The sequence below is a fragment of the Solirubrobacter soli DSM 22325 genome (genome assembly GCF_000423665.1).
GTDB classification, from domain to species: Bacteria; Actinomycetota; Thermoleophilia; order Solirubrobacterales; family Solirubrobacteraceae; genus Solirubrobacter; species Solirubrobacter soli.
Map to the genome: position 1 here is coordinate 281989 of NZ_AUIK01000001.1, position 115343 is coordinate 397331.

The window sequence follows — 115343 nt, forward strand, 5'->3', positions numbered from 1 at the left end:
ATCGAGTGGGACATCGCGCTGAGCCCCGGAGGCGCGTTGGAGGCCTGCCTGGAGGCGCGTGACGAGGGCCTCGTGCGCTTCATCGGGGTCACCGGCCACGGCCTGAGCGTCCCGAAGATGCATCAGCGCAGCCTCGGGCGCTTCGACTTCGACACCGTGCTCTGCCCGTACAACTGGGCGCAGATGCAGGACCCGCGCTACGCCGAGACCTTCGACGGCCTGGCGGCAATGTGCGCCGAGCGCGACGTCGCCCTGCAGACGATCAAGAGCCTCGCCTACAAGCCATGGGAGGGCCGCGAGAAGACCGCCTCGACCTGGTACGAGCCGCTCACCGACCAGGGCGACATCGACCTCGCGGTGAGCTGGGTCCTGGCGAACCCGCAGGTCTTCCTGCTCACGACGGGCGACGTCGACATCCTGCCGAAGCTGCTCGACGCCGCCGAACGGGCCGGTGACCGGCCGGCCGACGAGCAGATGGCGGGCCTGCGGCTCTCGCCGCTGTTCACGTAGGACGCGCAACCGGAATGCCCGGTATGCGGCGCTGGTCCGCAGGCGGACGTCGGCCGGGCTCGTTCACCTGGCGTCGAGCAACTCGCGCACGGTCCGCAGCAGCGTGTCGCTGTCGAACGGCTTCTCCAGGAAGGCGCTCCCCGGCGGCAGGCTGCCGCGCCCGTGCACCGTGTCGGCCGTGTAGCCCGACACGAACAGGGTCGGCAGCTCGAGGCGGCGCGCGAGCTCCGGCCCCGGCATGTCCGGCATGATCACGTCGGTCACCAGCGCGTCGATGTCCTCGCGCGCGGCGCGCTCGATCGCGTCGTTGGGCCGCGCCTCGCCGAGCACCCGGTAGCCCGCGCCGCTCAAGACGATCTCGACCAGCGCGCGGACGCCCTCCTCGTCCTCGCAGAGCAGGATCGTCTCGTGCCCGCCAAGGGTCTCGGCCGACCCGGACGCCGGCGCCGCCCGCCCGCGCTCGGAGGTCGCGGGCAGCGAGATCTCGACCGTGGTCCCGACACCCTCCTGCGAACGCACGCGCACGTTGCCGCCCGACTGCGTGATCGCGCCGTGCACGGAAGCCAGCCCGAGGCCCGTCCCCTGGCCGACGGGCTTGGTCGTGTAGAACGGCTCGAAGACGTGCGGCAGGTCCTCGGCGGGGATGCCGACGCCGGTGTCGGTCACCGCCAGGCGGACGAACACGCCGTCCGCGCGGGTCTCGATCTCGAGCCGTCCGCCGTCGGGCATCGCGTCGCGCGCGTTGACCGCGAGGTTGACGACGACCTGCTCGATCTGCCCCTGGTCGGCGAGCACGCCCGGCAGGCGGTCCTGGGACCGCACCTGGATGACGATGTCCTCGCCGATCAACCGCTCGAGCATCGGCGTCAGCGCGCGCACGACCTCGCCGAGGTCGAGCACGATCGGGTCGAGGATCTGGCGGCGCGAGAACGCGAGCAGCTGGCGGGTGAGGATCGCGGCGCGCTCGGCCGCCAGCCCGATCTCCGCCAGCTCCGCGGAGCCGGGCCCGCCGCCCACGCGCGCCCGGGCGAGCTGCCCGTAGCCCGCGATCACCGTCAGCAGGTTGTTGAAGTCGTGCGCGATCCCGCCGGCGAGCTGCCCGATCGCGTCCATCTTCTGCGACTGGCGCAGCTGCTCCTCGAGCTCGGCGCGCTCGGTCATGTCGCGCGTGATGAGCGAGATGCCCACGAGCTCGCCCTGAGCGCCGGCGATCACGGACGCCGTCGCCGCGACCGGGAACTCCGACCCGTCGCGGCGCATGTGCATCACCTCGAACGTCAGCGAGCCCGCATCGACGAGACGCTCGATCGCCGTCGGGAGCTCGTCGCGCCGCTCGGGCGGCATGATCAGCTCGGCGACCGAGCGCCCGATCGCCTCGTCCCGCCGGTACCCGTAGATCTGCTCGGCGCCGGCGTTCCAGCTCTCCACCCGGCGGTCGGGCCCGATCAGCACGATCGCGTCCGCTGAGTACTCGACGAGCGCGGCGAGCGCCCGCGCCGCCGTCTCGCCCGCCCGCCGCTCGGTGACGTCGCGAACGTGCCCGACGAACGTCAGCGGCCCTTCGCCGGAGAGTCGCGAGATCGTGATCTCCGCGGGGAACTCGGTACCGTCGGCGCGCAGGGCGGTCAGTTCGACGGGGCGGCCGATGATCTTCGACTCACCCGTCGCGACCGCCCGCCGCACCCCCTGCCGGTGCGCCTCGCGATGCTCCTCGGGCACCACCAGCGGCCCGAGCTCACGCCCCAGCACGTCCTCGCGCCGGCGCCCGAAGATCCGTTCCGCAGAGGCGTTGAACGCCTGGATGCGCCCCTCGGCGTCGAGCATGACGACGGCGTCGACGGTCGACTCGATGATCGCCAGCTCACGCCTGCGGGCGCGGGCGAGCAGCCGCGCGGCACGGAACACAAGCGCCGTGAGCAGGAGCGCCACGACCAGGGCTTCCAACACACCAAATTTCCAGCCCATTCAGCCTTCCCGGACGTGACCATACGCGGTGAGGGACGCCTCCGCCTCGCGATCCCTGAAACCCGCGGTCGGGGCGGCGTGCCGCTGGCCAGGCTCGGTCAGGCGGCTGCGCGTTCGCGCAACCACCCCGCCAGCGCGTTGGCCGTCATCGGCCGACCCAGGAAGAAGCCCTGCGCCTCGTCACAGTGCAGACCAGCGAGCGTGTCCCAGGTCTCGGCGCTCTCCACGCCCTCGGCCACGACGCGCATCCCGAGCCGGCGCCCGAGATCCACCGTGGTGTGCACGATCGCGGCGTCGCGCTCGTCGTCGGCGAGACGCATCACGAAGGAGCGGTCGATCTTGAGCTCGTCGAGGTCGAGCTGCTTGAGGTGGCCGAGCGAGACGTGCCCGGCGCCGAAGTCGTCCAGCGCCGTGGCGACGCCGATCGCGCGCAGCCCCGCCAGCACCTCCAGGGTGCGCTCGGGATCGGCCATCACGACGTCCTCGGAGACCTCCAGCCGCAGGCACGACGCCGGGAAGTGACGCTTCTCGAGCGCGCGGTCGATCTCCGACGGCAGGCCGAGGTCGAGCAGGTCCGCGGGACCGAGGTTGACCGCCACCGAGAGGTCGAACCCGTCGCGCCGGCGGTCGCCGATCTCCTCCAGCGCGCGATCGAGCACGAACGCGGTGAGCGAGCGGCCGAGCCCCGAGTGGTCGGCGAGCGGCAGGAAGTCCGACGGCATCAGCAGCCCGCGGCGTGGGTGCGCCCAGCGGACCAGCGCCTCGACGCCGTGGACCTCGCCGGTCGCGATCTCGGCCTTCGGCTGGTAGTGGAGGACGAGCTCGCCGTCCGCCAGGCCGTCGCGCAGCTCGCCCAGCAGCTCGAGCCGCCGGCGCGAGTGGTGGTCGCGCTCGGGCAGGTAGACCTCGTGGCCGGTGCGGGTGCGCTTGGCCTCGTACATCGCGACGTCGGCGCGCTGCAGCAGCTCGAGCGCGTCGTGGCCGTGCTCGGGGAAGAGCGCGATGCCGATGCTCGCGTCGATGTGGACGCGGATGCCGCCGACGCCGAACGAGCGCTCCAGCGCGGCGCGCAGCCGCAGGCCGGTGGCGCTCGCGCTCGCCTCGTCGCCCGGGTCGAGCACGACGGCGAACTCGTCGCCGCCGAGCCGCGCGAGCGTGGCGCCCGGCAGCAGCGCCTCCTGCAGGCGCGGGCCGATCTGCCGGAGCACCTCGTCGCCCGCCGAATGCCCAAGGGTGTCGTTGAGCTCTTTGAAGCCGTCGAGGTCGATCAGCAGCAGCGCGACGTCGCCGTGCTTGTCCTCGAGCGCCTCGGCCAGCTTGTGCAGCAGGTGACGGCGGTTGCCGAGGCCCGTCAGGTCGTCGGTGACGGCGTCACGCTCGGTCGCGCGCAGGCGGTCGACGACGGTCACCCCCGCGCGGGCCATGCCGGTCAGGACGGTGACCGTCGCCAGCGTGGCAGCGACCGGCGGGAGGCTCACGAACTGCCCGACGACGAGCAGCGTCAGGGCGGTCGCAGCGTCGGCGAGGATCGCCGCGAGGACGATCGGGCTGAACTCCGAGGCGGGCGGCGCGTCCGGCTCCGGGACCTGCAGCGCCGCGACCAGGAACACGCAGGCGAGCACCGGCAGCTCGCCGAGCGCGGCGACCCCGGCCAGCGCGAGGGCGAGCGCGATCGTCAGGCGCCAGCGGGCGACGCCGAGCACCGCCGCGACCGCGACCGCCGCCAGCGTGGCGGGAAGCTCCGCTCCCGTGGTGGCTGACAACGCGCCGACGGCGCAGGCCCCCATCGCCGCGTCCAGCCAGGACAGCGCCAGCGGGCGGCCGAGCCGCTGGAGCACCATCGCGAGCACGCCCGCGAACGCGAACGCGACGGCGACGTCGTGGAAGCCCTGGGTGGCGCCGAGCTCGTCGGCGGCGGCCGCGGCCAGCGCGGCAGCGAACAGCGCGCCCGCGACGCGGCTGTGGTGCCTGAGCACGGCCGACGCAACGCAGACGAGGCTCGCAACGACGAGCACCCCAGCGACCATCAGAGCTATCCAAGCAGCAGAGGCTGAGAGGAGCAACGAACCTGTTTCGGGTTCATCCTCGAGAACGACACGATTCGTCCTCGTGGCGGACGACATACCCGGCACGCGCTGGGACCCTGGCGCAGTGAGACTCCTCCCCATCCTCGCCAGTGCGTTCTTCCTCGCCGCGGCCGCCCCCGCCGCGGCGGATTCGATCGTCTACGTCAAGCAGGGCAACCTCTACCTGACCACCGCGGACGGCTCGGCCGGCTACCAGCTGACCACCGACGGCGGCTACTCGTCGCCGTCGCAGGCCGAGGACGGCACGATCGGCGCGGTGCGCAACCGGCAGCTCGTGCGGCTCGACCGCTCCGGGCACGTGCTGAGCGCCGTCGACGCGATCGGCACCGACGCGCCCCGCTCGATCGGCGGGCCCTACGAGGCCCGGCTCTCCCCCGACGGCACGCGGTTCGCCTACTACTTCTACGTCCAGTCGTCCTATGACGACCTCGAGCACGACATCCGCTGGCTCAACACCGGCTCGTACGGCACCTGGAGCTACGCGGACCGCTTCACGAGCCCGGCGACCGACAGCGAGTTCGAGATGTCGTTCACCCAGCCCGAGTGGATCACGAACGACCGCCTGCTCGGCACGCAGGGGATGTTCATGAACATGTGGACGTGGAAGCTCGGGACCGGGCACGGCTACACGTACCCGGCCGCGCAGTGGTGGTTCGGGCTGCGCGACCCCGTCGACGAGTGGGGCGTGGCCGCCTACCACTGGTACGACGACCCCGCGCTCAGCCGCGACGGCTCCCGGATCGCCATGACCGACTCCGGCCAGCAGCTCGTGGTCGCCACGACCAACGGCCCCGCGTACTCGGGCGAGCCGCCCTACCCGGAGCCCGACTACGTGAACCCGGACAGCGGCTTCGCGGAGCCGACGATCGTCTGCCGCGGCCCGGTGGGCAAGACCGACAACCCCACGTGGGCGCCGAGCGGCGGCCTGCTGGCCTACGGCGCGCCCGACGGCGTGCACGTGACCAACCCGGACTGCACGAACGACCACCTGCTGATCCCGGGCGGGGGCGAGCCGGCGTTCGGACCGGCCGGCGTGTCCGCGCCGGCGTCGGCCCCGAGCGGCGGGACCGGGACGGGCTCGGCGACGACGGGCGCCGGCGCGGCGAAGGTGACGCTTTCGCGCGTCTCGCTGCACCCGCGCACGTTCTCCAAGCGCCGCGGCACGACGCTGCGCTTCACGCTCTCCGCCCCCGCCGGCGTGCAGCTCGGCGGCGCCGTCAAGCGCACGCTGCAGGGCCATGCCGGCCTCAACAGCGTGAAGGTGCGCCCGCGCCACGGCTCCCGCCTGACTGTGTCGGTCGGCGGCGGCAAGGCCGTGACGCTCGCGTTCCGGCTCAGGGCCTGATCATCTCGAAGAGCTCGGTGACCGCGGCGTAGTCGCCGCGGTACCCGCAGCGGGCGATCGGGCGCACGCCCGCGGTGTCGAAGCGGCCGTCGACGATGTGGCGCTCGTCGACGTGCACGCCCACGACCTCGCCGAAGGTGACGATGTTGCGCGGGAGCTGGACGCGGTGCACGACCTTGCACTCGAAGGCGACCGGGGTGGCGGCCACGCGCGGCGGCGCGACGAGCCGCGACGGCGCCATCTCCAGCCCCGCGAACTCGAACTCGTTCTCGCCGCGCGGCAGCGTCGCCGAGGTCTGGTTCATCGCCTCGCGCAGGTCGTACGTGACCATGTTCCAGACGAACTCGTCGGTGGCCTGGGCGAACGTCGCCGAGTCCTTCGGGCCGTCGGAGGAGAACATCACGGTCGGCGGGTTGTCGCTGACCGCGTTGAAGTAGCTGTAGGGCGCCAGATTCACCTCCCCGCCCGGACCGACCGTCGAGACCCAGCCGATCGGCCGCGGCGCGACGAACGCTTTAAAGGGGTCATGGGGCAGCAGGTCGCGGTCGCGATTTGCCGGTGTGTAAAAGACCATTGGGAGGCATACTTCCTGACGTGGGAGTGACCAGTGAGCGGCGGCGCAACTGGCGCACCGAGGTCTCGCTCGAGTGCAACCTCCACCGGCGCACGGGCAAGATGATCGAGGCGCGGACCGTCGACATCGGCCCCGGCGGGATGCGCGTGCACACGAACCGCCCGCTCAGCGTCGACGAGCTGCTCGAGTTCGAGCTACCGGACCGGGGCCGCGTCAACGGCCGCGCCCGCGTCCTGCGCGAGCAGGCCTACCGGATCTACGCGCTGCGCTTCGAGAAGCTCGGCGACGAGGCCCGGTCGGAGATCGCGGCGCTGACCCAGCCCGTTTAGGCCCGCTCCAGCACCACGATCGGGATCTCCCGGTCGGTCTTCTTCTGGTAGTCGTCGTAGGCGGGCCATTCCTTGGTCATGGTCGGCCACATCTGCGCCTTCTCGTCCGGCGTCGCGACCCGCGCCTTGGCCTTGAAGCGGTCGGCCATGACCTGCACCTCGACGTTCGGGTCCGCCTCGAGGTTCAGGTACCAGGCCGGCGGCTGGTCGGCCCCGCCCTTGGACGCGACAATCAGGTAGGCGTCGTCCCATGGGGCATAGATCAACGGCAACTCGCGGGTTTCACCGCTCTTGCGGCCGGTCGTGGTCAGCAGCAGCGTCTGCGTGCCCTGCCAGTCGTGACCGACCTCGCCGCCGGTCTCGCGGTACTTCGTGGTGTGTTCCTTTCCGAAGAGCATGCCTAGAAGCTACCCCGAAACCTAAAGGGGCCTGACCCCTTTATGAACGCGCGAGGCACCGACTGGTCGCTCGCCGCGCTCGTGACGCTGCTCGCGCTCACCGGCGCGCTGACGCTGTTCGGTGGCGCCTGGGTGTTCGGCGCGCACGACATCACCGGGTTCGCGCTCAGCGGCGTGCTGGTGTTCAAGCTGCGGCGGGTGTGGCGACGGATCGGCACGCGTCGCGCGGGGCTGATCGCGCTGCTCTTCGTGGCGCTCACGCTGCTCACGGGGATCGCGTGGTCGAGCGCGGCCAAGCCGAACGTGTTCGGCTACAACCCGCTCAACTTCCACAGCGTGTTCGGCGCCGTCCTCGCCGCGGCGGTCCTGACGCACGCCGTCGGGCGGGCGAAGCGCCCGCGCCGCGGCGATCTGACCCGGCGCCAGGTGCTCGCCTCCGCCGGTGTCGGTCTCGGCGCCGTCGCGCTCTGGCAACTCCAGCGCACACCTGGGTTGGCGAGCGCGAAGCGGCGCTTCACCGGCTCATACGAGGTCGCGTCCTTCGAGGGCAACGCGTTCCCGAGCACGTCATGGGTCGCCGACGCGCCGCGGCCGCTCACACACGCGACGCTGCAGTTCGGCGACCGCCGCCTCACGGCCGCCGAGCTCGACGCCGGCGACGAGCTCACCGCGACGCTCGACTGCACAGGCGGCTTCTACTCGACACAGGTCTGGCGCGGGACCCGGCTCGACCGCCTGCTGGGCGACGCGCCCGGCAGCCACGTGCGCGTGATCTCCCACACGGGCTACCGCTGGAGCTTCGACCGCGCCGACGCGGCGCGCCTCCTGCTCGCCACGCACGTCGGCGGCGAGCCGCTCAGCCACGGCCACGGCGCGCCCGTCCGGCTCGTCGCGCCCGGCGAGCGCGGCTTCATCTGGGTGAAGTGGGTGACCCGGGTCGAGCTCCATGACGGGCCCGACCCGGGTGCGTTCGCATCGACGCTGTGGAGCAGCCTCACTGCCCGGGGCCGGGGGTCCTGACGCCGATCAGGTTCCTGACTTCCCGCATCGCCACCGGCAGCGTGGTCAGGTCGAACGTGCCGCCGGAGCGGATCTCGGCCAGGATCTCCTGGGCGCGCTCGGCGGCGAGGCGGTTGCTCTCCAACCACGCGTCGATCCCGCCGGAGCGCAGCACGTCGGCGGTCAGCTCGGCGTGCAGCGCGAACAGGTCGTCGCGCAGCGCCGCGCGCGCCATCGCCTGCCAGCGGTTGTTCCGCGGGAGCGCCGCGATCTGGTCGCGCAGCCAGTGCAGGTTCAGGTCGCCGCCGATCAGGAAGTGCAGCGCCGCGACCTCCTCGACCGGCCGCTCGGTCACGCTCGCCACCTCGGCGATGTCCAGTGCCGCGAACAGCGCGCTCTGCGTCGCCACCCGCGCGGCGAGCGTCTCCGGGACGCCGGCCGCGGTGAGCCGCCCCGTGCGCTCGTTCCACGTCTGCTGCTCGCTCTCGACGAGCACGCCCGGCAGCAGCCCGGCGACCGTCCGCGCACCCTCGGTGTAGCGCTCGACCTCGGCCGAGATGTCCAGCGGCCGCGGCCGCGAGCGCAGCAGCCAGCGCGTCGCGCGCTCGACCGAGCGCCGGGAGGCGAGCAGCATCTCGGTCTGGACCTCGGCCGCGACGATCCCGTCGAGCCCCTCGATCTCCGCCCACAGCGCGCGCACGCCGAACACCTCGCGGGCGACGACGGAGGCGCGCGCGATGTCGGCCGGCGACGCCCCGGTGTCCTCGCGCAGGCGGAAGACGAACGTCGTCCCGGCTCGGTCGATCAGGTCGTTGGTGACGCGGGTGGCGACGATCTCGCGCCGCAGCCGGTGCCGCCGCATGACGTCGCCGAAACGCTCCGGCAGCGGGTCCGGGAAGTAGTGGTCGAGCTCTGCGTCCAGCGCGCCGTCCTCCGGGAGGTCGGACTCGAGCAGCGCGGCGTAGAGGGTGATCTTCGCGTAGGCGAGGAGCACCGCCAGCTCCGGCTGCGTGAGCCCGAGGCCGGCGTGGCGCCGCTCGGCGATCGTCTCCCCGTCGGGCAGCGCCTCCAGCGCCCGGTCCAGCCGGCCCGCGGCCTCGAGGTCGCGCATCACGCGGTCGTGGACGTCGAGCATCGCGGGCGCCTGCGCCCGCGCCAGCGAGAGCGCCTGCGTCTGCGTGTAGGAGCCGCGCAACACGCGCTCGGCGACCGCGTCGGTCATGTCGGCCAGCAGCGCGTTGCGCTGCTTGGTCGTCATGTCGCCCTCGGCCACGACCGTGTCGAGCAGCACCTTGATGTTGACCTCGTGGTCGGAGCAGTTGACCCCGCCGGCGTTGTCGATCGCGTCGGTGTTCACGCGCCCGCCGCTCAGCGCGAACTCGATCCGCCCGCGCTGGGTGAAGCCGAGGTTGCCGCCCTCGCCCGCCACCCTCGCGCGCAACTCGCCGCCGTTGACCCGCAGGGCGTCGTTGGCCTTGTCGCCGACTTCGGCGTGCGTCTCGGTCTTGGCCTTGACGTAGGTGCCGATGCCGCCGTTCCAGAGCAGGTCGACCGGCGCGCGCAGGATCGCCGACATCAGCTCGCTCGGCGTCAGGTGCTCGGCGGAGACGTCCAGCGCCTCGCGGATCTGCGGCGAGAGCGCGATCGACTTCGCGGTGCGCGGGAAGACCCCGCCGCCCTCGGAGATCAGCGACGTGTCGTAGTCCGCCCACGACGAGCGCGGGAGCTCGAAGAGCCGCCGCCGCTCCGCGTGCGAGGCGGCCGCGTCCGGCTCGGGGTCGAGGAAGATGTGCCGGTGGTCGAAGGCGGCCACCAAGCGGATGTGCTCGCTCAGGAGCATGCCGTTGCCGAAGACGTCGCCGCTCATGTCGCCGATGCCGACGACGCGGAAGTCCTCCGTCTGGACGTCCACGCCGAGCTCGCGGAAGTGACGCTGCACGGAGACCCACGCGCTGCGCGCGGTGATCCCCATCGCCTTGTGGTCGTAGCCGACGCTGCCGCCGGACGCGAACGCGTCGCCCAGCCAGAAGCCGTAGGACTCCGCCACGCCGTTCGCGATGTCGCTGAACGTCGCCGTGCCCTTGTCGGCCGCGACCACCAGGTACGGATCGTCACCGTCGTGGCGCACGACGTGGGCGGGCGGGACGACCTCCCCCGCCGCGTTGTAGGTGTCGGTGATGTCCAGCAGCGCGCTGATGAACGTCGTGTAGTTGACGACCACGTCGTCGCCCGCCCGCTTGACCACGAACCCACCCTTCGCGCCCACCGGCACGATCAGCGCGTTCTTGACCATCTGCGCCTTCATCAGGCCGAGGATCTCGGTGCGGAAGTCCTCGCGCCGGTCGCTCCAGCGCAGGCCGCCGCGAGCGACCGACCCGCCGCGCAGGTGCACGCCCTCGACCCGCGGCGAGTGCACGAAGATCTCGAACTTCGGCTTCGGCAGCGGGACGAGCGGGATCCGCGTCGGGTCGAGCTTGAACGAGACGTACGGCTTCGGGCCTGGCAGGTAGTAGTTCGTCCGCAGCATCGCCTCGATGACGCTGAGGAAGCCGCGGAGGATCCGGTCCTCGTCGAGCGAGTCGACGGCGTCGATCTCGTGCTCGATCTCGTCCACCACGCCGCTCGCCGCGGCGCGGTCGCCCACCGGGTCGAAGCGCGCGTGGAAGAGCTTCACGAACAGCCCCGCGACGCCGGTGTGTCCGAGCAGCGTCTGCTCCATGTAGCGGTCGCTGAACGGGATCCCGGCCTGGCGCAGGTAGCGCGCCACCGAGCGCAGCAGCACGACCTCGCGCCAGTCCAGTCCGGCGCCGATGATCAGCCCGTTGAAGCCGTCGAGCTCCGCGTCGCCGTGCCAGACGCGCGCGAAGCCGGCGTGGAAGCGCTCGCGGATCGCATCCGCGTCGACGTCCCCGGAGGCGACGAGCCCGAAGTCGTAGATCCAGGCCGGCTCGGCGTCGCGCGGCGTGATCTCATAGGGCCGCTCGTCGCTGACCGTCAGCCCGAGCGACTCGAACATCGGCAGCACGTCGCTCAAGGAGACCCGCCCGCCGCGGCGGTAGAGCTTGCAGCGCAGGACACCTGGAGCGGCCTCGAGCGGTCGGTAGAGCGAGAGATCCAGCGCGTCCTCGCCGTCGAGCTTCTCGAGTCGCTGCACGTCGGCGATCGCCATGCGCGGGTGCGAGTCCTCGCGATACGCGGCCGGGAACGCGTCGCCGCCGTAGCGCCGGAACAGCGCGATCCCGGCCTCCTCGCCCGCCTCCTCGGTCAGCACGGCCTGGAGCTCGTCATTCCACGCGCGCGTCGCGTCGACGATCCGCGCCTCGAGCTCGGCGACGTCCACGCTCTTCAACTGCCCCGGCGCGATCCGCAGCGTGTAGTGGATGCGCACCAGCACCCACTCGGTCAGCCGCAGCCCCCAGTCGATCGACTCGGCGCCGAGCGCCTCGCTCAGGATCTCCCCGATGCGTAGGCGGTTGGCCGTGTTGAAGCGATCGCGCGGCAGGTAGACCAGGCAGGAGACGAAGCGCTCATAGCGGTCCGTGCGCAAGAACAACCTGACGCGCTGACGCTCGCCGAGGTCGAGGATCCCGCGTGCGACCTCGAACAACTCGTCGGTCGTCATCTGGAAGAGCTCGTCGCGCGGGAACGTGTCGATGATCTCGTTGAGCGCCTTGTGGTCGTGGCTGCCGGGCGGGAACCCCGCGCGGTCCAGGACCGCGGCCACGGTGCGGCGCAGCATCGGGATCTCCGACGGCAGCGCGCGGTAGGCCAGGCCGGTGTAGAGCCCGAGGAAGCGCCGCTCGCCGATCACCTTGCCGTCGGCGTCGAAGCGCTTGACGCCGATGTAGTCCAGGTACGCGGGCCGGTGCACCGGCGAGCGCGCGTTGGCCTTGGTGATCACCAGCAGGTGCGGTTCGAGCGCGAAGGCCCGTACCGCCGGCGGCAGCTTGGCGAACGCGGTCGAGACGTGCCCGACGCCGCCGCGCAGCAGACCGAGCCCGGAGCCCTCGTCGGCGCGCAGGTCCTCGCCCTCGAGCGAGTACTCGCGGTAGCCGAGGAACGTGAAGTGGTGGTCGCCCACCCAGGCCAGCAGCGCCTTGCCCTCGTCGACCTCGGCGGGGTCCACGCCCGCCGGCGCCGGCTCGTCGATCAGCTCCTGCAGGCGCGCCTTCATCGGCTGCCAGTCCTCGACCGTGGCGCGCACCTGCGCGAGGACGTGGCGCAGCGCGTCGGCCAGCTCCTCGAAGCCGCCCGCCTGGCGGTCGATCTCGATGTGCATGTAGGACTCGTCGCCGATGACCGGGTGCACGAGCACGTGGATGCCGGCCTCGCGGCGGCTGAGCTCCATGCTCACCGAGTCCACGAGGAACGGCATGTCGTCGGAGACGATGTCGATCGCGGTGTGCGGCGACTGCCAGCCGTGCTGCTCGAACGTCGGGTTGTAGACGCGCACGAGCGAGGTTCCCTCGGGCCGCTCGCGGCCGAACGTCCAGTGCGAGAGCGCGGAGCCGTAGAGGTCGACGGGCTCGCGGCCGCGCAGGTCCTCCGCGGGGGCGCCCTTGTAGTACGCGCGGACGAACGCCTCGGCCTCTTGGACCTCTTCCGGCGCGACTCGCTCGCGCACCCGCTCACATACGGACTCGATGAGCTCCGACTCGACCGCTTGCGTACCCGTGGACATGCGCCGCACGCTACGCCTCTCGGGCTCAGGAGGTCAACGCGCCTCCAGCTCGTGGACACGAGCACGTAGCGCGTGCAAGCGCTCGGCGACGGCGAGCCGCATCTGGAGCTGGTTACGGTCCAGCGGCTTGGTCAGGAAGTCGTCGGCGCCGGCGTCCATCGCCGCGCGCACGTGCGCCTCTCCCGACAGCGCCGTGAGCATCACCACGTAGACGCTCTCGCCGTAGCGCTCGCGCACCCTGCGGCACAGGTCCGGCCCAGCCAGCCCGGGCATCATCCAGTCGGTGATCAGGACCTCCGGCGCGCCCTCGCCGTCGGCCAGCCGCGCCCACGCCTCGTTCCCGTCGGCGGTCACCGCGCACTCGTGGCCCATGCGCTCGAGGACCGCCTCGAGCACGCGGCGCGACACGGCATCGTCCTCGGCGACCAGGATCCTCATGCGAGGGTCCTTCCCAGCGCCGTCCGCGTCAAGTCCACCGCATCGGCGAGACGCGTGAGCCACGCGTCAGCGCCCACGAGGTCGCCGGCGGCCGCGTGCGTCTGGATCTCCTCCGCCGCGTTGGCGACCATCGCCGCCCCGACGCTCGACGCCGCGCCCTTGAGCGTGTGCGCGTGCACGTGCAGCGCCTCTGCGTCACCTCGGCGCGTCGCCGCTCGCATCGCCTCCAGCCGCGGACCCGCCTCGGTCAGGAACAGGTCGCAGATCTCCTCCACGATCGCGTCGTCGCCCACGTCGCGCGCGAGCGCGCGCAGGACCGCCTGGTCGACCACCACCGGGCGCGTCGCGGCGATCCAGCGCTGCAGCACGGCGTGCAGGTCGTCCGCGTGCAGGGGCTTGGCGAGGTAGTCGTCCATGCCCGCGGCGATGCAGCGCTCGCGATCGCCCTCCATCGCGTGGGCGGTCATGGCGATGATCGGCGTGCGCCGCGCGTCACCCTCCATGCGCCGGATCTCGGCGGTCGCGGCGTAGCCGTCGAGCACGGGCATCTGGCAGTCCATCAGCACGGCGGCGAAGGGCTCGCGGCGCAGCGCCTCCACGGCCTCGCCGCCGTCGGCGGCGACGGAGACGCGATATCCCCGCCTGCGCAGGATGTTGATCGCCACGGCCTGATTGGTCGGATTGTCCTCCGCCAGGAGGATCGATGCGCCATCGGCAGGACTCTTGTCGATCACGGGCACCGGTGCGAGCACTTCTGGCGCGCCGGCGCTCATCACGGTGGCGATCGCGTCGTACAGGCGCGAGTCGCGAACCGGCTTGGCGAGGGTCGCGGCGGCGCCTTCGACGCCGCCCGGGCCGGCGGAGGAGAGCAGGATCACGCGCGGACCGCCGCCGGCGAGCGCGCGGACCACGCCGAGCCCGTCCATCCCGGGCATGTGATGGTCGAGCAGGATCAGGTCGAACGGGCGTCCCGCGGCTTCGCGCTCACGGACGCGCTGGAGCCCGTTCACGCCGTCGGTCGCGGTCTCGCAGCGCATGCGCCAGGAGGCGAGCCGGCGCTCGAGGATCTCGCGGTTGGTCGCGTTGTCGTCGATGACGAGGACGTCGAGGCCCGCCAGCTCAGGTGGGAACGACGGGGGTCGCGCCTCCGCGACGGGCAGGTCGACCGTGAACCAGAACGTGCTCCCGTGCCCGGGCTCGCTCGTGGCGCCGATCTCGCCGCCCATCATCTCCGCGAGCTGGCGGCTGATCGCGAGGCCGAGGCCCGTTCCGCCGTAGCGCCGGGTCGTCGAGCTGTCGGCCTGCGCGAAGGAGTCGAAGAGGCGCTCGACGCGCTCCGGGTCGACACCGATCCCGGTGTCGCGGACCTCGAAGCGCAGCTTGCCGTCCTGCTTGCCCACCGCGACGACGACCTCGCCCTCGTGCGTGAACTTGACCGCGTTACCGACCAGGTTGGTGAGGATCTGGCGCAGGCGGCCCTCGTCGCCCCGCACGGCCGCGGGCACGTCGTCGGCGATGCGGGCGAGCAGCTCGAGGCCGCGATCGTGGGCCCGCGAGGCGAGCAGCTCCATCACGTCGCCGACCGCGTCGCGGACGTCGAAGTCGGTGGGGTCGAGCTCGAGCTTGCCGGCCTCCATCTTCGAGAAGTCGAGGATGTCGTCGATGATCGCCAGCAGTGCCCGGCCCGACGCGCGTACCGTCTCGGCGAAGCCGCGCTGCTCCTCGTCGAGCTGGGAGTCCAGCAGCAGCTCGATCATGCCCAGCACGCCGTTCATCGGCGTGCGGATCTCGTGGCTGACGTTCGCCACGAACTCGGACTTCAGCCGCGACGAGTCCAGAGCCTCGTCGCGGGCGATGACCAACTCCTGCTCGGCGCGCCGGCGTTCGATGAACTGGGCGAGGAAGCCCGCGATCGATGCCATCGTCGCCTCGAAGTCCAGGTCGCGCTCCTGGATCGAGGTGTCCATGAACTCGAGCACGCCCAGGCAGCGGCCGTCGCTCATCACCGGGACCGCGAGCGCGGCGTGCAGCCCGCGCTCACGGATGATCGTGGACGCGTTCGGACGATCGTCGCCCTGGACGTCCGCGACCCAGATCGGCGTGCGCGCCGCCCACGCGGCGCCGACGAAGCCCTCGCCGCGCGCGAACGTGACTCGGTTGCCGCCGACCTCGCGGATCTTGTCGAGCAGCTCGGTGTGCGGCGACCACATCGAGGTCATCCGCAGCGTGCTGCCGTCGAGCAGCCAGACGCCGCCGAACTCCCAGCCGAGCGCCTCGCAGACGGCGTGCGAGAGCTGGTCCGTCGCCTCCGACACGCTGGTCGCCTCGGCGAGGACGCGCGCCGCGGCGTGCTCGGCCTTGGAGCGCCGCTCGGCCCGCGCGCGCTCGGAGACGTCGCGGAACATCACCGTCGCGCCGACGACGCGGCCGCTCTTGGTGAGCGGCGTGACCACGTAGTCGACCACCGTGCGCGTCCCGTCGTCGCGGGTGAAGGCACGGCTCGAGCCCTCGTGCCGCTGCCCGTCGCGCAGGGTGGCGACCGCCGGCGTGTCCGGCTCCAGCTTGCGGCCGACGGGGTTCGCCCAGCCGGTGATCCGCGCGGCCATCTCGTTCGCGTAGACGACGCGCCCCTCGGCGTCGACCGTCGCGATGCCGTCGCCGACGGAGTCGAGGATCGCGCGGTGCTGTTCGGCGAGCCTCGCCAGCCGCCGGCGGGAGCGGTGCAGCGCAAGCCCCCCGCCGGCCGACAGCGCGATCAGCAGCACGGCGAGGACCACCTCCAGCCGCAGCAGGAAGCGCTCGTCGTCGCGGCGCTCGGCCTCGATCTCGTCGACGACGTCCTCGCGGGTGGCGAGCATCCGCTGGAACGCGCCCTCGTCGCGCTGGTCGCGACCGACCGCGGCGACGTCGTCGCACAGGCGGGTGACGCTGGCCTTCAGCGGGCCGGCGGGGACCTCGTCCTCGAAGCCGCCGCAGGCCGCGTCGGCGCGCCGCGCGTCAGCCGCGGCCTCGGACGGCTTGCCCTGCATGGCGTGCAGACGCGCGAGCGTCGCGTTGCCGCGCACGGTCGCGAGGCTCTCCCGCCAGGAGCTCGTCCGGTCGAGCGTGGCGCGTGAGTTCGTGTGATCGACGACGAGGACGGCGATCGCGACGGCGACGGCGAGCGCCAGCAGTACGGCGGGACTCAGCGCACGCGCGAGCGACCGTGGAGTTGCCACCCAGGGGAATATCCCCTGTGGTGACGACGGTCAAACCGCTGCGGTGACCCCGCGCGGGAAACCGACGCCGGTGAGCTCCTCCGAGAGATCCCACAGACGGCGGGCGGTGAGCGTGTCCGTGGCGGCCTTGCTGCGGCCGACCAGGGTCGGGTGGCCGCGCAGCTCGAAGCGGCCGTCAGGGCCGGCGTAGCTGTTGCCGGGGATGTCCGCGGTGGCGGCGTAGAGCGTCGGCTCGGCGCCCATGTCGCCGCTCTGGGCGATCAGGCGGTTGCCGACGACCATCAGCACGTCCTCGACCCGGTTGCCGCTGCGGGTCTGCAGGTTCGTTGCCGCCCAGCCGGGATGGGCGCCCACGGAGCGGACCGGCGAGCCGGCCTCGTCGAGGCGGCGCTGCAGCTCGGCCATGAACAGCAGGTTGGCGAGCTTGGCCTGCCCGTAGGCCGCGTGGCGCTTGTAGCCCTGCTCCCAGTTGAGGTCGTCGAGGCGGATCTTGCCGAAGTGGTGCGCGCCGGAGGCGACGGTGACGACGCGGTCGGTGATCTGCGGCAGCAGCAGGTTGGTGAGCGCGAAGTGGCCGAGGTGGTTGGTGCCGATCTGCATCTCGAAGCCGTCCGCGGTGCGGGCGAACGGGACGTTCATCACGCCGGCGTTGTTGATCAGGACGTCGATCGGCTCGGTGGTGGCTTGCGCGAAGGCTCTGACGCTGGCGAGGTCGGCGAGGTCGAGCGCGCGCACCTCGGTGTCGCCCTCGATCGCGTTCGCGGCCTCTTCGCCCTTCGCCGTGTTGCGCACGGCCAGGACGATCTTCGCGCCGTTGGCGGCGAGCTGCTTCGCGGCGGCGAGCCCGATGCCCGAGTTGGCGCCGGTGATGACGAAGGTCCGGCCGGTCTGGTCTCCAAGGTTCATGCCTTCAATGTAGTCGCTGACAACAATGATGTCAATGACAACATCGAGCTAAGCTTTGCAGCGTCTTGACCGCGACCTATCACCACGGGAACCTGCGCGCGGCACTGCTCAGCGCGGCCGAGACGGCGCTCGCGGACGGCGGCGATCTGTCGCTGCGGGCGTTGGCGCGCGAGGTGGGTGTCTCGCACGCCGCACCCCGCCGCCACTTCGCGGACAAGCAGGCGCTCCTGGACGCCCTTGCGGAAGACGGCTTCCTGCGCCTGGGTGCGCTGCTGCGCGAGGCCAGCGAGAACGAGGACTTCGAAGCCTGCCTGCTCGCGTTCGCGCACGCCTACGTCAGCTTCGCCATCGACCACGCGGCGCTGCTGGACCTGATGTGGGCGGGCAAGCACCGCTCCGACGCCGTGCGAGCCGCGTCCGATCAGGCATTCACGGCGCCGATGGCCCGGATCGTCGAAGCCCAGGCCGCGGGCGAGGTCGTGGGCGGCGAGTTCGAGCCCGTCGCGACGGTCGCGGTGGCCGCGTTCCACGGCCTGGCGGCGATGGTCAACAACGGCATGCTCGCCGCCGCCGACCTGGACGAGATCGTCCCGGCGACGGTCGAGCGGTTGCTTGACGGGTTGCGGCCTAGAGTCGCTTGAGGAAGCGGCGGAGCCGCTCGAAGGGCGTGAGCAGGACCACGCGGAGCGCGAGGGAGCCGTCAGACGTCCGAACGGGGAGGTATTCGACGTTGCTCATGAACGAAGGATTCCCGCCGGGCCTGAAGATCAGCTCAAGTCGGTGAACCGGGCGAAGACGGGGGCGTGATCGGACCCGTCGGACGCGGGGCGGGGACCGCTGACCGACGGGAGCTGCGTCGTCCCGGTGTCGGCGGACTCGAGCGTCGTGGCGAGTGCGCGGCTGACGAGGATGTGGTCGATCAGCTCAGGCCGGCCGTTGAAGATGCGGCTGAACGCGCGGCCCTCGGGGAGCATCGGCGCGAGGTTCCACAGGCGCTGCGCGTCGCCCTTGTCGGGGACGCCGAAGCCGCCGGTCTTGAACTCCGAGCCGGGCGGGCCGAGCAGGATCTGGGTGGTCGCGGCGAGCGGCTCGTCGTTGAGGTCGCCGAGCACGACGACGGTGCGGCCCTGTTGGAGCAGCGCGGTCGAGTGATGGCGCAGCGTGATCGCCTCTTGGGCGCGGAGCTCGAGCGCGTAGCCGGCGTAGCGGGCGCGCTGGTCCTCGTCCTTCGGCTGGAAGCGGCCCCCGTACGTCAACAGCTTGGACTTCAGGTGGGCGGTGATCAGGTCGATCCCCGCGACCCGCACGCGCAGCGCGCCGCGGCCCATCTCGGTCGTGGTCGTGCCGTCGTCCTCCAGACGCACCGGGTCGGTGCCGGCCGGGAAGGCGCGGATCCGCTCCACGTCCTCGAAGTCGTGTTTGGCGAGGAAGCCGACGCGGATCCCGCGATCGTCGGCGTCGGGCGAGAGCCGCGACCGATAGTCGCCGGTGAGGACGGACAGAAGGTCCTCGAACGCCTGCTCGTCGCCCACCTCCTGCACGGCGAGGACGTCGGGGGCGATCTCGTCGATCAGCTTCGCCAGCGACGCGAGCTTCTTGTCGTAGGTCGCCTGGTCGGGCGGGCCACTTTCGGTGCCCGGGAGGAAGAGGTTCTCCAGGTTCCAGGTCGCGATCGTCAGCGTCACCCGAGCAAGGCTTGCAGCTGGCGACGCACCGCGTCCCGCAGCCACTCGGGATCTTCACCGGACAGCAGCACGCTCAGCCGCAGACCGTCGAGCGCGGCGACGATCAGGCGGATGTCGAGCTCGGGCGCCACGTCGTCCCCCAATGCCCTGAGGCCGCGCCCCCAGTCCTGGTGGGTGCGGCGGGCGGCGGGTGAGTCGGCGAGCTCGATCTGCAGCCGGTAGAGCGCGACCGCGACGTCGCGCTCGGTCGTCACCTGCGCGATCAGCCAGTCCGCGAGCTCCTCGGCCCAGGCCTTCGGGTCGAACTCGGTGCCGTCCAAGCGTTCGGCGATCTCGCCGATCCGGGCCAGCTCCTGCTCGGCCGTCCAGCGCAACGCGGCCTCGAGGATGTCCCCCTTGGTGGCGAAATGCCAGGTGGTCGAGGAGAGCGAGACGTCCGCCTGCTTGGCCACCGCGCGGTGGGTGACCGCGGCCACGCCCTCGCGCGCGGCGATCTCCACGGTCGCTTCGACGATCGACTCCCGCACCCGCTGTGAGGCTTCGGCGCGCGTCACTGCGGCCAGCATAACCAGTACGTTCGTACTTGCAAAGGCAGTACACGCGTACTAGATTCAGCGACGGTCATGGGGTCTGAGTCACGGAGCACTCGTCGCTCGTTCTTCGGTGCCGCGGGCGGTGCTGCCCTGCTGTGCACGATCGGCGGCGAGAAGTTCTCGGTGGATTCACCCCGGGCTTTGAAGCAGGCGGACTTGGCAGCCGCGCGGGTTGGTCGCCCGCGCGGCGCCGCCGCTGCCCAGGCCGTGCCGCAGATCCAGCCGGCGCCCGGCGGCGTGCGCAAGGAGTACTGGATCCAGGCCGAGACCGCTCGGTTGTCGATCACGCCGGCGCGCCGCGACGAGTGGCACAACCACGCGGTCGAGGGCGGGCGCAACACGTTCACCGCGTTCATCTACCGCGAGATGACGACGGGGTTCGCCGACTACAAGTACGGCGCGTCGATCCCTGGGCCGATGCTCACCGCGGAGGTCGGCGACGTGCTCGTCGTGCACTTCCGCAACGGGGACACCAAGCTCAACCAAGCGGTGACGATGCACCCGCACGGCGTCAAGTACAACCCCGAGTACGACGGCGCCTACATGGGTGAGTTCACGCACGCGGGCGGGTTCATCGCGCCCGGCGAGTCGTTCACCTACCAGTGGGAGTGCACGCCCGACAGCGTCGGCACCTGGCCGTATCACGACCACGGTCCCAACCACACGCTGAACACGTTCCGCGGGCTGTTCGGGTCGATCGTCGTGCGCCCGCGCGGCGCGAAGTGGCCGGATCGCGCGTACACGCTGTTCGCGCACATGCTCCCCCCGCCCGTGACCGGACTCGACACGACGTTCCACTGCTTCAACGGGCGCGCATACGCGGGGTCGACTCCGACTTTGACCGCGCGTGTGGGCGAGGACGTTGAGATCCACGCGATCGGCATGGACTCCAACTTCCACACGTTCCACATCCACGGGCATCGCTGGCGCAATGCCGCTGGGGTGTTCATCGACAACCCGACGTTCGGGCCCAACGAGACCGTCACGGCCCGCTTCGTCGAGGACAACCCGGGTCGCTGGCTGTACCACTGCCACGTCTTCTCGCATCAGGACGCGGGGATGGCGGGCTGGTACCTCGTCGACCCGTAGTTCCATAGTGAGAGGAGAGAGCGCGTTGCGTACGTTGCTGGCGGTGTTGATGGTGTTGGCGTTCCCGGCCGTGGCCGGGGCGCAGACGTACCCCGAGCCGAAGGATCCGGGTCCGGTGGAGGCTGCACCGAAGGGGCCGCACAAGACGTACACGGTCTGCAAGAAGGGCTGTGACTTCAAGGCGATCCAGAAGGCGGTCGACAAGGCTCGCGCGGGTGACACCGTCCGCGTGAAGAACGGCACCTACCAGGAGGCCGTGAAGGTCAACGGCTCCAAGAAGCGCTACCTGAAGCTGATCGGCAACGCCAAGGACCCGAAGAAGGTGCTGCTGAAGGCTCGCGGGTCGATGCAGAACGGCATCTTCGTCAACGACGCCGACGAGGTCACCGTCGACGGCTTCATGGCGCAGGGCTACAAGTCGAACGGGTTCTTCTTCACGAACCTCAACGGCTACACGATGAACCACCTGATCGCCAAGCAGACGGGTGTGTACGGCCTGTACGCGTTCAACACCATCGGCGGCTCGATGCTGAACTCCGAGGCCTACTACGTCAATGACGGCGCCTTCTACATCGGGCAGACGCCGCCGCAGGACAAGCCGATCCGCTCGATCGTCCGCAACGTGTCCGGCTGGGGCTCCCCGATCGGCTTCAGCGCCACGAACATGCGCTACGTGACGATCACGAAGTCCCGCTTCTACAACAACGCGCTCGGCATCGTCCCGAACGCGCTCGACAGCGAGAAGTTCCCGCCCGCCGAAGACAACGTGATCACCGACAACGACATCTTCTGGAACAACTTCAACTTCCACCAGGGCAAGCCGCCGTTCGCGGTCCGCACCGAGGGCACGGCCGCGCTGGCGCCCGTCGGCACCGGCGTCCTGCTGCTCGGCGGCAAGGGCAACCGCGTCGAGAACAACCGCATCTTCGGCAACTACCTCAACGGCGTGGCCGCGATCGAGGGCATCCTCGTGAGCAAGACGCCCGAGGCCCGCACCCTCGCGAACAACGTCATCGAGAACAACCAGTTCGGTCTCAACGGCACCGACGCGAACGGCTACGACATCTCCTACGACGGCAACGGGACCAACAACTGCTTCTCGCTGACCGGCGTCACCTCGACGTTCCCCGCCGACGCGTCGACCTTCGCCGGCTGCGGCGGCACGAACGCGTTCAGCAAGGACGTCCAGAACGCGATGATCGGCTGGACCGGCGAGAGCGCCGTGCAGGCCTGGAAGAAGCACGACCACCCGCCCAAGGCCGGCTTCACGCCGCTGGAGATCTTCGGCTCGTGAAGCAGGTGATGGTCATCGGCGTCGCGCTCCTGGTGGGCGCGACGCCGGCGTTGGCGCTGGGAGCCGCGAAGAAGACGATCAACGTCGGCGACAACTTCTACACGCCCAAGACCGTGACCGTGTCTCGCGGAACGACGGTGACGTGGAAGTGGCCTGGGTTCGACCAGGCGGGTGACGTCCACGACGTCAAACTCAAGAGCGGCCCGAAGGGCGTGAAGAAGTTCCAGTCCGAGGCCGCCTCCACGGACTACTCGTTCAAGCGCAAGCTCACCGTCGCGGGCACCTACAAGCTCGTGTGCACGCTGCACCACGAGATGACCATGACGATCAAGGTTCGGAAGTAGGCCGCCAGCCCGGGCCTCTGAGCAGGACCTGCGTCTTCGTCTTGACGCCGCGCGCTCGCCTGACGTCGTGGGCGAGCGCGATGTACTCGTGGAACGCCACCTTGACCGGGTGGTGGGTGGTGAGCTGGGTCGTCAGCCCGTACTTCACCCGCTCCTGCTCGGGCTCGAACGTGCCGAACATGCGGTCCCAGATGATCAGGATCCCCGCGTAGTTCTTGTCCAGGTACTCGTGGTTCATCCCGTGATGGACGCGGTGGTGGCTGGGGGTGTTGAAGATCGCTTCGATCGCCCTCGGCAGGCGCTTGATCCGCTCGGTGTGAATCCAGAACTGGTAGATCAGCGACCAGGCCTGAGCGAGCAGGATCATCCACACCGGGAAGCCGAGCAGCGGCAGCGGCAGCCAGAACGGGAAGTACGTCATCGGCACCCACGTCTGCCTGAGCGCGGTCGAGAGGTTGAAGTGCTGGCTCGAGTGGTGCACGACGTGGCTCGCCCAGAACACCCGGCTCTCGTGGCTGACCCGGTGAAACCAGTAGTAGGCGAGGTCGTCGGCGAAGAACAGCGCGACCCACGTCAGCGGGTTGTGCGGGTCGAGTCTGAGCGGCGTCAACTCGTACAGCGCCGCGTAGATCGCCACCACGACGAGCTTCCACCCGACGTTGATGACGACGTTGCCGATCCCCATGCTCAGTGACGTCCCGGTGTCCTTGAGGTCGTAGCCGACCAGGTCATCGTCGTCGTTGAGGTGCCGGAACGACGCGTACTCCGCGACGAGCAGCAGGATGAAGAACGGGATCGCGTAGTAGAGGACCTCGGCCATCAGCCGCCCGCCCCCTCGCCCTGCCCCGCGAGGCCGGCGCCGCCGCCCCGCGCGACCTCGCCGACCCGCGCCGCGTCGCCGCCCCGCGCCGCGTCGCCGCCCCGCGCCGCGTCGCCGCCCCGCGCGACCTCGCCGCCCCGCGCGACCTCGCCGCCCCGCGCGACCTCGCCGCCGCCCGCCGAGCGCTCCAGCAGCGCGCGCGCCCGCGCGAGCGCGCCCTCTTCGTCCCCCGCCGCGATCGCCGCCGCCAGCGCGCCGATCGCCGCCGCATCCTGCAATTCCCCGCGCACGGCCTCGACGCCGACCGAGACGATGTCGCCACGCGCCAGCAGCGTCGTCAGCGCGAGCCGGTAAGCGATGTTGTCGGCGCCGTCGACGATCTCATCCCACATGACCTCATAGACCGCATTGCGCGCGACGAGGTCGTCGAGCGCCGCCAGCTGCGCCGCGTGCGCGGTGATCTGCGCCTTGCGCGCGACGTCCGCTCGTGCCGCGCACCGCCGGGCCGCGTCCGCGCCCACGCACGCGCGCATCTCCAGCGCCGCCCGCCGCGCCTGCAATGCCTCCGGCAACTCTCCCTCGAGCAGCAGCTCGAGGCCCCCGTGGTGGCGCCAGTCGCGCACCCGCGTCGCCCCGCCCTGGCTGATCGTGACCAGCCCGGCCTGCTGGAGCCGCTTCAAGGCCTCGCGGATCGCGTGCCGGCTCGTCTCGAGCTCCTCGCTCAACGTCCGCTCCGACGGCAGCGCGTCCCCGGGCGCGAACCGGCCGCCGAGGATCTCCGCCCGTAGCCGAGCGTGGATCTGCCCTGAGACCGTACTGGTTGGACCAGTCACGGCAACTGGTTATACCAGTGCAGCTAGAGCTCGTCGAGCGTACGAAGAACCACTGATAGCCGGTACGCATCGAGCGTGGGGAGCGTTCTCCCCGACAGGTTCAACCCCCACTCGGGCTCGCTCGCGAGCCCTTCGTAGTTCCGATCGACGAGCAACGCGGTCGGTGATGTCCACGCAAGCGACGGAATCAGATACGAGGCCGGCGGCTGGCCGTCGAACAGGAGCACCAGCGCGCCGTAGCGACCCTCCGCGAGGTCGAACCTGCGCTTCTCCCAGAACTGGTAAGTCACTTTTCGGAGGCTGCGAACGTGCACTTCGATCGCGCGTCCACGGCCTTGGGCGGTGATAATCGAGCCCTCGCGAGTCGTCGAATAGCCACTGCGCTCGAGCGCGCCGGCGACGACCTCTCGGGCGCGATCGCGGACCTCTCCGCGCGACAGGGTGGACCACTGCCAGCCTTCGCCAGTCATCCGCGAGAGCTTTCCATACCGCTCAGCCGACTGACGTATACATTTCGCCGATGGCACGCTACGGCATCCCTGGAGTGGGACGCGAGCACGTTGACTTGATGGGCCGCCGTTGGGCCGAGCGGTGCCTCGTCGAGGACGGCTCGCTGCTTTTCGACGACCGCTCATTCTGGACAGTGGATGCCCTGCTCGAGTTGCAGGAGCGGCTCGAGCAGCCGTCGGACAGCGATGAAAGTCGGTTTGGTACGCGTCTTGCATCACAGCTGTCGGATGCCAGCGACGACGTTCGTTGGCTTGCCGGCGAGGCGATCGCCGTCTACGCAATGCCAGCGTTCCGGATCATGAAAGCGCCGAAGAAGGCTGAGCTTGTTCGCCGGGCGCTCGGACACCTCGATCCGACCTCCGCGCCACACTGGCCGGAGCTACGCGCCGCCTTCGAGCAAGGCTATGGTCACCCTGGAGCGCGCTACAACGCCCGGCGCGATCTCCAGCTCGCTTACCTTCTCGACTTCAGCCTCCGAATGAAGCGCCTTACTGTCGAGGACCGGGGCAAGACTCTCGACGACCCGTGGAGGCTCGAGGCGTTCGCCGACGCCGGCGACCCCGGGCTGCGGGTACAGATGCGGCACGTGCTCCTCCACTTGCTCCGACCGGACGACTTCGAACGCGTGTTCAGCGGTGAACACAAGCGTCAGATCGTCGAGGCCTTCGCTGACGAAGTCCAAGCCGCCGGAGGCCAATTGCGCGAAGATCGCGACCAGCGACTCTTCGACATCAGGCACTACCTCGAAGCACAACGCGAACCGGGATCGCGGCCCGTCGATTTCTATGAGGGTCCGTATTCCCAACAGTGGCGAGACGCCCGGCCCGACCCCGAAGACGACACGGACGATCAAGACGAGGGCCCGCGTTGGTTCTGGGTCAACCAGGGCAAGACCTGGACCGCCGAACGAGACGACGGCATCCTGTGGGCGCCACTGCGCTCAAAGAACGGGATGATGCTCCATCACTGGGAGCGCATGACCGACGTTCGACCGGGCGACTGGATCGTGCACTACAGCGCGGCGATCCGTGCGATCAGCCACGTCACCGCCGCCGCTGTCCACGCAACAAAGCCGGACAGCCTGAGCGGTGGTGAGTGGGAACAAGAGGGACGTCTCGTCCGAGCCGAATACCGCACGCTGCAGCAGCCGATTCCGCTGAGCGAGATCCCGATGGAATGGCGCGCCGGCGGCCCGTTTACCAGCGTCGGCTCCGTTCAGCAGGGATATCTCTTTCCCCTGAGCCGTGGCTTCGTCGAGTTCTTGCAGGCGACGTTCGACGAGTTCCGGGAAGCGATTGGGGGAGGAGTCATCCCGCCGCCTCCACGTGAGCCGAGCCTGGCGGAGATCAACGCCTCGTTCGTCGAAGCCGTCCAAGAATCCGGATTGCTGATCGCGAGCGAGCGCGTGCAGGGAGTGCTCGCCGCCCTGGTCGCGAAACCGTTCGTGATCCTCGCCGGTCTATCGGGCAGCGGAAAGACGCAGCTCGCTCTGCGGCTTGGCGAATGGTTGAGCGCACCCAATCGTCCACGCTCACTCGTGGTCCCGGTCCGTCCAGATTGGACGGGGCCGGAGAGCCTCTTTGGCTACGAAGACGCGCTGCGTCCACCGGCGCCGGATGGTCGGCGTGCATGGCACGTCCCCGCATCGCTCGCGTTCATGCTCGACGCCGTATGCCATGCGCAGGACCCGTATCTCCTGCTCCTTGACGAGATGAACCTGGCTCACGTCGAGCGGTACTTCTCGGATTTCCTCTCCGGAGTCGAGAGCGGGGAGCCGGTGCTTCCGAACCTTGAGCGGATGGACGGTGCATGGCATGTCCGAACAGACGAGCCAGCAGAAGTCGCCCTCCCCACCAACCTGTTCGTCATCGGAACCGTAAACGTCGACGAGACGACCTACCTCTTCTCGCCGAAGGTGTTGGATCGTGCCTTCACGTTCGAGGTACGGACCCAGACGGACGAGTTGCTCGAAGAACTCGCGAAGCCGACGCCCGCGTTGCCGGCAGATCCCGCCGTCGTTCGTGGATTCGCGCGTATCGCGAAGGACCCAAGCTGGCACCTCGAGCATCCGCATCCAGCGCGCGCCGAACTGGCCGCCGCACTTAAGCGCTTGCATGCCGCGCTGTCGCTCACGGGCGACGAGTTCGGGCATCGCGTCTTCTATGAGGCGTTGCGCTTCGCGGCATGCCTGTCTGGAGCGGGAAACGGAGACAGTGACGACGCGCTGGACCTGATCGTCTTGCTCAAGGTATTGCCGCGCATCCATGGCTCGCGCCGTCGCGTTGAGCCGGTACTACGACGGCTCACCCGCTTCACCGAGAACCCAAGCGCGTCGGCACAGGAACTCGAAAGTGAGGAGCCGAGCAGCGCCGACATTCGGCTCCGTGCTACACGCGCGAAACTCGATCGCATGTCGCGGACGCTGCTCGCGAATCAATTCGTGAGTTTCAGTGAGTGACGACCTTCGTGTCGCTTCGTTGCCGTTGCGCGACGACACTGGTCGCGCCATAGGAACGCTAGAGCTTGCAACTCGCCCGCGGCAGGATCCCGCGGCGCTGGTTGACCGGTCAGGCGACAGCAGCCGACTTGCGTCGGAACCCGTCGTGCAAACCCGCGAGGCACAGGGATATCGGTATCGGGTGACACTCGACGACGAGGCCCCGGTGCGGATCGAGCCCGCCGAGTTGTTCAAGCCCGACGACAACACCGGTCGGGCCGGGGAGTTCGCTCCCGCCGAAGCTGTCGGACACCTCGCCGTCGAAGTCATCGCGGGCAATCGTCGGTCTTCCACAACGCTCGAAGTGCGCAGCGCAAAACTCGAGTACGAGACGGAATACCGGCAGATGCTGCGTGACGTTTCGGAGTTCGCAGCAGAAGCGCTCGTACAGGGTTTCCAACCCGCCGCCGGCGCTTTCGAATCGAGCGAATCCGCATCAGCCGAGTTGCTTTACCGGCGCTTCGCGATGGTCCACGCCCGACTTAGCGACACCGACTTCCAAGCTGCCATCGGACACATCCTCAGTCGTCCGCACCAGGCGTGGCAGAGCGAGACTGAGTATCGACCGCCCTCTTGTCCACTAGGCGGAGGTCATGCGCTCCAACGGGCCCTCGTGAGAGGCCGTCCGCGCCGCGATTGGCCTGACGCACCGCCTGGGACGTCGCTGAACAGCCTGCCGCGGAACGTCGAGGTCACACGCCATGAAACAACCCCAGACACCCTGCCGAATCGTCTGGTGCGTTTCGCCTTGGATGATTGGCGAGCGGTCGCGCTGATTACGCGTGACGCTGCCAGGCACCTCAGTGGGGCGCCACGGCGACGCGCTCTCGACGCGACTGCGCAGGTGCTTGAGCGACTCGACGAATGGCTCGCCCACCCGTTGTTTCGCTCAGTTGGCGCGTTGACGACGTTTCCTCAGGGCAACCAGGTGCTGTTGAAGCGGGAGGGTTATCGCCAACTCTTCGCAGCCTGGATGGTGTCCAGCGCCGGCGCCGATCTCGCAATTGATCTCGAAGATCCGGTGCGAATCAGCCAGCGCAGCGTCGCCACAATGTACGAGTACTGGTGTTTTCTCCAACTCGCGAACTTGCTGGCGGACATGTGCGGGCAGGCAACTGCGAGCCATTCGCTGTTTCACTCGGTCAGCGGCGGCATGGCCCTTGGGCTGCGGAAGGGCCAGACCTCGCAGTTGGAGTGGGAGACGACGATCGCCGGCCGACGTCTGAAAATCGGGCTCTTCTTCAACCGATCATTCAAGGCAACGGACAAGCCAGGTAGCGGATCGTGGTCGCTCGAACTGCGGCCCGACTGTTCCGTTCGCATTCGTCCCCTAACAGGGCTATCTGGTGGCGACTCCGACCGCTTTGAGACTTGGCTGCACTTCGATGCGAAGTATCGCGTCGATCAAACCCAGGCAGCGGCGGCCGATCTCGTCCTCTCCGACGACGTACAGCCAGTCGAGAGCCTCGGCCTCAGCAAGACGGCAGACCTCGTGAAGATGCACGCGTACCGCGATGCGATTCGCTCTTCGGCCGGCGCATACGTGCTCTTCCCGGGCACCACGGTGAAGCGTTTCGCTCTTGACTCAGAAGCGCTCCCAGGCATCGGGGCGTTTCCGCTGCGGCCGGCAAATGATGGCGGCGGCGTGTCCGGGCGTGACGAGCTACGCGGGTTCCTCAATGAGGTGCTTGTTCACGCGGCGAGTCAGGCAACGCGCTACGAACGACGCCGATTCTGGGAGCGGCGCGTGGCGATCGGAGAATCGCTCATTCCGGCCCCTGCACCTCCTATGGATTGGCTGGAACTCCCACCGGCAGACACGTCGGTTCTGCTGGTGGAGGTCGATCATCGTGACGAACTCGAGGCCGTTCTGATGTCGCGCGAATGCGCGCTGCCAAACCATCGGGTCGACACGTCGGCGCAATTGATTCTGTTTCACGGCGACGTCGTGACCGATCGGTGCCTCTTTCGTCGCGTCAGCGAGTGGTACTCGGGCCGGAACCCGTTCGCGGAGGTGGCCATGTGCTGTCGCGTGGAGCCCATCGATGACGCCCCGCGGTGGATTCGCGATATCGACCTCACGCAATTCCTGGCCGTCGACCACCCCTGTGTCCTCTCTTGGCTGGACCTCGCTCGAACCGCGTCGGCCGGCAGCTAATCGCTACGAAACTGCATCGCAACCGCAACGAAACACACGTTCGCGTCCACCCTGACCGAACGGCGTTGTACGGTCGTTCCCGGATGATCGACGGCGAGCCGGGGGCGGCGTTCACGGACGAGGTGGTGGTGCGGCGGCTGCGCTTCGCGGCCGAGGACACCGGCTTCGCGGTCGTGGACGCCGAGCGTGCGAGCGACGACGTCGTCCTCGTCGGGACGCTCGCGCACCTGGAGGAGCGCGAGCGGGTGCGGATCGAGGGGGTGTGGGCGGACGACAAGCGGTTCGGGCTGCAGGTCAAGGTCCGCGTCGCCGAGTCGGTGCCGCCCTCGGGTGACGAGGCGCTGATCGCGTACCTCAGACGCGTCAAGCACATCGGCATGGGCCGCGCCGCACGCCTGCTCGAGCGCTACGGCGACGACGTCCTGTTCGCCATCGACGAGGACCCGGCGGGGGCGTTCCGGGCCGCCGGCCTGAACACGAAGCGCGTCAACGAGGCGATCCGCTCGTGGAACGGGCTCAGGTCCACCCGCGCGCTGCACCTCCTGCTCGCGCCGCACGGCCTGGCGTGGCTCGTGCCGCGGATCGCGGCGGAGTACGGCGACCGCGCGCATGAGGTCGTGCGCCAGCGCCCGTACGAGCTGACGAGCGTCTTCGGCGTCGGGTTCGCGATCGCGGACACGATCGCCCGCGCCGCCGGCGTCCCGCGCGACAGCGTCGGCCGCAAGCGCGCGGCCGTCATCCACGTGCTGAGCGAGGCCGAGCGGGACGGCTCGACCTGCCTCCCCGTCCCCGATCTCGCCACCGCGGCCGGGAAGCTCCTCGGTGGCCCGGCGCCCGATGCCGAGCTGCTCCAGGACATGTTCGCCGCCGACCAGATCCACCTCGAAGAGGACGACGTCGTGTGGGCCTACCGCCCGCCGACGGCCGCGCTGGAGGCCGAGCTCGCAGAGACCATCCGCCGCCTTCGCGACGCCGAGTCGGTCCTGAAGCCGCCGGCGGCGAGCACGGACGATCTCGTCCCGGCCCCAGAGCAGTGGGATGCGGTGGAGGCCGCGTTCGCCTCCCGCATGTCGATCGTCACCGGCGGCCCCGGCACCGGCAAGACCGCGACCATCCGGTTGATCTGCGCCGCGGCGAAAGCGCAGCGCGCATCGATCGCGCTCGTCGCCCCCACCGGCCGCGCGGCCCGCCGCATGGCCGAGTCGACCGGCATGGACGCGTCGACGATCCACTCCGCCCTCGGGTGGATCCCCGGCCAGGGGCCGACCAAGGACGAGATCGACGCGGACCTCCTGGTCGTGGACGAGACGAGCATGGCCAACCTCGAGCTGCTCGTCACGCTGCTGCGCGCCGTCGGGGACGACATGCACGTCGTCCTCGTCGGCGACGCGGACCAGCTGGCGCCGGTCGGTGCCGGCAAGCCGTTCGCCGAGCTCGTCGCCACCAAGGTCGTCCCCGTCGCCGAGCTCACCCACATCTTCCGGCAGGCGGCGGGAAGCATGATCGTCCGCGGCGCTCACGCCGTCCGCCGCGGCGAGCAGCCGAACTTCACCCCCGGCGAGAACGTCAAGCGCGACCTGTTCCTGATCGAGCGCACCGACCCGGGTCAGGCGCTGGACGAGATCGAGTCGCTCGTCACCCAACGGCTCCCGAACCACTACGGCGTCGACCCGCTGACCGACATCCAGGTCTTCGCCCCGATCTACCGCGGCGCGCTGGGCATCGACGCGATCAACACCCGGCTCCGCCACGCCCTCAACTCGCGCGGCGAGCCCGTCCTCGGCGGCCGCCTGCGGATCGGCGACAAGCTGATGCTCTCCGGCCGCAACCTGCACGAGCTCGGCCTGATGAACGGCACGATGCTGCGCCTGCTCGAGCATCGCGACGAGAAGCTGATGGTCGCCGCCGACGGGCTGATGGTCGAGCTGCCCGAGGAGGAGGCGCCACGCCTGCAGCTCGCGTACGCGTGCTCGATCCACAAGGGCCAGGGGATCGAGCTGCCCGTCGCGATCGTGATCGCCCACCCGGCCGCGGGCCCCTACTTCCTGCGCCGCGAGATGCTCTACACCGCGATGACCCGGGCGAAGGTCGCCACGCTCGTGATCGGCACCCGCCAGGTGGTCGCCCGCGCGGCGGCGACACCCGACACGTCACGGCGCTTCTCACGCCTCGGGGTTAGGCTTGCGGAAGCGTGACGGTACGTGTTCGCCTTGGCGCAGGGCTGGCGCGCCTTTCGGCCGCGCCTTTGCGGACCGTCGAGGTGGCCGAGGGCGCCACCGTCGCCGATCTCTTCGCGCGGCTCGCCGACGACGAGCCTGAGCTCGCACCCGCCCTGCGCTCCGTGCTGCCGGTCGTGGCGGGCGAGCACGTGACCCGCGACCAGATCCTGGCCGATCGCCAGGAGGTCGCGCTCCTTCTACCCGTTTCCGGAGGTTGAGGCTGATGGCGATCGAGACGACGACCCGGCGCACCGTGGTCGTGGACACCTTCACGGATGGCACGCTCGGCCCGGATGTGCCGATGGCCGGCCCGGTCGCCGACGGCGGGCACATCGTCTGGAACTCGGCGCCCGGCTGCTGGGGGCCGATGATCACCCCGGCGATCAAGGGCGGGCACGAGGTCTGCACGCCCGTGTTCGTCGAGGGCGCCGAGGTGGGCGACGCGATCGCGATCCGCATCAAGGACATCGCGGTGACATCGCTCGCGACCGCCTCCGGCAACGACCAGGCGATGGAGGGCCGCTTCAACGGCGACCCGTACTGCGCGCCGGTGTGCGCGAGCTGCGGGACCGAGTGGCCGGAGACGCGGATCGAGGGGATCGGCCAGCAGGCTGTGCGGTGCGTCAACTGCGGCGCCGACGCGACCCCGTTCACCTTCACCAACGGCTACACGGTCGCGTTCGACGGTCAGCTCGGCGTGACCGTCGACCAGGCCCGCGCGGAGGAACTCGCCCACGACGCGAAGCGCGCCGCCGCGCTCCCCGACAACTCTGTGCAGAACCCGATCCTGACGTTCGCGCCGCACGACATCGTCGGCCTGGTGACGCGGATGCGCCCCTTCCTGGGCCAGCTCGGGACCTCGCCGTCGACCACGCTGCCCGACTCGCACAACGCGGGCGACTTCGGCGCCTTCCTCGTGGGCGCGCCGCACAAGTTCGCGCTCGACGCGCAGGCCTTGCAGCAGCACAAGACCGACGGCCACCTCGACATCGACGCCGTCCGCGCCGGCGCGACGCTGATCTGCCCGGTGAAGATCCCCGGCGGCGGTGTCTACCTCGGCGACATGCACGCGATGCAGGGCGACGGCGAGATCGCCGGCCACACCGCCGACGTGGCGGGCACCGTGACGTTGCAGGTCACCGTGATCAAGGGCCTCGGGATCGATGGCCCGGTGCTCTTCCCGCTCGAGGAGGACCTCCCGTTCCTGGCCAAGCCGCTGACCGCCGCCGAGCGCTCGCGCGCCGAGGCGCTGGCCGCGCGCGAGGGCGTCGGCGCGATCGAGGACTCGCTGCCGATCTCCGTGATCGGCACCGGCCCTGACCTGAACTCCGCCACCGACAACGGCCTGCGTCGCGCCGCCGAGCTGCTCGGCCTCAGCGTGCCGGAGGTCATGAACCGGGCGACGATCGCGGGCGCCATCGAGATCGGCCGCGCGCCCGGCGTCGTCCAAGTGACGTTCCGTGCGCCGGCAAGCGCTTTGCAGGCCGCCGGACTGAAGACCTACGCCGAGGAGCTGTATGCCTGAACGTGACGGATTCGCCCCGGGGACACCTAGCTGGGTCGATCTCGCGACGCCCGACGTCGACAACGCCGCCGCCTTCTACGGCGAGCTGTTCGGCTGGACGACCGAAGCGACCGGCACCGTCGAGGAGACCGGCGGCTACCGCTTCTTCCTCTCGGGCGGCAAGAAGGTCGCCGGGGTCAGCCCGCTCATGCAGGACGGCCAGCCCGTCGTCTGGTCGACCTACTTCGCCACCGACGACGTCGACGCCCTGGCCGATCGCGTGAAGGAGTTCGGCGGCGAGTCCTTCTTCGACCCGATGGACGTGATGGACGCCGGCCGGATGGGCTTCTTCGGCCACCCCGCCGCCGGCGCGTTCGGCGGCTGGCAGGCCGGCAACCACAAGGGCGCCGAACTCGTCAACGAGCCGGTCAGCCTCGCCTGGAACACACTGATCACACCCCATCCCGAGGACGCCGCGGCGTTCTTCGGCGTCGTCTTCGGCCTCGCCACCGAGACCCAGCGCTTCGGCGGCGACGAGTACGTCCTCTTCATGCTCGGCGACCACGCCGTCGCCGGCCTGATGTCCCCACCTCCCGGCATGCCCGAGGGTGCCCCGGCGTTCTGGGGGGTCTCCTTCGCCGTCGAGGACGCCGACGCGACCGCCGCCCTCGCGATCGAACGCGGCGGATCAATGCTCCAGGAGCCGTTCGACATGCCGGACATCGGCCGCATCGCGACCGTCACCGACCCCTGGGGCGCCTCCTTCAGCGTCGCCGCACTGCAGTCGTAGAACGCCAGCCGGGCGCGGCCCCTACCGCGCCCGGCGCCCGCCGGCGGGGGTGGCAAGGAAAACCGTCCTCTGAGGACGGTTTCCCTGGCCACCCCCCGGAGCCCGCGCGCCGCCTCACCCCGCGCCCGCGCGGACGATGCGCCGGCCGATCAACGACGAAGGGCGCGGGCTCTCGCCCGCGCCCCAGTCCACGCGCTCTCGACGCGGTCTCCCGCGCCCACTGCGCGCTTCACAGCGCTCCCGCCGCGAAGCCGGTGACCACAGCCGGCGTCGCGGTGTCGAACCCGACGATGTCGAGCATCCCCGGGTCCTCCGGGTCGGCGATGGTGAAGCCGTTGGCCACCATGCCGACCACGACGAGACGCGCCGCGATCCCAGTGCGCTCGCGGTACTCGCGCAGCGCCTGGGCCGGGTGGACGGAACCCGCCCACGTCTCGGAGTCCGTGTAGACCACGAACGTGTCGATCTCGCGCCCGGTCTCGAGCGCGTAGCGCATCGGCAGTGCGCAGTCGGTGCCGCCGAAGGGCAGGTCGGACACGGCGCGCACCGCGTCGTCCAGGCGCTGGCGCGGGCTGATCGCCAGTGGCGCCAGCCCGTCCTGGGCCCAGCCCCAGCGCTGGGTGCCGGCCTTCCACCCGCCCGCGTGGAAGCCGACGATCTCGTGCCGGGACTCGGTGGCCGCGGTCACCAGCGCCATCGCCGCCGACGCGTCACGCGGCGTCAGACCCGGCACGCCGGCGATCCAGCTGCCGGCCATCGAGCCCGACACGTCGAGCGCGAGCAGCATGCGCTTGTTCGCCGGCTCGACGGTGCCGAACGCCATGTAGAACGCGGCGTCGAGCGCGTCGATGACCTGCGCGACCGGCACCCACTCGTGCTGACCGCGGAACCCACGACCGGCCGAGTACGTGCGCAGCGCCGACAGCACGGCGATCGGGTGCACGCGCGCCTTGCGCAGGCGCTCGCCGTCCCCGAGCTGCGCGACCACGTGCTTGGTCGCGTTGGAGCCCGGGACGAGCACGCCCACGCGGGTCAGCGTCGCGAGGTTGCGGATCAGCGCTCCCGTCGGCATGTGCTCGAGCAGCGCCGCCCACACCTCCTTGCTGTCGAGGAAGTCCGGCAGGACCGCCTCGCGCGGGAGCGCGTACTCGCGGATGAGCTTCGCCGTCTGGCGCGCGTCCTTCGCGTGCTGAGCGGCGGTGAAGCCCTCGACGATCCGCGGCAGACCGTCCGCCTCGGTGCGGCGCACGATCCACTCGAACAGCTGCGCGTGCTCCGGCGTCTCCGCGACCGGGTGCGCCAGGCGCAGGAGGTCGCGGTGGGTCATGCCGTCGCGCTGGCGGTACTTGACCGCCTGGTACGCGAGCTGGTCCGGCGCCTGGTCGAGGTACCACGTCGCGATGCCGCGACGCAGCGAGCGGCCCCAACCACGGAACCCCTCGACGAAGCGGGCGAACGCGAACAGGTGCGTGCTCGTGCGGCACACGAGCGGCAGCGACGCGAGCGCGGCCTGGCGCGTCGCGTCCTCGGTGGCCGACGCCGCCATCGCGAGCGCGAAGATCGCCGGATCGTTCTTGGCCGCACGACCGTCACGGCTGATCGCGACGATCTCGGCGATCGCGCGCGGGCCGTCGCTCTCGACGCAGCGCCACACCGCGGTGGCGTTCTCACGCGCCAGCGTCAGCTCGCCCGCATAGAAGGAGCCGCCCTCAGAGCCGAGGATCAGGAAGCGGCGCAGGCGCGCCCAGTCGTCGATCGCCCAGGCGTAGCCACCCGCCGAGTTCGGCACGAGGCCGGTGCGGTTGCGCGCGAAGCGCATCAGGTAGTTCATCGAGGGTCCCTCCTTTCTGGTTGTCGTAGGTGAACGCCGCGGTCGTGGTGTGGGGCCGGATACGCCCTTCGCGGGCAACCTCTGACAGGAGATAACCGGCCTCCTCCGGCCCGCGGCGAACGGGGTTGCTGCGGTCGTGTGAGCACGCCCGGGTCAATTCCGGCGCTCTACGAGCTCCTCCGGATCAGCGATAACCGGAACGCTCCGGCCCGCAGCAGGTGCGGTGACCGCGGTCAAGCACACCCGGCTGGATTCGAACCAGCGACCTCTGCCGTCGCAGGGCAGTGCTCTAAGTCCGCTGAGCTACGGGCGTGTGTTGGTGGATTCAGTTGTCAAGGAACGAAAAAGGGCGACCCTTCCGGATCGCCCTCGTGCGGAGCCGTCAAGTGTCCGAGCAGGCGCTCAGGCAGGGACGGACCTCCGGACGAGGTCGGTGGGCGTGCTGGCTCGGTGCAGTCGTTCAGTCATGCGGTGGGCCAGAGTAGGGGCTCGTGACGATCGACGCAAGTGGGCGCCGGGTTCGAGTCTTTGACAGTCGTCGGATGTGTTGATCGGGCTTTCCGCCCGCAGGCGCTCGCCAGCCCGCCCGACCGGTGAGAGAGTGGTGATTGCACGTCACTCACAGGGGAGGGGACCTCGTGAAGCGAACCGTCGCGGCCGTCGCGCTCGGTGCCTTTGCCGTACTCGCAGCTCCGGCTCTCGCCGAGCCGGTCAACCTCGCGGCGCCCGGTCTCGTGCCGGTCACCGTGACCGATCCGTCAGCCTCGATCGCAGGCGTCGCCCCGGCCCGAAGCGGCCTCGCCGACGGTCGCGTCGTGGCCCACTACGACAAGCAGGCGCTGATCCGCGCGGGTGCCTTGAACGCCTCGACCACCCGCCTCGTCGCCTCCGACGGCTCGGCCGTCGCGGTCGAACCCGAGGTCGTGTTGGAGGTCAAGGTCACCGGCAGCAAGAGCCGCGTGCGTTCAGTCGCCGGTCCGGGCGCGCTCGAGCCGCTCGTCTCCGACGCCGATTTCTCCGCGCTCTCCGCCAAGGCCCGGGCGCGGGGTCGCTCGGTGCCCGACATGCGCGCCTGGCAGCGGCTGACGTTGCCCGCGGGCACCGACCCGAACGCGGCCATCGAGGAGCTGCTCGCCTCCGGCCAGGTGTCCGACGCGTACGTCGCGCCCGACATGGCGCCGCCGCCGCAGACCGCGCCGACGCCTGACTTCACGAACATGCAGGGCTACCTGCGCCCCGCGCCTCAGGGCATCGACGCCGACTTCTCCCGCAAGGACCCCCGCACCCGCGGCGCCGGCGTGACGATCGCGGACCTCGAGTACTACTGGACCGCCAACCACGAGGATCTTCAGCTCGACCCGATCGCCACCGACCTCGGCAAGACCGACTACCCGCAGTACACGGGCTTCGCCGACGAGCACGGCACGGCGGTCTTCGGCGAGATGGTCGCCAAGGACAACGGCTACGGCGTCACCGGCGGCGTGCCGGACGCGACCATGCGCGGCATCTCGCCCACCCGCGCCCGGCCCCAGGGCGGCACGACCTACAACACCGCGGCCGCGCTCACCTACGTCGGTCAGTTCCTCAAGGCCGGCGACATCGTCCTGGTCGAGCAGCAGACCCCCGGCCCGGCGGGCGGCACCGCCTACGTGCCGATCGAGTGGACGCAGGCGAACTTCGACGCCATCAAGGGCCTGAGCGCCCTCGGCATCATCGTCATGGAGACCGGCGGCAACGGCGGCCAGGACCTCGACAGCGCCCCGATGCTCGGCCGCTTCGACCGCGCCGTCCGCGACTCCGGCGCGATCATCGGCGGTGCCGGCAGCGCCACCACCCACGCCGCGCTGAACTTTTCCTCGTACGGCACGCGCGTCGACCTTCAGGGCTGGGGCGAGCAGATCACCACCACCGGCAGTGGCGGCAACCTCTTCGGCGGCACCGCCCCGGAGAACCTGACCCGCCGCTACACCCGCTCCTTCAGCGGCACCTCCGGCGCCGGGCCGATCGTCGTCAACGCGATCGCCGCCGTCCAGTCCTACCTGAAGGCGACCGGCCAGCCCGTCTACGACAGCGCCAAGATGCGCGACCTGCTCCGCCGCACGGGCACGGCCGCCACCGGCACGCGGATCATGGGGCCGCTGCCGAACCTCGCCGCCGCTCTGAAGGACATCGAGGTCGACGCTCCGGTCGTCACCGCGGCGCTCTCCCCCACACCGGTCGACGGCTGGTACCTGAACCCGACGATCACCCTGACCGCCGACGACGGCTGGGGCGTGGGCGTCAAGCCGAACAGCATCGAGTACCGGCTCGACGGCGGCGCCTGGACGCCTTACACCGCTCCGTTCGCAGTGCTCTCGCCCAACGCCCACGTGCTCGAGACCCGCGCCCAGGACCTCAAGGGCAACACCGCCGTCAGGTCCGTGTCGTTCAACGTCTACGACCTCGACACCGGGGCCGACGGCAGCGCCGGCGGCGCCGTCCCCGCCACGCTCTCCCTGACCCTCGGCGGCGCCGCCGGCTTCGGCGCCTTCACTCCGGGCGTCGACAAGACCTACGCCACCTCCACCACGGCCAACGTGATCTCCTCCGCCGGCGACGCGACCCTCACCGTCGCCGACCCCGCGGCCGCATCACCCGGCCGCCTCGTCAACGGCGCGTTCGCCTTGACCGACCCGATCCAGGCCGCCGCCAACACGGGCACCTTCGCCCCGGTCACCGGGACCGGCCTCCCGCTCTTGACCTACGCCGGCCCGATCTCCAACGACACCGTCACCCTCGGCTTCCGCCAGCACATCGGCGCCAACGAACCGCTCCGCACCGGCACCTACGCCAAGACGCTCACGTTCACCTTGTCCACCACGACCCCATAGCCGTACCTCCGATGACCCACTGCGCCGGCGCGACCTCTCCACGCGCCGGCACACCCTCCCGCGCGTCATTCCGTCTCGCCGCGGCGCCGGGCGCGCCACCGTGCGATCAGGCCAGGCCGGGGCGGTTCGACCTCTTCGCGCAGCGGCAGGCGGCCGGCCTTGCGCTCGCGCATCACGCACTCGGCGTGCGCGTGGCGGCGGCGCCGGTCGTCGCCCTCGGGCTTGATCAGCATGTGCGCGCTCATGGACGACAGGAACCGGTCGCAGAACGGGCAGCGGTAGGTCGCCGGCTTCAGGTTCTGGGCCGGCCGGATCGTCCACCAGCGGGGCGCGTCGGGCACGCGCCCATGGTGGCGTACGTCAGTGGTTGCGCAACGCGTCGATGAGCTCGCTCTTGTTCATCTTCGAACGACCTTCGATGCCGATCTCCGCGGCGCGCTTGGAGAGATCGTCCTTGCTCCAGTCGTCGTAGGAGCCGGACTTCCCGCCCTTCTGCGCCGTCGCGTGCCGGTCGGAGTTGGCGATCCGCGCCGCCTTCTCCTTGCTCGCGCCCTGATCGCGCAGGGCCTCGTACTGCTCTGGGTCCTTGACGCTCGGACCGGGGCTCTTCTGCGGTGCCATGCACCAGGGCCTACCCGCGCCGCCCCGTGATTCACGGGGGGTGGTCAGGAAAAGCGTCCTCTGAGTCAAGTAATCCTCGCCACCCCCCGGTCAAACCGCCGCACCGCGAATCCGCGCCGCGCGGCATCACTCAGCCGCCCGCCACCGCGCCACGCCCTCGCCGCCCACCGGGTCATCGGGCGGCGCGCCCAGCGCGGCGATCCGCGCCCGCGCGGCATCGCCCGCCTCGCGCAGCAGGTCGTAGTCCTCCTGCCCGGCCGGGTACGCGCCCATCACGCGGAAGCCGTCGGCGTCGCGGGCTCGGCGGTGACCGGTGCCGGCGGGCAGGACGAGCACGTCGCCCGCCTCGACCTCGAAGGCCTGCCCCTGCGGCCCGCCGAGCTCGATCGTCGCGTTGCCCGAGAGCACCGCGAGCGCCTCGTGCGAGGTCGAGTGGAAGTGATGGAAGTCGAACACGTTGCTCACCCACGTCCCACCCCAGCCATGCTCCGCGAACCGCCCGCGCGGGTCGTCCAGCGACAACCCGCGATAGACCAGCACCGCGAACCGCGGGTTGTTCGGAATCGGGTCGCCTGGCGGCGCGAGCCAGGTCTCGAGCCGCACGTCAGTCGTCGTACGCGTCGCTGGTCAGCGCGGCGAACGCGGCCCCCTGCGGGTCGGCCAGCACGACGAACCTCCCGGCGGGAACCTTGACGGGCCCTGTGCGGACCTGTCCGCCGAGTCCGACGACCTCATCGATCAGCCGCTCGACGTCCTCGTGGCCGAAGTACGGGAGCCAGTTCGGCGGGACCGAGCCCATGCGCGGGTCGATCGCCATGATCCCGCCGTTGGAGTGCTCGCCGTTCTTGATCACGCGATAGCCGCCGGCGCCCGGGATCTCGTCGATGGCCCAGCCGAACAGATCGCCGTAGAACGCGGACGACTCCTCAGGTTCCGGCGTCAGCAGGTCGTTCCACGCAAGCGCGCCCGGCGCGTTGACCAGCGTGGCCCCGATGTGGCTCTTGGGCTCCCACAGGCACAGCGCGGCACCCACGGGATCGATGATCACCGCCATCCGCCCGACATCGAGGACGTCGAACGCCTCGGCGGCGATCGTCGCCCCGAGCTCGGCCGCGCGCGCCGCGCTCGCGTCCGCCGACTCGACCGTCACGTAGCAGTTCCAGTGCGGCGGCTGGTCGGCGGTGAACAGCGCCGCGACGTCCTTGCCCTCGCGCAGCGCGGTCGAGTACACCGAGCCGTCCGGAATCGGGTTGTCGCGGTAGTCCCAGCCGAAGACGCCCGTGTAGAAGGCCTTGGCGGAGTCGGCGTCGCTCGTCACCAGCTCAGCCCAGGAGAACGTCCCGGGCGCGTAGCTCGTTCGGTCACCCATGCGACGATCCTACGCGCGATGCCCGAGACCTACACGGACCGACCACTGCTCTCTGACAAGTTCGACGAGGCCTTCCTGCTCGCCACGAACCACCACCGGCGACAGCTGCGAAAGGGGACCGACGTCCCGTACGTCTCCCACCTCCTGGCGGTCAGCTCGCTCGTCCTCGAGATGGGCGGCAGCGAGACCGAGGCGATCGGGGCGCTCCTGCACGACGCCGTCGAGGACGGCGGCGGACAGCCCATGCTCGAGCGCATCCGCGCCGAGTTCGGCGAGGACGCCGCCCGCATCGTGCTCGCCAACTCCGACAGCGACACCGAGCCCAAGCCGCCCTGGTACGCACGCAAGCGGGCGTACATCGACGCGATCGCCCACAAGCGCCCCGACGAGCTGCGCGTCTCGCTCGCCGACAAGCTCCACAACGCGCGGGCGATCCTGCTCGACTACCGCACCCACGGCGACGGACTGTGGGACCGCTTCAAGGCCGGCGAAGGCGACTCGATCCGCTGGTACTACCGCTCCCTCTACACGGCGTTCGACGCCCGCCGCGACGATCTCGGCGATCGCGCCGTCCCAGCCCTCGAGGAGCTGGGCCGGACCGTGGCCGAGATCGACCGCCTCGCTAGCTGACCTCGGCCGCCACCCGCTCGTCGGTACGCACGCCCGGCTGCTCCGGAGCGGCGTCGAGCTCGGCGTTCGCCCGCCCGCTGATGCCGTCCTTGAACTCGCGGATGCCGCGGCCGAGGCTGCGCCCCGCCGAGGGCAGGCGCTTGGGGCCGAGGACGAGCAGGGCGATGACGGCGACGATCGCCAGTTCCATGGGTCCGATGTTGGGCATGCCTGAAGGATTGGCACAGTCCCTGGCCCGCCTTAGTGCATTTCCTGTGAAGTCGCTGAGCGGTGACGTTCGAGCAAGGCCCGCACCGCGTCCGGATCCCGGGGCTGCGGAACCAGGTCCTCCCAGCCTTCGAACGCCTCCGCGAGCGCCGCGCCCGCACTGACCTGCTCGTAGCGATGGTCGCCGCGCTGGGCGAACACGCGCCCGTCCGCCGCGATGTGGAGATACCGGCGCGTGGCGACCACCTTGTACGCGTGAAGCTCCGCGCCATCGTCGAGCTCGAGCGCGTGCATCCACATGAACCCGGTGACGAGCTCCTTGCCGACGAGCCCCAGGAGCGGCTCCCAAGAGGGCTTGATCCCTCGCTTGACCTGTGCCTTGTGCATGGCCGGCAGCATCGGTCCTGTCCCTGCAACGGGACAAGACCGCTTTGTGCCGGAACTGCAACTTAAGTGTGACTTTTCTACGCAGTCGTGTGCAACGACTCGATCGCGGCGTTGAATGTCGCGCTCGGCCGCATCACGGCGTCGGTCTTCTCGCGATCGACGAAGTAGTAGCCGCCGAGATCGACTTCGGACCCCTGCGCGCCATTCAATTCCGCCACGATCTTCTCCTCGTCCGCCGCCAGCCGCTCCGCGAGTGGCGCGAACGCTTCGCCGAGCTCGTCGTCGGCCGCCAGCGCCTGCGCCCAGTACAGAGCGAGGTAGAAGTGCGAGCCGCGGTTGTCGAGCTCGTTCACCCGCCGCGACGGGGACTTGCGCTCTTCGAGCAGCTTGCCCGTGGCCTCGTCGAGCGTGCGGCCGAGAATCGCCGCGCGCGGATTGTCGGTCGCGTCCGCGAGCTTCTCCAACGACACCGCCAGAGCGAGGAACTCACCCAGCGAATCCCAGCGCAGGTGGTTCTCGCGGACGAGCTGTTGGACGTGCTTCGGCGCCGAGCCGCCGGCGCCGGTCTCGAACAGTCCGCCGCCGTTCATCAGCGGCACGATCGAGAGCATCTTGGCGCTCGTACCGAGCTCGAGGATCGGGAACAGGTCGGTGAGGTAGTCGCGGAGCACGTTGCCCGTGACCGAGATCGTGTCCTCGCCGCGAGCGGCGCGCTCGAGCGTGAAGCGCGTCGCCTCGCGCACCGGGAGGATCTCGAGCTGCAGGCCCGCCGTGTCGTGCTCGGGCAGGTACTCGCGCACCTTCCGCAGCACCTGCGCGTCGTGGGCGCGCGTCTCGTCCAGCCAGAAGACGGCGGGGACGCCCGTCGCCCGCGCGCGCTCGACGGCCAGGCGCACCCAGTCGCGCACCGGCGCGTCCTTGGTCTGGCAGGCACGCCAGATGTCGCCGGCCTCGACGTCCTGCTCGAGCAGCACATCGCCGGCCGCGTTGACCACGCGAACGACGCCGGGCGCCTCGATCTCGAACGTCTTGTCGTGCGAGCCGTACTCCTCGGCCTTCTGCGCCATCAGCCCGACGTTCGGCGTCGTGCCCATCGTCGACGGGTCGAACGCGCCGTTCTCGCGACAGAAATCGATCGCCTCCGCGTAGAGCGCCGCGTAGGAGGAGTCGGGGATGACCGCCTTGGTGTCCTGCTGTTCGCCGGCGCTGTTCCACATCTGGCCCGAGGTGCGGATCATCGCGGGCATCGACGCGTCGATGATCACGTCGGACGGGACGTGCAGGTTCGTGATGCCGCGGTCGGAGTCGACCATCGCCAGGGCCGGGCCGCTCTCGATCCCGGCCTTGATGGCGGCCTCGACCTCCGGGGACGCGCTGGCGAGGATCGCGCCGAGGCCGTTGTTGGGGCTCGGCAGCTCGGGGTGGGCGGCAAAGACCTCGGGGAAGAACGCGCGGACCGCGTGGCCGAAGATGATCGGATCCGAGACCTTCATCATCGTCGCCTTCATGTGCAGGGAGAAGAGCACGCCCTGCGCCTTGGCCTCGGCGATCTGCTCGGCCAGGAAGGCGTCGAGCGCCGCGCGCTGCATCACCGCGGCGTCGACGATCTCGCCCGCGAGCACGGGGACCCGCTCCTTGAGCACGGTCGTGGCGCCGTCGGCGCCGACGAACTCGATCCGCAGCGTGTCGTCCGCGTCAACCGTGACCGACTTCTCGGTGGAGCGGAAGTCGCCGCCGGACATCGTCGAGACGTGCGACTTGGACTCGGTGGACCACGCGCCCATCGAGTGCGGGTGCTTGCGGGCGAATGCCTTGACGGAAGCGGGCGCGCGGCGGTCGGAGTTGCCTTCGCGCAGGACGGGGTTGACCGCGGACCCCTTCACGCGATCGTAGGCCTCGCGCGCGGCGCGCTCGTCGTCGGTGCTCGGCGAGTCCGGGTAGTCGGGGACGTCGTAGCCCGCGTCCTGGAGCTCCTTGATCGCGCCCTTCAGCTGCGGGATCGAGGCGCTGATGTTGGGCAGCTTGATGATGTTCGCCTCGGGCGTCTTGGCCAGCTCGCCGAGCTCCGCGAGCGCGTCCGCGACGCGCTGCTCGTCGGTGAGGCGGTCGGGGAACTGCGCGAGGATCCGGCCGGCGAGCGAGATGTCGCGCAGCTCGATGTCGACGCCCGCCTGGCCGGCGAACGCTTCGATGATCGGCAGGAACGAGTGCGTGGCCAGCGCCGGCGCCTCGTCCGTGTAGGTGTAGATCAGCTTCATCAGAGCCTGCCCGAGTTCGGAATCGCGAGGCAGTGCAGGCTATCGGCGATACTCAGGAGGCGATGGCCTACGCCCCACCCGCCCGCCACCTGCTCCGCGCGAAGGACCTCGCCGACAACCGCTACGCCGACCAACTCGACGTGGAGGACATGGCCAAGGCGGCGGGTCTCTCCAAGGCCCACTTCTCGCGCGAGTTCAAGGCCGCGTTCGGCGAATCGCCGCACGTGTACCTGCTCACGCGCCGGTTGGAGCGCGCGGCCGCGCTGCTGCGGACGACCGACCGGAGCATCTCCGACATCTGTTACAGCGTCGGCCTGCAGAGCCTCGGGTCGTTCACGACGAGCTTCACGCGGATGTTCGAGAAGTCCCCCGCCGCGTACCGCGCGTCGTTCCCGCCCGCGGTCTCGCGGGTGGTCGTGCCGTCGTGCGTCGTTCGGGCGTACGGCCGGCCGCAGCACCGCCCGGCCGGGCGCGGCTGAGACAGCACAATTCGAGAAGACACGCCCGCCGCCGCAGGGCTAGCTTGCGGAGCATGAAGATCGCCACCACGCAGGTCTGGGTCAACGACCAGGATGAGGCTCTGGCCTTCTACACCGAGAAGCTCGGCATGGAAGTGCAGTCCGACGTGACGATGCCGGAGATGGGCAACTTCCGCTGGCTGACCGTCGCCCCGAAGGGCCAGGACGTCGCGATCGTCCTGATGGCCGTCCCCGGCGCGCCGATCATGGACGACGAGACCGCGCAGCAGGTGCGCGAGCTCACGGCCAAGGGCTTTGCCGGCACCGTGTTCCTCACCACCGAGGACGTGTACGCCGAGGTCGAGGCGCTCAAGGCCCGCGGCGTCGAGTTGGTCGACGAGCCGGAGGAGCGCCCGTACGGCATCGACTGCTCGTTCCGCGACCCCTCGGGCAACCACTTCCGGCTCACGCAGCTGACCGAGTTCTGAGCCGCAGCACGGGCGCCGGGACACTCCCCGCCCGGCGCTCTGTGCGCGCCCGGCGCGGTTCGTCGGGCGCGCCGCGGCGGCGCGGGTGGCGGGCGCGGGGCGACGAGCGGCAACGCGCCAGCTCTCGCGACCGCGCTCAAGGTTCGGCCCCCGCCTGCCGATAACAGTCGTAGACCGCCCGCCGAGGCGGTTTCTGCGTTAACGCACCGCGCGGGCTCATCGGCAGGCGCGGGGCCCAGTTGCCGGCCGGCCTTGGGCCGCCGCGGCGTCACCGGGACGCAGTGAAGCGGGCGATCCGCCGGCTCGCCTCGCGCAAGCGGTCCTCCGGCTCGTTCGTGAAGATCAGCCGCACGAAGTGCTCGCCGAAGTCGTCGGAGCCCCAGCCCTGCATCGGGGTCACGGCGACGCCCTCGGACGCCAGCAGGCCGGCGGCGAACGCGACGCCGGTCATCGGGCGCGTGTCGAACAGGCAGTAGTAGCCGCCCTCGGCGGGGATCACGCGGCCGGCAGGCAACTCGGACAACAGCGCCGCCTGGCCGCGCTCATAGGCGTCCACCAGGGCCTCCTGCCACGCCTGGTCGCCCGAAAGTGCCGCCGCGGCACCCGCCTGGCCGAACCCGCTGGGCATCACCCCGTTGAAGATGTGGACGTCCTCCATCGCGCGCATCACGGGCCGCGGGCCGAGCGCCCACCCGACGCGCCAGCCGGGCATGCCGTAGTTCTTCGACATGCAGCCGACGAGGACCGTGCGCTCGCGGGGGCCGGGCAACGTCACCGAACGCCCGCCGAACACGACCTTGTCCGCGCTTCCGTTGAAGACGATCCAGGCGTCGTTCACGACGGCGACCTCGGAGATCGCGGCCACCTCCGCCTGCGTGAACACCGTCCCGGACGGCATGCACGGCGAGGCGAAGAAGAGCACGCGGCAGCCGCGCGCGTCCTCGCGCAACCGCGACAGATCGAGACGCCATGACGCGTCGAGCGGCGTGAACGCCTGCACTCCGCCCGCCAGCCGCACCCGCTGGGCCATCCCGCTGTAGGTCGGGTTGGTCAGCAGCACCCGGTCGCCCGGGTCGATCAGCGTCAGGAGCGCATTGAGCAGCGACTCGCCGGCCCCGCACGACACGACGATCTCGCCCTCAGGGTCGTACGAGACGCCGAAATCGGCGGCGTACCGCGAGGCGATGGCAGAGCGCAGCACACCCAACCCTCGCAGCGGCAGATACGAGTTGAACTCGTCCACGCCGACGGCCGAGCGTGTCGCGTGCAGGACATGCGAGGGCGGCGTGAAGCACGTGTCGGCGTTCTCGAGCCGGAACACCTCGTCGCCCAGCGCGTCCGCCTGATCGGCGACGTCCGCCATCGTCATCCGCAACATGCTTTCCACGCGCTGAGAGATCATGTGAATCGCTCCGGTGTGAGTTCAGAGAACGTCGGCGGCGTGTCCGAACCGTGCATCGCCGCCGCCAGCCACGCCGCGGTGGCGGGAGCGGCCTGCATGCCGAGCGAGCCGTGCCCGCCGTGCACCCAGACGCCGTCCCACGACCCCGCGACCGGCAGTCCGTCCGGCGTCATCGGCCGCAACCCCCACCACGCGCGGACGATCCGCGTCCGCAATCCCGGCGCGACCTCGAGCACCCGCGCGGCGATCCGGCGCGGCGCGTCCACCCCCTCGACGGCGTCGCGCAGCGAGGTGGACAAGGACGCGCCGAGCAGCCCGTCGCCGCCAGGACGCGGGCACAGCAGCGCGCACTCGCCGATCGGGACGTCGACGCGGCCGGACGCGACGTCGGCGATCGGCGTCGGCTCGGCGGCCTGCCCGAGCACGACCTGGTCCGGCCAGGAGACCTCCTCGACGATCCACGGGACGTCGAGCCGCTCGGCCTGCATGAGCCACCCGCGGCCTGCCTTCACCGGCACGCGCACGAGGTCGGCGAGCCACGGACCCGCGGCGACGACGACCGCGTCGCAAGCCACCGGGCCCTCGTCGGTCAAGACGCCATCGGAGGCGACGCGGCCGACCCGCACGCCGGTCCGCACGCGAGCGCCCGCCGACCGGGCGGCCTCGGCGAACGCGCGCGTCGCGTCCTCCGGCTCGACCGTCCCGGCGCCTGTGAAGACCTGCCCGCCCAGCACGGAAGGACCGAATGCCGGGTAGGCCGAGCGCAGTTCATCGCCGCTCACCGCGGTCGCGCCGCCGATGACCGCGGCCTTCGCGGCGGCCAAGGACACTTGCGACGGCGTCCGCGCCAGCAGCAACTCCTCGCGAGGCGTCCACTCGAAGCCGATCGAGCGATACCCGTCCAGCGATGCGGAGAACATCGCCGCCACCGCCGGCTCGGTCTGGTGCAGCAACGTCCCCGTGTTGCGACCCGAGGCGCCCGCGGCCAGCGAGCCCTGCTCGAACAGCGTCACCGCGACACCACGCCGTGCGAGCTCCCATGCGATGGTTGTGCCCGCGATGCCTCCACCCACGACGACGACCTCGGTCATGACTTAGAGTGTTCCATATATGGACCAGGTGATCAAAGCCGTCGCCGAGAACGTCCGCAGCCTGCGGCTCGCGCGCGGCCTGTCGCTGAACGAGCTGGCGGCGGCGAGCAAGACCGGAAAGGCAACGCTCTCCCGCATCGAAGCAGGAGATGCGAACCCGACGGTCGAGACGCTCTACGCCCTCGCGGACGCGCTCGGCGTGCCCTTCGGCTCACTCACCGCCACGACCGGTCCACAAGTGGAACACATCAGGGCTCAAGACCTCGCCACCGTCACCGGAGCCGTGCACGCCAAGGTGCTCACGCAGGCGACCGGAGCCAGGCTCGTCGAGGCGCTCGACATCGTCTTCCCCGCCGGTCAGGTCCGCCACGCGAACGCGCATCCGAAGGGCGTGATCGAGCACATCCTCCTCACCGAGGGACGGCTGCGAGCCGGGCCGACGGGCGCCGAACGGGAGATGGACGCCGGCGACGTCCTGCGCTTCCCCGGCGACGTCCCGCACTCGTACGAGGCGCTCGACGACCGGCCCGCGCGCGCGATCGCGCTGATGGCCTACTAAGCAGCACGATTCGAGAAGACGTGGCGAGCCCTCGACCGTACCTTCAACGCCATGAACACTTTCGCCACCGCACAGCTCTGGGTCAACGATCAGGACGAGGCCCTCGCCTTCTACGTCGACCAGCTCGGCTGGACGGTCCGCGAGGACCTGACGCCGCCCGAGCTCGGCGGCTTCCGCTGGCTGACCGTCGCCCCGAAGGCCGACTCGGACACCTCGGTCGTCCTGATGGCGATCCCCGGCGAGCCGGTCTTCTCCGAGGAGACCGCCGCGTCCGTGCGCGACCTGCTGGCCAAGGGCGCCGTCGGCGCGATCTTCCTCACCACCGACGACGTCCAGGCCGAGTACGAGGCGCTGAAGGCGCGCGGCGTCGACCTCCCCGAGCCGACGCAGCAGCCGTGGGGCATCGACACCGGCTTCCGCGACCCGTCCGGCAACCACATCCGCCTCGCGCAGCGCGTGGACATCCCGGCGGCCGTGTGATGTGCATGTACGGCCCGCCGCGCTCATTCTCGGGCGCGGACCGCATCACCTACCCGGCTTCCGGGGACGACCGGGACGATCTCGAAGTCGGCGAGGTCCTCCCAGTTGGCGACCCACGCCTGGAGCTTGGTGAGGTCGTCGCACTCCATGAGCTGGAAGCAGCGCGTTAGATCCGCGGTCACGTAGCTGGACACGAAAGTCAACCCCTCCTCCGGCATCAGGCGTCCGTCCCGCTCGAACCGTTCGTAGATGGGGCGGGCGCCGTTGACGAAGTGCTCGATCACCATGAAATGCATGGGGGCGAGTTTCTCGCGTCTCCGTCTACAGAGGGAAATGACTCCACTCCACCAGCTCGTCGACGCGCTGCTCGAATCGACCGACCCGGTCTTCTCGATCATCGACGACGTCGACCTCGCCCCCGACGCCCGCGGCGCGCTGAGCGCGATCCTCGCGCCGCTCGAGCAGCTCTACCAGCCGCAGGACCTGCTCGTCGCGACCGCGGTCCTGGAGGCGGTCGCGCCGCTGCTGCACCAGACGGAGATGCTCCTCGCGGCCCCGCCCTCCGGCCGGCCCGTGTAGGTGCCGGCCCGTGTAGGTGTTGCACTCTCACCGTAGGTGTTACACGTCGTGCTGTGCCGACTGGCCGGCCGTCGGATCGCGCCGCGAGCTCTTGCTGCGACTCGTCGAGAAGGGCAGGCCGCCATCGCCGCGGAGAGCGCCGACGAGACCGCGCGACGCGCCGACGAGACCGGGTTGAAGCTTCCCGACTGCTGCGTCCTGCTGGCTGCGGAGTCGGCACAGGCAAGACTTGTGACGCTCGACGAACGCCTCGCGCGAGTGGCAGCGAGTCGCGGCCTCACCTGAAAAGATGCCTATGCTGGTGACGTGATCGACCCTCGCCCACTGCTCGGAGAGCCGCTGCCGCTCGACCTCCTCAACACGACGTGGATGGCCGGCGACGAGCTGCGCGACCTGCTGACGGACGAGGCGGGCGCACGCGTCTTCCTCGACGCGCACGGATTCGACGCCCCCGCGGACGCGGCCGCGCGGCGCGCGCTGCGCGAGGCGCGCGAGGCGATCCGCACCTGGCTCTCGGACCCCGACTCGCCCACGGCCCGACATGCGGTCAACGCCGTGCTGGCGCGGGGTTCGCAGCGGCCGGTGCTCGGTCCCGGCGGCGCCGGGGTGGAGGTCGACGCCGCCGCCGCGTGGCGGGTGCCGTGGATCTGCGCCGCCGCGATGGTGACGCTCCTCGAGACCCGCGCCGACCGCATCCGGGGCTGCGCGAACCCGGACTGCGTGCTCTGGTTCCTGGACACCTCGCGACCCGGGACGCGGCGCTGGTGCTCGATGGCCGCGTGCGGCAATCGCGACAAGGCGATCCGCCACGGCCGGAGTCACCAGTAATTTTGACTTAACCGGTATCAACGGCTAAGGTGGTGAGCATGACAGCGCTCGCCACCACGTTCGCCACCGGCCACGTCGGCCTCAACGTCGCCGACCTCGACCGCTCCGTCGACTTCTACGCCGGCATCTTCGGTTGGGCCGTCAAGGGCCGCGGCGACGGCTACGCGTTCCTGGGCGATGAGGACCGGCTGATCCTCACGCTCTGGCAGCAGAGCGACGGCGCGTTCGCCACCGACCGGCCTGGCCTGCATCACCTGTCGTTCGAGGTGGACTCGGTCGAAGCCGTCAAGGCCGCGGAGACGCGGGTCCGTGACGCCGGTCTGAAGCTCTACCACGACGGGATCGTCCCCCACGGCGAGGGGGCGTCCAGCGGCGGGATCTTCTTCGAGGACCCCGACGGCATCCGGCTGGAGATCTTCACGGGCGCCGGCGTCCACGGCACCGCGCCCACCGGCGCGGCCCCGACCTGCGGGTTCTTCTAGACGTGGCGCGCTTCCACCGAGGCGAGCTCGCCGTCCAGCGCCGCGCAGGGGTCGCCGACCGCGCCGCGGCGCTGGAGGACGCGTTCAGCGCCGAGATCCCGGACGTCGCGGCGGAGTTCCTCGCCGCGCAGCCGTGGATCGTGCTCGGGGCCGAGGACGACAGAGGGCGCATGTGGGCGACCGTGCTCTACGGGCGCCCCGGCTTCATCAGCGTGCCGTATCCGTCCACCGTCCACATCGACGCGCAGCCGCTCCTCGGCGATCCGCTCGAAGGCGCGCTCAACGGCCCCGTCGGCGGCCTCGCGATCGAACCCGGCACCCGGCGGCGCATGCGTCTCAACGGCACCGCCTGGAGCGACGCCGACGGCATCTCGATCGAGCTCGAGCAGGTCTACTCCAACTGCCCGAAGTACATCGCGACCCGCCACGTCGTGGGCGTGGCGCGCCCACAGCCAACGCGCCACGCGGGCGAGACGCTCGATGACGCGGGGATCGAGTTGCTGACGCGCGCCGACACCGCGTTCGTCGCCACCCGCGGCCCCGACCAAGGCGCCGACGCGTCCCACCGCGGCGGCAACCCGGGCTTCCTGCGCGTCGTCGACCCCAACACCGTCGAGTGGCCGGACTACACCGGCAACTCGATGTTCAACACGCTCGGCAACATCGCGACCGACCCGGCGACCGGGCTGACCGTCGTGGATCCGAAGACCGGCACGACGCTCTACCTGAGCGGTCGCGCGGAGGTGCTGTGGGAGAGCGGCGGGTTCCCGAGCGCCCAGCGCATCGTCCGGCTTGCAGTGGACGCTACAGTCCGGTTGGACCACGCGGCGCCGCTGGTGTGGGAGCTCGAACGCCCCGCCCGCAACCCGCCGCTCCAGTGACCCCCAGGGCCACCCTGGGGTCACCACGCGGTGGTTAGTGCGGCTAGCACGAACGATTGTTCGCCCCCCGAGACTTAATGTCTCATTTATGCGCAGTCTTGCCGCCTGGTGCCACGATCGGCGCCGCACCGTCATCGGCCTGTGGGTCGGGGCGTTCGTTCTTCTTGCTGCCCTGTGGATGACCGCCGCAGGGGATTACGTCAACAACTTCAATCTGCCGGGAACGGAATCCCAGCGGGCGTATGACCTACTGAACGACAAGTTCCCGCAACAGGCCGGCGACACCGCGAGCGTCGTCTTCGCGGTCAAGGACGGCGCGGTGCTCGACCACAAGGCCGAGATCGACAAGACGATCGCCACGATCAAGAAGTCGCCCGAGGTGCTCGCCGTGGGCGATCCGTTCGCCGAGGGCGCGCCGGTGTCGAAGGACGGCAGGATCACCTTCGCGCAGATCATGTTCAAGCGGCCCGCCGGCGAGGTCGACGCCCCGGCCGTGAAGACGATGGCCGAGCAGACCCTGAAGCTCGACGGGCAAGGCGGCGTGCAGGTCGCGCTCGGCGGCGACATCATCCACTGGTCGACGGCCGAGCAGGGCGGCGCGGGCGAGATCTTCGGCCTCCTCGTCGCGGCGCTCGTGCTGTTCCTGACGCTCGGCGTCGTCGCGATGGGCCTGCCGCTGCTGAACGCGCTGTTCGCGATGGTGGTGAGCCTGTCGCTCACGGCGGTGATCGGGACGCAGGTGCTCGATGTCGTCGACTGGACGCCGCAGCTGGCGGCGATGATCGGCATCGGCGTCGGCATCGACTACGCGCTGCTGATCCTCAACCGGTTCCGGCTCGAACGCGGCGCGGGGAAGGACACCCGCGAGGCGACGATCATCTCGCTCGACACCGCCGGCCGCGCCGTGCTGTTCGCCGGCATCGTCGTCGTGATCGCGATGCTCGGCATGATGCTGCTCGGCATCTCGTTCCTCTACGGCCCGGCGATCGGCGCCGCGCTGTCGGTGCTCTGCACCATGGTCGCCGCGCTCACGCTGATGCCGGCGATCATGGGCTCGCGCATCGGCCGCCGGATCAAGAAGGCCGAGGCGACCAGCGCCGACGAGGAGCGCGGCTTCTCCGCCCGCTGGAGCGGCTTCGTCGCCCGCCGGCCGCTGCCCGTCGCGATCGCCGCGCTGGCCGTGCTGCTGGCGCTCGCGGCGCCGGCGCTGCACATGCGTCTGGCGAGCAGCGACGCGTCCACGTACAAGTCCGACGACACGGCGCGCGTCGCGTACGACCTGCTCAAGGAGGGCTTCGGCCCCGGGTTCAACGCTCCGCTGCTGCTGGCGGTCGAGCTGCCGAAGAAGGGCGACACCGCGCCGTTGCAGCAGATCAGCGACGCGCTGAGCAAGCAGGACGGCATCGCCCAGGTGCTGCCGCCGCAGCTGAACCCGGCGGGCGACACGGCGACGATGATCGCCTACCCGACGACCACGCCGCAGGACGAGACGACCGACGAGACCGTCAAGACCGCCCGCAACGTGACGCTCCCGCCGGTGGCGCGTGAGACCGGCGCGCGCGTGTCGATCGGCGGCACGACCGCGAGCAACATCGACTTCTCGCAGACGATCCGCGACAAGCTCCCGCTGTTCATCGGCGTCGTCGTCGGCCTGTCACTGCTGCTGCTGGCGATCGTCTTCCGCTCGATCCTGATCCCGGTCAAGGCCGGCATCTTCAACCTGCTGTCGATCAGCGGCGCGTTCGGCGTCGTGACCCTGATCTTCCAGGACGGCCATGGGGCGTCGCTGTTCGGCGGCGCGACCGGCCCGATCGAGTCGTTCCTGCCGATCATGGTCTTCGCCGTCGTGTTCGGCCTGTCGATGGACTACGAGGTCTTCCTCGTCTCGCGCATGCACGAGGAGTGGACGCACACCAAGAACGCCCGCTACGCGGTCCAGCACGGGCTGGCGATGACCGGCCGCGTCGTCACCGCGGCGGCGATCATCATGATCGCGGTCTTCGGTGCCTTCGCGATCGGCAACGAGCGCGCGCTGGCGATGATGGGCGTCGGCTTCGGCGTCGCGATCTTCATCGACGCGTTCATCATCCGATTGCTGCTGCTGCCCGCGGTGATGCACCTCGCGGGTCCGGCGATGTGGTGGATGCCGAAGTGGCTGGACAAGCGCCTGCCGCACCTCAACATCGAGCCGCCCGAGGAGGGCGCGCACGCCAAGCACCGCGAGGTCCCCGCCTACACGTAGTCGGGCGTCTCCGGCAGTACCTGGCCTCCGTCGACGATCAGCGTCTGGCCCGTGATGTAGCGGGCCTCGACGGAGGCCAGGAAGCGCACGGCCCAGCCGATGTCGGCGGGGTCCGCGAAGCGCCTCATCGGGATCGAGGCCAGCATCCGGCGCTGGTGCTCGTCCCCCGCTTCGTCGAGTCCTTCGGTCGCGACGTTGCCCGGCATGACGGCGTTGACCGTCACGCCCGACGGAGCGAGCTCGATCGCCGCCGAGCGCATGAACCCGAGCATCGCCGCCTTGGAGGCGCCGTAGTGGACGTAGCCGGGGTGGCCGGTGATCGGACCCGTGATCGAGGACGTCAGGACGATGCGGCCATAGCCCGCGGCGCGCATCGCCGGCACGCACGCCTGGAGCGCCCAGAAGGCGCCCTTGGTGTTGAGGTCGTTGACGCGGTCCCACTCGCGCTCGTCGATCTGCTCGACCAACGCGAGCGGGTAGATGCCGGCGTTGGCGGCGAGGATGTCGATGCGGCCGAAGGACTCGAGCACCGCGGCGGCCATCGCGGCCGCATCGAGGCGGTCGCGCGCGTCGACGCGCACCGCGATGCCGTCCAGCGCGGCGGCGGTCACCCGCGCGCCTTCGAGATCCAGATCGGCGATCGCCACGTGCGCGCCCTCGGCGGCGAGCACGGTCGCGATCCCGCGCCCGATGCCGCGCGCGCCGCCGGTGACGATCGCCGCCTGCCCGTCCAGACGCAGCACTTACACGGCGGTGGTGGCCGAGCGCTCCTGCGCGAACCGCGAGCTCGGTTCGGCGGCGGGCTCGTCGATGAAGATCGTCTCGGTCGCGCGCGCCCGATCGGGGTGGGCGATCCAGATCCAGACCGCGTAGATCACGCCCAGCACGAGCCAGCCGACGGTGATCCACGCCGCGATGTTGAACGGGCCGGGGAGCGGGGAGATGAAGGAGAAGACGCCCGAGCCGATGCCGACGGCGGCCATCAGCGCGGGGATCATCACGACGATCGCGAGCACCGGCACGACCGTGTGCAGCAGCAGGTTGTGGCCTTCCTCCCGCGCCCGCGCGAAGTACACGAGCGCGGACAGCGAGACGAGCATGTAGAGCAGGATCGCCGTGATCGTCTCGATCGTGCCGAGGAACGCGAAGGCCTGCAGCGGGCCGCCCTTCAACACGTTGCCGGTGATGTAGGTGGCGAGGATCGAGACCGCCGCGATCAGCCCCAGCGCGGTGATCGGCACGCCGGTCTTCTCGGACGTCCGCGCCAGCGACCGCGGCAGCAGCGCGATCCGCCCCATCGAATAGACGTGCCGCGTCCCGGCGTTGGTCGCGCCGTTGGCCGACGCGATGCACGAGTTGAGCAGCGCGAACAGGAGCACGTACCAGCCGCCATGCCAGACATCCTTGGTGATGCCGATCCAGGCGTCGCCGTTGTTGTAGGCGGGGAACTGGGAGAAGCGGTCCGGCCCGAAGTACACGGTCACCGCGTAGGTGCAGAAGATGATGAACGCGCCGAGGATCAGCGGCGAGAGGATCGCCGCCTGCATCACGCTGCGCCGCGGGTTCTTGGCCTCCTCGGCGAGCGGCGCGACGTTCTCGAAGCCGACGAAGCCATAGATCGCGTAGACCATGCCGGCGAAGATCCCGGACATCCCGGCGAAGCCGTCGACGTGCGCCTGGCCGGTGCCGAAGACGCTCAGCGTGTTGTTCGACCCCGCCTTGGCGATCAGCGTCAGCGCGAGCACGCCCAGGATCAGGAACTCGGTGACGCCGAGCACGATGCCCGCGTTGGTGGAGAAGCGCGCGCCCGAGTAGACGAACGCGAAGACGAGCGCCATGCACAACGCGGCGCACACGATCCACACCGGGCCCTCCGCCCAGCCCCACGCGTCGTTCAACGTGGTCGCGACGAAGTTGCCGAACGGGAGGAAGAGCGTCGACGGGAACACGATCCAGACCGCCAGGTACAGCCACGCGACCATCGGCCCGAGCGACGGGTGCAGCCCGCGCGAGACGTATGTGTAAAAGCCGGCCGCGGACGGGAACCGCTGCGCCATCTGCCCGATGCACGTGGCGACGAGCAGGATGCCGATCAGGGCGAAGACGAGCGCGAGCGAGAGCGCACCACCCGCGAAGTTCGCACCGACGACGACCGCCAGCGTGACGGAGAGTCCGGGCGCGGCCGAGGCCAGTGCCTGGAAGAGCACCTCGGCGAAACCGAGCTCGTTGCGGCGCAAAGCGGTGGTCGGCATCTCTCTCCTCGACGACGTTCGCCTACCGCGCGAATGCTCGCATAACGCCCTTTCGATCGCAATGCGTTTCTTTGCTCGCTATACGAGCATGCCCGGCCCCGGTTCGACATCGACGTCGGCCGCGTGCAGCGGCTCGCCGCACGCCGAGCAGCGCAGCTCGACCTGGCTGATCTGCCCACACGACCGGTGACGCCGGTACACCGGCGGGCCGGCCTCGCCCGCGGTCCACTTGTCCCCCCACGCGGCCATGACCATCAGCACCTCGACGAACTCGAGTCCCTTCTGGGTCAGGACGTACTCGTGCCGCGGGGGGCGCGCGGAGTAGGCCTGGCGCTCGAGCATCCCCGCCTCGACCAGCACCTTGAGCCGCTCCGTCAGCACCTTGCGGGAGACGCCGAGGTCGCGCTGGATGTCGTCGAAGCGGTTGATCCCCACCCAGACGTCGCGCAGCACGAGGGGCGACCACGGCTCACCGGCGACCGCGAGACTGCGGGCGATCGAGCACGTCATCTGGGAGAAGTCGGTCCGCTGCATGACGCAGATCCTAGCTTAGTTCCCTTAGGGAACTTACTGTGATACCTTCGCCGCATGGAACAGGGAGACCCGAAGCTCATCGAGAGCGACGTCGCGCAGCGCCTGCTGGAATCGACCGTTCCCGCGCGCTACGCCTACACCGGAGCGGACGGCATGCCGCGCATCGTCGCGAGCTGGTTCGTGTGGACCGGCGAGGAGCTCGTCATGCCGACGTTCATCTCGGCGCCGCACATCCGCCACCCCGCCTACCGCGTCCGCCAGCTGCGCGAGCACCCCGAGGTCGCGATCAGCATCGACACCGAGTCGTTCCCGCCCGAGGTGCTGACGATCCGCGGCACCGCGGAGGTCACCGAGATCGAAGGCATCCCCACCGAGTACGCGCAGGCCGCCCGGCGCTACCTCGGTTCCGAGCAGGCGGACGGCTACCTCGCCCAGATCGACCAGCCGGGCACGCGGATGGCGCGGATCGCGGTGCGCCCGACGTGGGTGGGCGTGCTCGACTTCCAGACCCGGATGCCGAGCGCCCTGAGAGTCGGTTGACGAATGGTCGGTCCGACCGATGTGGTGCAGCCGCCAGTGGCTCGCGACGCACGCGCTCGCGATGCGGCCCCCCTGGGCCGTGAGCAGCGCGGGTGGCGCGAGACGCCGCGGATGTGCCGCAGCGGGCGCACCGGTATTCGTCAACCGGCTCTCCTAGGGGGCGTGTAGCTCGATCCGCATCCCGTCCACCACCGGCGTCATGCACGCGCGGGTGTTCGGGAGGCCGTCGACGACCACCAGGCAGTCGAAGCACACGCCCATGCCGCAGAAGACGCCGCGGGGCTCGCCGGCGGCGGTCGTGCGGACGGCGATGATGCCCTCCGCGAAGAGCACCGTCGCCACGGTCTCGCCCTCGTAGGCGGTCACCGCGCGCCCGTCGAGCGAGATCGTCACCGCGGGGCCGCGTTCGACCGGCAGCCTCATGCCGTGACGAGCAAACCGGCTTCCGCCAGGATCGCCTGCATCTCCTCCAGCGCGGCGGGGTCGGTGATCGGGAGCCGCGGCCGCCGCACGGTCCCGCCCGGCTGGCCGAGCAGCTTCATCAGCGCCTTGAGCTCTGACGCGTAGTGCCCGTGCTGTCCGGCCCAGCCGCCGGGCAGCCACAGCTTCGGGAACAGCTCCTCGGTTCTGCGAGCGTGCGCGAGCGCGGCGGCTTCGTCTCCGCGCCAGTGCGCCTCCCAGAACTCCGGGTCGGGGCGACCCCACAACGAACCGCCGCCGATCGTGCCGTCCCCGCCGTACGTCTTGAGCTGTTCGTAGCCCGCGGTCGACATGTACGGACCGAAGACGCGCACGCGATCGTTGACCGCGCGCGAGCTCGCGTAGAACTGCTCGACGTGCGGCGTCGAGTCCTTGAAGGCGACCACGGTGTCGATGTCGACCAGCCGCTCGGCGAGCGCGGTCCCGATCTCGACGCTCGTGCCGTGGACCCAGTTGTAGATCATCAGCGGCACGTCCGGCGCGCCCGCGGCGATGTCCTCATAGAAGGCGACGATCTCGTCCTCGAACGGCTTGCAGTACGGCGGCGGAGTCGAGGTGACGCCGGCCGCTCCCGCGTCGAAGGCGTGACGGGCATGCTCGACGACCAGGTCCGCCGTGTAGTCGGTGCACCCGATCAGGACCGGGATCCGGCCGTCGACCGCGTCGATCGCGGTCTCGGCCACGAGCCGGCGCTCCTCGGTCGATTGCGAGAACCACTCGCCGGTCGTGCCGAGCACCAGGACGCCGTGCAGGCCTTGGCGCACGTAGAACTCGAGCAGCTCGCGCAACTGGCCGAGCGCGAGCGAGCCGTCCTCGTCGAACGGGGTCGGGACCGCGGCGAAGTAGCCGCGCCAGTCGACGGTGTCTCGGTTCATGCCGGTGTCCTTCGCTCGGGTGAGTACTCCAGTGGGAGCGGCGTGCCGCTGACGATCTGCTCCGCGAGCATGCGCGCGAACAATGGGCTGAGCGTGTAGCCGGACGATCCCACGACGATCGTGTAGAGGCCAGGCACCTCGGACTCGCCGAGCAGCGGGGAGACGTCATCGGTCCACGCGATCACGCCCGACCAGGTGCGCAGCAGGCGCACGTCGCGCAGCGCGGGCACGACGTCGACGGCGACCGCCGCGTTCCCGGCGGTCGATTCCCACGTCGTCGCCCAGCGTCCGGGCGCCTCCCGCGACGGCCAGCCGCCGCCGATGATGAACGTCCCGTTGTAGGCCTGCTTGAGGGTCAGGCGGCGCCCGATGTGCTGGATCATCGGCTCGAGCAGGCGGGCGCGCGGCTCGGTGACGTTGACGTGCAGGCCCATCGCGCGCATCGGCAGCCGCTGGAACCGCGGCGCCCACGCGCCCGCGGCATTGACCACCCGCTCGGCCTCGAAGACGCCGGCCGACGTCACGACGCGGAAGCCCGGTTCGATCGCGGTCACCTCGGCGTGCGTGACGATCTCCGCGCCTGACCTGCGCGCGAGCCGCTCGACCGCGATCAACGGGTTGACGTGGCCTTCGGCGGGGCAGTACGTCGCGCCGATCACCCGCTCGGACAGGTACGGCGCGAAGGCGCGCAGCTCGGCGCCTTCCAAGAGATGCGTCTCCAGCCCCGCCGCGGCCTCCAGCGGTTGCTTGTCGCGCAACAGCTGCAACTGCTCGGGCGTCTCGGCGACCATCAGCCCGCCGGTGACGTGGAAGTCGAGGCCGAGGTCGTCGTCGAGCGCCTTCCACAGCTCCGCCGCCTCGGCCGCGAGCCGCGTCTCCTCCTGCAGCCGCTCCGCCTCGCCGGGATCGTCCATCCCCTTGATGAACTGGTGGATCGCGATCTGCAGGTGCATCGAGCCGGCGTTGGTACCTGAGGCCTCGCGGTTGAGCTCGCCGCGCTCGACCAGGACGACGTCCACGCCCGCGCGCGCGAGGTGATCCGCGAGCGAGACGCCCGCGATCCCGCCGCCGATGATCAGCACGTCCCTCATTGGAAGCGCCCGAGGTCCTCGTCCGGCTCGCGCGCGATCACGCCCAGCGCGACCGGCCGCGCGGGAAGGCGCGGGGTCGCGACCGCCGACGCGCCGATCAACGCGGCGACCTGGCGCTGGCAGTTGCGGCCCTGGCAGAGCCCCATGCCCGCGCGCGTGTAGGCCTTGGCCACGTTGATGTCCGACGTGTCCGCGTCCTCGAGCATCGCCCGCGTCACGCTCTCACAGCGGCAGACGATCGTGTCGGGCTGCGCGAGCTCGAACACGCCCGGGCCGACCCGGTGCATGCGCGCCAACGCGCCCCGGAAGGCCCGTTTGCGGGCGATCCGCGCCCGGATCGGCGCGTCGTTCGCATGCGAGATCGTGCCGAGGTCGAGCGCCGCCCCGAGCGCCGCCAGCCGCCCTTCGTCGACGGCGACGTACGACCCCTCGACGCCGGTCCCGTCCCCCGCGGCGAGCACGCCCGGCACCGTCGTCCGCATCCACTCGTCGACCAGCACGACCGGGCCGCCGCGGTCCTCGTCGAACCCGACCTCGCAGCCCGCGAGCCGCGGCAGCTCGACCGAGGGAACGAACCCGTAGCCGAGGCACAGGGTGTCGACCGCGACGGTCTCCTCGGTGCCGGCGAGCACCCGCCAGTCGCCGTCGACCGCGGCGTGGGTGACGGACTCGACGCGGCCGTCGCCTTCGGCGCGCACGACGATGCGGCCGTAGCGCAGCGGCGTCCCCCGCAACTGCGCGCGATAGCGGACCGCGTCACGGAGCAGCCCCACGTTCCCCCGCGCGGCGAACGCCATCCGCGCCACGTCACCCGGCCGCGGCGCCGGCCCCGCCTCCAGCACGCCGACGACGTTCGCGCCGTACCCGCGCAACTGCGCCGGGAACGCGAGCGCGAGCGGCCCGCTCCCCGCGAAGAGCATGCGCTCCCCCGGCAGCACCCGCTGCGTCTTGACCAACGTCTGCGCGCCGCCCGCGGTGAGCACGCCCGGGAGCGTCCAGCCGGGGAACGCCACCGGTCGGTCGTGCGCGCCCGCGGCGAGGAGCAGCCGCCGAAACGCCACGCGACGCGCCGACTCGCCCTCCGTCGCCAACACGGCTTCGAACCCCTCGATCGCCAGCGCGACCGTCTGCGTCATCACCCGCGCCGCGGACGCCGCGTCGATCAGCGCGCGGCCACGCAGGTGATCGGCGCCGAGCGCCCGGTGATCGCGAACGACAAAGCCCGGCTGCTTGTAGATCTGGCCGCCGAGCGTGACCCGCTCATCGACGAGGCCGACGTCGAGCCCGGCGGCGGCGCCCTCGGCCGCCGCCGCCAACCCGGCCGGACCCCCTCCGACGATCAGCAGGTCATACGACTCCACCTCAACAGGAGGGCATCGGTGGGAACGCGTCGACCGCGAAGTCCTTCTTGTAGATGCGCTCGAGCGTCCCGTCGTTCTGCGCCTTGCAGAGCCAGCCGTCGAGGAACTTGATGAACTCCTCGTTGCCCTTCGGCACGGCCCACGAGCCGTACTGGACGTCGAGCGGCTTCTCGATCGCGGCCTTGTCGAGCTTGCCGGCGTTGGAGGCCTGGAACTGGGCGAGCAGATAGTCCTCGACCACGATGCCGTCGGCGCGGCCGGTGGCGACCTCGAGGAACGCGGCGTTCTGGTCCGGGAAGCCCTGGACCTTCGCGTTCGGGAACAGCTTCTTGGCGAGCTGCTCGCCGGAGGAGCCCTGCAGCGCCGTGATCGTCTTGCCCTTCGCGTTGAGCGGATCGACGGACGTGATCGAGGCGGCGTCCTTCGACGGCACGCCGAGCACGAGCGCGTACGGCACGTAGGCGCGGGTGAAGTCGACGACCTGCTTGCGCTCGTCGGTCGGCGTCAAGCCCACGGAGACCATGTCGAACTTCTTCGACTGCAGGCCTGGGATGAGGCCGTTGAAGTCGAGGTTCTGGATGTTGAGCTTGGCGTTGAGGGCGGGCGCGAGTTCGTTGAGCAGGTCGACGTCATAGCCGGCGGGCTTGCCGCTGTCGTCGAGGTACATCTCGGGCTTGAACTGGAGGTTCATGCCGACGGTCAGCTGGCCCGCGTTCAAGGGCTTGAAGCCGTTGGACGCAGCGGTGCTCTCCGACTTCGCCGCCCCCGAGTCGCTGCTCTTGTCGTCGCCCCCGCAGCCCGCGAACGCGAGCGCCGCGGTGGCCGCGAACGCCGCCAGCGCGACGGTGGTCCTCACTCCGAACATCCACGGCCTCCTTCAGGTTGTGACGCCGACGCGACTGACGACGGCCTCGATGCGGCGGCGCTTGCGCCGGGTCACCATCTGGGCGACACGGCCCTTGGGCGGGCTCTCCATGAGCTTCTCGATCGCCCGGAAGATGAAGTCGATGGCGAACGCGACGACGACGTAGAGCACCGCGGCGCCGGTGTAGAGGACGAACGGCTGGAAGTACGTCGAGTTCACGTTCTGGGTGACGCGGACGACCTCGGTCAGCCCGATCACCGTGAACGTCGACGTGTCCTTGACCATCCCGATGAACATCGAGCCGATGTTCGGGATCGCGATCTTGGTCGCCTGTGGCAGCGTGACCGACAAGAAGACGCGGATCGGGTGCATGCCGCACGCGAGGCCGGCCTCGCGCTGGCCGTGCGGGATCGCCTCCAGCGCCGAGCGGTACATCTCCGAGATGAACGCGCTGTAGAGCAGCGTCAGCGCGATCACGCCCGCCTGGAACGTGCTGAACTCGACGCCGAGCACGAGCGAGAGGCCGAAGTAGACCCAGATCACGCTGACCAGCGCCGGGACGCCGCGGAAGATGTTGATGTAGATCGCGGCCAGCCACGACAGCGGCGGCGCGCTCATCCGCATCAGCGCGAGGAACAGGCCGACGATCGTCGACAACACGAGCGCCACGAGCGAGACCTCGAGCGCGACGAGCAGGCCGTGCAGGAGCGCCGAGCGGTTGTCCCACAGCAGGCTCCAGTTGTTGACGGCGAAGGTCACAGCACCGCCGCCAGGAAGTTCTTCGTGCGCGGGTTCGAGCAGGTCTCGAAGAAGCCCCGCGGGCCCTGCTCGACGATCATGCCTTCGTCCATGAACACGTTCTGATCGCCGACCTCGCGGGCGAAGCCGAGCTCGTGGGTGACGACGACCATCGTCATGCCCGACTCGGCGACATGACGCATGACGCTGAGCACCTCGCCGACCAGCTCGGGGTCGAGCGCCGAGGTCGGCTCGTCGAACAGCATCACCTTCGGGTCCAGCGCGAGCGCCCGCGCGATCGCGACCCGCTGCTGCTGGCCGCCGGACATCTCGCGCGGGAAGTGCGCGGCGTGGCGCAGCAACCCGACCCGGTTCAGCGCGTGCGCGGCCCGCTCCTCGGCCTCGTTGCGCTTGACGCCCTTCACCCGCCGCAGCGGCAGCGTGATGTTCTCGAGCGCGGTCAGGTGCGGGAAGAGGTTGAACTGCTGGAAGACCATCCCGACGGTGCGGCGCAGCTCGATGGCGGAGCCACCCTTGGCGTACTCCTTGCCGTCGACCTTGACCGAGCCCGACGTGGGCGGCTCGAGCAGGTTGATCGTGCGCAGCAGCGTCGACTTGCCTGACCCGGACGGACCGAAGATCACGACGTGCTCGCCCGCGTGCACCGTCAGGTCGACGCCCTTGAGGACCTCGTTGTCGCCGAAGGACTTGCGGATCCCCGTCAGCTCGACGACGACGCGGCTCGCCACTTCAGAGGCGTTCGGGAGGGAAATCGTGCTGTCCTCGACTGCTCGCATAGCGAACTATGGTTCGCATGGTGCACGATGAGGGTGGGAGTGTCAAGCCGGAGTTCGTCGACGAATGGTCGGTCCGGCCGATGTGGTGCAGCCGCCAGTGGCTCGGGCCGCGCGCGCTCGCGATGCGGCCCTCTGGGCCGTGAGCAGCGCGGGTGGCGCGAGACGCCGCGGATGCGCCGCAGCGGGCGAACCGGTATTCGTCGACGGGCTCCTCACCGGATGTGACTGGCCCCGTTGACGTCGAGCGTGGCGCCCGTCAGGTTCGGCACGGAGCCCTCCGCGAGGAACGCGATCGTGCGCGCCACCTCGATCGGCTCGACCATCGCGCCCATGGCCAGCGCGGCGTTGACGGCGTCGATTCCTCCGCGGTACGTGGCGGAGATCTCCGACAGCGGCGTGCGCACGATCCCGGGTGCGACGACGTAGGCGAGGACGCCCTCGCGGGCGTGGTTACGGGCGATCGTCTGGATCAGGTTGCGGATCGCGGCCTTGGACGCCGCGTAGGCGGTGAGCGAGGGGATCGCGCTGCCACGCTCGGCGGCCCAGCTGGAGAGCCCGATGATCGTGCCGCCACCGCTCTGCGTGAAGTGGTTGACCGCTTCCCGGACGAGGCTCGCCGGCTCGAGCACGTTGACGCGCATGGTGCGCTCCCACCCCTCGTCCCACTGCTCGTCACTGCCGTCGAGCGGGGTCTCGGGCATCGTCGCGGCGTTGACGACGACGGTGTCGATGCGGTCGCGCCACCGCAGCGCGTCCTGCCACAGCGCGCGAGCGCCGCCGCGCACCGACAGGTCCCCCTGCACCACCGTCCAGCGCTCCTCGGGCGCGTCCGCGCAGGCGGCGATCGCGTCGTCGCGATCGTTGGCGTAGTGCGCGATCACGTGGGCGCCCTGGCGCAGGAGCTCCTGCGCCGTGACCGACCCGATGCCGCCCGACGCGCCGGTCAAAAGGACCGTCTTGTCCATCGCTGGCTCCTGGAGTTCGTTGATGAATGGTCGATCCGACCGATGTGGTGCAGCCGCCAGTGGCTCGCGTCGCACGCGCTCGCGATGCGGCCCTCTGGGCCGTGAGCAGCGCGAGTGGCGCGAGACGCTGCGGATGTGCCGCAGCGGGCGTACCGGTATTCATCAACGGGCTCCTAGCCGATGCCGCCGTCGACCGGCAGCAGGTGTCCGGTGATGCCGGTCGCGCCGGCGAGGAAGTACACGGCGTCGGCGACCTCGCGCGCGGTCGCGATCCGTCCGAGCGCGGTGCCGGCCGCGGCGGCGGCAAGCGCCTCCTCGACGGAGAGTCCGCCCGCCTGCTCGCGGCGGCGCATGCGGTCGAGCAACGCCTGCGTCGCGATCGGGCCCGGCCCGACCGCGTTGACGCGGATCCCGCGCCGGCCGAGGTCGAGCGCGGCGGCGCGGACGATCCCGAGCACCGCGTGCTTGCTCGCGACGTAGGCGGCGAGGTTCGGATCGCCCTTCCATGAGTTGAGGCTGGCGACGACGACGATCGCGCCACCGTCGACCACGCGAGCGTGCTTGAGGGTGGCCGCGACGCCGCGGGCGTTGACGGCGAAGACCTCGTCCCACTCCGCGAGGTCGAGCTGATCGATGCTCGACCATGGCGGGACGACGCCCGCCGCGGCGACGACGACGTCGAACTCCTCGGTCAGCGCCTCGCGGAGCGCGTCCTCGTCGCGCACGTCGACCCGCTTGGTCGGCCACGCGCCGTCGGTGAGATCGAGGATCAGGCCGGTCGCGCCGGCGCGCGCGAAGCGCTCGACGATCGCGGCGCCGATACCCGAGGCCCCACCCGTGACGAGCACCCTCATCCGTAGACCTCCCGCACGCGCTGCGCGTCGTCGATCGGCACGTCGACGATCACCTCGTCGACGTCGAACTCCTTCAACCGCTCGGCGACGAGCGCCTCGCGGCCGAGCGAGCCGACGATGCGCAGGACGATACGGCCGTCGAAGACCAGGGTCGACGGGTCGAGCTTGTCCGCGTCCTGCTGCGCGAGCCAGCCGCTGTTGCGGGCCGCCCGTCGCAAGGCCGCGGGCGAGTGGCCGCCGATCAGGATCGGGATCTCGCTCGGCGCCGGTAGGCACAGCGTGCCCTCGGGCAGGTCGTAGAACTCGCTGCGCCGCGCGTCCGTCCGGCCCGTCCAGCACTCGCGCAGGATCGCGATCCACTCGTCCATGCGCGCCCCGCGGCGCTCGAACGGCACGTTGAGCGCGGCGAACTCCTCGGCCAGCCAGCCGGCGCCGACTCCCAGCTCGAGACGCCCTCCGGAGGCCACGTCGATCGACGCGGCCTGCTTCGCGAGCTGCACCGGGTTGCGCTGCGGGAGCACCAGCGCCGCGGTGCCGAGCCGGACCCGCGTCGTCACCGCGGCGGCCAGCGCAAGCGCGATCAATGCGTCCACGTAGGGGATGTCCGTCGCCCAGGTCACCTGCCCGAACGGATACGGCGACTCGATGCGCTCGGGCATCACGATGTGATCCGCGACCCAGAGCGAGTCGAAGCCCGCGCGCTCGAGCGCGACCGCCGCCGCCGGGATGTCAGCGGACAGTGGTCCGCTGTTCGGTAGTTTCGCCCCGATTCGCATTCGCTCGCATTGCGGGAGATCGCCCGATCTGCGAGCATCGTACCGATGATGCTGGGTGTCGATCACATCGGGGTCGGTGTCTCCGACATGAGCCGGTCGAAGGCGTTCTGGGCCGAGGTCGGATTCAGCGACGTCGCGTTCGACTACCAAGGCCCGCTCGCCGGTCCGGCCGGGACCGTCGAAGCGCACGTCGTCTGGCTGCGCCCCGCGAACCCCACCGTGCTCGGCTCCGGGGCGGTGAAGCTCGTGGCGTTGGCAGACCCGCCGCCGATGCCCGAAGGGATGGCGTGGGGTGAGCGCGGCGTCTGCGAGGTCTGCGTCCACGTCAAGGGCCAGGCCAAGCTCTACGAGCGGCTCGTCGCACACGGCTACCCGGCGCTGATGGAGCCCAACTCCTCGCCCCTGGATCCGTTCGGCACGATGTGCTCGCTGTCGTACGTCGCCGACCCGGACGGCACGAAGATCGAGCTGATCGAGTGGCTCGACTACGAGGCGCCGTTCCCGTGGGAGGACGGCCCGCAGGGCGTCAACCACGTCGCGTTCGGGGTCGAGTCGATCGAGCGGACGCGCGCGTTCTACACGGCGCTCGGCTTCACCGGGATGGTCTTCGACTCCGACGGCGTGTTCGACCCGATGGACCCCTGGTTCCCCTCCGGCAAGGCGCCGCGGATGAAGATGACGCTGCTCACGAACCCGTTCGGCGCGGGGATGGAGCCGGTCGAGTCCTTCCCGCCCTCGCCCGACATGCGCGGCGAGTGGGGCCATCTCGGGCCGTTCGACTTCGGCGTCGGCGTGCGCAACCTCGACGTCGCGGCCCGCGCGGTCGAGCTGGTGGGCGAGCCGTTCACGGTCGAGTTGGGCGACGGCGCGAGCTGGCGCTACGCCTACTTCGCCGACCCGGACGGCACGCCCGTGTGTCTGTCTGAGACCCGGTTCTAGGCCACGCCGGCGAGGTCGGCCTCGATCGCCTTCGCCGTCGCCAGCAGCGGCGCGAGCAGCTCGGAACGGAGATCGTCGGCGCTGCGCCGGGCGATGTGGGTCGACAGGTTGATCGCGCCCGCGACACGCCCGCCTCGCGCCCGCACCGGCGCGGCGATCGCGACGAGCCCTTCCTCCAGCTCCTGGTCGACGATCGCGTAGCCCGCCGCGCGCACCTTCATCAGTTGCTCGCGCAGCACGTCCGCGTCGGTGACCGTGCGCGGGAGATAGGACTTCAGCTGCGCCTTGGCCAGGTACGCGTCGAGCTCGGAGTCCGGCAGGCTGGCGAGCAGGACCTTGCCCATCGAGGTCGCGTGCGCGGGCATCCGGCCGCCGACGTTGACCGCGAGCGTCATCACCGCGGTCGACGGGACGCGCACGACGTAGACGATGTCCTCGCTGTCGAGCACCGACGCCTCGCTGGACTCGTCCACCTGCGCGACGAGGCGCTCGAGGTGGGGGAGCGCGACGTCCGGGAAGCCGAGGCCGCTCAAGAACGAGTAGCCCAGCTCGAGCACGCGAGGCGTCAACCGGAAGGTCCGCCCGTCGGTCTCCACGTAGCCGAGCTCGATCAGTGTGATCAGGAAGCGTCGCGCGGTCGCGCGTGTCAGACCGGTGGTGGCCGCCAGCTCGGAGACGGTCTGGATCGGCGCGTGCGGGCCGAACGCGCGGATGATGTCCAGGCCCCGCTGGAGCGACTGGATGAACTCGCGCGGACGCCCGGGAACGACGTCTTCGTCCAGCTCTGACACGGCGCGCGATGTTAGCGGCGGGCCGTGCCATCTCCGCCCGTGGACGCTCATCTCGACGACCGTTCGAGCAGTTGCCGGTCGCGCCAGGCGACGCGATCCTCCCACTCCTCGAGCGGGAGCAGCCGGCGGCGTTCGTTGACGACCTGCTCGACGAGCTCCGGCGTCCACGGGTCGTCCTGCCCGCGCTCGGCGCCCATCCGGGCGTAGGCGGGGCCGAGCCGCTTCGCGTGCTCGGCGATCCCTCCGCGGGTGTTCAGGTCGGCGGTCTCGAACGGACCGATCACCGCCCACCGTCGCCCCAGCCCCTCGCGCATGACGCGGTCGATGTCGTCAACCGACGCGACACCGTCGCGGACGAGGCAGTACGCCTCGCGCAGGACCGCGCCCTGGAGGCGGTTGAAGACGAAGCCCTCGATCTCCTTGTGGATGCGAACGGGCGACATGCCCACCGCGCGCATGGTCTCCTCCACGCGGTCGACGATCGCGGGGTCGGTGAACGGTGCGGGGACGAGCTCGACGACCGGCAGCAGGTACGGCGGGTTGCCGGGGTGGGCGACGAGCGCGCGCGGGTTGCCGGGGGCGAAGCGCGACGCGGTGATCGCCGAGGAGGAGCTCGCGAGCGGGATGTCCTGCGTCAATTCGGTGAGCCGCTCGAACAGCTCCCGCTTGAGCGTCTCGTCCTCCGGCGTGCACTCTTGAACGTGCTCGGCGCCGTCCAGCGCGGCTTCGAGGTCGGCGTGCACCGTGGCCACCTCGCGCGGCACGGCCTCGCGCCGCGCCGCGTCGGGCTCATGCACATGGACCTCGTGTCCCGCGCGCGAGAAGACCACCGCCCACCCGACGCCGATCGACCCGCCCCCGACGATCGCGACTCTCATCGAGCAACCGCCTCGCGATGCCCGAAAGCGAGAGCATGATGCTCCCGCATCCACTGGCCGGGCTCTCTCACGCCGGCGCCGCCGCTTTGCGCTGGTGCGCGCGCCACGTCGTCGCCCACCGGTCGGGCTCGTTGACCCGCGAGCCGTCGACCTGATGGATCGCCTGGTTGTGCGGCGCGGTCCGGACGATCTCCGGGTTCGTGTACGCCTCCTCGATCACGTGCTCGAGCACGTCGATCCAGAGGTCGATGTCCTCCTTGGACCACAGCTCGCCCGGCTCGGGCGTGAACGGCTCGGGCAGCAGCCACGGCTCGTGGCTGAGCCAGAAGGCGTCGATCCCGAAGTCGACCATCCGGTTCTGGATGTCGAAGACGGTGATGCCGGTGTCGTGGGCGACGGTGTCGAGCGAGTAGCGGGTCATCTCCAGCCGCGGGGTCGTCGCGTCCGGATGTGAGCGGGTGACCCCACGCACCGCCAGGAGGCGCTTCTCCATGTAGTTGTTGGCGAGGACGCTGAGGTCGGCCGCGTCCTTGATGCCCTCCGCGCCCATCGCCCGCGCCCACGAGTACGCCTTGACGACCACCGGGATGTTCCCCCAGTACTCGCGGACCCGGCCGATCGAGCGCGGGGCGTCGCGCTCGATCGTGTACCGCGTGCCGTCGTGCCCGACCAGCGGCCGCGGCAGGAACTCGACGAGCTCCTCGCTGCACCCGTAGGCGCCGACGGCAGGACCCCCTCCGCCCTTGGGCGCGCCGAACGTCTTGTGGAGCATGTACATGCAGGCGTCGAAGCCGAGCTCGCGGGCGCGGATGCGACCCATGACGCCGTTGAAGTTCGCGTGGTCGTAGAACGCGAGGCCGCCCGCCTCGTGGACGATCTCGACCCAGCGCTTGATGTGCGGGTTGTAGACGCCCATGTCGTCGGGGTTGTTGACCATCAGCGCGGCCGTGCGGTCGCTCACCGCGGCCTCCAGCGCCTCGACGCTCGCGTAGCCGTCGAGCTCGATCGGCAGCGTGACGATCTTGAAGCCCGCCGCGGCCGCGGTCGCCGCGTTGCACGGATGGGCCTGGATCGTGGTGATGACCTCGTCGCGCTGCTGGAGCTGCCCGCGCGCCGCGTGGTAGGCGCGGGTGATGCAGGCGTGCGTGTAGGCGGCGTCCGCGCCGCCGCCGGGCTGGAAGACGAACGCGCTCATGCCCGAGAGCTCGCGCAGGATCAGGTCGAAGGAGTGGACGATCTCGAGGACGCCCTGGAGCGTCTCCTCGTCCTGGTCCGGGTGCAGCTCGGCGATCCAGGGGCGGGCGACGACGTGCTCGTTCAGCCGCGGGTTGTACTTCATCGTGCACGTGCCGAAGAGGTTCACGCCCATCATCCCGAGCGTCATCTGGGCGAGGTGCAGGTAGTGGCGCTGGACCTCGAACTCGGAGAGCTCGGGCAGGTTCGGCGGGGTGTTCCGGCGCAGCGGGACGTCGGGGATCGGCGCGTCGATCGCGGCGGGCGCGATGAAGCCGCGGCGGCCGGGGCGGCCCATCTCCAGAACGATCGGCTCGTCCCAGCGGGCCGCGTGGTAGTTGGGCAGGCTCATGCCGTTACCTCCGCGAGGGCCTCGACGAGGCGGTCGATGTCCTGCTGCGTGTGGACCTCCGTCACGCAGTAGAGGGCGCTGGTGGGTGTCAGCTCGCCACCGCCGAAGATGCCCTTGGCCCTCAGCGCCGCGTTGATCTCTTCGACCGGCTTGTCGAAGTCGACCACGAACTCCTTGAAGAAGCCAGAGTGGCGGACGCTCGCGTTCGGGAGCTCGTCGATGCGACGGGCCGCGTAGTGGCTCCGCTGGAGGATGCGGTCCCCCAGCTCGGCGAAGCCCTGTGGGCCGAGCAGCGACATGTAGACGGCGTTGACGATCGCCCACAGGTAGACGCTGTTGCCGGTCCAGTCGTTGCCGAGCTCGCGGCGGCCGTACGACGTCTGCTCGAACAGCGTCATCGTGAAGCCGCGCTCGCCCTCGTGGGTGGTCGGCGCGATGCTGACCTGCAGGGTCGGATAGGCGCGCGCGTAGCGCTCCTCGTCGCGGGAGGCGATGAAGCCGCCGGCGCCGCCGCCGCAATGCATGTGCACGCCCAGCGGCTGCGTGGAGCCGACCGCGATGTCGGCGTTGAGCTGGCCGGGCGGGGCGAGGACGCCGAGCGAGATCGGGTCGACGCCGAGGATCAGCTCCGCCCCCGCATCGTGGACGCGCTGCGCGATCTCCTCCGCCTCGGCCTCGATCACGCCGTGCGAGTTCGGCGTCTCGAGGTACAGCGCGGCCACCTTGTCGCTCAACTTCGCCGACAGGTCCTCGAGGTCGAGACGACCGTCGACACTGTTCACCGTCGTGACCGTGATATGGCTCGGCATCTCCGGCGGTTCGCAGTAGGTGCGGATGACCGCGGCGCGCTCGGGGTCGAGGTTCGCCTGGACGAGGACCTCGCGGCGCTGCGTGATGCGGCTCGCCATGCGGATCGCGTGGCCGGCGGCGCAGCCCCACGAGTAGACGGGCAGGCCGACGAAGTCCAGCTCGAGCAGCTCGCCGAGCTGGCTCGCGAACTCGAACCAGGCCTGGTTGCGGCCGTGGTCGGAGGCGGGCGTGCCCCACTCGGAGGTGACGAACTCGGTCCGCTGCGCCAGCTCGTCGCAGACCGCGGGGACGTGGTGCTGCCAGACGCCGCCGCCGAGGAACGAGAGCGCCTGCTCGCAGTCGACGTTGTTGCGCAGCGTGCGCGTCAGATGGCGTTGCAGGTCGCCTTCGCTCGGGAGCGCGGGTTGGAGGTCGAGCGGGCGCTGCAGCCGATGGTCCTGCGGGATCTGGACGAACAGCTCCTCGGGATCGGCGATCCCGACCGCGTCGAGCAGCTCCTGCCGCAGCTCGGGCGCCGAGTTCGCCATGTACGGATGCGTCATGTCGAGACCTTCATCACGGTCGTCCTCCCAGGTGCGGTGTGAACGCGGGTGTAGCCGCAGAGCTTCGCGTCGAGCTCGTCGTCGCCGGTGTCGACGCGCAGGCAGTCCAGCCGCGCGAGCTTGTCCGCGCTCGCGACGATGGTCAGCTCGGGAATCCGGCGCAGAACGCGCGGGCTCAGCTGCTGGTTGCCGCGGCCGAGCAGCGAGCCCTGGCCGCCGACGACGCCGAGGATGAGGCGATCGGCGTCGATCTCGAGCAGTCGCTGCTCGTCCAGATCGGTGGCGATCAGCTCGCCGTCCAGGAGCGCGTCGACGCCGAGCAGCGTCCCCCTGCGGATGCGCGCGGTCGTCGTCCCGGGGCCGAGCAGCGTGACGCCTGGGAGCCAGCGGAGGGCTTCGCAGAGGGCCTGGAGGCCGCCGTCCCCGGCGGGCGAGGGCGCCTTCGCGGCGAGGATCTGGGGCGCCCTCGGAACGCGCGCCTCGCCGTAGAGCCGCGTCGCGACGCGGTCGTCGCGCGCGGCCTCCTCGTCGACGTCGGCGATGTCCGCCTGCTGCAGCTCGCCCGGACGGAGGAGGTACGCCGCCGCGGCCCGGCCTGCCGCGTCGGGCGTGGCGGCGAACACGCCCGAGTGCATCTTCACGCCCGTCGGGATGCCGACGAGCGGTACCTCGACGCCGATGGCGTCGTGGATGTCGCGGGCCGTGCCATCGCCGCCGGCGAAGAGCAGGAGGTCCACGCGCCGCGCCCGCATCTCGGCCGCCGCCGCCCACGTGTCGGCGGCGGTCGTGTCCACGGCGCACGTCGTCCCGGTCGTCTCGCACCGCAGCCCCGCCGCGGCGGCGACGTCCGCCCCCATCGCGCCCGGCGCCGCCACGAGGCGGATCTCGAGCGGCAGCCGCGCGAGTGCCCGTCGCGCACGCTCACCGGCCAGCGGCACCGCGCCCCGCTCGCGCGCGAGGCGCAACGCCTCGGGCCCGTCGGTCCCCCGCAGCGCTACGCGCCCGCCCATTCCGGCGATCGGGTTCACGACGAGCCCGAGCGTGGGCATGGTCGATCAGAGCACCTCTTGCGCGACCAGGTCGACGGCTTCCTTGGTCACGTCGACGATCTCGTCGAGTTCGGCTTCGGTGATCACGAACGGGGGCGAGAAGGAGATCGAGTCGCCCTCCGGGAGCGCGCGGGTGATCACGCCGCGCTCGAGGCATTCCGTCGTGACGCGCGCGGCGACCTTGCCGGTGGTCTCGAACTTGGTCGGCGGGTGCTTCGTCGCCACGAGCTCGACCGCGGCGACGAGCCCGATGCCTCGGATCTCGCCGACGAGCGGGTGGTCTTTGAAGGCCTGGTTCAGGCGTTCCCGGAGGTACTCGCCGCGGGCCTTGGCCTGGTCCACGAGGCCGTCGTTGAGAACGACGTCGAGGTTGGCGAGCGCCGCCGCCGCCGCGATCGGATGCGCGGTGTAGGTGTAGCCGTGGCTGAAGGTCGCGGCGCCGCTGCGGTCGGCGAGCACGCGCCAGATCTTCTCCGAGACGAGGCAGGCGGAGAGCGGCACGTAGGCGGACGTGATCCCCTTCGCGACGGTCATCAGGTCGGGCTTGAGGTTGAGGACCTCCGAGCCGAACCACGCGCCCAGCCGGCCGAACCCGGACACGACCTCGTCGGCGATCAGGAGGACGTCGTGCCGTTGGAGCACTTCCTGGATGGCCTCGAAGTAGCCCTGCGGTGGGACGATCACGCCGCCCGCGGCCTGCACCGGTTCGGCGATGAACGCGGCCACGGTGTCCGGGCCTTCGCGCTCGATCAGCTCGTCGAGCTCGTTCGCAAGGCGGGCGCTGAACTCGGCGTCGGTCTCGTCGTTCGCTTCCCACAGCCGGTACGGCGCCTTCGTGTGGCGGATCTCCGGGAGCGGCAGGTCGAACGCCTTGTGCATGCTCGGCAGCCCGGACAGGCTCGCCGCGCCCAGCGACACCCCGTGGTACCCGCGCGCTCGCGAGATGATCTTCTTCTTCTCCGGGCGCCCGAGCAGGTTGTTGTACATCCGCACGAGCTTGATCTGCGTGTCGTTGGCGTCCGAGCCGGAGTTGCCGTAGAGCACCTTCGACATGCCCTCTGGAGCGAGGTTGATCAGCCGCTCCGCGAGCACCGCCGGCGCGTCCGTCGCCATCGACGAGAACGCGTGGTAGTAGGGCAGCTTCAACGCCTGCTGCTTGAGCGCCTCCGCGATCTCCGGCCGCCCATACCCGACGTTGACGCACCACAGCCCCGCCATCCCGTCCAGGTACCGCCGCCCCTGATCGTCGGTCAGCGTGCTGCCCTGGCCTTTGACGATCATCCGCCGTGGCCCGCTCGACTCGTGCTCCGACAACACGCTGAACGGGTGGAACACGTGGCGGCGATCGACGTCGCCAAGAGCGAGAAGAGAGGGTGTCGTCATCGCCTTGCTCGTATAGCGGTCAGTTGCACGGCATACGAACCATGGCAAATGGGCCTGGCGATGTCCACTACGATCCCGGCAGACCAGTTGGGAGGCAGCGATGAGAGCCACGCTCGCGACGGTGTTTGCGGTACTCCTCTTGGCGGCGCCGGCGGCCGCCCACCCACGGCTGACCTACCTCGGCCAAGCGATCGTCCCGACAGGGACGACGTATGCCGGGACCACGGTCGGAGGCCTGTCCTCGATCACCTATGACGCGCGGCGCGGCGTCTACTACACGCTGTCCGACGATCCCGCCGCGGTGCGCTACTACACCGTGAGCGTGGACCTGCGCGACGGACGGCTGTCCGACGGCGACGTGCAGTTCCGGAGCGTGACGTCGCTGCTCGCCCCGGGCGGCGTCCCCTACGCGGCGACGGCGATCGACCCCGAAGGGCTGGCGCTGACCAAGCACCACGAGCTCGTGCTCACGTCCGAGGGCTACGCGAACACGCACGTCAACCCGTTCGTGCGCCGTTACTCGCTCGACGGGCGATTCCTCGCCGACTTCCCGGTCCCGCAGGCGTTCCTCCCGGTCGACGCGTCGCACGGCGTGCGCCAGAACCTCGGGTTCGAGAGCGCCGGCATCGACGGTCACTCGCTGTACGTCGGGACGGAGAACGCGCTCGTCCAGGACGGTCCCCCGGCGACGATCGCGAACGGCAGCCCGGCGCGGATCCTTCGCTACGACACGCGCTCAGGCCGGCTCGAGCGGCAGTGGACCTATGTCACCGATCCCGTGGCGGAGCCGCCCGTCCCGCCGACCGCGTTCTCGGTCAACGGCCTCGTCGAACTGCTGCCACTGGGCAAGGATCGCCTGATCGCGATGGAGCGCTCCTTCTCGGTCGGCGCGCCCGGGACCGGCAACAAGATCAAGCTCTACAGCGTGTCGCTGGACGACCGGTCCGGCACGGCCCGCAAGACGCTGCTGTTGAACCTCGACCGGCTCGGCATCCCGCTCGACAACGTCGAAGGGCTGACGTTCGGGCCCCGTGTGCGGGGCCGTCAGACGATCGTGCTGGTGAGCGACAACAACTTCGCCGCGACCCAGTTCACCCAGTTCCTGGCCTTCGCCCTCTGACCGCCGCGGCCTGCGCCGCCTTGGCCGCCAGCGCTCCCAGGCGGCGCGCCTCGAGCTTCGAGAGGGTCTTCGGGCGTCCCTTGGACTTGACGATCAGGCGGCGGACCTCTTCGCGCTCGGCCGCGGAGAGCGCCATCCATCCCGCTTGCAGAGCGACGAACGCGACCGCGGCGCGGCGGCGGAACTCGCTCCACGGGACGTCGCGAACTTGGGGGAGGCGGCGCTTCGGCTGAGACATCGGAACCGAGGCTACCCGAGCGGGATCGACGCTATGACACGAGTGCCCGCGCCCGGCGGGCTCGCGACGTCGAGGCGACCGCCGAGGATCTCCATGCGGTCGACGAGTCCGCGCAGGCCCGTGCCCGCGCGCGGGTCGGCGCCGCCGACGCCGTCGTCGGAGATCTCGACCCGCAGGACGCCGTCGTCGACCGTCGCGCGCACGAGAGCGCTTCCTGCCCGTGCGTAGCGGCCGCAGTTGGCCAGCGACTCGGCCGCCACGAAGTACGCCGCGAGCGCGACCCGCTCGGGGAGCTCCGCGGCCTGCACGTCGACCGTGACGGGAACCGCGCAGCCCGCGGCCAGCGACTCCAGGGCGCCCTGCAGGCCGCGCTCGGCGAGGGCGACCGGGTACAGGCCGCGGGCGAGCTCGCGCAGCTCCGCGTTCGCGGCGGTGAGCTCGTTCGCCGCGAGCGCGAGCACCTCGGAATCGGCGTGCTTGCGCGCGACCGTGAGGAAGTTCGCGACCGCCATCAGCCGCTGTTGCGCGCCGTCGTGCAGGTCGCGCCCGATCCGGCGGCGTTCGGCGTCGGCGGCCTCGATCGCGCGCGTGCGCGACTCCTCCAGCGCCGCGGCCTGCCGACGACGCTCGAGCTCCGCGGCCGCCCGGGCGGCGAAGATCTGCAGCGCGGCGACGTCGTCGTCGCCCGCCTCCATCGGCTGCGAGTCGAGCACCGCCAGGTGGCCGAGGTGCGTGCCGTCGGACGCGCGCAGGCAGACGGCGAAGTAGCTCTCCAGCCCCATCTCGATCGCGGCGATGTCGGCCGGGAAGTGCTCGGTCAGCGCCGTCGGGTAGGAGACGACCGCGTGCTCGACCATGAGCGCGCACGGCTGGCCGTCCGTGTCGTACGCGAAGGGCTCCGCCATGTGCGCGCCGTCGTAGAAGCCGGCGATCACGCGGACGTGCGCGCCCGCGGGGTCGGACTCGCCGACGAACACCAGCTTCGCGTTGAACGCCTCGGCGAGGTGTTGCACGAGGCTGTGCAGGAACGCCTCGCCGGCCGCTCCCGCCGTCCCCTCCGCGATGGCGCGGAGCAGCTCTATCCCGCGAAGCCGGGTGATCATGGTTGACGCGACATGCTGACAGTCGGAGAATCGGGTTCTTCGACTCAAAGGTGGTGCACCGTGGCCTGGAATCTGCGCGGCAACTACGTCGAGACCTGTTCGTGCGAGCTGATGTGTCCGTGCAACCTCTCGTTCGATCACGGCGCGACCTACGACTTCTGCCGCGCGACGCTCGCGTTCGAGATCCGCGAAGGAGAGATCGAGGGCACCGACATCGGTGCGCTCAACCTCGTCGCGATCATCGACACGCCGAAGGTCATGACCGACGGCAACTGGAAGCTCGGCGTCTTCATCGACGACCGGGCCGACGACGAGCAGGCGGACAAGCTCACGCGCGTCTTCACCGGCCAGCTCGGCGGACCGATGGCCGGGCTCGCTCCGCTCGTGGGCGAGGTGCTGGGCGTCCAACGCGCGCCGATCGAGGTGCTCCACGACGGTCTTCGCCACAGCGTGCGAATCGGCGACGACGTCGACTTCGAGGTCCAGGACATCGTCCCGTTCGGCGTCGAGAACGGTCAGCCGGTCCGCTTCGACGGCATGTTCCATCCGGTCGGCACCGACCTGACGATGGCCGAGGCGACCCGCTCGAGCATCAATGGCTTCGGCATCTCCTACGAGGGCAAGACCGGGCTCTCGAAGAGCGGGTTCGCCTGGGCGGGCTGAGCCGTGATCGACTCGGGCCTGGCGCCGGCCTTCACGGCCACGCGCGCCCGCGCGGGACTCGTCGCCCTGCTCGTCGGCCTCGCGGCGATCGGCTGGTGGTGGACCGCCGACCGCATGCGCGGCATGGACGACGGCCCGTGGACCACGCTGGGGACCCTCGGCTGGTTCCTCGGGACCTGGGTCGTGATGATGGCCGCGATGATGTTCCCGTCGCTCGCTCCCACGGTCGCGCTCTACGCGCGGATGACCAAGGGAACGCTGTCGCCGTTGGTGTTCACCGCGGGCTACCTGATCGTGTGGAGCGCCGTGGGCGTGCTCGCCTACGGCGTCGCCCGGCTCGCGGGCGACACGCTCGCGTGGGACGGCGCCGGTCGGTGGGTCGCCGGCGGCACGCTCGTCGTCGCGGCCGTCTACGAGCTCACGCCGCTCAAGGACGTCTGCCTCGGCAAGTGCCGCAGCCCGCTCGGGTTCCTCGTCGGTGCCTGGCGCGACGGGCGCGGCGGGGCGGTCAGGATGGGCGCCGAGCACGGCGCGTGGTGCGTCGGCTGCTGCTGGGCGCTGATGGCGTCCCTCTTCGCGCTGGGCGTCATGAGCATCGCCTGGATGCTCTGCATCGCCGCGCTCATCGCGGTCGAGAAGACGCTCCCGTGGCGCCGGCCCGCGACCTACGGGACCGCGGCGATCCTGTTGGCGCTCGGCGTCCTCGTCCTCGCGGCACCCGACGCCGTGCCGGGCCTGACGATCCCCGCGGAGATGCCGCAGATGGAGATGCGGGCTTCTGCGGATGCGTGAGCGCCGGCCCTGGCCGACACTCGGTGCATGCTCGCCGCACTCGTCGCGATCGCTCTCTACTTTGCGGTGCTCCGTCGCCGCGTGCTGACCTGGGGTGCCCGAGACGTCTCCGATCCGCTGCCCGGCGACGAGCTGCTCGCGGACGCGGACGGTGTCGCCACTCGCGCGACCTGGATCGACGCGCCGCCCTCGGCGGTCTGGCCGTGGATCGCGCAGATGGGTCCCGCTCCGCGTGGCGGCGCGTACACCTACGACTGGATCGAGAACCTGCTCGGGTTGAACATGCACAGCGTCGACCGCGTGCTGCCGGAGTTCCAGCACCCGACCGTCGGGGACGAGATCGGGTACGGGACGAACCGGATGCGGGTGGAGGTGGTCGAGCCGGAGCGGGTGCTCGCGTGGCGCTCCGCGGACGGCAATTGGGTGTGGACGTTCGTGTTGGCGCAGGAGCGCGGCGGCACCCGGCTGATCAGCCGCAACCGGTTCCGCCTGCCGACGCTCGCGGCGCGGCTCGGGATGCTCCCGATGGAGCCGGCGTCGCTGGTGATGGAGCGCAGGATGCTGCGAGGGATCAAGCAGCGGGCGGAGCGTATGCCACGGCCTCGATCTCCACACGCATCCGCGGATCCAGCAGCCCGGTGACGACCATCGTGGCGACGGGGCGGATGTCGGCGAAGACCTCGCCGTGGACGCGTCCCACGACCTCCCAGTCGTCGGCGTCGGCGAGGTAGATGCGGGTGCGGACGATGTCCTCGAGGGTCGCCCCCGCGTCCTGCAGCGCCGCCTCGATCTTGCGCAGCACCTCGCGCGTCTGCGTGCCCGCGTCTTCGGCGCTCTCGGGCGCCGTCATGCCGGCGGTATGGACCCAGTCGCCGGCGCGCACCGCGGCGCTGAAGCCGATCGTGGGGGCGTAGGGCGAAGGCGAGGGGACTCGTGTCATGCCGCCGAGCATGGCTCGTGCATGGCACGCTTTCGGCTCGTGCGTTCACCTCAGGAGAACATGCTCGCGGTGCTCGACGCGCTCGACGGGGAGCCGGTCACGATCCGCGAGCTCGCCCGCCGCACGGGCATGTCGCTCGCGAGCGTGCACCGGATCGTCGTGCGGCTGATCGAATGGGGCGGGCTCGAGCGCGTGCACGGCGGCGTCCGTCCCGGGCTGCGCCTGTTCGAGCTCGGCCAGCTCGTCCCGTCGGCGATGCGCGAGACCGCGCTCCCGTTCATGGCGGACCTCTACGAAGTGACGCGCGAGGTGGTCTCGCTCGCGGTGCTCGACGGCGTCGACACGGTCTGGATCGAGCAGCTGTCGGGGCGTCTCGCCCCGCCGGTGCCGTCGCGGGTGGGCGGCCGGCTGCCCGCGCACGTCACCGCGGCGGGCAAGGTGCTGCTCGCGTTCGGGCCCGACATCGTCGACATGTTGGCTTTGGAACGCCACGGTCCGGGCACGATCACCGACCCGGCCGCGTTGCGCGCCGAGTTGGCCGCCGTGCGCGAGCGCGGGATCGCGATCAACCGCGAGGAGTCGCGAGCGGGCGTGCTCGGCGTCGCCGCCCCGGTATGGCGTGACGGAGCCGTCGTCGCGGCACTCGCGCTGGCGGTCGCGCGCCGCTCCCGCTCAAGCCCCGAGACGATGGCACCCGCGGTTCGCACCGCCGCGCTGTCGCTCGGCCGAGCGCTTTCGCGATGATGTCCCTCGTGAATGTCGACGCATCCTTCTCGCCCGAGCTGTTCGCGTTCCTGCGCGAGCTGGGCGCCAACAACGACCGCGAATGGTTCACCGCCAACAAGCCGCGCTTCGTCGCCGACGTCCAGGAGCCCGCGCTGGCGTTCGTCGAGGACGTCGGGATGCGCCTGCCCGAGATCAGCCGCCACTTCGTCGCCGACGCCCGCCCCTCGGGCGGCTCGGTCTTCCGCATCTACCGCGACGTCCGCTTCTCCAAGGACAAGTCGCCGTACAAGACGAACATCGGCATCCAGTTCCGCCACGCCCAGTCGCGCGACGTCCACGCGCCGGGCTTCTACCTGAACCTCGAACCCGATCGCGTGTTCATGGCGTGCGGGTTGTGGCACCCGGATCGCGACACGCTGCACGCCATCCGCACGTCGATGGCGGCCAAGCCAGGCCGCTGGCGCGCCGTCGTGAAGGAGCCGCCGTTCACCGACCATTTCCGGCTCGGCGGCGAGGCGCTCAAGCGCCCGCCGGCGGGGTTCGACAAGGACCACGAGCTGATCGAGGACCTGAAGCGCAAGGACTTCATCGCGTACGTGGACCTGAGTGAGGAGCACGCGGTCGCGGGCGACTTCCTCGACCAGTTCCTGTCGCTGTGCGCGGACGCCGGCCCGTTCATGCGCTACCTCTGCGACGGCGCGCGCGTGCAGTATTAGACGGCTCGCAGCCGGAGCCGCGGGCGGGCGTTGTTCACGTAGCCCTTCGGGTTCCACAGCGCGGCCTCGTCCTCCGGCTGCGTGGCCGCGGACGAGTCCCACGCGCGCACGGTCAGCTCGTGCTCGCCGGGCGCGAGCTGGACCGTGATCCGCCAGTGTCGCCACGCCCACGGTCCGAGGTCGTCGAGCAACTCGGCCTGCGACCAGGACGCGCCCGCATCGAGCGAGACGTCGACCCGCGCGACGTGCCGCTCCCCGCCCGCGAACGCGTACCCGCGGACCTCGACCGGGCCGGCCGCGACGGTCTCACCCTCCGTCGGAGCCAGCACGTCGGCGTTGAGCGCGACCAGCCCGAGCGGCATTCCTGCGCCGCGAGCCGGCGTCGCGTCCTCGGGCAACAGCCGATAGACGACCTGCTGGAAGTAGCCCTGCCAGGGATGCTCGCGAACCTCGATCCGCTCGAGCCACTTGACGCTGCGGGCGCCGATGTAGCCCGGGACGACGACCCGCACCGGCGCGCCGTGCACGGGCGTGAGCGGCTCGCCGTTCATCGCCCACGCGAGCAGCACCTCGGGGCGGCAGCCCTTGTCGAGTGGGATCGACCCGCCGAAGTGCTGTGGCGGCTTCGCCTCGGGGGACGCGTCGGCGCCCTCGAAGCCGACGTGCGTCGCCTTGCGCAGCGGACCGGCGAGCGCGAGAACGTCGCCGAGCGCGACCCCGGACCACGTCGCGGTTCCCGTCGCGCCCGGGCCCCATGGCGCCTCGCCGGGTATGTCCTTGTAGGCGAGCAGGCCCGCGCGGCGGTTGCCCGCGCACTGCAGCGTCGCGGTGACCGTGCGCTCGCGAAACGCCTCACGCAGCGTCGCCAGCGACAGGTCGAGCTCCTGCTCGACCGCTCCGAACACCCGCAGCCGCCATCTGCCGGGATCGATGTCGGGCACCGCACCGTGCGACCGCACGTAGAACGCGTCCGTGGCGGTGATCGGACCCTCGGCCAGCGCGGACCGGCAGGTCTCGGCGTTGAACGGCTCCTGCTCGTGGACGATCAGGTCGGCGCGCTTGCCATGGCGCATCCGCCGACACTACCGTCTCGTCACCGCATGACGGCGTCGACGAGCGGCGCATAGGCCTTGTCGCCGCTCTTCAGTTTCGTGAGGCCGGCCGTCAACGTGCTGAGCCGCTCACCCTTCATGCGCGCTTTGAAGGCCTTCAGGCGAGCGACGAACTCGTCCTGGACCGCCTTGTCCGCACCGAGCCATTTCTCGGCCGCCGCCACGAGCTCGTTCTCGTAGACGCGATGCGCCCCCTCCTCGACGCCCGGCGCCTCGACCGGGAAGCCGGCGATGAAGCCCTCGAGGTGCGCCAGCGCCTCAGTGTTCACCTTCGTGCCCGGGATGCGTTCGCGCACGAGCGCCCGGTCGACCGCCGACATGGCCTGCTTCTCCAGCCACCCCTCGAAGGGCAGCTTCGTCGCTTCCTCCCGCCAGCGCTTGAGCGCCTTCGCCGCCAACTGGTCGTGGAACGCGTGCTCCATCTCGTGGCGCAGGACGCCGAGCGCCGCCGCCTTGTTGCCCGGATCGAACGCCCGCGGGCCGAGCAGGATCGCGACCTTCGGCTCCTCGCCGGTTCGCGTGGTCGGCAGCTTTCCCGTGTACTCCCCGCCGACGAGGAACCCCGTCTGGCCCCTGGGCTCGAGCCGGGCGACGAAGTTCAGTCCCGGCTTGAGGCTCGCGGCCTCCGGCCGCAGCGCCGTGTTGATGTCGCTCGCGGCCGTGCCGGCGACGTCCTGGAGCTTGGTCGCCTGGAGCAGCGTCGCGAGCTCGGAGTAGAGCTGCACGTTCTTCCCGCCGCCGCGCACGTCCGCCGCCCACCCGGCGTCGTCGAGGTCGGTGACCGGCTCGGTCTTCAGCCGCGAGGGGGCGGGCTCGCGCGCCAGCATCCGGAGCACCGCCTGATTGCCGAGCCCGCGCTGCAGCGCCAGCATCGCGTGCTCGCGTTGCGGCGGCGCGCGTCTGGACGGGCGCGTCTCCTCGAGGTCCGTCTCGTGCGCTCGCCGGTGCATGGTCCTGGTCGATCATCCGGGCGCCGGCCTCCCTCGTCTATGGGGCGAGCCGCACCCTCACGGACCGATGACCCGGCCGACGAGCCGGATCAGGCGGGCGGGAACGACGGCGTTGCGCTCCTCCTCCCAGACCCGGGCGCGGGTGAAGCGGCGGTACCCCATGAGCTTGAGCGCGACGTCGGCGCGGGCCGAGGCGGCGCCGTGGCTCTGCGCCGGCTCCCCGCTCAGCAGGTCGATCCGGCACAGGTGCTTGACGTTGACGAACCCGTAGTGCGCGGGGGCGACGAGCCGCACGGGCGCGCCGTGCTTCGCATCGAGCGGCGCGCCGTCGAGGCGGTCGGCGAGCAGCACGTCGTCTTGGAGCGCGTCCTCGACCAGCATCACGGACCAGTGGCCGTCGAGCCCTTCGAGGCGCACGTGCGTCGCGTCCGCGGGCGGGTCCAGCACCTCGCGGAGCGGCACGCCCTCCCAGCGCAGCCCGCGCGCCGACCATCCGGCGACGCAGTGGAAGTCGGCGACGAGCGTCCGCCGCGGAAGCGAGGCGAGGTCACTGATCGTCGCTCCGGCGATCTCGATCACGGGCGTGGCCGGGACGGTGGGTGGCGGACCTTGGTTCGTACCGAAGCGCGGGAAGCGGTCAAGCGCCCGCTGGCCTGGGGGAAGTGGAGTATCCATACGGTTGCGTATGGATACGCTAGCGTATGGATCATGCCCGCGCAAGCCCGCACACCGCGCAGCGACTGGATCGCGGCCGGCCTGAACGCCCTCGCCCGCGGCGGCCCGGAGGCCGTCCGCGTCGAGCCGCTCGCGCGCGAACTGGGCGCTACCAAGGGCAGCTTCTATTGGCACTTCAGCGACCGCGCCGGGCTGCTCGACGCCTTATTGGATGACTGGGAACGAGCCGTGGTCGATGACGTCATCGCCCAGGTCGACGCCGGCGGCGGCGACGCCCGCGACCGGCTCCGCCGCTTGTTCGCCCTCGCCGGCACGCGCCGCGACCTGCCGGCCGTCGAGCTCGCGATCCGCGACTGGGCGCGCCGCGACGACGGGGTCGCGCGCCGGCTCAAGCGCCTAGACAACCGCCGGTTCGCCTACATGCGGCCGCTGTTCGCCGCGTTCGCGGAGGACGACGCCGACGCCGAAGTCCGCTGCACCCTCGCCTTCGCACTGTTCGTGGGACACCCGCTGATCGCCGCCGACCACCCGGGCCGCAAGCGCAAGGACGTCCTCGACCTAGCGCTCGCCCACCTGCTGCGCTGAGCGGCTCTCGACCTCGCGCAGCAACTGCTGAACGGTTGCGTCACGCCGCAGCCGCTCGTCGATGAGCGGATTGACGATCCCGCGCAGTGTGGAGAGCGCCGCCCACCGGCGCGGGCGGACGATCCGCGCGGCGCGACGCTCGATCCCGCGTGCGATCGCCTCGCCCGCCGCCTCCGGTGGGAGTCGCTTGTGGAGTTGCTTCGGGTAGGTCGCGAGCATGCGGTCGGCGAGCGGGTCGGCGTCGATCGTCTCGTGCACCATGTGGGTGTCGATGAAGCCGAAGTAGGCGACGCTCGCGCTCGCGCCATGTTGGGCGAGCTCGACGCGCAGGGCCCGCCCGAGCTGCTCGACACCCGCCTTGGCGACCGCGTACGGGGTCGCGCCGACGCCGTTCGCGAACGCGTACACCGATGCCACCAGCACGACGTGCCCTTGGCGCTTCGCGACGTGCGGAAGACCTGCATGCACGGTGCGCCAGACGCCGAGGAGGTCGACCTCGACGACCCGCTCGAAGACGTCGGGGTCCATCGTCAGCGCGGTCGTCACCTTCGGCGCGATGCCCGCGTTGGCGACGATCACGTCGAGTCCGCCGAAACGTTCGATCGTGGCTTCGACCGCGTTCTTGATGGCTTCGCGGTCGGTCACGTCGGCTGCGAGTCCGAGCGTGCGTTGTGGGTCGAACGCGGCCGGCGGGTCGAGGTCCACGAGCGCGACCTTCGCGCCGCGGGCGTGGAGCGAGCGCGCGGTCGCGGCGCCGATCCCGCGCGCCGCGCCGGTGACCAGCGCCACCTGGCCATTCAGCGAGTAACGGCCCATGGCGTGACTCTAGTCCGGTTCAATAGGTCGATGTCGTTGGCGCGTGTCCGTGAGGCCACCCCGGAGCTGGACCGCCCCACGACCGTCGCGCCCGCGCTCGAGTCCGCGCCCCAGGTGGTGCTCAGCCTCCAGCGGACCGTGGGCAACGCGGCCGTCTGCCGCTTCCTTGCCCGCCAGCCCGCGCCGACGCAGACGAACACGGCTGCGCCCGTCGCGAAGGTCGGGGTCGTCGGCGGCAAGCGCCCGGCGATCACGGAGACATCAAAGAGCTTCGACGACTGCAACGCCGCCGTGGCATGGATCAACTCCGGCGTCTACACCGGCGAGGCCCAGCCCGTCTACAAGCCGACCGCCGGCAAGATCCGCCACAAGAAGCTGCCCGACGGGACCCAGCAGGGCGAGGTCGACATCACCTGGGCCTACGACAGCTCCTCCACCGCCGAGGTGATCGTCCCGACCTGGCCGGACATGACCGACGCCGACAAGGCGGCCGTCGCCAAGTACAAGTCCGCCCTCAAGGCCCACGAGGTCATGCACTTCGACGTCACCGACAAGGTCGTCAAGGCACTCCCGAAGACCGTCACCGCGACCGGCAGCGACCCGGCGGACGCCACCACGAACCTCCAGAACGAGGTCAACACCTATCAGTCGGACGCCCAGACCGCGATCGACACCGCCACGACCGACTACGACACGCTCACCGGCCACGGCGCGAAACAATCCGCGGTGGGCGGCGTCGACGTGCATCTCGCCTGCCCATAGGGGCGAACCTTCCGCGTCCGCGCCTACAACAGGCATGGACGAACCCATCCACGTCATCGTGCCGGGCTCCGGAGACGACCCGCGCATCGACACCTCGATCCCCGGCATCGTGATGCATCGTGTGCCGCCCCTGCACCCGGATGACCTCACGGTGGTCGACGGCATCCCGGTCACCTCGCCTTCGCGCACCTTGATCGACTGCGCCGAGGACTTGACCCGCGACGAACTCCGGGCGCTCTTCACCCGCTTCCGAGCACTCGGCCTGCTCGACCCGGACGCGCTCCGGGCGTCGCGGGCGCGGGTGGAGTGGCGCCCGTCGCTCGCGATGCTCGACGAGGTGATCGCCGAGTTCTGCGACTGAAGTGAGACCTACTTCCGAGTAGTTCGGCTTGACTTGCGCTCACGCACCCTAAGAGGATCGGCGCGACTCACCAAGGAGCGCGTATGCGGAAGGCTTGCAGGGCTTTGGGGATCGTGGTGGCGGCGACCGTGTTCGCGGTGCTCGTGCCGCCCGCGGCCGGCGCGGCGACGTGCAACTACGTCGCCCCGATGCCCGGCTTCTGGCAGGACCCGCTCAACTGGGACTGCCCGGGCGGGCCGACCGCCACCGACGACGTCGTGCTCGGGACCGGCGACAGCGTCACTTTGTCGGCTGACGCCGCAGCCGCCTCACTGTCGGTCACCGGCGCGACCCTCACGTTCGGCACCAGCAAGTTGGACGTGTCCGGCGCCACCGTGCTCAACTCGGGCACGCTGACGGGCGCCGGGCGTCTCAACGCCGGGGGCGGCTTCGTGAAGAGCACGGCCGGCCAGATGACCCTGACCAGCGGGGTGACGGTCGCCCCGACCGCCGACTCGACCTGGACCATGGGGGACCTCTGCGTCACGAACGCGTCGACGTTGCGTATCCAGAACGCGTTGGACATCGCGGCGGGCGCCGGCTCGTTCAACTGCAGCTCGAACGACTCGATCGTGCAGTTCACCGCGACGAGCCTCGTGACGGTCGCGGGAACCCGCTCCTGGTTCTCGCGGGTCGACAACGACGGCACCGTGTCGCTCGGCAGCGGCACGTTGACGCTCTCGGCCGCGGCGCCGAACACCGACGCGGGCGCTTGGTCGATCGGCGCGGCGGCGCAGTTGACGATCTCCGCCGATCGCACCGTTGCCGCCGTTACGGGCGCCGGCACGCTCCTGGTCAACAGCGGTACCACGACCGTGCCCAACGGCGGCACGCTGAACCCTGCTGTGTTGACCGTGTCCGGCGGGGTTGTGAACGTCGACGGCACCACGCCCGCGTTGACGTTGGCTTCGGTCAACCTGACCGGTGGAACGCTCGGCGGCACGCGCAACCGGACGATCACGTCGCTCGCCGCGCAGTCCGGGACCTTGAGCGGCGCTCAGACCACGACCGTCAGCGGCTCGTTCGTCAAAAGCACGACCGGGCAGCTGACCGTCACCGGCTCGACCACGATCCGCCCGGTCATTGATGTGTCCTGGAACGCCGGCGACATCTGCATCACCAGCGGCTCCACCTTCCGGCTGCAGAACGAGCTCGGCATCGCCGCCGGCGCGGGGTCGTTCAACTGCTCCTCGAACGACTCGCTCGTCCAGCTCACGCCGACGGCCTCGATCGACGTCGCCGGCGGCACCCGCACCTGGTTCTCGCGGGTCGACAACGACGGGCTCGTGTCGCTGGCCGCCGGGGCCCTGACATTGAGCGCCGCGGGGGCGAATACCGACGCCGGCTCGTGGGCGATCGCCGGTGGGTCCCAGTTGACGATCTCCGCCGACCGCACCCTCGCCGCCGTCGGCGGAGCCGGCACGCTGCTGGTCAACAGCGGCACGACGACGATCCCCGACGGCGCGACCCTCAACCCCGCGGTCCTGACCGTCTCGGGCGGGGTCCTGAACGTCGACGGCACCGCGCCCGCGTTGACGTTGCCCGTGGTCAACCTGACCGGCGGGACGCTCGGCGGCACCCGCAACCGCACGATCACGTCGCTCGCCGCGCAGTCCGGGACGTTGAGCGGCGCGCAGACCACGACGCTCAACGGCTTCGTCAAGAGCACCGCAGGCCAGCTGACCGTCACCGGTGCAACCACGATCCGCCCGGTCGTCGACGTGTCCTGGAACGCCGGCGACATCTGCATCACGAGCGGCTCCACCTTCCGAATCCAGAACGAGCTCGACATCGCCGCCGCCGCCGGCTCCTTCAACTGCTCATCCAACGACTCGCTCGTCCAGCTCACGCCGACCGCCTCGATCGACGTCGCCGGCGGCACCCGCAGCTGGTTCTCCCGGATCGACAACGACGGACTCGTCAAGCTCGACGCGGGCGGGTTGACCTTGAGCGCCGCTGGGGCGAACACCGACGCCGGTGCCTGGTCGATCGCCGCCCCGTCCCAGCTGACCGTGTCCGCCGACCACATTTTCGCGGCGATCGGCGGCGCCGGGACGCTGCTGGTCAACGGCGGCACCACCACGATCCCGCAAAGCGCCACCTTGAACCCCGCCGTCCTGAATCTCAGCGGCGGAGTCGTCACCGTCGACGGCACCGCGCCCGCATTGACGTTGCCTGTGGTCAATCTGACCGGCGGGACGCTCGGCGGCACCCGCGCGCGGAGCATCGCGTCGCTCGCCGCGCAGTCCGGAACGCTGACGGGCGCGGCGACCACCACGGTCACCGGCTCCTTCGTCAAGTCCACCGACAACCAACTGACGCTGACCGGCGGCGTCACAGTCCACCCGGCGATCGACGTGAGCTGGACCGGAGGCAGCATCTGCATCACCAGCGGCTCGTCACTGCAACTCGACCACGCATTGAACGTGGCCACCGGCGCGGGGTCCTTCAACTGCTCGTCGAACGACTCGCTCGTGCGGGTGAGCGCAACCGGCTCGATCGACGTCGCCGGCGGCACCCGCACCTGGTTCTCGCAGGTGGACAACGACGGGCTGGTCTCGCTCGACGCCGGCGCTCTGACGCTGGGCGCCGCCGGCGCCAACACCGACGCCGGAGCCTGGTCGATCGCCGCGCCCGCCCAACTGACGATCTCCGCCGACCGCACCTTGAATGCGATGGGCGGTCCCGGCACGTTGGTGGTCAACGGCGGCACCCTCACGGTGCCGGACGGCGGAACCCTCACCCCCACCGTGCTGCAGATGCTCGGCGGCGTGGTGAACCTCAACGGCACCCAGCCGGCGACGTCCTGGGTCCAGGTCGCGTTGCAGGGCGGAACGCTCGCCGGCACCCGCAACCGGTCGATCGGGAATCTCGCGGTCACGTCGGGCACGATGTCCGGCCCCGCCACCACGACGGTGACCGGCGCATTTGGGAAGAGCGGCCCGAACCAGCTCACCCTCAACGGCGGCGTAACCCTGCGCGTGGGCAACAGCGCCTGGGACGGCGGCTCTGTGTGCGTCACGAACGGCTCGACGCTGCAGGTCGCCGGGGCGCTCGCGATCGGGGCGGGCGCCGGAGCGTTCAACTGCAGCTCCGCCGACTCTCTGGTCGATGTCGTGGCCGGCAGCTCAGTCGGCCTGGCGGGCCCCGCGCGCACCTGGTTCTCGCGAGTGAGAAACGGAGGCGTGTTCACGGTCAGCGGCGAGCCTTTGACGTTCGCGGCGGGCCTGTCGAACGTCGCCGGCGGGACTCTGACCGGTGTCGGCACCGCGGCCGGAGCGATCACCAACGCGGGCGGGTTGATCTCTCCTGGCGCAGGCACTTTGACGTTCCCGGACGCGTTGACGCAGACCTCCGGCCAGATCGACGTCGGCGCGGGTGAGACGTTGGCCAACGCGAAAGAACTCACGCTCTCTGGCGGGTCTTTGACCGGCTCCGGGACGATCTCGGGCGATGTCGCGAACACCGACGCCACCCTCCGCCCCGGCCGCTTGACGATCAGCGGTGGCTACAAGCAGGGCGCGGGCGGCGTGTTGGAGACCGACATCAACAGCGTGAGCGACTTCGGCCAGATGATCGTCGGAGGCACCGCAAGCCTGAACGGCACCCTGGCGATCGTGCGCGCTCCGGCGTTCAACCCACCGACGGGCACGAAGTTCCAAGTCCTGACCGCCGCCACGCGCACCGGCACCTTCGCGACTTTGACCGGCACGACCTTCGGCGCCAAGTCCTTCGCCGACGACGGCTCCAAGCCCGGCTTCCGCTTGGTCGTCCTCGGCCCCGAAGCTCCCGTCGCGGGCACACCCACCATCACCGGCGAGCCGGTCGTCGGCAACGAGCTCACGTGCAACGAGGGGGTTTGGACGGGCTCCCCGACGTTCGCGTTCGCGTGGCTCCGCGACGGCGGTCTCGTCGGCGACGGCCGAACTTACGACCTCGTCCCCGCCGACGCAGGCCACTCGCTGACCTGCCGCGTCACAGGCACGAACGCGGGCGGCAGCGTCACCGCAACGAGCGCCCCGGTCCTCGTCCCGGCCCCGACCCCCACACCGACGCCGACGCCGACCGCAACCCCGGTTGCGACCGTCTCACCCGTCGCCACTCCATCGCCGACACCGATCCCAACCCCGACGCCCCCACTTACGGGAGCAACCCCTCAACAGATCGGAGCGGCCTTCGGCCTCCCGTCCTCGCCCGGCTGCGTCCGCCGCGGCTCCTTCAAGATCCGCATCCGCGAACCCAGGGGCATCAAGATCAAGTCCGTCAAGCTCCTCCTCGACGGCAAGCCGGTGACCATCCACAACCGCACCGCCACCGTCGACACCCGCAAGCTCAAGAAGTCGACGTTCGCGGTCACGATCCGCATCACCACCACGGACAAACGCACCCTCACGGGCAAGCGCAGCTACAAGCTATGCAGGTAGCGGTTCAGGTGCATTGCTTGGTGATCGCCGAGCGTGATGACGGCCTCGTCACGCGCTCCGTGCTGCGCTCGCGAGCCTGACTGCTCGGTCCGAGAAATCGGCGTGGTCGCCGACAGCAGGGGCGAACTCTGCCGCGCTGCGACGACTAGAAGCGTGATCCTCGCACTTCAGCCACAATCTTCGAAGTTTCCAGAGCCGTGGCTCAACTCGCACAGCCGACTGGCGTGCCGCGCACCGGTTTTCCGCTCCATGCGGGATGAACCCTCCACGCGACCCCCGATCCGTCCGCTCCCCCTCGTACGGTGCTTGCTCGTGACTGGTCCTGACGCCCGTAGCCACGATCTGACGCTGGAACCGCTGATGTCAGTTGATGACGTCGCGAAGTTCCTCCGGATCTCAGAAAGCGGCGTCTACCGCCTCACGCGAAGCGGCGAACTGCCGCGGGTCAAGGTTGGGAATCGCACGGTGTTCGACCCCGCCGACGTACGCAACTTCGTCGCGTCGCGTCGATGCGTGGGGTCGTCTGGCACCGGAACATTCGATGGGAAGACGTCGGGAGGCGTAGGCGATGAGTGATCGGAACGCAGTCGTGCTGCTCAGCGGGGGACTCGACTCCGCCACCGTCCTCGCGATCGCGCAGGACGAAGGCTACGTCGTGAACGCCCTCTCGTTCAGCTATGGACAGCGTCACAGCGTCGAACTCGATGCGGCGAAGACGATCGCGACGCGTGCGGGCGTCACTCGCCATGTCGTGGCCGATATCGATCTCCGGACGTTCGGCGGTTCCGCGCTCACGTCCGAGATCGAGGTGCCCAAGGGGCGCAGTGACGAGCAGATGGGCGAAGACATTCCGGTGACGTACGTTCCCGCTCGCAACACCATCTTCTTGTCGTTTGCGCTCGCGTACGCAGAAGTGTCGTCGGCCGACCACGTCTTCATTGGGGTCAACGCCCTCGATTACAGCGGATATCCCGATTGCCGGCCCGAATACATCGAAGCCTTCGAGCGCATGGCAAACCTGGCGACACGGCGCGGCGTCGAGGGCCACGGCCTCACGATCCATGCCCCCCTCCAACACCTCACCAAGGCCGAAATCATCAAGCGAGGCGTCGAACTCGGGGTGGACTACAGCCTGACCCTTAGCTGCTACGACCCCGCGCCGGACGGTGCATCCTGCGGAACGTGCGACGCTTGCTCCCTGCGTCTCCGCGGGTTCGCTGAGAACGGTCTCGATGACCCAGCGGCGTATGTTGCTCAGCGAGAAGCTGCATGACGGCGCCTACGACGCTGACACCGCGGGGCCACGTCCGCGAGAAGACGTTTCCGATCATTGAGATCTTCGGCCCGACGATCCAGGGCGAGGGCGCGGAGGCGGGACTTCCCACGCACTTCGTTCGACTCGGCGGATGCGATTACCGCTGCTCGTGGTGCGACACGATGTACGCGGTCGATCCGGAGACAGTCAGGGCGACTGCGGTCTCGATGTCTTCGGACGGTATCGCGGAGCGAGTAGACCAACTTTCTGGACGACCGGACTGGGTCGCGATCAGCGGAGGGAACCCCGCTCTCCATCAACTCGACGGTCTCGTGGAACTTCTTCACGCCAGGGGATACCGGGTGTCCGTCGAAACGCAAGGCTCGCTTTGGCGAGATTGGCTTCACATGGTCGACCGTCTCACGATCTCCCCCAAGCCTCCAAGCTCCGGGATGTCATCCCCAAAGCATCTCGATCAGTTCAGCCGTTTCATGCGTCGCGCCATCGCGCGCAAGGACGTGCCCGCGGTGCTGAAGATCGTCTGCTTCGACGACGTCGACCTCGACTGGGCGACGGAGCGCGCTGCCGAGTACCCAGATCTCCCGCTGTTCCTGTCCGCTGGCACGCCGGTGCCGGCAGTAGACGGTCTCCGCGACGCCGTAGGCATTCGCTATCGGTGGCTGTGCGAGCGGGTCGCCGAATCGCCCGCACTCTCAGCCGCTCGGGTTCTTCCACAGCTGCACGTCATCGCTTGGGAAGGAGCGAAAGGCGTATGAACCCGATCACTGCTGATCTGCATCAGGCCCGCCCCGCAAACGGGAGCGGATCGCCTGTCCGAACGCGCACGGAAATCTTCAAGGAGTTCACGTTCGAGGCAGCTCATCGCCTGCCGTTCGTCCCAGCCGAGCACAAGTGCTCACGGCTACACGGACACAGCTTCAGCGTCGAGATCCATGTCTCCGGAGAGGTCGATCCCCGAACGGGGTGGCTGATGGACTTCGCGGACATCAAGACAGCCTTCAAACCATTGCTCGATCGGCTCGATCACTACTACCTCAACGAGATCGACGGGCTCGAGAATCCGACGAGCGAGAACCTCGCTCAGTGGATCTGGGAGCGGCTCCAGCCGGCCCTTCCGGAGCTCAGCAAGATCGTCGTTCGCGAGACGTGCACCTCCGGGTGCGTTTACGTGGGGGGCGAGGCGTGAATCCGCTCGCAGCCCTCGACCTAGAAGACGTCCAGAATCAAACCGACGACCGCGGAGTCGCGATCGACCAGGTCGGGATCGCGGATCTGCGGGTGCCGCTCCGTGTCGCTGGCCGAGACGGCAGCGTCCAACAGACGATCGGGACCATCGAGATGGACGTGGACCTCGCGGCCGAGGTGAAGGGCACGCATATGAGCCGCTTCGTCGAGGCGCTCGTCGAACAAAACGGCCCGCTCGATGGACCCGCGGTCGTCGCACTTGTCCACGATGTTCGAAGCCGGCTCGGCAGTACCCGAGCTCGGGTCAGTATGCGCTTCCCGTACTTCCTCAGCCGCTCAGCTCCGGTCACGGGTTTCGCCGCACCGGTCGACTACGACGGCACACTTCTCGCCGAAGCCGGACCTGTCACATCGCTCACGCTTGGCGTCCGGGTCCCGATCACGAGTCTTTGCCCTTGCAGCAAGGAGATCAGCGACTACGGCGCCCACAACCAACGCGGCTACGTCGAGATACAGGTTCGGAGCGACGGCGAGTCGGACTTGTGGCTCGAAGACCTGATCGATATTGCGGAGGCGGCTGGCTCAGCCCCGATCTTCGCGCTGCTCAAGCGACAGGACGAGCGGCACGTGACGATGCAGGCGTACGAGACGCCCGCCTTCGTCGAGGACATCGCCCGAGATGTCGCCGTAGCGCTTCGCAGCGACGCACGAATCGCCGGCTACGTCGTCCGAGTGACCAATCACGAAAGCATCCACAATCACTCGGCCGTGGCCACGATCCGAGGCGGCGTGTGAGCGAAGTGGTCAGGCGCGTCCACGTCGTGACGTCGTGCACCGCCCTCAAAGTCGACACGCGAGTTCCGGTGCCCGCTGAGACCCTCTATCGCGGCCAGCAGCACGTGCGCTTGATGCGCGGGGTGCAACGAGCTCGTGCCTTAGGCGTCCAGATCGATCTCTCGATCGTGTCCGCGAAGCATGGCGTGATCGCCGGCGACGCCCCCGTCGAGAGCTACGAACAGACGTTTCAAGGCATGGGCGTCGAGGCGCGCAGAAGTGTCGCTCGCACGCTCGGAATTCCACAAGCAATCCGGACGTCGCTAGACCATCCCTGCGATTTGCACGTCGTGCTTCTTGGGGATGACTATCTCGCAGCGTGCGAGCTAGGAGCGGATGTCGCTCCTTCCGCCCCCACGCACCTGTTTTGTGCTGCCGGGTCGGCCCTGGGACTGCCGCGCATGTCCAACGTTGCGATCTGGCCCATTCACGTCGAGGACACACGACGCTTCCAGTGCGGATACGTGGCGCTCAAGGGAGAGGTGGGTGGTCGACTTCTAGCGACGCTCGCCACAGGGCGTCTGTCGTTGGCTGAACTGACGTCCGATCCACTGGCCAAACTGGCATCGGCTGAACGTGATCAACTCGCGCTCTCCGTGGGATGACATTGTGCGCTTCTATTTCCCCGACAGCCAAGACCAGGTCGATCCGAGTTTCGACTTCCTCACTGAAGAGCGTTCGCCGTTCAGGATTCGGCAGCGCGACGACCTATACGCGCACGAGGTGCTCGATCCTGTCCCGTACACCGGCATGCTTGTCTCGAAGGCGATGGTCGACGGTGTCGATGGCGGCGCCGGCCGATACAGCGCCCAGCAACGGCAGCGGCTCTATCGAGTCGGGATCCGTGAGTTCTTTCGACTTAACACCCCGGATCGGGCGCACATCGAAACGATGGGCGACTGCGGCGCGTTTACCTACGTTCGCGAAGACGTGCCCCCGTACAGCGTCGACGATGTCATCGATTTCTATGAAGGCTGCGGATTCGACGCCGGCATTTCCCTCGACCACGTCATTCTCGGGTTCGAACTGCACGCGCCGCTAAGCGCGGATTTCGTTCCTGAGGACTGGTCTCAGCGCCGGGAACTGACGTTGCAACTCGCTGCGGACTTCCTCCGTCGCCACGCTGAACGTGGCTGCTCATTTCAGCCGGTAGGCGTTGCGCAGGGATGGAGTCCCGAGTCGTACGCGGCGTCCGTCGAGGCACTGCAGAAGATCGGCTACGGCCGGATCGCGCTCGGCGGGATGGTGGCGCAGAAGACCCACGAGATCCTCGCCGTGCTGCACGACATCGACGAGATCCGAGATCCGGCGACCGAACTCCATCTGCTCGGGATCACGAGAACCGAAAGCATCCCGGAGTTCGCCTCTTACGGAGTCACGAGTTTCGACAGTACGTCCCCGTTCCGTCAGGCGTTCAAGGACGATCGGGACAACTACCACGCCGACGAACGGACTTTTCTCGCGCTGCGCGTGCCGCAAGCCGAAGGAAACGTGAAGCTGCAGCGACGTATTCGGGCCGGCGAGGTCGACGGCGCCCTTGCGCGGCGCCTCGAGCGTCGCGCGCTGGACACGCTCCGCTCGTTCGATGCGGGTCGCGCTACCGTCGATGACGCGGTCGAGGTCCTGCGCGACTACGAGCGATTGCACGACGGTAAGCGAGATCGCTCGCACGCCTACCGCGAAGTGCTCGAGAGCGCACCGTGGAAGTCCTGCGAGTGCGCCGTCTGCCGCAGCGAATCGATCGAGGTAATCATCTTCCGCGGGACGGAACGCAACAAGCGGCGCGGATTCCACAACCTGACCGTCTTCGCGCGACGACTCGAGCGTCAGCTCGGGCAACCCGAGTCCCTGGTCCCGGCGGGAGCATGATGCCCAAATCCAAGAAGTCGCGCGCCGAGTTTCGAGTCCCCGCGCTCGCGATCGAGCAAACCAAGGGACGTACGCTGTACAGCTTCGCCGTCGACGGCAAAGCGCTTCCTGCGTTCGCTGCGGTGTCGCGTGTCAAGCGCGAGGCGAATCACGAGCTCGCTGGCTATCAGCGCGCAGAGTCCGTCGCGCACATCCGCACGATTCGGAAATACCTCGAGTCGGCGGACGCGATGTTGCCAAATGCGCTTGTCGTGGCCTTCGACTCGAGCGTTCGATTCGAGAGCGACGACTCGGACGATGCGCAGACCAGGGTCGGGCATCTCGTGATTCCGATTATTGAAGGAGCCACTGAAGCCGAGAAGCCGGGATGGATCGTTGACGGTCAGCAGCGCACTGCCGCGATTCGCGAGGCGGAGATCGAGGATTTCCCGGTCTACGTCACAGCGTTCGTCACGGACAGCGTCGCCGAGCAACGCTCGCAGTTCATCCTCGTCAACTCGACTAAGCCCTTGCCCAAGGGTCTTATCCACGAGCTCCTGCCTGCGACGCCAATCGGGGATCTCCCCCTCCTGCTGCTGAAGAAGCGCTACCCGGCCGTTCTACTCGATCGGCTGAATTACGACCCCGACTCGCCGCTCAATCGTCGCATCCGGACACCCACGACGACCGAAGGAACGATCAAAGACAACTCGGTCCTTCGCATGCTCTCGATGAGCATCGAAGACGGCGCGCTGTATCAGTGGTTCGATCCGGAGAGCGGGACTGGCGACACGGACGCGATGTTGACGCTCGTCAAGAACTTCTGGCATGCGGTCGCGAGTGCCTTCCCGGACGCCTGGGATCAATCGCCGCGCCGGTCTCGACTGGTCCACGGCGTGGGAATCGTCGCACTCGGGTCGGTCATGGACGAGATCGCGTACAACCTCCGCGAGGAGGGCGTCCCAACGGCGCGTCGCTTCGAGGAGCAACTCGCGCTGATCGAACCCCTGTGCAGGTGGACGCGCGGAATCTGGGATTTCGCTCCAGACGATCAGCGCCGGTGGAACGAACTGCAAAACACCCCCCGCGATATCAAGTTGCTGAGCGACTACTTGGCTCGTGCGTACCGGCGGGAGGCGACCGGTTCAACCAACATTGCCGCCGCGGCTTGACTCGACGGACCCAGGCTTCGTTGCCTACCTACGAGCCGAACTCGAGGAGCGACTTGAACAACTCGCCGTCGAGCGCGCGAGAATTCAGCGAGCGCTCAAGGTACTGGCCGACCCGATCGCACCGACGCCGATCGACGACCAAGTCCTCATGGCTGTCGCGGCCGCGCCCGGATCTCGCGGGTCGTTGATCGCGCTGTCACTCAATGACAGTGCGGAAACCGTCGCGCGTGTCTTAGACGAACTCGCCGCGCGGGGCCTCGTCGAACGGAACCGGCTCGGCTGGGTGCCTCGACGCGTGTCGAGAGATACTTAGGCGAGAGAGCCCGCGGCGATCTCTCTTTCGACAGCCTCGACGATCCTCGTGCTCCCCTTGAACGCATGACGAATCATTGGCCGCTCTGGAGGCCGATGAGCGTCAATGGCGTCAGTGGCAGAATGCTTGGCGCTCCCGATCGCAACCACGAGAAGGTCGACGGAACGAACCATGCTGACCAGACCCTCCGAGGCGACCTTGTCCTCCCGGTGGACCACATTCAAGCCGGGGTGCCGTCGCGTCAGTCGGTCGCGAGCACGCGCTGCAACCTGTGGACTCAACGAATAGATGCCAACGACGCGCCCTTGCCCAACGACAGCGGTTTCATGATCTTCGACCGCCTCTATGGCGTCGAACTCGATGTCCGAGTGCAGTGCGTCGCTCGTGATCTGCAGGCCTTCACGGACCTCGTCTGGTAGCGCGCGCACACCCAGCGGACCGACACCCGTAACAAACGTGCCGAGAAGCCGCGTCCGGTCGCCTGGGTGAAACTCGAGCATTTCCATCGTGTCCGCAAACCACGAGGCGTGGCGGCGCGATGCCATCCGTGCCCAGATCATGTCGAGAGCGTCGAGCATCTGTCCGTACGCCGTTGCTGTTGGTCCTGCCGCGAGCACCCGCGAGACAAGGTCCCCGGTGAGTTCTAGCCCTGCCGCTTCCCATCCCGGCATCAGCGCGAGCGACTCGAGCATCGCCATGTGCACGCGTGCGACGCTAGAAGCAGGGGCATCACTGCGATCAAGCCACGACAGGAACGCCGGAAGCCCTGCCAGCAACACGCCGCTGGCCGAACTGTCGGCGAGTTCTGCGATGAGCGCGATGGTCTCGTCGAACGCCTTAGTGTCGGCAGCATCGCGGGCGTCGAACTCGAGCTCACCACATTCAGCAACGGCCTCTGCCGTCGACCATTGGGGGTCGCCGGCGAGTCGGGCAAACCAATCTCGCCACGTTCGAGGTGGCGGAGGATCAGTCGCCGCCCCGACGAGCGACTCGAGGGCGTCGAGAGCGTCGCGCACGACGCGGCGCTGACATGCGAGGTGGCGGGCCCGTTCGTCCAACCGGCGCCAGTACGCGATCGCGCGAGTTGCCGCCTCGAGCGTTCCCAACTCGTAAGCAGCAAGGAGAATCACGTCCGCGAGGTCGTGGCTGTTCGGCGATTCGACGGCTTCGGCCAGCGCGATGTCATACGACCCCTGCTCAAACGCCGACAGCGGCGATTCCCGAACCGTTTCGGTTTGACTCGCGTACTGTCTCGCGAGCGCGTCGACCCAAAGCTTGTCCTCGGCGCTCTCGAGCCACTCTGACATCGCGAGTACTTGGGCACCGTTTTGCCCGACCACGAGAGCGTGGAGCGCGTGGAGCTTTAGAAAGGCTGGAGAACGCAGCGGCCCGCGCACGCGGGCGAGGTCATCCAACACGTCGCGACGGCGAACATATTCGCTGATGGCCCCAGGGACATCTCCGGCAACTTGAAACGGGTCGAAGTAAACATGCTGTGCCGCCGCGGCAAGGGCCTCAGTTACTCGCCAGGGTCGGCGAATCCGACAGAGGTCGTCAAAGTCCGGGTGTGCGGCCAGTTCGCGCCACCGACTTTGCGCTCCCAGCGCGAGGACCTCGATAAACCGGACGTTTTCAACGCTGATCGACCCGCGCTGGCGAAGATCCTGAAGCAACTCGAGAGCGAGATGCCCGTCGCCGGCGGCCAAGCTCAGATCGATCTCTCGCAGGATGGCCGTCGTTCCGTGCGGCATCCCCACTCGCGGCGCGGGTCGCTCTGCCCAGAGCGCCAGCAGGCGCTGAAGCGGCGTCCAGAGCGCTTCGAACTCATTCTGGTTCTCAGTAAAGAACCGGACGTACCGACCGTCGGTGGTCTTACGGACGAGGGACTCGATCGCGTCTGTTTCCGCTTCAGGGGCATCGTGAGGCACGATCCAACGCGCGTAGGTTGGCCCGATCGATCCCTTCACGTCCTCCGTTGCGCGACGGAACCCATCGTCGTCAAACGCCAGCAGGTACCAGATCACCCGCTTGGAATCGAGAAGCATTCGCGGAAGCACCGCTGGACGTCGGAACTCCTCATCGAACGCGTTGACCAAGGCACGAAGCCGAGGTCGGCTATCGACCTCTCGCCGCCCGAGGCGATTCCCTTCGCCGAAGAACGCGTCCAGAAACTCTCGAGATGTCACCGGAGACCGCCGTAGCGCGCTCGGATGTTGATTCGGGCTGCTGCGACATCGTCTTCGTCCAGCGACAGCGTCACGTGCTCGTCATTTAGACGGACACCACGGACCGTGAAGTTCATCGATCCGCTAAGGAAGAACCCATCGCCCAGCAGACCCTTTTCGTGTTGCTCGTCGCCGCGATCGACGACGATGCGAACACGATCGGCGGCACCAAGTGCCAGTGATGACGCTTCGAGTCGCCGATGGAAAGCGTCGTTGTGCCCATCTGCGCGGGTTGCCACGACGACTTCGGTCCCCCGCTGGGCAAGGTATGACAGCACCTCGGTCAGCCTCAGGCGGCGGTGCGGCCACAGCGGCTCGATCCCACGAAATGAGGATGAGCGATTGTCGATCACTTCGAGGTCGGTGACCCAAGGAGAGATGAGCCACAGGGCGCTCGACGGAGCAAGAGCCTCAATTACGAACAGGTTCTGCAGAACGGTTTCGACTTCACGTTCGGATCTACCGCCCCCTTTGAAGATCCGCCGCCGTGTCATCGCGCTAGATCAAGGCTGAGACCGACTTCGATCGAGTCGCCCACGCGGCGCACGGTGCGGATGCGAGCGTGGTCGAGCAAGCCTCCGGTCTCCACCGAAGATGCGGTGGCCAGCAAAAGGTCTTGCCTGAGTTCGCGAGCTTGATCAGCACCGCCCTGCAGGACAACTGCCCCGCCAGATGCGAGCCGGCCGACTGGGTCGAACAGTTCGCTCACGTCCCCCGCCTGGACGGGAGCTGTCTGCGGTGGCAGTTGGGAGTTCACCAGTGCCGCGTCGACTGGCGGAACGTCTGAAAATCGGTTGCTGAGCGGAAGGCTGCTCCGTCGTGCCGCGGCGCCGCGAGGCCACAGTAGGCCCTGCACCTGGCTAGCACGCCACCGTCGGAGGCGATCGGTCGGATACACCCCGCCGAGCAATTGATCGACACCTTCGTCGTCGGCGTACAGTCGGGAGAACGCAGCGAGTTCGAGTTCGATGTCAAGCTCAGCCTCGGTCTCGTCCCACTCGCGGAGCAGTCGGGCCGTCAGGGCATCTGTGTGCTCGCCCGCACCAGGCCGCAAGAAGCGGGCACTGACGGCAGCGACAACGGGGTGACACACGAACACGCCACGCTCTCGAGCGAGTTCGAGCATCAATTGAAACGCGTTCTCGCGCGACATGTGGTCATCAGCGCGGCGAACGGCCGTCATGGCATCGGCGAAGTCAGCGTCGAGATCGAGAAGCTCCGTGACACGGCCCATTTCCCACGCCACGGACTCCTGCGTTCCTGGGGAGAGTCCGGCCAGGGTCAAGTCGACGAATGCCGAAGGGTCGTCCACGAGTCGTTCCGCTGCGGCCTGAAGGAGGCCGCTACCGCCGATGGTCGTTTCTACTAGCCAAATGCGCACCGCGCCGTCCCCACGAGCCTCGAACTCCGGGACGACTTCCTCCGCGTCGAACTCGGGACAAAGGTCTTGGATGGCTCGGTGCAGCAGCGCGGCCACCGTGGCCGTCCAACGAGCCGCCAACCATGGCTGCCAGTCGTCAGGCCGCTCACCGAATACCGCGATCGCGTTGGTCACCACGTCGCGAACACCAGCGTCCTTGAGCGCATCCGAAATTCGCTTCCGAGTGTGTTTGCCCGTCTCCGCATCCTCCGGGGCACTGTCCAGGATTCGTCCGACCTCGTCCAGGATCTCGTCACCGACCATCTCGAATGCCGTCCTGAGGTCGAGCTTGTGCGCTACGGCCTTCTGGGTCAGCGAAGCTTGGACCGCGGCAGCCAGTCGCTCTCGATCGAACCGTCCAAGATGGAGGTCCAGTTCCGGAGAGTCTTCGAGAGCAGCGCGGAATCGCTCCGATCTGAGACTCCGAACGAATTCGTCGCGGAGATTCACGAAGCGTTCCGGAGGGCTCACATCGATCGATAGCGCGTCGACTGTCGCGTCAAACCCGAGCGCGGCCGGCACGCCGCCGTCACGGAACTCAATTCGGCCACGACGGCTTGCAGTTCCCACGCGTAGATCGACCTCCGCCGATGCCGCCCATCGGCGAACCGTCACCGGGCGCCGGTCGGCGTGTAGATGCCAACACAGATCTCCGGCGCCCGGAATTCGATCACACAGCGAGACATCTCCGCGGCGACCGCTCGTACTTGAACGGATCTCTGATCTCCAGATAAGGCGGCCGTGACTACTGCTCAAGGTGTTCTGCGGTGGCTGAACCACACGCAATCCGGTCGGACGGATAACTCGAGTTGCCGCTCCGCCACCAATCGCATCCTCGAGTCGCTCATACGACTCACAAAACGTCGATAGGTCGAGGAAACCGACCCCACTCTCGAGCTCGGGCGGAGCGACCCAATGGCGCGCGAACCTATTGCCGACGGTCAGACGATGCGAGACCCGCCCTGGAGCATATGCCGTCAAGCTCAAGACGATCGGAAGGTCGGTGCGCTGCTCATCGTCGCCGCGGTTCTGGCCCGGAGAGATGATCGTGACTTCAGGCAACTGAAGGTCGCCGAATAGACGGCTAACTACGAACTCGGGGAGGGGGCCGTCGGCGACCACCTCGGTTCCCGGTGGTTCCAGCGTTGTCCAATCGCTCTCGAGTCTTCGAACGGCAGTGGGGATCACCGACGTCAACAGAGGTCGCGGAGGGTCCCAAAGGATCGCATCAACCGTGGCGGCATCCAGGCCGAGTGAGCGTTCAATACATGTTCTCAACTGGTCCCGCACGCGGTTGTCGTCGAGAATTCGATGAAGCCACTGGAGCACGCCATCTCTGTGGCGTCTGACGGCATCGCGAGCGTCTGGAGGGGTGGGTCGCTGAAGAACCGACCAAGTGTTCTCGCGCGTCCCGGCCTTCTCCGTCAGCCAGTCGATCAGCGCGAATACAGCCTGCATGCGCACGATGGTTGGGCTATTCACGGGGAGATTCCGCGCCCCGAGTGTGGGGTCGAATAATTCCTCGTACCGCTGGTAGGCGATGCGATCTCTCCCCCCATCCGCAAGCGTGACGATGGTCCAAGGCCGCATCTCTCGCGTGCGTCCGGCGCGGCCTCTCCTCTGGAGGAACGCTGCCGCACCGCGGGGAGACTTGTGCTGGAGCACTCCACCCACGCGATCGTCGTCAAAGCCGACTTCCAGGGAAGCAGTCGCTGCAATCACCGACGCATTGCGATCAACCCCGGCATCCTGCGACGTCGTCCGCCCCACGCCGACGCGAAAATCGCCCTCGAGTCGATGACCGAGCGTGGCGAGCGATTCCCAGCTTTGCCCGGCAGCACGCCGGTTCGCCAAGTCGTCGTGTGGTTTTCGCAGGAATGCGAGCGGCAAGCGTTCCTGCGGGCGCCCGTACGAGTCGAGTCCCTCGGCGTCAAGGAGGTCGAAATAGAGTCGGTTGACGACATCGAGGTCGTCGGTGAACGCGAACAGCCTTTGGCCGAACGCGCCCTCGCTAACGCTCCGATCAATCGGATCAAGTACCCGCTGAAACAGCATGGAGGTCTGGATAGAGGTCGACAACACACTGGTCCCGGAGGTTGGGTCCGCCCGCAACGCGAGCAGGTACTCCTGTCCTTCGGACACGACGTCTTCAGATCGCGGCTCGATGCTCGTGATCTGCGTCTCGTGCAGTCCTGTAAGAGCCGCGAAGAACCCGGCCGGATCGCGAAGGGTTGCCGAGAGCCCAACGAAATGCACCGGACGGCCACGAGCGCGTCGCCAGCGGCGGAGCACGTGAGCTACATGCGCACCAGCACTGCCTTCGTAGGTGTGCACTTCGTCCAGGAGCATGAGTTGCACCGGTTCGGCTCGCGGCCCCACTCCAACCAGGCGTCGTAAGAAGCCGTCGCCAAGAGCTCTGTTGAGCATCTCGGTCGTCGTGAAAAGAATGTCGACCGGGCGACTATCCAGCGACCGGCGAGTCAGAGCCAACTCGTCGTCGACGACGTGGCGGCACCGCCGGCAGTGCAGCACCTCGCGCTCATTGGTCCGATCCTCATCTTTCCACAGGAGATCGCCCTCATCACACGCCGGACAGCGCATGTAAGGGCAGACCCGGCCTCCCGACGTGGTCCGCCACGATTCGCGAAGCCATCGGCCTGTCGGAGGGGTTGCGCCGTAGAGCGTGCCGACACGGATCTTGCGCTTGGAGGAATCGAGCCGTCGCGCCTCGGCGAACGTCGACGCCAACTGATCGCGGAGCAACTCGATGCGCGGATAGACCGCGAGCACCCTGGTACCCCCGCGACTCGCGGACAGCATGCTTAGCGCCGGAAGATAGAATGCAAGCGTCTTGCCGGCACCGGTACCTGCTCCAACGATCGTGCCCGCTGCTGAGGACGCGCGAAGTCCTTCGAAAACCGCGCGAGCGCTCTCAGCCTGAAACCTGGAAAGTCGAAAGCCCTCGCCGCGATCCGACAGGAGGCGTTCCGCGCCTGCCAACCACGGCGAATCGATGCCAGCGTCGCTCAGGCTTTCCAGGACATCGTCGACGAGAACGTCCCGGCGCGGGTACCTGCGCGGTCGAATCGCCAGCCGATAGTCGGCGACGAGCGTGGGAGCCGAAAGCCAAGCCGAGCCATGCGCGTGCTGGGGAAACATCTGTCTGAGACGAGATGCCAACCGGACGGCCTCGGCCATTCTCGTTCGGTACGTCGTATGGGTTCCGGTGTCAACGGCGAGCACGAGCCCGCGGCGCTCGAGGTCTGCAATCAGAGACTCGCCTGTAGCTGTGCCGGAACGATCGTGTTCGAGAGCCCACGAGTCAGCGCGCGACAGCAGCTCGGCACGCTGATGTCCGACGTCCACGTATCCCCAACACAGGAGCCGCGCCTCGATGCCCTCCAACACGCCAAGGAACTCAAGTGCGAGGTCGGTCATCGGTACGTCAGGCCTATTCGGGCGTGATGCCCCTCGCGCTTCAGCCAGGTGTGGAAGTCCGGGTCGAGGCCATCGAGCGTCAAGCGTCCGGCGAGCAGGTCTTCCCACTGTCGTCGATGCTCCTCCGGGACGGCGCTCCGCTTGATTTCCTCTTCGAGGACTCCCAGTCGATCGCAGATCCGAATCAAAGCCAGTAGCGACTCCGACGAGGTGACTGACTCCCTGGCTGTCTTGTACTGCACCTCGAGTCGACTGTATTCGTCGCGACGCGCGTCAAACGGCGCCAGCAGACGGGTGACGCCAGACCTAGGCCGCGGGAGCCGATCCAGCAAACGCTCTACCGCGGTGTCGCGCACTTCATCGCCGATGCGCTGCACGGCCACGAGGCTCTCTTTGCAGGCCTTCCACGTCGAACTGCCCCGCACGTGCGTAGGGGCTCGAAGGAGTTCCGACCGGAACCTGGCGACCGCGGCTGACGCCGTTCCAAGCGCCGAGATCAGCGATTCACGCTCGGCATCGAGCAACTCGAGTTCTGGCGTCTCGAGGCACAGATGCGCACGTTCCAACCGCTCAGGGTGCGCAACGATCTCGTCTCGCATCACTGCGAATGCTCGTTGTTGCTCGGCGTCCTTCTTCGAGATGCCAGCTCGCTCGATGGCCGAGCGAGCCGCTTGAGCAAGTACGAGAAGCTCAGATGGGCTCCCCGCCGCGGTCACCGCTGCACGTTCCTAACGAGGTCTGCGAGGCGCTGCTCCAATCGTTCCAGTGATCCCTCGAGTTCGTCGAGCGGGGTCAACGACGCCGGTTCGTCGCTGACCGCTGCAAGCGCCCGCTCACGGGCGCGACTCAATTCGGTCGCGAACCGCTCAGCGTAAGTCCGGATCGGGGCGAGTCGCGCCCACGGGACAGTTCCCACGCGACGCGCCCGTTCAATGGAGTCCATCGCACTCCACGACGCTAGGAGCGACCCGATGTTGTCGAGCGCGGCTGTGACATCGCGCGGCGCGGGCATCTCTTCGACCACACGACCAAGGTTCATCGGGTAGGAGTCGGCCCGAAGATCCGCATCGGCCTGGGCGAGCGCTCGCGCCGTGGTTGGCCACGCGCCCGGATCACCTAACGCGGGACGGACGACGGCATGCCACGCGAAAAGTTGGTCATGCGCAGTGTCCAGCGCAGGCGACAGTCGGCTTTCGAGCAGGAGACGAACGTCACGGTATGCCGGATCGCCATCGGACTCGGGCAAGCCCGTCGTGGAGTTCGTCTGCTGAAGCAACTTGATTACGTCATTCGTCGACAATCCAAGTTCGCCCCCTCGGTCCCCCTGACGAACTTGGCTGTACGATGTCACGGTGCTGCGCAAAGACGCGCGCCGTTCCTCAAGGCGCGTGACCAGGACCTGCCATTCCTCCGGGCCATGCGTTCGGGTGCCTTCCTTGGTCGAGAAGATCGCTGTGAGTCGACCGTCCGCAGTGCGAGCGTCTCCCAGTCCGAGCACCAGACCGCTGAGGTAAAGCGCTTGAAGGGCGTGTTCACGCTGCGGCCTCTCGAGTAGTGATCGCTGCTGAAGATGGCGAGCGAGCAAGGCCGCCTGAGTGCTCGCGAAATGGGTCAACGCAGCGAGATGGTCAGTAGCGCCTGGGTATGACCATCGAGAACGCTTGAGTCTCTCGCCTGCCGGCGCGCGAGGGTCGTGGGCCCGGAGGATGCCTTCGACGAGGAAGACCCCATCCTCATCGGCATTGATCTCGGCTCGAAACCGTCCCGTTGGACGCGAGGACCCGCCGTGTCCGGCACGCTCAATTGCGACATCCGTGTCAGGTCGAAACGCGCTGTCGACGACGGCCTTAGACAGCAACCGCGCCTCCGGATCCAGGCACCCGAGAATCGCCTCACCGACGAATCGCCTCACGACGAGGGCGTGAGTCTCTCCCATACTCGACGTGCCATCACGCCACCGACGTACTGCGTCTCCGATGTCGTCACGAGCGAACTTCGTCGCCCTAGAAGTCGTTTCCGCCCCCGTCGGGATCTCAACTTCTGGCTCAACTTCGACGGCGCCGTCAATCGGTGGAACGCCAAATGCCTCGTGAATTCCCGGCGCCAGGTTTCCGAGCGTTTCCGGAACGCCACCCCAGAACGTCAAGAGGCGAGCCCGTTGTTCCCCTTTCTGCGTTGCACGAGCTCGGCGATCGACGTCAAGGGATAGCGTTGGGAGGGTTCCCTGCTGACCCGACACCGGAAACTCGCGTTCCCACTGCTCGGACGGGAAGCGGCCGTCAGCGATGTCCTGGCCGTGAGCGCCCAGCGTTAGGTTGAGAACGGCCAGTGCGTCTCGAGCGTTGAATTCACGCCCGCGACTTCTCATCGCCCGGTCCACAGCGATCGCATTGAACGGATAGAGGCCCCGGCCGTCGTCATCCGTGCCGAATGCGTCGTGACACGTCTCGCGATGCGCGCAGACCTCGCACGCGTTGGGAATCAGCGGGTGGGCAGATTCGAGATCCGCCTTCGTCACGCGTACGGCGTTGAGGTACCCGCCAACAAACTGTCGAACTCTCGAGGGGTCAAACGCCGCTCTCGTCCCGTCGCTGTCTCCCGCGATGGCATCGAGGCTGTAGATGTGCCCCTGCGCCGCGATGCGCGTCCGCAGAGTGTCACTTGACGTCAAGACCTGCGCGAAGAACCCGTCAGTGACAGCCATGACCGTCGTCATAGGAGCGATATCTGCGCGACCGACTCCTCGGGGAATCTCGATCATCGCCTCAAGGAGGTCGAACTGGATGCCCTGCAGAAGCGTGAAATCCTCGATCATAAGAAGCAAACGTTGTCTTGGATTCTCTTCGAGCAGCAACTGACGAAGGTCGCGCATCACGCGCACGAGTTCCATCGGCGCGACGCCGAATACCTTGCTGAGCGCCTTGTCCCTATGGTGATTCAAGAGCGCGACCGCCGCGTCAATCACCTGTGGATTCTGAAGTTGTCGCCAGAAACGCTTCGCTTGTTCTCCCAAGGCGTCGACCTCAGTCAGCGACAGATCTGGACGGACATCGTCCGGAAGAAACTCGGCTTGAGCGTCGGTCCCGCCCTGTACAGCCTCGACGACGATGCGGTTGAACGCGCCTCCGTCGCCGACCACTTTATCCAGATAGCCCGCGTCATGCAGAAGCGCGGGCATCTCCTTGGCCACCCAGTCACGAACTGCGTCAGTGGGCGGTGACTGGCCGAGCGCGAGGGCGAGTTCGTTCCTGAGTCGGATCGCGCGTTCACGATCGTCCATTGACTCAGACGCCCTGTGCACTGATTCACGAAGTTCGTCGAAACGTCCGCCGACTCGCCCTTCGAGCAGCAACTCGATCACGCCTGAAAGACTTGTGTCACTCTTGGGAACGTAAATTATCCGTCGGTCGGGATCGTTCTGACGACGGAGCATCTCGCGCAACCACAGAACCAGATGCGATTTTCCGGAGCCTGACGCGCCGATGATCGGGACGATCAAGCTCTCATCGGGTGGATTCTGAACAACATCGAGCAGTTCAGACTGATCCACCATCCCTTGGTCGACAAAACCTCCGAGTCGCGGACGGACGCGGCGAATTGGGGGCGGTACATGCGTCGCAAGCAGGACTTCCGGTGAAGCCGAAGCCGCCTCACGATCCAGCACTGCCTGGACGGAGATCGAGTCCCAGCAGCGGTATCCGCGAAATGGTTCCGTGACCGACGTGCGTTGAATCCGTTCCGTCGACATCAGCGAATCACTCCTCCGACCCAACGAATCGCATGATATGCCCCGGCCTCGTCGGCGAAGGTGACCTTTCCCGCGTCCCCCAATCCCTCGTCGAGGGCGATTAGTCCCTCGCGTCGAAGCCGGATCAAGGCGAAACTCAACGATGAAGAGATGTCGCCGTCTGAGTTCGCGAGATGGCGTTCGGCCAATTGTGCGCGCCAGCTTCCAGTGTCGAGCATTGGTAGGCGTTCGCCGAGGGCCCGCACGACGGCCTCAACTGATTGCGGACCTTTGCCGCGAAGAAGTTCCGCCATGACGGGACGTACCGCGATGGACGGGTCGGGGATAAGCGCATTCGCGCCGAACGGGAAGGCGAATCCCAAGTACGGCGCCCAGCGCAGAAACTGATTCCATCGAGTGGGGTTCCGGATGACCTTGATTGGGAGTTCGTCCGACTGCTTCTGACCAATCGCGTGCGGTCCGTCCCACGACCACGGTGCGTCCTTCACCGACAGGGTCAAGAACCACGTGAGCGACCGAGCCACGTCGATTCCGCCCAGCAAGCCGACTTCGCCTTCCTCGTCCTCCCAGAAATCACGGCTGCTCGCATCTTCGATGATGGATTGAAGAACAACACGCCGCATCCCGCCTGGCTCAAGACCACCAGGAACATCGTCGCGGATCGTCAGTGCCTCGTCTCTTTCGACGACGGCTCCGACAGCCCTTAGCTCGTTCAGTGTTGTCACGACCGGGGTTTCGCGCGTGGCGGGAAGCCCCGGTCGTAGTCGACTGATCAAGGACTCAGCCTTCAATCGCTTTCCCGGCGCTCCGAGCAAGGTCTGATGAATCGCTTCGGCGGCAGCGGGAAGACGACCGGTTTGGTTGAACGCCATCAGGTCTGCTGAAGGAAGTGCTCGATACGAGCGACGTTGGAGTGGTAGCGCTCGACAAGTTCGCGACCGTGCCGCGGATCGATCGCCGATTGGTCGACAATGATGACGCGAGGAGGCCCGATTGCGTCGAGCAGGTATGGCTCGGGGTCATTCCGAAGACGCACCACCGCGGTCGGGAGACTAGGCGCGTTCCACGGCAACCAATCTGGTTCATCGAACACCACACCGTGGGGCGCCAGACGATGGAGGTCGACGAACTCTCCCTTCATGTGCCCGGAGTCGAGCACCCACAGTCCTCGCGCCGCCAGCGTCCGAATCGCTTGCCTAACGGTGGCGTCATCTCTCGGGTCCGCGAGGAGCACGAGGGGTTCGCGGACGGTCATGGACGAGAGCCAACTCGCGCGCCATCCGTGATGGTCCCCGCCGATCGTACAGCGAGGCGTCGGGTACTCAAGTTGGCGCGGGGCGCAGCCAAGCCGGCGGCATCCAGGACAGCCACCGCATGACTGCGCCACGACAATCGGCAACTCGATGTCCATCGACGGAATTGGCCGGTCGATGACGTACGTCGACCGAAGCAAGGCGCAGATTCGCGCGTGTCGCTGTAGGGCGCCCCGCATGGCCGCGTGCGCCGCCTCGTCTTCCGAGTGAGCCCGATCCCGAACCGAGACGACCGCGGACGCCCACAATTCGTTGTCGTCAGTTGATCGACGAAGGTGGACCACAGCGCTCGCTGTGTGCTCTTCGAAGGCACTGTCTGCACGCGCGGCCCAGGTATCCTCGTCTTCACCGGACTGTCGTCGTGGTGGTGCCTGAGACTCGAGCGATAACACGCCGGCGCGGTGGAGCAGCAGCAACGTGCGGAGGTTCCACGCGCGATTCCTGTCGGAGTCGATCTCGAGGTCTGACGGCATGGCGGTGAGGGGTATTCGCATGCGACCCTCCGGAAGAGGAGTTCGCTCGGCGAGCATCGCATCCCATCGTTCGCGTCCGCGGTCGATCGAAATGATCTTGCGCCGCGAGAGTTCTCGGGCAACCTGCAGGTCGGTGTTCGAAGCGATCATCATTGCGACGGAAGGCTCGCCATCACGCCCGCCGCGACCAACTTCTTGATACCAGCGGTCGAGTGTCTCGGGCACGCACGCGTGCACTACCGACCTCACATCGGGTTGATCCACGCCGAGTCCGAACGCGGACGTGGCGATGACTAGGTCCAACGATTGGTCCCGCAACCGATCGATCGCCGCCCGTCGCTCGGCGGCGGAACTCCGGCCCGTGACGACGTGGGACCGCCGCCAGCCGAGTTCGAACAGGTCCCGCTGAAGCTCACGGGCATCAACGACCTTGGTCGTATATACGATCGCTGGACGAGGTAGGTGCCGCAGCGCGTCAATGACGCGTCGCCGCCGCTGGTCAGAGTCGCCGACCAGGCTGACCCAGTAGCTGGGCTCGTGTCGGAGCGCGGCCGAGGAGACGACGGTGGTCGGTCCTGGGTTCCCGAAAAGCACACCGAGGACGTCGAGACTGTCCTGCGTGATCGTGGCGCTCAGGAGAACGGTCTGAAACGGCTGCCGACCATTGGCTCGGCACACCGCGAGCAAGTCCTCCCGCAACCCTGCTATGGCCTGAAACGCCGGGCGGAATTCCGCGCCCCACTGAGCCACGACGTGAGCCTCGTCGACGACGAACGCATTCAAGAGTCCTCGCTCCGCCGCGAGATACAGCGCAGAACTCAAGCCTGATGCGACTGCCTCAGGGCTCACGAACACGATGCCCTGGGAACCGTCGGCTACGCCGGAACGGATGTCGCGCTTGGCCTCGTCAGTCAACTCTGCGTGATAAGCGAGCTCGAGAGGAAACGCTCGCGCGTCAGTCCGGTTCGCAACCAAGTCCGCAAACGCACGGGACTGGTCGAGGGCGAGTGAGGTAGTTGGAATTACGAAGACCGTGGTGCCTCGAGCCTTCGTCAACGCCTGCATGTAGCCGACCGTGCTCTTGCCGGACCCCGTGGGTAAGTTCGCGACAAGAGTTGCTCCGGGGACGGCAGATGCAGCCCACCGGATCGCAGCCCGCTGCCCGAGTGAACGGTAGCTGCGCCTTCCAGTGGCTTCTCTGAAGAACCCGTCAGCTCGTAGATTCTCCGACTCGCGATGCGTGTGCTCATTGCTACCGCGGAATGCAGCCGCGGCAGGATCCTGTTGGCCGTCAAGCCAGTCGGGACGCCAGGGGTTCGCCTGCACACGTAGGCGCTCTGCGTCAGTACCCACGACGTCAAATCCGAACAGCCTCCATTCAGCGGCGGTCGGCCAAGGCTGGGCAATCGGAGTGGCCAGGTTGAACAGGGTCTGTGTCATCTCGGTCTCCGCCCGAGCGACGTGTCTCAATAGAACGGCGAGGTCCGCGGCGCCCACGGAAGCCGTATCGCCGGCAGCCGCCCGCATCGCCAGCAGGAGCCGCCGAGCACTCGCAGAGAGAGTCGCTGGCAAGGGCGAATCTTCAGGCCATCTTGCCAGCGCGTTACGGACTGAGGCGAGATCGCCTGGGTTCAACCCGGGCATCAGTCGTCTTCGACTATGAGTAGCGCCACGCTGCTCCATCTCGCAACCGGCGCTCGCAGAGCGGCGAGTAGGGCATCGTCGACCCGTGCTGCCACGTCTGCCGCACGACCCGCCGCTTCCTCGCCGCGACGATGTCGCAGCCGCAGACGTGCGACTCGTTCGCCCCAGGCAATCCTTGCCTGCGCCGTCGCGGACTCGATGTCGCCGCTGGCGTGGCTCCGCTCCACGGCGACATTCGGCGCACGTCTCCGAACCGTGGCGAAGTACTCATTCGCGGTCGTTGCGCCCAGGAGAGCGCCGAGGTCGCGAGTGCTCTCAGACGTCCACTCGCTGGTCGCTTCTGGATCGGCGAGTTGTCTCTCCAGTACCTCGATCCATTCTCGGTCTGTGATCACTTCCGCGTTCTCGTCGAACCACAGCGTTAGGGCTTGAGGCGGCAGGAACGCGTCGACGCGGCGCTGCAATGCCGCAACGGCAAGAGCCGCGTCGGCATCGGTCCGGACCTCTCCGCGATTCGGGCGTTCGCGTTCGGCATGCTGCCACGCGTCGAGAGCATCGGTCGGATCCGCGGCGACCACAAAATCCGCGCGCACCGCTGCGGTCGCGGTTGTGCCTCTCATACGCGCAACAAAAAGTTGGCAAGACTCGTCCCAGTCGGCCTGCTCTCGCAGCAGTTCCACGATCGGGTCCCCCGGCAACATCAGCGCCGCGTCCTGCCCATCAACCGCACGCACACGTGACGAAGTCCACGTCCCTCCGCCTGGCCTACAAAGAGCGCGGAAGTCTGCCGTAGCGCTCGTGGTCCGGCCGACGGTCACACCGACCGTGATCCCGTCGCCGAGTCCGAGCTTCAGGTCGAGCGCCGGCCCCACCACCTCGCTTAGCTCGCACGAGGCGTCCAGCAGAGAGGTCGCATGTGACGTCTCAGCGTCGATGACTCGATCGATGAAGTCGTCACTGCGAAGGTCCGTCTGGGCCAGCAGATCGAACTCGTCGAGTCGGTCGATCCGGCGCTGTTCCTCCTCGACCTTAAGGCGCAACGCACCTACGGCGTCTTCAGCCCCGCCATTCGGAAGACCATCGAGGAACCACGCCCTGCGTTGCTCCATCTCCACGGCCTCGATCGCAAACATCGTCGAGGACGTCGAAGCCCGAAAGACGCCAAACACGTCGCTCAGGAGCGCCAGCCACGCTTCCGCGAATCCTTCGTTCGACCACATGAACACTCGACACTGAACAGGCCCCGCAACGCCGCCGTGCCGATCCGCGCGCCCGATGCGCTGCTCCACGCGACTCGTCGCTCGTGGGAGGTCCGCGTGGACGACCGTAGTGGCATTCTGCAGATTCAGTCCCTCCTCCGCTGAGGCATCGCACACGAGCGTCGCGATGATGCCGTCCCGGAAGGCAGTCAGCACCCCCCGGCGTTCGTCTCGGTTCAGATCAGCAGTGAGCGCTTCGACGCCTCCAGGGGACAAGACCATCAGCTCGTCGCACAGGAGTTGGGCGGTCGACGCCGCGGAAGTAAAAACGACTGTCGGCCCGTCACACGCGCTGGCAACTGCGCGAGCGAGTACGCGAATCTCGGCGGCCTCGTCGGGATTGCCCTCGAAGTCGCGTTCGGGCTCGAGAAGTCGGATCACTTCGTCCAAAGCCTCTCGGATCTCCGGTGTCGTTTCGACCGCTTTCAAGGCGCCGCGGGCCGCGAGATCGATGCCTGACCGCGCGAGATGCTGGCGCCGAAGAGTCGTCTTATAGAGCGCTGCGTGACGGAGGCACTGCAAATCGCCGGTCGACGCCTGCACGAAGCACCAGAACGCCTCGGCGTAGATGCTGATCCATTCCTCGCCGCGGTCATTTGCCGCACTCACGAGAGCCGCCCGCAAGTTCTCAAGCCATCGTTCGACTTGAGGGCGCCTCGGGTCCGCCTCAAAGACTGCCGGCGCGAGAGATCGGCCCCGAACGTCGTACAGCTTTCCAGCGATGCCAGCCCGTCGGTTGCGGATGAGGCGCGCATGAATGCGATACGAGTCCGTCAGGTGCCCACGGACCTCGGCAAGGCCGAGTTCGCGGGATCCATTCTCCGCACCGACATCGATCACTGAAATCAAGGCACCCAATTCCCGATCCTCAGGGAAGTTCTCTCGGATGTCGCTGAGCGCTCCATCGAGGAGAAACGGTGGTGTATCTGGACCGATCGAAAGGAAAAGTCGCCCGATTTCTTCACGCCGGCGAACCTTCGCTTCGAAAGCTTCAAAGTCGTCGAGACGAAACGTGTCGGGATCGAGAAGGTGGAGCATCGCGAGCAGATCCCTCTCGCGATTCAAAACCGGCGTAGCGCTGAGGAGCAACACCCGTGCTGCTTCGTCGGTCAACTTCTGGGCAAGCGCGTACCGCTCGGCTTCCTCTTTGACCCGAGAACCCCAGCCGGCAGCGATCCTGTGGGCCTCGTCGATCACGACGAGGTCCGGGACCTGCAAACGCTTCCAGGACCGGTCGTCCTCGTGGGCGGCGACCTCGATCCCACCTTGTCGGAACCAATGGAGCCCGAGTCGATCCTCGAGTTCATCTTGCCATTGAGGAACCAGTTGCGATGGAACCAAGACGACAACCGTCGAACGCGGAGCGTCAATCAATCGCTGGCGAATGAGAAGCCCCGCCTCGATCGTCTTGCCGAGGCCGACCTCGTCGGCAAGCAGGTAGCGCTGCACAGGGTCGTCCAGTACTCGGCGCACAACGTCGAGCTGGTGCGGGAACAAAGACACCGGCGCCGAGAGCACGCCCGACAAACCGCGCTGCGCGGCTTTCAGCTTGTAGTAGCCGGCTAGGAATGCCCGCCGCTTCTCGGTCGCGTCGCGGTCACCGGCGAACCCGGCCGACAACAGCGCAAGCGGATCTCGCACGGGACCAAAGTCACGCACCCGCACGGCGTCTTTCTCGACGCGTCGGATCGCGCGGCCGGGTCCGACCGTGACGTGCGAATCCGACGCGCTATTTACCGCGCCGCGCGACCAGCCTTCTCCGACGTCCTCCCACCACACGATGTCGCCGCGAACAAGCGCGTGAGAGCTCGCCGTCTTCGACGGGATCCGCACAACTTCGACGTCATTCCCTGGTCCGCGGAAGACCTCCACGTCGTAGGACTGGCCCACGGTTTCTTTGATGCGCCCCACATGGGAGGCCGGCGTATGAAATACGACATCCTGTTTCGCGTCGTATCGCGGCATTGCAGCACTAGCGTCTGTACCTTGCGCACGCCCTCCGCACGCGCGGCACCGCTTCCAAAAGTCGCCCTCGTCGCCGCGGTTGCGCCGCAACCACCGGACGGCGTCGCGTTCGTCTGACGCGTAGCGCAGGCTGACGTACTGGCCCACGGCCCCCAACCACTTGCACCCGGAGGCGTGCAAGACACTGGTTCGCTCGGTGTCTCGCGCGTAGTGGTCAACCAGAACGACTCCTCCCTGGGCGCGAATCGCGCTCAGATCCTGTCGCCGGAACTGTCGGAAGGTGCTGTCGTCAACCAAAGCGGGCATAGCTCTCAACTCGTCCTGCGCGCCGCGGTTCACGGCTCGCGGCACCACATCATCATGCCTGAGTGATCGGACTGTCCAACCCGGACCTCCATCCCACAAACGTGCGATTAGTCTCTCGACAGAAACAAGCGCGGCAACCCAACGTTCGTCCAGTCTCCAGCAGCCAGCTGTGGGAAATCTGTTCATAGCGATATCGCATGCGGACCAACGCTTTGTCGTTCGTATCCCTACGGTGCGCAGCAACCGTGCCCGACACCTCGCCGGGCAGGCGTCGGTCGACTAGCACCAGTCCTCGTGGCCCGCGACGAACCTAGCGAGCCCAATCCGGTGCTGTATCGCGACTCCGGGCCATCAACTCACCGCCGGTGTCCGCGGCGTGACCATCGACACGATCGGTGCTGTCGCTGTCGATCCGATCGCCAGCTTAGGGCTCGAGCCGCGCGACCGAGAGAGTCGCCGCGGGGCACGACGCGTTGCGTCGCGCGTGCTGCCAACCTTGACGCGATGAGCGACACGACCCAACCGCGTACGTACAAGTACACGGCGTTGCGCGTAGAGCAGCAACCCGGATCCCCGTTGATGTACGTCTTGGCAGTTAGCGCCGCACAACTTCTGGAATGGGCCGATGTGCCTAACGCCAAAGCCGACTACATGGCGGGATACCAGCGGGTATACAACGCGGATCGCGCGCGGTCCATTGCGGAGTTCCTCGAGACCGACCCGAACAACGTTATCCCGGGCGCAATTATTGTCACAGTCGACGCCGACAGCGTCTCGACCCACAGCAGCGCGGTCCCTGGGGTCGATGACATTGCAATCAATGTCACCGACCGAGCGTTCGAAGATCTTCTCTCTGGGGTCTACGAGACGTTCCTAGCACGCTTGTCCGACGCGGAGAAGGCCAGTGCTGCCCGTCCTAGCGCGGAATCGGCGGAGGCCGAGGAGTCGGAAGATGAGTCGCCCGAGAACTCTGGAATTCCGGAGTCGTATCTCGCCACGTTGACAGCAGAACTTCGTGAGGCCCAGGACAACTACAAGTCACTGCCGCCAGAACGCCAGGCAGCGATCCGCAACTACGTCCAGACGATGTCTAAACCCGGCCTGATCATCGATGGTCAGCATCGGGTATTTGGAGGGAAGGACGTCGCGAGTCACGACGTGATGCTTCCGGTCGTTCTCTTGCCTGGATTGCCCGTCGCGGAACAGGTGTTTCACTTTTACGTTCTCAACAATAAGGCAAAGCCGCTTACTCCGACCGAACTTCGGCGGACGATTAGCACATCCCTTACAAATCAGGAGATCGATGGCCTCTGGGACAGGTTCGAAACCGCCGGAGTCAATCCCGAGG

General features: G+C 68.9%; 104 protein-coding genes and 1 tRNA gene (2 of these 105 only partly in view). 46 read left to right on the forward strand and 59 right to left on the reverse strand.

Going from position 1 to position 115343, the window contains the following annotated elements; translation table 11 throughout:
• On the forward strand, window positions 1–510 hold the 3' portion of the coding sequence (locus G569_RS0101400; protein WP_028062083.1) for an aldo/keto reductase. It extends 330 nt beyond the left edge of the window; 510 of the gene's 840 nt are visible here — the last part of the coding sequence; its start codon lies beyond the left edge, outside the window; it ends in the stop codon at window positions 508–510.
• A gap of 63 nt (window positions 511–573) precedes the next feature.
• On the opposite strand, the gene G569_RS44705 is transcribed toward G569_RS0101400, so the two are convergent.
• On the reverse strand, window positions 574–2454 hold the full coding sequence (locus G569_RS44705) for a hybrid sensor histidine kinase/response regulator (protein ID WP_169542038.1): 1881 nt from the start codon (window positions 2452–2454) through the stop codon (window positions 574–576).
• Window positions 2455–2573: 119 nt separating this feature from the next.
• Window positions 2574–4502 (reverse strand): putative bifunctional diguanylate cyclase/phosphodiesterase, encoded by a 1929-nt coding sequence (locus tag G569_RS44710; protein WP_211232880.1) that lies wholly within the window; start codon window positions 4500–4502, stop codon window positions 2574–2576.
• A gap of 124 nt (window positions 4503–4626) precedes the next feature.
• Between G569_RS44710 and G569_RS0101415 the strand changes: the two genes are divergently transcribed.
• Window positions 4627–5907: a TolB-like translocation protein gene (locus G569_RS0101415; RefSeq protein WP_028062084.1), complete on the forward strand. Its 1281-nt coding sequence runs from the start codon at window positions 4627–4629 to the stop codon at window positions 5905–5907.
• Here the strand turns inward: G569_RS0101415 and G569_RS0101420 are convergent.
• Window positions 5897–6481 (reverse strand): flavin reductase family protein, encoded by a 585-nt coding sequence (locus tag G569_RS0101420; protein ID WP_037494155.1) that lies wholly within the window; start codon window positions 6479–6481, stop codon window positions 5897–5899. The genes G569_RS0101415 and G569_RS0101420 overlap by 11 nt on opposite strands.
• A 20-nt stretch (window positions 6482–6501) precedes the next feature.
• Between G569_RS0101420 and G569_RS0101425 the strand changes: the two genes are divergently transcribed.
• Entirely contained in the window at window positions 6502–6810 is a 309-nt protein-coding gene (locus G569_RS0101425) for a PilZ domain-containing protein (protein WP_169542039.1), read from the forward strand.
• On the opposite strand, the gene G569_RS0101430 is transcribed toward G569_RS0101425, so the two are convergent.
• Window positions 6807–7208 (reverse strand): nitroreductase family deazaflavin-dependent oxidoreductase, encoded by a 402-nt coding sequence (locus G569_RS0101430; protein ID WP_028062087.1) that lies wholly within the window; start codon window positions 7206–7208, stop codon window positions 6807–6809. The genes G569_RS0101425 and G569_RS0101430 overlap by 4 nt on opposite strands.
• Window positions 7209–7250: 42 nt before the next feature.
• Here G569_RS0101430 and G569_RS44715 point away from each other — a divergent pair, with 42 nt between their 5' ends.
• Window positions 7251–8228: a molybdopterin-dependent oxidoreductase gene (locus G569_RS44715; RefSeq protein WP_053225688.1), complete on the forward strand. Its 978-nt coding sequence runs from the start codon at window positions 7251–7253 to the stop codon at window positions 8226–8228.
• Here the strand turns inward: G569_RS44715 and G569_RS0101440 are convergent.
• From G569_RS0101440 to G569_RS0101455, 4 genes are read right to left on the reverse strand one after another with little or no spacing between them, the layout of a single operon-like run.
• Window positions 8203–12888, reverse strand: a complete 4686-nt coding sequence (locus G569_RS0101440) for an NAD-glutamate dehydrogenase (RefSeq protein WP_028062088.1) — start codon at window positions 12886–12888, stop codon at window positions 8203–8205. The genes G569_RS44715 and G569_RS0101440 overlap by 26 nt on opposite strands.
• A gap of 33 nt (window positions 12889–12921) precedes the next feature.
• The gene (locus tag G569_RS44720; protein WP_037494437.1) at window positions 12922–13326 is read right to left on the reverse strand and encodes a response regulator; all 405 of its coding nucleotides are present in this window, start codon (window positions 13324–13326) and stop codon (window positions 12922–12924) included.
• A complete protein-coding gene (locus tag G569_RS57015; RefSeq protein ID WP_053225689.1) occupies window positions 13323–16544 on the reverse strand; it encodes a hybrid sensor histidine kinase/response regulator in 3222 nt (1073 codons plus the stop codon). Before G569_RS57015 ends, G569_RS44720 begins: the two co-directional genes overlap by 4 nt.
• 30 nt (window positions 16545–16574) lie before the next feature.
• Entirely contained in the window at window positions 16575–17450 is an 876-nt protein-coding gene (locus G569_RS0101455) for an oxidoreductase (protein ID WP_037494158.1), read from the reverse strand.
• Window positions 17451–17515: 65 nt separating this feature from the next.
• Between G569_RS0101455 and G569_RS0101460 the strand changes: the two genes are divergently transcribed.
• Entirely contained in the window at window positions 17516–18091 is a 576-nt protein-coding gene (locus G569_RS0101460) for a TetR/AcrR family transcriptional regulator (protein WP_028062090.1), read from the forward strand.
• A 126-nt stretch (window positions 18092–18217) separates the two neighbouring features.
• Here the strand turns inward: G569_RS0101460 and G569_RS0101470 are convergent, their stop codons facing one another.
• On the reverse strand, window positions 18218–19135 hold the full coding sequence (locus G569_RS0101470) for an endonuclease/exonuclease/phosphatase family protein (protein WP_211232881.1): 918 nt from the start codon (window positions 19133–19135) through the stop codon (window positions 18218–18220).
• Window positions 19132–19689: a TetR/AcrR family transcriptional regulator gene (locus tag G569_RS57020; RefSeq protein WP_169542040.1), complete on the reverse strand. Its 558-nt coding sequence runs from the start codon at window positions 19687–19689 to the stop codon at window positions 19132–19134. Before G569_RS57020 ends, G569_RS0101470 begins: the two co-directional genes overlap by 4 nt.
• 69 nt (window positions 19690–19758) lie before the next feature.
• Between G569_RS57020 and G569_RS0101480 the strand changes: the two genes are divergently transcribed.
• The 3 genes from G569_RS0101480 to G569_RS0101490 are packed head-to-tail and all read left to right on the forward strand — an operon-like array spanning window position 19759 to window position 22455.
• Window positions 19759–20817, forward strand: coding sequence for a multicopper oxidase domain-containing protein (locus tag G569_RS0101480; protein ID WP_084284023.1), 1059 nt, complete (start codon window positions 19759–19761; stop codon window positions 20815–20817).
• Between the two features lie 25 nt (window positions 20818–20842).
• Window positions 20843–22111, forward strand: coding sequence for a right-handed parallel beta-helix repeat-containing protein (locus G569_RS0101485; protein WP_037494160.1), 1269 nt, complete (start codon window positions 20843–20845; stop codon window positions 22109–22111).
• Entirely contained in the window at window positions 22108–22455 is a 348-nt protein-coding gene (locus tag G569_RS0101490; protein ID WP_028062095.1) for a cupredoxin domain-containing protein, read from the forward strand. Before G569_RS0101485 ends, G569_RS0101490 begins: the two co-directional genes overlap by 4 nt.
• Here G569_RS0101490 and G569_RS0101495 read toward each other — a convergent pair.
• From G569_RS0101495 to G569_RS62165, 3 genes are read right to left on the reverse strand one after another with little or no spacing between them, the layout of a single operon-like run.
• A complete protein-coding gene (locus tag G569_RS0101495) occupies window positions 22439–23275 on the reverse strand; it encodes a sterol desaturase family protein (RefSeq protein ID WP_028062096.1) in 837 nt (278 codons plus the stop codon). The two genes, G569_RS0101490 and G569_RS0101495, sit on opposite strands and share 17 nt — an antisense overlap.
• Window positions 23275–24108 carry a winged helix-turn-helix domain-containing protein gene (locus G569_RS44735; RefSeq protein WP_157591747.1) on the reverse strand — a complete coding sequence of 278 codons (834 nt, stop codon included), beginning with the start codon at window positions 24106–24108 and terminating at the stop codon, window positions 23275–23277. Before G569_RS44735 ends, G569_RS0101495 begins: the two co-directional genes overlap by 1 nt.
• Before the next feature lie 23 nt (window positions 24109–24131).
• Window positions 24132–24578 (reverse strand): DUF4365 domain-containing protein, encoded by a 447-nt coding sequence (locus G569_RS62165; RefSeq protein ID WP_157591748.1) that lies wholly within the window; start codon window positions 24576–24578, stop codon window positions 24132–24134.
• Window positions 24579–24628: 50 nt separating this feature from the next.
• On the opposite strand from G569_RS62165, the gene G569_RS57025 reads away from it, so the two are divergent.
• From G569_RS57025 to G569_RS0101540, 6 genes are all read left to right on the forward strand, one after another.
• Window positions 24629–27076 carry an McrB family protein gene (locus tag G569_RS57025; RefSeq protein WP_157591749.1) on the forward strand — a complete coding sequence of 816 codons (2448 nt, stop codon included), beginning with the start codon at window positions 24629–24631 and terminating at the stop codon, window positions 27074–27076.
• Between the two features lie 181 nt (window positions 27077–27257).
• Window positions 27258–29273, forward strand: coding sequence for a DUF2357 domain-containing protein (locus G569_RS60745; protein WP_169542041.1), 2016 nt, complete (start codon window positions 27258–27260; stop codon window positions 29271–29273).
• A gap of 83 nt (window positions 29274–29356) precedes the next feature.
• Window positions 29357–31468, forward strand: coding sequence for an SF1B family DNA helicase RecD2 (gene recD2, locus G569_RS0101525; protein ID WP_028062099.1), 2112 nt, complete (start codon window positions 29357–29359; stop codon window positions 31466–31468).
• Between the two features lie 50 nt (window positions 31469–31518).
• The gene (locus G569_RS0101530; protein WP_037494162.1) at window positions 31519–31710 is read left to right on the forward strand and encodes a MoaD/ThiS family protein; all 192 of its coding nucleotides are present in this window, start codon (window positions 31519–31521) and stop codon (window positions 31708–31710) included.
• A gap of 5 nt (window positions 31711–31715) precedes the next feature.
• Window positions 31716–33017, forward strand: coding sequence for an acetamidase/formamidase family protein (locus G569_RS0101535; RefSeq protein WP_028062101.1), 1302 nt, complete (start codon window positions 31716–31718; stop codon window positions 33015–33017).
• Window positions 33010–33786 (forward strand): VOC family protein, encoded by a 777-nt coding sequence (locus G569_RS0101540; RefSeq protein ID WP_028062102.1) that lies wholly within the window; start codon window positions 33010–33012, stop codon window positions 33784–33786. The genes G569_RS0101535 and G569_RS0101540 overlap by 8 nt, the downstream gene beginning before the upstream one ends.
• A gap of 229 nt (window positions 33787–34015) precedes the next feature.
• Here G569_RS0101540 and G569_RS0101545 read toward each other — a convergent pair whose 3' ends face one another.
• The gene (locus G569_RS0101545) at window positions 34016–35617 is read right to left on the reverse strand and encodes a TROVE domain-containing protein (RefSeq protein WP_053225692.1); all 1602 of its coding nucleotides are present in this window, start codon (window positions 35615–35617) and stop codon (window positions 34016–34018) included.
• Between the two features lie 238 nt (window positions 35618–35855).
• Window positions 35856–35930, reverse strand: a tRNA-Arg gene (locus tag G569_RS0101550).
• A gap of 325 nt (window positions 35931–36255) precedes the next feature.
• Between G569_RS0101550 and G569_RS57030 the strand changes: the two genes are divergently transcribed.
• Window positions 36256–38487, forward strand: coding sequence for a S8 family serine peptidase (locus G569_RS57030; protein ID WP_053225693.1), 2232 nt, complete (start codon window positions 36256–36258; stop codon window positions 38485–38487).
• Window positions 38488–38552: 65 nt separating this feature from the next.
• On the opposite strand, the gene G569_RS44755 is transcribed toward G569_RS57030, so the two are convergent.
• From G569_RS44755 to G569_RS0101575, 4 genes are all read right to left on the reverse strand, one after another.
• Window positions 38553–38828, reverse strand: coding sequence for an Rv1322 family protein (locus G569_RS44755; RefSeq protein ID WP_037494164.1), 276 nt, complete (start codon window positions 38826–38828; stop codon window positions 38553–38555).
• A gap of 19 nt (window positions 38829–38847) precedes the next feature.
• A complete protein-coding gene (locus G569_RS0101565; RefSeq protein WP_028062104.1) occupies window positions 38848–39108 on the reverse strand; it encodes a DUF7218 family protein in 261 nt (86 codons plus the stop codon).
• A gap of 126 nt (window positions 39109–39234) precedes the next feature.
• Window positions 39235–39711, reverse strand: a complete 477-nt coding sequence (locus tag G569_RS0101570) for a cupin domain-containing protein (RefSeq protein WP_028062105.1) — start codon at window positions 39709–39711, stop codon at window positions 39235–39237.
• A gap of 1 nt (window position 39712) precedes the next feature.
• Window positions 39713–40477, reverse strand: a complete 765-nt coding sequence (locus G569_RS0101575) for a VOC family protein (protein WP_028062106.1) — start codon at window positions 40475–40477, stop codon at window positions 39713–39715.
• 18 nt (window positions 40478–40495) lie between these two features.
• On the opposite strand from G569_RS0101575, the gene G569_RS0101580 reads away from it, so the two are divergent.
• Entirely contained in the window at window positions 40496–41107 is a 612-nt protein-coding gene (locus G569_RS0101580) for an HD domain-containing protein (protein WP_157591750.1), read from the forward strand.
• Here the strand turns inward: G569_RS0101580 and G569_RS0101585 are convergent.
• The 3 genes from G569_RS0101585 to G569_RS0101595 all read right to left on the reverse strand — a co-directional run bounded on the left by G569_RS0101585 (window position 41100) and on the right by G569_RS0101595 (window position 43959).
• Window positions 41100–41297 (reverse strand): Sec-independent protein translocase subunit TatA/TatB, encoded by a 198-nt coding sequence (locus tag G569_RS0101585; protein WP_245602335.1) that lies wholly within the window; start codon window positions 41295–41297, stop codon window positions 41100–41102. The genes G569_RS0101580 and G569_RS0101585 overlap by 8 nt on opposite strands.
• A 50-nt stretch (window positions 41298–41347) precedes the next feature.
• Window positions 41348–41701 (reverse strand): hypothetical protein, encoded by a 354-nt coding sequence (locus tag G569_RS0101590; protein WP_157591751.1) that lies wholly within the window; start codon window positions 41699–41701, stop codon window positions 41348–41350.
• A 77-nt stretch (window positions 41702–41778) separates the two neighbouring features.
• Window positions 41779–43959 carry an NADP-dependent isocitrate dehydrogenase gene (locus G569_RS0101595; protein WP_028062110.1) on the reverse strand — a complete coding sequence of 727 codons (2181 nt, stop codon included), beginning with the start codon at window positions 43957–43959 and terminating at the stop codon, window positions 41779–41781.
• Between the two features lie 62 nt (window positions 43960–44021).
• Between G569_RS0101595 and G569_RS0101600 the strand changes: the two genes are divergently transcribed.
• Window positions 44022–44438 (forward strand): helix-turn-helix domain-containing protein, encoded by a 417-nt coding sequence (locus tag G569_RS0101600; protein ID WP_037494167.1) that lies wholly within the window; start codon window positions 44022–44024, stop codon window positions 44436–44438.
• Between the two features lie 53 nt (window positions 44439–44491).
• The gene (locus tag G569_RS0101605; protein WP_028062112.1) at window positions 44492–44905 is read left to right on the forward strand and encodes a VOC family protein; all 414 of its coding nucleotides are present in this window, start codon (window positions 44492–44494) and stop codon (window positions 44903–44905) included.
• Between the two features lie 268 nt (window positions 44906–45173).
• Here G569_RS0101605 and G569_RS44760 read toward each other — a convergent pair whose 3' ends face one another.
• Together G569_RS44760 and G569_RS0101615 are read right to left on the reverse strand one after the other, a co-directional pair.
• Complete coding sequence (locus G569_RS44760; protein WP_053225694.1) at window positions 45174–46283, reverse strand: pyridoxal phosphate-dependent aminotransferase; 1110 nt, start codon at window positions 46281–46283, stop codon at window positions 45174–45176.
• 20 nt (window positions 46284–46303) lie between these two features.
• Window positions 46304–47398 (reverse strand): NAD(P)/FAD-dependent oxidoreductase, encoded by a 1095-nt coding sequence (locus G569_RS0101615; RefSeq protein WP_028062113.1) that lies wholly within the window; start codon window positions 47396–47398, stop codon window positions 46304–46306.
• Between the two features lie 19 nt (window positions 47399–47417).
• Here G569_RS0101615 and G569_RS44765 point away from each other — a divergent pair, with 19 nt between their 5' ends.
• Together G569_RS44765 and G569_RS0101625 are read left to right on the forward strand one after the other, a co-directional pair.
• Complete coding sequence (locus G569_RS44765) at window positions 47418–47957, forward strand: helix-turn-helix domain-containing protein (RefSeq protein WP_037494169.1); 540 nt, start codon at window positions 47418–47420, stop codon at window positions 47955–47957.
• Window positions 47958–48008: 51 nt separating this feature from the next.
• Complete coding sequence (locus tag G569_RS0101625) at window positions 48009–48437, forward strand: VOC family protein (RefSeq protein ID WP_028062114.1); 429 nt, start codon at window positions 48009–48011, stop codon at window positions 48435–48437.
• A 23-nt stretch (window positions 48438–48460) separates the two neighbouring features.
• On the opposite strand, the gene G569_RS0101630 is transcribed toward G569_RS0101625, so the two are convergent.
• Window positions 48461–48733 carry a DUF3303 domain-containing protein gene (locus G569_RS0101630; protein WP_028062115.1) on the reverse strand — a complete coding sequence of 91 codons (273 nt, stop codon included), beginning with the start codon at window positions 48731–48733 and terminating at the stop codon, window positions 48461–48463.
• A gap of 37 nt (window positions 48734–48770) precedes the next feature.
• Between G569_RS0101630 and G569_RS0101635 the strand changes: the two genes are divergently transcribed.
• The 5 genes from G569_RS0101635 to G569_RS44770 all read left to right on the forward strand — a co-directional run bounded on the left by G569_RS0101635 (window position 48771) and on the right by G569_RS44770 (window position 53449).
• Window positions 48771–49016 (forward strand): hypothetical protein, encoded by a 246-nt coding sequence (locus G569_RS0101635; protein ID WP_028062116.1) that lies wholly within the window; start codon window positions 48771–48773, stop codon window positions 49014–49016.
• A 306-nt stretch (window positions 49017–49322) separates the two neighbouring features.
• On the forward strand, window positions 49323–49844 hold the full coding sequence (locus G569_RS0101640) for a CGNR zinc finger domain-containing protein (RefSeq protein ID WP_028062117.1): 522 nt from the start codon (window positions 49323–49325) through the stop codon (window positions 49842–49844).
• Between the two features lie 38 nt (window positions 49845–49882).
• Window positions 49883–50326 (forward strand): VOC family protein, encoded by a 444-nt coding sequence (locus G569_RS0101645; protein WP_028062118.1) that lies wholly within the window; start codon window positions 49883–49885, stop codon window positions 50324–50326.
• A gap of 2 nt (window positions 50327–50328) precedes the next feature.
• Window positions 50329–51207 carry a pyridoxamine 5'-phosphate oxidase family protein gene (locus G569_RS0101650; protein WP_028062119.1) on the forward strand — a complete coding sequence of 293 codons (879 nt, stop codon included), beginning with the start codon at window positions 50329–50331 and terminating at the stop codon, window positions 51205–51207.
• Between the two features lie 88 nt (window positions 51208–51295).
• Window positions 51296–53449: an MMPL family transporter gene (locus tag G569_RS44770; RefSeq protein ID WP_037494451.1), complete on the forward strand. Its 2154-nt coding sequence runs from the start codon at window positions 51296–51298 to the stop codon at window positions 53447–53449.
• Here G569_RS44770 and G569_RS0101660 read toward each other — a convergent pair.
• From G569_RS0101660 to G569_RS0101670, 3 genes are all read right to left on the reverse strand, one after another.
• Window positions 53440–54192, reverse strand: coding sequence for a glucose 1-dehydrogenase (locus G569_RS0101660; protein WP_028062120.1), 753 nt, complete (start codon window positions 54190–54192; stop codon window positions 53440–53442). The genes G569_RS44770 and G569_RS0101660 overlap by 10 nt on opposite strands.
• A complete protein-coding gene (locus tag G569_RS44775) occupies window positions 54193–55701 on the reverse strand; it encodes an APC family permease (RefSeq protein WP_053225696.1) in 1509 nt (502 codons plus the stop codon). It lies immediately after the preceding gene.
• 78 nt (window positions 55702–55779) lie between these two features.
• The gene (locus G569_RS0101670) at window positions 55780–56235 is read right to left on the reverse strand and encodes a winged helix-turn-helix transcriptional regulator (RefSeq protein WP_028062121.1); all 456 of its coding nucleotides are present in this window, start codon (window positions 56233–56235) and stop codon (window positions 55780–55782) included.
• Between the two features lie 54 nt (window positions 56236–56289).
• Here G569_RS0101670 and G569_RS0101675 point away from each other — a divergent pair, with 54 nt between their 5' ends.
• Entirely contained in the window at window positions 56290–56775 is a 486-nt protein-coding gene (locus G569_RS0101675; protein ID WP_028062122.1) for a pyridoxamine 5'-phosphate oxidase family protein, read from the forward strand.
• A 153-nt stretch (window positions 56776–56928) separates the two neighbouring features.
• Here the strand turns inward: G569_RS0101675 and G569_RS44780 are convergent, their stop codons facing one another.
• From G569_RS44780 to G569_RS44790, 10 genes are all read right to left on the reverse strand, one after another.
• Window positions 56929–57198 carry a (2Fe-2S)-binding protein gene (locus G569_RS44780; protein ID WP_037494171.1) on the reverse strand — a complete coding sequence of 90 codons (270 nt, stop codon included), beginning with the start codon at window positions 57196–57198 and terminating at the stop codon, window positions 56929–56931.
• On the reverse strand, window positions 57195–58130 hold the full coding sequence (locus G569_RS0101685) for a dihydrodipicolinate synthase family protein (RefSeq protein WP_028062123.1): 936 nt from the start codon (window positions 58128–58130) through the stop codon (window positions 57195–57197). The genes G569_RS44780 and G569_RS0101685 overlap by 4 nt, the downstream gene beginning before the upstream one ends.
• Window positions 58127–59212: an NAD(P)/FAD-dependent oxidoreductase gene (locus G569_RS0101690; RefSeq protein ID WP_169542043.1), complete on the reverse strand. Its 1086-nt coding sequence runs from the start codon at window positions 59210–59212 to the stop codon at window positions 58127–58129. Before G569_RS0101690 ends, G569_RS0101685 begins: the two co-directional genes overlap by 4 nt.
• Window positions 59213–59217: 5 nt before the next feature.
• Window positions 59218–60582 carry an FAD/NAD(P)-dependent oxidoreductase gene (locus G569_RS0101695; protein WP_028062125.1) on the reverse strand — a complete coding sequence of 455 codons (1365 nt, stop codon included), beginning with the start codon at window positions 60580–60582 and terminating at the stop codon, window positions 59218–59220.
• Window position 60583: 1 nt separating this feature from the next.
• Window positions 60584–61438, reverse strand: a complete 855-nt coding sequence (locus tag G569_RS0101700) for a transporter substrate-binding domain-containing protein (RefSeq protein ID WP_028062126.1) — start codon at window positions 61436–61438, stop codon at window positions 60584–60586.
• Between the two features lie 21 nt (window positions 61439–61459).
• Complete coding sequence (locus tag G569_RS0101705; protein WP_028062127.1) at window positions 61460–62206, reverse strand: amino acid ABC transporter permease; 747 nt, start codon at window positions 62204–62206, stop codon at window positions 61460–61462.
• Complete coding sequence (locus tag G569_RS0101710; RefSeq protein ID WP_084284029.1) at window positions 62203–62982, reverse strand: amino acid ABC transporter ATP-binding protein; 780 nt, start codon at window positions 62980–62982, stop codon at window positions 62203–62205. Before G569_RS0101710 ends, G569_RS0101705 begins: the two co-directional genes overlap by 4 nt.
• Before the next feature lie 212 nt (window positions 62983–63194).
• Window positions 63195–63947 (reverse strand): SDR family NAD(P)-dependent oxidoreductase, encoded by a 753-nt coding sequence (locus G569_RS0101715; protein WP_053225697.1) that lies wholly within the window; start codon window positions 63945–63947, stop codon window positions 63195–63197.
• 173 nt (window positions 63948–64120) lie between these two features.
• Window positions 64121–64801, reverse strand: a complete 681-nt coding sequence (locus G569_RS44785) for an SDR family NAD(P)-dependent oxidoreductase (protein WP_037494175.1) — start codon at window positions 64799–64801, stop codon at window positions 64121–64123.
• Window positions 64798–65577 (reverse strand): TIGR03619 family F420-dependent LLM class oxidoreductase, encoded by a 780-nt coding sequence (locus tag G569_RS44790; protein WP_053225698.1) that lies wholly within the window; start codon window positions 65575–65577, stop codon window positions 64798–64800. The genes G569_RS44785 and G569_RS44790 overlap by 4 nt, the downstream gene beginning before the upstream one ends.
• 45 nt (window positions 65578–65622) lie before the next feature.
• Here G569_RS44790 and G569_RS0101730 point away from each other — a divergent pair, with 45 nt between their 5' ends.
• Complete coding sequence (locus tag G569_RS0101730; RefSeq protein WP_028062130.1) at window positions 65623–66516, forward strand: VOC family protein; 894 nt, start codon at window positions 65623–65625, stop codon at window positions 66514–66516.
• Here the strand turns inward: G569_RS0101730 and G569_RS0101735 are convergent.
• The 6 genes from G569_RS0101735 to G569_RS0101760 form a co-directional block, all read right to left on the reverse strand.
• Window positions 66513–67307 carry an IclR family transcriptional regulator domain-containing protein gene (locus G569_RS0101735; RefSeq protein ID WP_037494177.1) on the reverse strand — a complete coding sequence of 265 codons (795 nt, stop codon included), beginning with the start codon at window positions 67305–67307 and terminating at the stop codon, window positions 66513–66515. The two genes, G569_RS0101730 and G569_RS0101735, sit on opposite strands and share 4 nt — an antisense overlap.
• A gap of 47 nt (window positions 67308–67354) precedes the next feature.
• Window positions 67355–68185, reverse strand: a complete 831-nt coding sequence (locus G569_RS0101740; RefSeq protein ID WP_028062132.1) for a 3-hydroxyacyl-CoA dehydrogenase NAD-binding domain-containing protein — start codon at window positions 68183–68185, stop codon at window positions 67355–67357.
• A 67-nt stretch (window positions 68186–68252) separates the two neighbouring features.
• Window positions 68253–69770 (reverse strand): aminomethyl-transferring glycine dehydrogenase subunit GcvPB, encoded by a 1518-nt coding sequence (gcvPB, locus tag G569_RS0101745; protein ID WP_028062133.1) that lies wholly within the window; start codon window positions 69768–69770, stop codon window positions 68253–68255.
• A complete protein-coding gene (gene gcvPA / locus G569_RS0101750; protein ID WP_028062134.1) occupies window positions 69767–71122 on the reverse strand; it encodes an aminomethyl-transferring glycine dehydrogenase subunit GcvPA in 1356 nt (451 codons plus the stop codon). The genes gcvPB and gcvPA overlap by 4 nt, the downstream gene beginning before the upstream one ends.
• Window positions 71119–72171 carry an ATP-NAD kinase family protein gene (locus G569_RS0101755; protein ID WP_028062135.1) on the reverse strand — a complete coding sequence of 351 codons (1053 nt, stop codon included), beginning with the start codon at window positions 72169–72171 and terminating at the stop codon, window positions 71119–71121. The genes gcvPA and G569_RS0101755 overlap by 4 nt, the downstream gene beginning before the upstream one ends.
• 6 nt (window positions 72172–72177) lie before the next feature.
• Complete coding sequence (locus G569_RS0101760) at window positions 72178–73554, reverse strand: aminotransferase (protein ID WP_028062136.1); 1377 nt, start codon at window positions 73552–73554, stop codon at window positions 72178–72180.
• Window positions 73555–73654: 100 nt separating this feature from the next.
• Here G569_RS0101760 and G569_RS44795 point away from each other — a divergent pair, with 100 nt between their 5' ends.
• Window positions 73655–74674, forward strand: coding sequence for an esterase-like activity of phytase family protein (locus G569_RS44795; RefSeq protein WP_084284033.1), 1020 nt, complete (start codon window positions 73655–73657; stop codon window positions 74672–74674).
• Here the strand turns inward: G569_RS44795 and G569_RS0101770 are convergent.
• Complete coding sequence (locus G569_RS0101770) at window positions 74646–74912, reverse strand: hypothetical protein (RefSeq protein WP_028062137.1); 267 nt, start codon at window positions 74910–74912, stop codon at window positions 74646–74648. The two genes, G569_RS44795 and G569_RS0101770, sit on opposite strands and share 29 nt — an antisense overlap.
• A gap of 11 nt (window positions 74913–74923) precedes the next feature.
• Window positions 74924–76015, reverse strand: a complete 1092-nt coding sequence (locus tag G569_RS57035; RefSeq protein WP_053225700.1) for a sensor histidine kinase — start codon at window positions 76013–76015, stop codon at window positions 74924–74926.
• 60 nt (window positions 76016–76075) lie between these two features.
• Between G569_RS57035 and G569_RS0101780 the strand changes: the two genes are divergently transcribed.
• From G569_RS0101780 to G569_RS44810, 3 genes are read left to right on the forward strand one after another with little or no spacing between them, the layout of a single operon-like run.
• Window positions 76076–76678 carry a DUF1326 domain-containing protein gene (locus G569_RS0101780; RefSeq protein ID WP_028062138.1) on the forward strand — a complete coding sequence of 201 codons (603 nt, stop codon included), beginning with the start codon at window positions 76076–76078 and terminating at the stop codon, window positions 76676–76678.
• 3 nt (window positions 76679–76681) lie between these two features.
• Complete coding sequence (locus G569_RS44805) at window positions 76682–77470, forward strand: DUF2182 domain-containing protein (protein ID WP_037494180.1); 789 nt, start codon at window positions 76682–76684, stop codon at window positions 77468–77470.
• Window positions 77471–77497: 27 nt separating this feature from the next.
• Window positions 77498–78112: an SRPBCC family protein gene (locus G569_RS44810; protein WP_053225701.1), complete on the forward strand. Its 615-nt coding sequence runs from the start codon at window positions 77498–77500 to the stop codon at window positions 78110–78112.
• Here G569_RS44810 and G569_RS0101795 read toward each other — a convergent pair.
• Window positions 78042–78410, reverse strand: coding sequence for a RidA family protein (locus G569_RS0101795; RefSeq protein ID WP_028062139.1), 369 nt, complete (start codon window positions 78408–78410; stop codon window positions 78042–78044). The two genes, G569_RS44810 and G569_RS0101795, sit on opposite strands and share 71 nt — an antisense overlap.
• Window positions 78411–78431: 21 nt before the next feature.
• On the opposite strand from G569_RS0101795, the gene G569_RS0101800 reads away from it, so the two are divergent.
• Together G569_RS0101800 and G569_RS0101805 are read left to right on the forward strand one after the other, a co-directional pair.
• Window positions 78432–79154, forward strand: a complete 723-nt coding sequence (locus G569_RS0101800; RefSeq protein ID WP_053225702.1) for an IclR family transcriptional regulator — start codon at window positions 78432–78434, stop codon at window positions 79152–79154.
• 8 nt (window positions 79155–79162) lie between these two features.
• Entirely contained in the window at window positions 79163–79852 is a 690-nt protein-coding gene (locus G569_RS0101805; protein WP_028062141.1) for a DUF2461 domain-containing protein, read from the forward strand.
• On the opposite strand, the gene G569_RS0101810 is transcribed toward G569_RS0101805, so the two are convergent.
• Genes G569_RS0101810 through G569_RS44815 form a run of 3 tightly spaced genes read right to left on the reverse strand, consistent with a single transcriptional unit; the run spans window position 79849 to window position 82589 of the window.
• Window positions 79849–80925 (reverse strand): sulfite oxidase, encoded by a 1077-nt coding sequence (locus G569_RS0101810; RefSeq protein ID WP_037494184.1) that lies wholly within the window; start codon window positions 80923–80925, stop codon window positions 79849–79851. The two genes, G569_RS0101805 and G569_RS0101810, sit on opposite strands and share 4 nt — an antisense overlap.
• A gap of 20 nt (window positions 80926–80945) precedes the next feature.
• Window positions 80946–81914 (reverse strand): hypothetical protein, encoded by a 969-nt coding sequence (locus G569_RS0101815; protein WP_028062143.1) that lies wholly within the window; start codon window positions 81912–81914, stop codon window positions 80946–80948.
• 57 nt (window positions 81915–81971) lie between these two features.
• Window positions 81972–82589 (reverse strand): molybdopterin-dependent oxidoreductase, encoded by a 618-nt coding sequence (locus tag G569_RS44815; protein ID WP_053225703.1) that lies wholly within the window; start codon window positions 82587–82589, stop codon window positions 81972–81974.
• A gap of 33 nt (window positions 82590–82622) precedes the next feature.
• Between G569_RS44815 and G569_RS0101825 the strand changes: the two genes are divergently transcribed.
• Complete coding sequence (locus tag G569_RS0101825; protein ID WP_028062144.1) at window positions 82623–83174, forward strand: TetR/AcrR family transcriptional regulator; 552 nt, start codon at window positions 82623–82625, stop codon at window positions 83172–83174.
• On the opposite strand, the gene G569_RS44820 is transcribed toward G569_RS0101825, so the two are convergent.
• Complete coding sequence (locus tag G569_RS44820; RefSeq protein ID WP_037494186.1) at window positions 83148–83990, reverse strand: short-chain dehydrogenase/reductase; 843 nt, start codon at window positions 83988–83990, stop codon at window positions 83148–83150. The two genes, G569_RS0101825 and G569_RS44820, sit on opposite strands and share 27 nt — an antisense overlap.
• Before the next feature lie 30 nt (window positions 83991–84020).
• On the opposite strand from G569_RS44820, the gene G569_RS0101835 reads away from it, so the two are divergent.
• The 11 genes from G569_RS0101835 to dbpB all read left to right on the forward strand — a co-directional run bounded on the left by G569_RS0101835 (window position 84021) and on the right by dbpB (window position 95891).
• Complete coding sequence (locus G569_RS0101835; protein ID WP_028062145.1) at window positions 84021–84752, forward strand: DUF922 domain-containing protein; 732 nt, start codon at window positions 84021–84023, stop codon at window positions 84750–84752.
• Window positions 84753–84786: 34 nt separating this feature from the next.
• Window positions 84787–85113, forward strand: a complete 327-nt coding sequence (locus G569_RS0101840) for a hypothetical protein (RefSeq protein WP_028062146.1) — start codon at window positions 84787–84789, stop codon at window positions 85111–85113.
• A gap of 83 nt (window positions 85114–85196) precedes the next feature.
• Entirely contained in the window at window positions 85197–89576 is a 4380-nt protein-coding gene (locus tag G569_RS0101845; protein WP_157591753.1) for a beta strand repeat-containing protein, read from the forward strand.
• 360 nt (window positions 89577–89936) lie between these two features.
• On the forward strand, window positions 89937–90152 hold the full coding sequence (locus tag G569_RS66280) for a helix-turn-helix domain-containing protein (protein ID WP_371683446.1): 216 nt from the start codon (window positions 89937–89939) through the stop codon (window positions 90150–90152).
• Window positions 90145–90849: a 7-cyano-7-deazaguanine synthase QueC gene (gene queC, locus G569_RS0101850; protein WP_028062148.1), complete on the forward strand. Its 705-nt coding sequence runs from the start codon at window positions 90145–90147 to the stop codon at window positions 90847–90849. The genes G569_RS66280 and queC overlap by 8 nt, the downstream gene beginning before the upstream one ends.
• On the forward strand, window positions 90846–91607 hold the full coding sequence (queE, locus tag G569_RS0101855) for a 7-carboxy-7-deazaguanine synthase QueE (RefSeq protein ID WP_053225704.1): 762 nt from the start codon (window positions 90846–90848) through the stop codon (window positions 91605–91607). The genes queC and queE overlap by 4 nt, the downstream gene beginning before the upstream one ends.
• Window positions 91604–92038, forward strand: a complete 435-nt coding sequence (queD, locus tag G569_RS0101860) for a 6-carboxytetrahydropterin synthase QueD (protein WP_084284037.1) — start codon at window positions 91604–91606, stop codon at window positions 92036–92038. The genes queE and queD overlap by 4 nt, the downstream gene beginning before the upstream one ends.
• Window positions 92035–92832: a GTP cyclohydrolase FolE2 gene (gene folE2 / locus G569_RS0101865; RefSeq protein WP_028062151.1), complete on the forward strand. Its 798-nt coding sequence runs from the start codon at window positions 92035–92037 to the stop codon at window positions 92830–92832. The genes queD and folE2 overlap by 4 nt, the downstream gene beginning before the upstream one ends.
• Window positions 92829–93476 (forward strand): DUF6884 domain-containing protein, encoded by a 648-nt coding sequence (locus G569_RS62170; RefSeq protein WP_157591755.1) that lies wholly within the window; start codon window positions 92829–92831, stop codon window positions 93474–93476. The genes folE2 and G569_RS62170 overlap by 4 nt, the downstream gene beginning before the upstream one ends.
• A gap of 4 nt (window positions 93477–93480) precedes the next feature.
• Window positions 93481–94740: a tRNA-guanine transglycosylase DpdA gene (gene dpdA, locus G569_RS0101875; protein WP_028062152.1), complete on the forward strand. Its 1260-nt coding sequence runs from the start codon at window positions 93481–93483 to the stop codon at window positions 94738–94740.
• Window positions 94740–95891 (forward strand): DGQHR domain-containing protein DpdB, encoded by a 1152-nt coding sequence (gene dbpB / locus G569_RS44825; protein WP_211232883.1) that lies wholly within the window; start codon window positions 94740–94742, stop codon window positions 95889–95891. Before dpdA ends, dbpB begins: the two co-directional genes overlap by 1 nt.
• Window positions 95892–96200: 309 nt before the next feature.
• On the opposite strand, the gene dpdD is transcribed toward dbpB, so the two are convergent.
• From dpdD to dpdE, 8 genes are all read right to left on the reverse strand, one after another.
• Complete coding sequence (dpdD, locus tag G569_RS0101890) at window positions 96201–98390, reverse strand: protein DpdD (RefSeq protein ID WP_306764985.1); 2190 nt, start codon at window positions 98388–98390, stop codon at window positions 96201–96203.
• The gene (gene dpdK / locus G569_RS62175) at window positions 98387–98923 is read right to left on the reverse strand and encodes a phospholipase D-like domain-containing protein DpdK (protein ID WP_157591757.1); all 537 of its coding nucleotides are present in this window, start codon (window positions 98921–98923) and stop codon (window positions 98387–98389) included. The genes dpdD and dpdK overlap by 4 nt, the downstream gene beginning before the upstream one ends.
• The gene (dpdJ, locus tag G569_RS60755; RefSeq protein WP_084284039.1) at window positions 98920–103287 is read right to left on the reverse strand and encodes a protein DpdJ; all 4368 of its coding nucleotides are present in this window, start codon (window positions 103285–103287) and stop codon (window positions 98920–98922) included. The genes dpdK and dpdJ overlap by 4 nt, the downstream gene beginning before the upstream one ends.
• Window positions 103284–103886, reverse strand: coding sequence for a hypothetical protein (locus tag G569_RS0101910; RefSeq protein WP_037494192.1), 603 nt, complete (start codon window positions 103884–103886; stop codon window positions 103284–103286). Before G569_RS0101910 ends, dpdJ begins: the two co-directional genes overlap by 4 nt.
• A gap of 113 nt (window positions 103887–103999) precedes the next feature.
• A complete protein-coding gene (gene dpdH / locus G569_RS0101915) occupies window positions 104000–107035 on the reverse strand; it encodes a protein DpdH (RefSeq protein WP_157591758.1) in 3036 nt (1011 codons plus the stop codon).
• On the reverse strand, window positions 107035–107907 hold the full coding sequence (gene dpdG, locus G569_RS62180; protein ID WP_157591759.1) for a protein DpdG: 873 nt from the start codon (window positions 107905–107907) through the stop codon (window positions 107035–107037). Before dpdG ends, dpdH begins: the two co-directional genes overlap by 1 nt.
• Window positions 107907–110504, reverse strand: coding sequence for a protein DpdF (gene dpdF, locus G569_RS57040; RefSeq protein WP_084284042.1), 2598 nt, complete (start codon window positions 110502–110504; stop codon window positions 107907–107909). The genes dpdG and dpdF overlap by 1 nt, the downstream gene beginning before the upstream one ends.
• Window positions 110465–113689, reverse strand: a complete 3225-nt coding sequence (gene dpdE / locus G569_RS0101935) for a protein DpdE (protein ID WP_169542046.1) — start codon at window positions 113687–113689, stop codon at window positions 110465–110467. The genes dpdF and dpdE overlap by 40 nt, the downstream gene beginning before the upstream one ends.
• Window positions 113690–114499: 810 nt before the next feature.
• Here dpdE and G569_RS0101940 point away from each other — a divergent pair.
• Window positions 114500–115343: the 5' portion of a ParB N-terminal domain-containing protein gene (locus G569_RS0101940; RefSeq protein ID WP_028062161.1), read on the forward strand. It continues 581 nt past the right edge of the window; 844 of the gene's 1425 nt are visible here — the first part of the coding sequence; its start codon is at window positions 114500–114502; its stop codon lies beyond the right edge, outside the window.

Bases quoted from the DNA above. Each gene is read 5' to 3' on its own strand.
- G569_RS0101495 (WP_028062096.1), bottom strand. From the start codon at position 23,275: ATGGCCGAGGTCCTCTACTACGCGATCCCGTTCTTCATCCTGCTGCTC.
- gcvPA (WP_028062134.1), bottom strand. From the start codon at position 71,122: ATGACGCATCCGTACATGGCGAACTCGGCGCCCGAGCTGCGGCAGGAG.
- G569_RS66280 (WP_371683446.1), top strand. From the start codon at position 89,937: ATGTCAGTTGATGACGTCGCGAAGTTCCTCCGGATCTCAGAAAGCGGC.
- G569_RS0101845 (WP_157591753.1), top strand. From the start codon at position 85,197: ATGCGGAAGGCTTGCAGGGCTTTGGGGATCGTGGTGGCGGCGACCGTG.
- recD2 (WP_028062099.1), top strand. From the start codon at position 29,357: ATGATCGACGGCGAGCCGGGGGCGGCGTTCACGGACGAGGTGGTGGTG.
- G569_RS0101715 (WP_053225697.1), bottom strand. From the start codon at position 63,947: ATGGACAAGACGGTCCTTTTGACCGGCGCGTCGGGCGGCATCGGGTCG.
- G569_RS0101535 (WP_028062101.1), top strand. From the start codon at position 31,716: ATGGCGATCGAGACGACGACCCGGCGCACCGTGGTCGTGGACACCTTC.
- G569_RS44710 (WP_211232880.1), bottom strand. From the start codon at position 4,502: ATGGTCGCTGGGGTGCTCGTCGTTGCGAGCCTCGTCTGCGTTGCGTCG.
- G569_RS0101625 (WP_028062114.1), top strand. From the start codon at position 48,009: ATGAACACTTTCGCCACCGCACAGCTCTGGGTCAACGATCAGGACGAG.
- G569_RS0101795 (WP_028062139.1), bottom strand. From the start codon at position 78,410: ATGACACGAGTCCCCTCGCCTTCGCCCTACGCCCCCACGATCGGCTTC.
- queE (WP_053225704.1), top strand. From the start codon at position 90,846: ATGACGGCGCCTACGACGCTGACACCGCGGGGCCACGTCCGCGAGAAG.
- G569_RS0101645 (WP_028062118.1), top strand. From the start codon at position 49,883: ATGACAGCGCTCGCCACCACGTTCGCCACCGGCCACGTCGGCCTCAAC.
- G569_RS44760 (WP_053225694.1), bottom strand. From the start codon at position 46,283: ATGTTGCGGATGACGATGGCGGACGTCGCCGATCAGGCGGACGCGCTG.
- G569_RS0101840 (WP_028062146.1), top strand. From the start codon at position 84,787: ATGGACGAACCCATCCACGTCATCGTGCCGGGCTCCGGAGACGACCCG.
- G569_RS0101545 (WP_053225692.1), bottom strand. From the start codon at position 35,617: ATGAACTACCTGATGCGCTTCGCGCGCAACCGCACCGGCCTCGTGCCG.
- G569_RS0101590 (WP_157591751.1), bottom strand. From the start codon at position 41,701: ATGCACAAGGCACAGGTCAAGCGAGGGATCAAGCCCTCTTGGGAGCCG.
- G569_RS0101760 (WP_028062136.1), bottom strand. From the start codon at position 73,554: ATGACGACACCCTCTCTTCTCGCTCTTGGCGACGTCGATCGCCGCCAC.
- G569_RS0101585 (WP_245602335.1), bottom strand. From the start codon at position 41,297: ATGGAACTGGCGATCGTCGCCGTCATCGCCCTGCTCGTCCTCGGCCCC.
- G569_RS44715 (WP_053225688.1), top strand. From the start codon at position 7,251: ATGAACGCGCGAGGCACCGACTGGTCGCTCGCCGCGCTCGTGACGCTG.
- G569_RS0101420 (WP_037494155.1), bottom strand. From the start codon at position 6,481: ATGGTCTTTTACACACCGGCAAATCGCGACCGCGACCTGCTGCCCCAT.
- G569_RS0101630 (WP_028062115.1), bottom strand. From the start codon at position 48,733: ATGCATTTCATGGTGATCGAGCACTTCGTCAACGGCGCCCGCCCCATC.
- G569_RS0101440 (WP_028062088.1), bottom strand. From the start codon at position 12,888: ATGTCCACGGGTACGCAAGCGGTCGAGTCGGAGCTCATCGAGTCCGTA.
- G569_RS0101730 (WP_028062130.1), top strand. From the start codon at position 65,623: ATGATGCTGGGTGTCGATCACATCGGGGTCGGTGTCTCCGACATGAGC.
- G569_RS44820 (WP_037494186.1), bottom strand. From the start codon at position 83,990: ATGGGCCGTTACTCGCTGAATGGCCAGGTGGCGCTGGTCACCGGCGCG.
- G569_RS0101800 (WP_053225702.1), top strand. From the start codon at position 78,432: ATGGCACGCTTTCGGCTCGTGCGTTCACCTCAGGAGAACATGCTCGCG.
- G569_RS0101825 (WP_028062144.1), top strand. From the start codon at position 82,623: ATGCCCGCGCAAGCCCGCACACCGCGCAGCGACTGGATCGCGGCCGGC.
- dpdE (WP_169542046.1), bottom strand. From the start codon at position 113,689: ATGCCGCGATACGACGCGAAACAGGATGTCGTATTTCATACGCCGGCC.
- G569_RS0101540 (WP_028062102.1), top strand. From the start codon at position 33,010: ATGCCTGAACGTGACGGATTCGCCCCGGGGACACCTAGCTGGGTCGAT.
- G569_RS0101710 (WP_084284029.1), bottom strand. From the start codon at position 62,982: ATGCGAGCAGTCGAGGACAGCACGATTTCCCTCCCGAACGCCTCTGAA.
- G569_RS0101455 (WP_037494158.1), bottom strand. From the start codon at position 17,450: ATGAACCTTGGAGACCAGACCGGCCGGACCTTCGTCATCACCGGCGCC.
- G569_RS44780 (WP_037494171.1), bottom strand. From the start codon at position 57,198: ATGAGGCTGCCGGTCGAACGCGGCCCCGCGGTGACGATCTCGCTCGAC.
- G569_RS44795 (WP_084284033.1), top strand. From the start codon at position 73,655: ATGAGAGCCACGCTCGCGACGGTGTTTGCGGTACTCCTCTTGGCGGCG.
- queC (WP_028062148.1), top strand. From the start codon at position 90,145: ATGAGTGATCGGAACGCAGTCGTGCTGCTCAGCGGGGGACTCGACTCC.
- G569_RS0101595 (WP_028062110.1), bottom strand. From the start codon at position 43,959: ATGAAGCTGATCTACACCTACACGGACGAGGCGCCGGCGCTGGCCACG.
- G569_RS44815 (WP_053225703.1), bottom strand. From the start codon at position 82,589: ATGGATACTCCACTTCCCCCAGGCCAGCGGGCGCTTGACCGCTTCCCG.
- G569_RS44785 (WP_037494175.1), bottom strand. From the start codon at position 64,801: ATGAGGGTGCTCGTCACGGGTGGGGCCTCGGGTATCGGCGCCGCGATC.
- G569_RS0101685 (WP_028062123.1), bottom strand. From the start codon at position 58,130: ATGAACCGAGACACCGTCGACTGGCGCGGCTACTTCGCCGCGGTCCCG.
- G569_RS57035 (WP_053225700.1), bottom strand. From the start codon at position 76,015: ATGATCACCCGGCTTCGCGGGATAGAGCTGCTCCGCGCCATCGCGGAG.
- G569_RS44775 (WP_053225696.1), bottom strand. From the start codon at position 55,701: ATGCCGACCACCGCTTTGCGCCGCAACGAGCTCGGTTTCGCCGAGGTG.
- dpdK (WP_157591757.1), bottom strand. From the start codon at position 98,923: ATGACACGGCGGCGGATCTTCAAAGGGGGCGGTAGATCCGAACGTGAA.
- G569_RS0101605 (WP_028062112.1), top strand. From the start codon at position 44,492: ATGAAGATCGCCACCACGCAGGTCTGGGTCAACGACCAGGATGAGGCT.
- dbpB (WP_211232883.1), top strand. From the start codon at position 94,740: ATGCCCAAATCCAAGAAGTCGCGCGCCGAGTTTCGAGTCCCCGCGCTC.
- G569_RS0101565 (WP_028062104.1), bottom strand. From the start codon at position 39,108: ATGGCACCGCAGAAGAGCCCCGGTCCGAGCGTCAAGGACCCAGAGCAG.
- G569_RS44810 (WP_053225701.1), top strand. From the start codon at position 77,498: ATGCTCGCCGCACTCGTCGCGATCGCTCTCTACTTTGCGGTGCTCCGT.
- G569_RS0101810 (WP_037494184.1), bottom strand. From the start codon at position 80,925: ATGCGCCATGGCAAGCGCGCCGACCTGATCGTCCACGAGCAGGAGCCG.
- G569_RS0101480 (WP_084284023.1), top strand. From the start codon at position 19,759: ATGGGGTCTGAGTCACGGAGCACTCGTCGCTCGTTCTTCGGTGCCGCG.
- G569_RS57025 (WP_157591749.1), top strand. From the start codon at position 24,629: ATGGCACGCTACGGCATCCCTGGAGTGGGACGCGAGCACGTTGACTTG.
- G569_RS44720 (WP_037494437.1), bottom strand. From the start codon at position 13,326: ATGAGGATCCTGGTCGCCGAGGACGATGCCGTGTCGCGCCGCGTGCTC.
- G569_RS0101580 (WP_157591750.1), top strand. From the start codon at position 40,496: ATGCCCGAGACCTACACGGACCGACCACTGCTCTCTGACAAGTTCGAC.
- G569_RS44790 (WP_053225698.1), bottom strand. From the start codon at position 65,577: ATGCGAATCGGGGCGAAACTACCGAACAGCGGACCACTGTCCGCTGAC.
- G569_RS0101835 (WP_028062145.1), top strand. From the start codon at position 84,021: ATGTCGTTGGCGCGTGTCCGTGAGGCCACCCCGGAGCTGGACCGCCCC.
- G569_RS0101675 (WP_028062122.1), top strand. From the start codon at position 56,290: ATGGAACAGGGAGACCCGAAGCTCATCGAGAGCGACGTCGCGCAGCGC.
- G569_RS44765 (WP_037494169.1), top strand. From the start codon at position 47,418: ATGGACCAGGTGATCAAAGCCGTCGCCGAGAACGTCCGCAGCCTGCGG.
- queD (WP_084284037.1), top strand. From the start codon at position 91,604: ATGAACCCGATCACTGCTGATCTGCATCAGGCCCGCCCCGCAAACGGG.
- G569_RS0101670 (WP_028062121.1), bottom strand. From the start codon at position 56,235: ATGCAGCGGACCGACTTCTCCCAGATGACGTGCTCGATCGCCCGCAGT.
- dpdF (WP_084284042.1), bottom strand. From the start codon at position 110,504: ATGGAGCAGCGTGGCGCTACTCATAGTCGAAGACGACTGATGCCCGGG.
- G569_RS44770 (WP_037494451.1), top strand. From the start codon at position 51,296: ATGCGCAGTCTTGCCGCCTGGTGCCACGATCGGCGCCGCACCGTCATC.
- G569_RS0101430 (WP_028062087.1), bottom strand. From the start codon at position 7,208: ATGCTCTTCGGAAAGGAACACACCACGAAGTACCGCGAGACCGGCGGC.
- G569_RS0101635 (WP_028062116.1), top strand. From the start codon at position 48,771: ATGACTCCACTCCACCAGCTCGTCGACGCGCTGCTCGAATCGACCGAC.
- dpdG (WP_157591759.1), bottom strand. From the start codon at position 107,907: ATGGCGTTCAACCAAACCGGTCGTCTTCCCGCTGCCGCCGAAGCGATT.
- G569_RS0101815 (WP_028062143.1), bottom strand. From the start codon at position 81,914: ATGCACCGGCGAGCGCACGAGACGGACCTCGAGGAGACGCGCCCGTCC.
- G569_RS0101910 (WP_037494192.1), bottom strand. From the start codon at position 103,886: ATGCGAGACGAGATCGTTGCGCACCCTGAGCGGTTGGAACGTGCGCAT.
- G569_RS0101575 (WP_028062106.1), bottom strand. From the start codon at position 40,477: ATGGGTGACCGAACGAGCTACGCGCCCGGGACGTTCTCCTGGGCTGAG.
- G569_RS0101740 (WP_028062132.1), bottom strand. From the start codon at position 68,185: ATGAGAGTCGCGATCGTCGGGGGCGGGTCGATCGGCGTCGGGTGGGCG.
- G569_RS0101755 (WP_028062135.1), bottom strand. From the start codon at position 72,171: ATGCCCACGCTCGGGCTCGTCGTGAACCCGATCGCCGGAATGGGCGGG.
- gcvPB (WP_028062133.1), bottom strand. From the start codon at position 69,770: ATGAGCCTGCCCAACTACCACGCGGCCCGCTGGGACGAGCCGATCGTT.
- dpdH (WP_157591758.1), bottom strand. From the start codon at position 107,035: ATGTCGACGGAACGGATTCAACGCACGTCGGTCACGGAACCATTTCGC.
- G569_RS0101615 (WP_028062113.1), bottom strand. From the start codon at position 47,398: ATGACCGAGGTCGTCGTCGTGGGTGGAGGCATCGCGGGCACAACCATC.
- G569_RS62165 (WP_157591748.1), bottom strand. From the start codon at position 24,578: ATGACTGGCGAAGGCTGGCAGTGGTCCACCCTGTCGCGCGGAGAGGTC.
- G569_RS0101600 (WP_037494167.1), top strand. From the start codon at position 44,022: ATGGCCTACGCCCCACCCGCCCGCCACCTGCTCCGCGCGAAGGACCTC.
- dpdJ (WP_084284039.1), bottom strand. From the start codon at position 103,287: ATGACCGACCTCGCACTTGAGTTCCTTGGCGTGTTGGAGGGCATCGAG.
- G569_RS0101770 (WP_028062137.1), bottom strand. From the start codon at position 74,912: ATGTCTCAGCCGAAGCGCCGCCTCCCCCAAGTTCGCGACGTCCCGTGG.